Genomic DNA, 115343 nt, shown 5'->3' on the forward strand with positions numbered 1-115343 from the left:
GACAAAAGATGACATGTTCTACGATGCCTCACTTTAATCAGCGGTTTCGTCAGGCATTAATTGAGCGAGATAAACAGGGGCTATATCGCAGCCGAACTTGTCTATCTCGTCAACAGCTAGCTCATCAACAACAAGCCGCGCAGGTGAGTGTTAATCAACAATCGTTAATCAATTTCTCTAGTAACGATTATTTAGGATTGGCGCAATCACCGGAGTTAATTAATGCATGGCAACAAGGGTTAAGTTTGTACGGGGCAGGTAGTGGTGCATCACCGTTAGTGACGGGGTTTCACTCGCCCCATGCCAAGTTAGAAGCGCAGTTATCTGAATGGCTAGGTTATGATCGCGCACTGTTGTTTAGTAGTGGCTTTAGTGCAAACCAAGCTTTACTTTTCACGTTATTGCAAAAGCAAGATGTGGTTTTTCAAGATAAGTTAAATCATGCCTCATTAATGGAAGCGGGAATGTTATCACCTGCGTTAATGAAGCGTTTTGCTCATAATGACGTTGAAGCACTTAATACATTATTGAAAAAAAATACGGTTGGATCGGAACAAGCTAACATGGTGATCACGGAAGGTGTGTTCAGCATGGATGGGGATTGCTCTCCATTATCGAAACTGCGCCAAACCTGTGATAACCATCATGCATGGCTGGTGGTCGATGATGCTCATGGCTGTGGCGTGCTTGGTGAAGAGGGCAAAGGCAGTTGTTCTGCTGCCAATATAAAAGCGGATATTTTGGTTATTACTTTTGGCAAAGCCTTTGGTTTACAAGGGGCCGCGATTCTATGTAATAACGATACCGCTGAATATTTAATTCAATTTGCCCGTCATTTTATTTACTCAACGGCGATGCCTCCGGCGCAAGCTCATGCATTAAGTAAAGCTTGTGAGTTAATTCAACAACAAGCATGGCGACGTGAAAAACTGCATGATTTAAGTGAACTGCTGAGTGAACAATTAGATCCTGCTATTCCGCTACAGCAAACAAGCACTCCTATCAAACCTATTGTAATTGGTGAGAGTGAACGTACGGTTGCTATTTCTGAGCAGTTAAAACAACGAGGCTTGTGGGTTGGTGCTATTCGTCCACCGACTGTACCCAAAAATACCGCGCGTCTTCGGGTCACATTGACTGCCACTCATAATGAACAAGATATTCGGCTGCTTGCTGCATCATTAAATGAGGTGATTAATGAGCAATATAATGGATAAATCAAATACAGCGATTCAAACAGAACTTGCTGTGAGTATGGATAAACAAGCCGTCGCCTCGGCTTTTGGAAAGGCAGCAAAACACTACGATAAAGCAGCTGCATTTCAACGTCACGTTGGGCATCTGTTATTAGATAAACTGCCTCATCTTCATGCGGTGGATAATCCAAAAGAAGTGATTGATGTAGGCTGTGGTACAGGGTACTTCAGTGCAGAATTACTTAAATTAGGTTTTAAAGTTACAGCTGCGGATTTGTCGGCTGAAATGTTAGCGCAGGCAAAGCAACGCTGTGGCGATGATTGTCGCTATTTACATGCTGATGCGGAAAACCTAACCGTTGCCGATAATAGCTACGATTTAGCGTTCAGTAGCCTTGCCTTGCAATGGTGTGATGATTTATCAGTGCCATTAAATGAATTAAAACGTGTAGTACGCCCCGGTGGGATGATTTTTTTCACAACGCTAGTTAATGGCTCGCTGGATGAGCTAAAAAAGGCATGGGCACAAATTGATCACTATCAACATGTTAATGAATTTAAAGCAGAAAATGAGATAAAAGTTGCGCTGGCGCAAACGGGCTTACAAATTGATAAATTAATATTTTCGTCCATCGTGACGCATTATCAATCTGCAGTAGGTTTGATGAAAGATTTAAAGGGGATTGGCGCGACGCATTTGCAACAAAAGCGACAGCATGCGTTATTTGGGCGTCAAACCCTGAATGCATTAGAGCAAGCCTACGATGTTTATCGCGATGAGAACAACCTGTTACCCGCAACTTATCAAGTATGTTTTGGAGTATTAATTAATGACTAATGCTTTTTTCCTTACTGGTACGGATACCGAAGTCGGTAAAACTGTCAGTAGTCGTGCTATTTTACAAGCAGCGAGTCAGCGCAATATAAAAATGGCGGGTTATAAACCTGTAGCATCGGGAAGTGATAACACGCCTGATGGTCTGCGTAATTCAGATGCCTTGTTCCTTCAAGAAGCTTCACCCGTTGAATTAACGTATGAAGAAGTAAACCCATATACCTTTAAAGAGCCAGTTTCTCCCCATTTAGCCGCAGAGCGAGAAGGGAAGCGTATTGATTTTGACGTGCTTTCTGAAGGTTTAGCGAAGCTAAAAGCGAAGTCTGATGTGGTATTGGTGGAAGGGGCTGGTGGTTGGCGTGTGCCTGTTACGCATACCGATTATTTATCAAGCTGGGTTAAACGTGAAAAGTTGCCTGTTATATTAGTTGTGGGTGTTAAATTGGGCTGTTTAAGTCATGCCATGCTGACTGCTGAAGCAATTAAAGCCGATGGTTTAGAGCTTGTTGGCTGGGTGGCTAACCGTGTAAATCCAGCCACTGAAAATTACGCTGAAATTATCAAAATGTTAGAGATTAATTTGCCGGGTAAGAAATTAGGTGAGATCCCTTATATGCCAGGTATTAACAAGCGTGATCTTGCTAGTTACATTGAGTTAGATGCTATCGGCTTATAAACAGAATATTGTTAGTCAGAAAGCAGAATAAGAAAAAGGCACTCATTGAGTGCCTTTTTCGTGTAACTGAGTCGCTGTGACTATTAATTGTCTTGAGTCAGACCAATTAGTAGTTCTTGTGTTTCCGTTGCTGACGTCGTGCCTGGCTGATCGATACCTAGCTCTTTGTGAGCTTCTTCTAAAGACATGCCAAGGTGACAACGTAAAATATCAATGGCAACTTGGTAACTTTCTTTATTAGCCATGAATCCTCCCTGGTTCAAATGCAATGCTATTAAGAGCATGCTTACAATAATCGAGAATGCATTTATTGGCAATAAGACTAAAGTCTAACGAGTCGTATATTGCTCATCTTAAAATATTATATTATTGATTTTTAATGATTTAATTTTTTGAAAATATGCAATTATTTTTATATTGGTTGGGTTGTTTTAGACTCATACACGCTAAAGGTCGTATTTGGGTGGAAAGGCTTAACCTACCCTGTATCAAAAGAGGGAAGTTGCCGATTAGTATTGATAAATGACCTGATTGCACATATATAAAGAATTAGTAACAATTAAACTCTTTAAATTAAAAACGTATTCATTGAAGATAGCGTTAAGTAACAGATTTTGTTGAAAACAGAATCAATATAAGAGATAGCCTCAATCCTACTAATGAATAGTGGGTATTGAATAGTTTCTAAGTGGAGAAAGTTAGAAATATGAAGCGTATTGCCTTGTTTTTATTAACAAACTTAGCAGTAATGCTGGTGTTCAGTATTGTATTGAACATTGTATATGCTGTAACAGGGATGCAACCAGGTAGCCTATCAGGCTTGTTGGTAATGGCAGCTCTATTCGGTTTTGGTGGTTCAATTGTGTCTTTGATGATGTCAAAATCAATGGCACTGCGTTCTGTTGGTGGTATGGTAATTGAGCACCCACGTAATGAAACAGAACATTGGTTGATGGAAACGGTATCTCGTCAAGCTCAACAAGCGGGTATCGGTATGCCAACCGTTGCTATTTATGATTCACCAGATATCAACGCATTTGCAACAGGCGCAAAGCGTGATGATGCTTTAGTTGCAGTGTCTACGGGTCTACTTCATAGCATGACTCGTGATGAAGCAGAAGCGGTATTAGCACACGAAGTTAGCCACGTAGCTAATGGTGACATGGTAACCATGACCCTAATGCAAGGTGTGGTGAATACTTTCGTTATCTTTGTTTCTCGTTTAGTTGCAGGCGCAATCAGTGGCGTGAATAACAATGATGAAGAAGGCGAAGGTGGCGGTAGCTACATGACTTACTTCATTGTATCAACCATCATGGAAATTCTATTCGGCTTCTTAGCTAGTATCCTAACTATGTGGTACAGCCGTCATCGTGAATTCTATGCTGATGCGGGCTCTGCAAAACTAGTGGGTCGTGAGAAGATGATCGCAGCTCTTGAGCGTCTAAAAGTGAGCCACGAGCCGCAACTAGAAGGTTCAATGATGGCATTCGGTATTAATGGTAAGAAGTCATTATCTGAATTATTTATGACGCACCCACCACTAGAAAAGCGTATCGATGCGCTTCGCCAAGGTGAATATCTAAACAAGTGATCCGTTGTTGATGACGCGTCACAAGATAACAAAAAGCCCTACTGAGTAGGGCTTTTTTTTATATCTTAATGTTTAGAATAACCGCTTAACTTGCGTGATGTGCTGTTAAGCGTGGGACTGGTTTATCGTTAATAGGCAAGTGAATTAACGCAGCAATAAATGCCATCACAACCGTTAGCCACCAAATTGGGGTGTAAGAATGATAGTAGTCATAAATACGACCGCCAACCCAAGCACCAAGGAAACTACCTACTTGATGGCTAAAGAAGACTAAGCCATATAAAGTTGATAGATAACGTGCACCAAAGATTTGACGTACAAGTCCTGATGTCAGTGGCACGGTACCTAGCCAGCAAAAACCAATAGCACCACCGAAAATAACAGCAGTATCAACCGTTACAGGTAGAGTGACAAACGCTCCAATAACTAGGGTACGAACGAGGTAAAGTGCAGTCATTACGTATCGCTTATCAAAGCGATCCCCCATAATGCCCCAGAAGTAAGAGCCGAAGATATTAAAGATCCCCACATAAGCCAATGCCATTGCTGCTGTTTGTGCAGGTAACCCTTTATCAGCAAGGTAGCTTGGTAAGTGGGTAGCAATAAACATAACGTGGAAACCACACACAAAGAAACCCATGTGGATTAACCAATAACTCTTATTGGTGAACGCTTCTTTTAATGCTTCTTTTAAGGTTTGGCTATCATCAACAACAGGTGCATCTTTTGCTGAGTCTTGCTTAGCGGTTTTCATGAAAGTTGCAAAAGCAATCATGACACAACATAGCAGAGCGAAGATCTGCATTGCTGTTTGCCAATCAAATTGATTCAGTAGTGCTTGTGCGCCGGGGATCACCGCAAACATACCAAATGAGCCAGCAGATGTCGTTAAACCAAAAGCTTTCGCTGTGTGCTCTGCTGGTACAACACGTGCAATTGCACCAAGAATGATCACATAACTTGTTGCACTTAAGCCTAAGCCTACCAATGCTCCAATGCTGAGATAAAGCATGCTTGGATGGGTAGCAATCGACGTTAGGTATAAACCTAAACCGTAAGCGATAGCACCGCCAATAATGATTTTCTTTGAGCCAAAGCGATCAGATGCCATACCAATAAAAGGTTGGAAAAAGCCAAATAACAAGTTTTGTAAGGCAATCGCAAAGCTAAAAAACTCACGTCCAGTACCGAATGTATCGGAAATCGGCATCATAAAAATACCGAATGACTGCCTGATCCCTAGGCTAAAAATTAAAATGCCAATACCTAACCAAACTAGGAGAGGAAAGCGGAAAATACTCATTAATGATGCTCGTTTACGTGATCGTATAGAAATGTCGATGATTAATGCATGTGGTGATGGGACATGGGGGTTTCATCACTCATTACATTTTGTTGGTGGCAGCCACCGTTGGTCGCATGTTTCGCTAGTGCATCTAACAGTGGTTGGCAATGGTGAACAGCAACCAAAGTAATAGTTAGAAGCAAAAGCATTCGAACAAGTTGTGCAGGTGTTGATTGCGAAAACATTGGTCTCTCTGTGTTAGTGTGCAGCGTACGTTAAATTGCGAGCGCGCATACTAAAGAAATCAATAAAATGAGACAAATGAATAAATCGCAACAAGTTTATGCATTTTTTGCATAAACAGGGAGGCGTAATAAAGAAGGGAAAGGAAAGCCAGTGATGAATACTGGCTTTATAAAGCAATTAGGTGAGCTGCTGCCAAGGCGTAAGTGCATGGCGTTTGGCGCTATAGTGATAGTATGTCGCCATAGATACACCTGCTGTGATGCCTGCAAAAAGTGAAGTAATGATTGCTGAGATAACGGCAATAGAACTATTACTTAACAGCTCTGCGATGAAAAAGATTGCTGCAAAAAGAAGGCTATACCAAGCTGTGAATATCGCAACGTTCATTTTAAAACTGCAGTAGTGAGGAAGTGGCATTTTTATTCCTCCCCAATGAAGTAAATGAAAGCTGATAGGGTGGCTACTCGAAGACTGAATACCACAGCGGTTTAACTCTTGTTGTGCCAAGGTTATTTGCTGTTCAAATTGCATTATTTTATCCCTAAAAATACAGTATTTATAACGATGCTAAAAATAGTCAATATTTTCTAGCGACTTAAAATGTTCATATTCGTGATTGTAAAATAAATACAGCAATAAATTGTAAAGAAATATTTATCAAACTGATTAACTATTTTTATCGATAAGTATTATTTATTGTCTTAAATCAAATCTTGGAGTATGTTGACAAGGTAAAATATAAAACGGCATTTAATTAGGATAGGAAATTCCTTCTTTTCTCACCTTAATTGAGCGGTTACAGTGCGTAAATTATTGTATTTATTTTGTGTAATATCATTCCCTTCATTAGCGACTATTGCTAGTGAAACACCAGCTAAAGAACAGTTACTTAAGGTTAAGCAACTATATGAAAATCAAATAAATAAATGTCATCTGCTTGAGAATAGAGAACTTAGACCTATTCAAGATCCATGGCTTAAGTCACTACCATCGCAAAGAAAGAAAGTCGTATTAACAGAACTTAACAATGTAGCGATGAATCGATGTGTAATAAAGAAAGAAAAAGATTTCACATATCAATTAATGGATTACACAGCAAAAACAGGTGATAAGTTATTTTTAAATAGCTGGCTAATATTTAAATCAGCGATGTATAACGATAGTAATGAAATATTATTAACGAAAAGTGAACAGGCTAATTTTAAACGATTGTCATCAATACCAAAGTATTATTATCCATTTAATGTTAAATCGGTATTTTGAATCGTAATATATTGATTATAAAAAGGGAGCATTGGCTCCCTTTTTTCATTTAAATATTAATGAAAGGTGAAAGAATAACAACACCAAGTACTGCCATTAATAAACTGATGCCTGTTGGTATAATCCATTGATTTTTTTCTTTCTTGCTTGTCATAAGTTATTCATCTCCTAAATCCATTGTAAGAGTTACGCTGTTTAACATCCTGTTACGCGTCTAACTATTATGAATTAAGCATAGGTATTAATCTCACAGAGAGTGTGAAATAAATGTTAAATTGTGATCTTTAGCCAATTAAATAATGCAGGTGGAAAGGTTTATAAAATATAATATATATGCATGCTGTTTAGTTAGTGGCATTAAATAACAAACCGAAACACAATATTCCATTTTTATCACTATTCTTTTAAATAAATTAGGAATAATTTAACTACATACTTCCTTTGTATGGAGTTTCACCATGACTAATTTCAAATATGCTAGCGAAGAATTACCTTGTTTTATCTGTCATACACATAAGGCGACAACCGAGTTAGGTTGGTTTACTCCCAGTATGAAAGACGATGTTGTTGATCAAATTAAAACCATCTTGTCGCATGCTGATACGGATTATGAAGAGTATTTTTCGGTTAATATTGTATGTACAGAAGACGAAGCACGTGATTACTTGCTACTTAACTACTATGGTTATTCAGAGCATGAAATTAATCATGGCCAAGTTAATTCAGAAGATTTAACTGAAGTTAATGATCTTATTTCAGAGCATATGACAACTGAAGGTGTCGCCACATTTAAGCATGAGATAGCTTTACAAAGTTGTGAGCATTGTACGCCAGAAATTGACGAAGATTATTAATGCTAAAAAGGTAAATTATGCTGTGGGAAGTAGGAAATAAAAAATCATTACAAGGTGTTTCTACAGGCGAATTATTACCATTAACGAATAACGATATTATTGTTAATCAGAATGGTGTTGATTTTATTGTTAATATCGAAACTGAAAACATGAAAATCAAACATTCACCAAGTGTCGTCATGCATGATCCATTTTTAGCACCTTATAGTCCCACAGTGTTTATCGACGACATTGGTTCTAACCATGTTTGTATCTTAAATAAATTCCCTATTGTTGTTCCGCATTTATTAGTTTGTGCTAAAAATTATATTCCGCAAACGTCACCGTTGGTATTAAATGATTTTAAAGCATGGATTGAAGGCATTACTGATAACGGCGTGTTGGGTTTTTTTAACTCGGGAGCAATAGCGGGTTCAAGCCAAATGCATCGTCACATGCAATTAATTCGCACGGCATTACCATTAGAATCTGTCATTTTAAATGGTCAATTACCATTTAACTATGATCTGCTATTACTTGATGATTTAAATGCAGAAAGTTTGTATCAGCATTATTTATCTGTAATGGATAAAATGCAGCTTTATACATCATCAACGGTTAACGGATTAATTGAATGTTTACCTTATAATATTTTATTGACTAAGCGTTGGATGTTACTTGTACCAAGAACAACGAATCAAATAGGTGAGATGAAAGGGCATGGGGTAAATTTTATTGGGCGTTTTTTAGTGAGTTCACATGAGCAACTGCAATGGCTAACAGACTATGGTTTTATGCGTTTTCTCACTAATTGTAGCGTGATTAAAAAGTGAAGCCGCTGAACAACTCAGCGGCTTATTTTTATCTTAAACGTTTAAGTAAATGCTTTAGATAGATTAACCAGCTGTGCCGAGTCTTCTGTCATATCAGACATTGTTTCAGTGATGGTATTGATTTCTTTTAAATTGAGCTTTGAAGCATCGTAGATCTGGTAACTGTTACTATTGATTTCTTTTGCAACCATAGCTTGCTCTTCGGCCGCAGTCGATATTTGATGAGAAAGTTGGGATATTTGATCCATCAGCGCCAAGATATTACCAATTTGGTTGGAAACATTTTCTACATCAGAAACACACACTTGCGACTTTTCGTTACCGCTTTTCATGCGATCGACCACATCGTTGAGTGACGATAATATATAGTTTACCGATTTTTGGATCTGCGATGTCGCATCATGGGTTCTTACGCTTAAAGTTCTTACTTCATCTGCGACGACAGAGAAACCTCGCCCATGCTCTCCCGCACGTGCTGCTTCAATAGCTGCATTGAGTGCAAGCAAGTTGGTTTGCTCTGAAATGCTTTCGATTTCTTGCAAAATGCCAGTGATCATTGTGGCTTCATTCGACAGCTTTTCGGTAATACTGCTCGTTTCGGTGATTTCATCTGTAAGCAAAGAGATATGCTTAGAAGTGAGTTCAATTAATTCCGACGACGCATTACAGGCTTTTTCGCCATCAGAGACTGTCAGTAGGGTATTTTGGCAATTCTCAGCCACATGCGTAATGCTCGATGACATTTCTTCAATAGCTGTTGAAATGCTGTCGAGGTGGGCATTTTCTTCTACTATGTTCTCTTTGCAGGTTTCAGCAAGCGCAGCTACCGTGTTTATCTCACTATCGACATTCGAAGAGGCTTCGTGTGTTCGCGCAAGAATCGCTTTGATCTGGGCATCTCTTAATCCCATTACAAATTCAGCATGGTTATTAATATTGTCGTTATAAATATGAATACCGATACTGTCGTAATGTTTCTTTAGACGGTTCTGCCATGCAGGGAAGACAATCACTTCTTGCTGGTAAATAGCCGCAAACAGTGCAGGGAAAAGTAAGCAAAAATAAGGTGAGACTATGATTGTGAGCAGGGCTGAGATAATACAGCCTAATGCAAATAAACTGTTTTTGGTTAACGAGGAGGTTGCAGGTTTCAGTCTCTTCCCTTGCTTAATTTTTTTATAAATACGTTCCGCTTTATTTTTTAATTCATTGGAAAGGGGCAAACGTACAGACTGATAGCCAACCACGACATTGTTTTCATAAATTGGCGTCACAAAGGCATCAACCCAGTAGTAATCACCATTTTTACATCGGTTCTTTACTGCACCACGCCAAAACTTCTTTTGTTTAATAGTTCGCCACAAATCTCCAAAGGCCTCATTGGGCATATCAGCATGGCGTAAAATACTGTGGTTCTTTCCCATGACTTCTTCACGGGTGTAGCCTGATATTTGGCAAAAGGTCTCATTGACATAAGTAATATTACCTTTGATATCAGTAGTTGAAACAATTTGCTCATGGGCATTAAGTTTAATTTCGGCTGATCTACCAGTGTCTGTCATAACATAATCCTCTGAGTTGATAGGGTTAAGTATGACGAGAAATTAGATATGCGCAAGGTTGCTTATTGGTAAATGTCGGTGACTTGCCTTATTTGTGAGAAGTATTTCTAATTCGGAGCAGTCTATTTTGTAATCGAGAGATTTGTAATAAAAAGCTGCGTTCACAGCTTTTTATTATCATTGGCGAGATTAAATTCTTTTAATGATTTTTTCAGCAGGCATACGTGACTTTGGTAACTTCGCATTAAAATCACTTTCATCATGGTAGCCAATAGCAAGTGCAACCGGGCAGGAGAAACCATCAAGCTCTTGGCTGAATTCTTTTTCTACCAGCTGAACATCAATGCCTTCTAGCGGTGTTGAATCGATTTTTAAGCGGGCTAATACGTGTAGCATATTACCAAGAGCAAGATAGAGCTGTGCTTTCGTCCAGTTAGCGTTGTAGCCATTTGGCTCGGTATATAAATCGGCAAAACTAAACTTGCTGACAGCATCGTCTTTTTTATCTTCAGTCAGACGTCCATCTAGAATGTTTTGATCAATGACCGCTGTAAAATCTTGTTTGGAATAATGAGTATTATGGGCAAACAAAATGATGTGGCTAGCGTTGGTTGCGTGTGGTTTATTCGGAAAGAATTTATTGGCGAATGTATTGCTAAAGCGTTGTTTCGCTTCATCTGATTCTAAAATAATAAAACGCCAAGGTTGCGAGTTAATAGAAGAGGCTGACAAACGTAGTGCTTCTTCAATAATTGCCATATTTTCAGCGGAAATCTTCTTGCTAGGATCGTAACTTTTGGTGGTGTAGCGCCAAGTTAAGTCATCAATAATTGGACTGTTCATATTACCTTCTGATCTTATTATTAGTTATGTTTTTAATAAGTGGGGGCAAGAAGCTAAATTTCAAGAAAGCAGAAAGTGGCGACAACAAGATAAGAGAATGACTATGGTGCACCGAGTTGTACACCATAGCGAAAGGAATTATTCAGGGCAGCAAGTATTACAGCCTTGCAGGGCAATTTCATGTTCTAGCTCAATCATGCCATCAGCGTTTTTGCTGGTTTTGATTTCTCTTTCAATTTCAACCAAATCATCAGGATCAACGCCTGTGGTTTGCATTTCTTCTTCTGAGTAAGCAAACGCGTTTAATAGCAGATAGTATTTCGCTTCATCTACCGAGCAAGTTACCGTTGTTAAAATATCATCTGGGTAATCATTGCTATCATTAACAATAGCGTTTACTTGCTCAAGCACAGATTCATGCATCGCAGGTGTTAGCCAACCTAGGCTTGCTTCTGCTTTTTGCTGGCGGCAGTCAAAGCAAGGTAAAAGGGCAGTATAAAGATTAAAATTGCTCATGGTGGATCCTAAAAATAGCTATGGCGATGAAGGTGTTATTTGTCACGATCATAAACGCATTTGAATTGCAGGTATATTAGGAAATTATATTATCTACGTCTAATGAATGATGGTGTTTTATATTGGTTTATACGGAGATAGCACTACAATTTGTAGATGGTATGATATTCTATTGATAAATCATTAAGATAAAGTTTAGAGAAGGATATTTGATGAAAAAGCAGGTGCTATTTTCCCTGATTGCATTGGGACTAGTAGGTTGTGCGGGAACACCGTCGAACAGTTATACCGTGAAAAATGCAGCGGGTGTTTCTTCTTGGGAACTTTGTCGTAATATCGGTTATCACGAGTTCTTTAACCGTACAGATAAAGCGGCAGAGCTAAAACAATACGTTACTGAGCGTGGTGATATTGCGCCTGAATCGTGTGCTGCGGCGATGGAAAAGGGCAAAGAGTTTGCTGCGCAAGAATACCATCGTAATACTGGTTTATAAGTAAAGTATAATAAGCCACAGCATCGGTAAGGTGCTGTGGCTTTTTTATTATAAATTCGTTGTGATGATCTGCACTTTTACTGCTTCGTTAGGCTTACCTGTTAATTTTAAGGTATAGCTTCCCCATTCGTGGGTGTTTAAATGGGTGAGGTATTGGTTTTGCTGTTCACATTGTAAGTTAACAATATCAGTGCCTTGTACATCTGCACCAACCATGGTGACTTGTACTTTGGGTGTCACACCCACGATAAACTTCTCATCCCATTCTTTAATTGCTAGTTGAATGTAGGTTTCACCTTGGGCATTGAGCTTAGTATCAAAGCCTAACTGCTTATCTAAAATAAACTCTTGCTGACTGGCTTCATCAAGGGTTGATGCTGTCGCAATGACTTTGGTTGGCATTGTACATAATGGTTGATAGCTCTTAGCAAAATAATCGTTACGCCCTTTGTGCTCAGGGTTCACATCAGTTGCTGCACTCACTGCCATTGATTGGCTAAACAACACGCCTAAAGTAATTAATTTAATCGTCTTTTTCATGGTTTTGTTTATGGTGTTCATGACTTCACTTTAAAAGGTGGAAGACAGTTCGGGCTGTCTTTTTTATTTTTTAATGGCACTAACTGGCAGAAAGGATCTTGGTGTGGCTGCGCAGGTAGTTTGGTTATGGTTAGACTTTGAAGAAAAGCAACGAGGGCTTTTTTCTCTGTTGTCGTTAATCTAAATCCTGTGATTTTCGGATCTTTGTTGAGGTGTAACCGACCATCACCAGCGTTATTACCCACACTGATCACTCGTCCACCAGCAGCATAATGTTCTATATATTGTTCTAGTGATTGTACGCTGCCGTCATGTCCCCAAGGGGCGGTTTGGCTAACATTGATCAATGAGGGAATACGGTATTTACCATCATCAGAGTCGTTATGGCTAAAACTGGCTTTTCCACGCTCATGGGCAGGGTATACATAGTTGCCGTCTTGGTTTTTTATTCCATATAAACCTGTACTGACATAGATAGGATCATCTTTTCGTTTTGGGGTATTAAGTAGTTCGCCACTGTGACATTGCGAACATTTAAGCCGTTCGCTATTAAATAGTGCCCATCCCACTTTTTGTTGATCGGTTAATGCTGCTGAGTCACCTGCTAAATAACGGTGATACGGGGTATCTAGGCTGGTGATGGTTTTCACATAGCTTGCTAGTGCATCTATCACTTTGCTGGTGGAAAACTCAGGTGACTGAAAACTAGCAGTAAATAAAGGTGTATAAATATCAGATGCTTGTTGTAAACGATGTAGTAATAACGGCTCAGTCATACCCATTTCTGTTGGGGTTGTACCAAACAGTGGCAGCATGATGGTTTGCTCAAGCGTATTAAGTCCATCTCGGCTTTGCATGAACTGTGAATAGTGCGCTGTATTAAGTAAAGCTGGGGTATTTAATGTAGTTGGTTTGCCATTAATATCAGGCACTTTGCTAAAGCGATTGCTCCAGCCAAGATCAGGAGAATGACATAAAGCGCAGCTACGATTGCCGAGTTTGGATAAGCGAACATCATTAAACAGGTATCGACCTAAGGTGATATTTGCTTCTTGTGATGGCGATGAAGCAAAAACAGTGCAAGGCATGAATAGCAAAAATAGTGAGCTAACAAGTGAAAGGAGTGTTCGCATTTTGTTGAATAAAGGTCAGTTCAATGCCCCCATCATATAAGATGCGAGAAAAGAATATATATCCTTATTGTTTCAAAATGCGACACTGAGCGAAATGTAAATAAGAGAGCATGCTGATGCTCTCATATTGTTGTACTTACTTATGCTCCTTCGAAGTGATAAAGCATATCGGTGTCATGCGTCATCTTGGTTAACAACGTATTTGTCAGATCATGAGTCAGTGTTATCGCATCATCCACGGTTTTTTGCTCAAACTGGTTGATCAGTGCTTGGGCTTTTTTAGGCTCTTTCTTGTAAATCGCTAAGTATTGTTTTTCTAGCGCTTGCTGTTTTACAGCAGTTTGCTGTTCAAATTGCTGATAGGCTTTTTGCACAATAGGCGCAAACTCATTCCAGTTTGTCATTGCAAGGGTTTGTAGTTTGCGGAACTGCCAGTTAGCCGATTGATCGTCAGCTTTATCGTTACCTAATGTCAGTGCTTTCGGCACTTGTGTCATGCCTTGGTAGTAAGGGATATAAACACTTAATGCCGACATACCGTAAGCCATGTATTCTGTTTCACCAATCGCAATCGGTAATGATGGACGCACTTGAAGAATATGGGATTCTTGGGTTCTAAATACTGAAATAGGGCGGTAAGGCTCTTTAGGATTATTATTAGCGTACGGATCGTGAGACGTACCTTGGTAATGATTTCTTAAACCTTGTTCAACGTCGTTAATTGTTAATTTATGGGTTGGCGTTAAGAATACCGGGAAGTTTTCACCCTGATCGATTTGGGTCTGTAGCCCTTGGGTATACATGTGTTGTAACGTCCACACACGTGGGTAGTTATAGGTCACATCGTTTTGGGTATCTTGCGAGTAAGCTTTGTGGAAATTAAAGGCTTCGCCTGTCACAGGCGTATATAAAGCATGATTTTCGGCAAAGCTAACTAACGTTGGCGACGCTAAGTAATCGGGATTATGAGGTTTATAAGTGGTTAAACGACCTTGGTTAGCCGAAACAAAGTATTTATCCGCAGGAAGTTTTTGTGCCATCCATTGGTGACCACTACCTGTTTCTAAATACCAAATACCCGTTTTATCAACAAATGCGACACCAAAGCCTTCAGATGCACCTTGTTTTTCGATGATCTTACCAAGTAATTCAACACCTTCTTTAGCGGTACGTACACGTGGCAAGATCACGTTCTCAATCGCATCTTCACCAATACCTGTTTTAGTCACATACGGATCGGCTGCGAGTGCTTTGTCACCATTATAAATGGTTTCTGTCGCAGAAATACCAACACCGGCAGAGTTAAAGCCAGCTTCACCCATGCTGGTACCTTTGGTGTCGTAATCAGACAATGAAGTATATTCCAATGCATGTTTGGCTGCTGGGTAAGTAAAGTCGTTGGCGTTAGATTTAAAGTCAGCTTTTTGCTTCGCTTCTGCTGGATGGTAGATAAATTGTTTGGTGTTATTGGCTTGGTAATCTTCATTACGTGCCACAATGAAAGATCCATCTTGGGTTGCTTGGTTGCCAACTAAAATGGTGGTACAGGCAAAGCTTGGCACACTGAGTGTGGAAGCAATAAGTGCGGAGAGTAGTGTGATTTTTTTCATCGTCTGTATTTAAGTGAACGTCATAGTACGTACAGTTAAACAGGCGAAGAGAAAAGAAAATGTGACATTTGTCATATAAAAAATTTGACGCAGTGCACACTAATTTTGCACAGATTATGGGAGTAAAAATCGGTTTGGCTGTAGTTGGTAAAGGTCACTCGATATGAATAATAAAAAAAGGAGAAAACGATTACTCGTTTTCTCCTTTATACCACTTAGCAAGTTAGCGGAGCTTTACTGAGGGTATTCTTCTTCCTCTTGGCGACGAATATAACCGCCCATTTCTTCTTCACGATGTGGAATTGCTGTATTTTGAGCACGAGTTTGTTTGTTGATCTCGTGAATTTGCGAGGTATTCATTAAGTCACGTTGGCTAGTAATTGAAGCGATAGACTCACGATCTTTTAAGAACATGATTAAGTCGTTACGAATACTATCTAGCTCATGATCGTTTTTGTGCATTTCCAAAATAAAGCGTGGATGCTCTAAGTTATTAGAACCTGATGAAGCAAACGAACTACTCACAATGCGGCTAACAATGATCCACGGGGTAATGCTTGAACGTACTAAGATATTTTCAGAACGAGTTGAGTCATGAATACTGTTACCGGTTGAGATCTTCGATTCAGTAAATGTCCCTTCCACTTTCAAGTACATCACATTACTTTCAAACATCATCTCAGCAAAAAATAGATGGCTAGCATTAACTAAAATACTACCCAGAGCTTTTAAAATACAGGCGATAAAGAACAGTTGCGTTACCTTAGTGACAGTGTGACCACCAGTGACGACACCTGCAATCGATAAGGCAGAGAATAAGATTGCTACAGCAGCACCAATTAATAATAGGTTCCCGCTAATTAAGCTGAAAATACGTGTGCTGTTTAAGGCTTGATCGACTTCAACCTCTTTATATTTCGGCTGCACTTCTTGTAATGTTTCGCCTGCAAAACTGCCTTTCGCTTGTACCTGTTCGTTAAGTGTTGGCTTCAACTCTTTATAAACGCGGTTCGGTACTTCCTTGTAACGACGATTCGCCATTACGAGGTTATCAAGGTTAATAAAGATTTCATTGGGATGAACCGACTCTTGCCAGTTCTCACGCAACTCTGAAACTTCGACTTTTGGGTTGGACAGCGACAGTCGCTTATTAAGCATTAACGCCACAATCAGTGTTACAAGCGCTGCACCCACAATAATGGCAGCAATAAAGACTGAATTATGCAGTTTACTGAAGTAGCTAAGAAAATTTGTTACTCGGGTTGTCCCAGCAACCACCATTGATAGTTTTAGCACTAAACCAATACCAACAGGCAATACAGCAGCAGCAATGAGTGTGCGAATAAACTCACTGTTAGACAAGCGAGGCACGCGGGTATCAGCCATACGGCTTAAGCGCAGCCCAGTTAAGATCCACATCACCATTAAGCCAAGTGTTAGTACCACAGAATAAACAGGGAAAACTTGCTTACCTAATGTACCAATAAAGCCTGTTAATGAAATGAATGCCACTAAGCCGTAACACAATAAAGCCACCGCAGTATTAGCCCACGCAGCACATAAACGTTGCGCAAGGTTACGGATGGGATAGGGCATGTAAATAAGGCTTGGGAAAATGCTATGTAGGGTATGAGCAAGAAAGCCTTTAGGCTCAACAAAGGTGGCGTTTTTACGCCCAACTAGCATGTCGGTAATTGTGCCTTCTGAATAGGCAACATACGCATCTTCCTGATAAGCATGTTCAGAAGTATTGCTGTGGTTGTGAGCCAATGAGGTTGGGTGGTTACGGCCAACAAAGTATTTTAGCGTGGCAGAAATACCTCGATAAGTCGTCATAATCCCGCTTGCTAATAAACCCAAAGCAAACAAGATCATTATCCAGCCGGAGAAAGTGCTATGACTTACGCTGCTTGCTGCGGCAAACAATGCATAGACACCTAAACAAATAACAACAATGCCTCGAGCTGCGGTTACTTTGCCTTCTGTTTTAAATGGGTTTTTAAGCCCTAAATCAATTGACCCATAGTCAAATGCCATCAACAAACTCCCTGATCAGTGCAATATATCCGCGATAAATTAATTAGCAAATACATCATTCAAAATTCTGCTTGATGATATTGATATACGTTATATGAATGTCATGGTTTGTTGAATTTCTGTATAAATCATTGTCAAAAAAAGTTTGTGTAGGCATGATTTTGTTATTAATGAATGACTAATCAATCAATTAGTTTTGCAAAATCAGAGTGAGAAAGGACATATATGGTAGATAACGCGGTTATTCAGGCTATCGTCGTTTTTGTTTTATTTATTGTGGTCAGCATTGTTATTGATAAGGCGTTGAAGAAATTAGCTTATCGATTTGACTCTGAAGCCTCAAGCTCATTTCGATTAATGTCTAATTCGCAGAAAACCATCTTAATATTCGTTGGTGCAATACTGGCATTTTCTAAACTCGGTTTTGATGTCACAGGCATTGTGACAGGGCTTGGCTTAACGGGGTTTGCGCTTGGTTTAGCTCTGAAAGATGCCATTTCCAACCTTGTCGCAGGTGTGATGATTGTGTTGTATAAGCCAATTAAACTAGGTGATTGGATTGAAGTGGCGAACTCAAGAGGGCAAGTGGTGGACTTGAATCTACGTTACATCACGATTAAAGATGACGGCGCGACACATTTGATCCCAAATTCACTGTTCCTGAGCGATAAAATTACCATTAATAACATTGAAGCGAATTAAGCCATTTATCGCTGAGATTTCTATATGTGAAACAATATCCCCTTAATAACAGCTTAATCATCAAGGGGATGTTGGTATATGCAGTGTTAAGTTAACGCATTAGCCATTGAGCATTATCACGATCGCCATGATTGAGACTAAACCTACGACATTAAGCACACTATAAAGAATCGTCTTTGGCATGGTAAATGTCAGGTGATTGAAATCGTATTTAGAGCCAATGGAAGTAATAGTTAAAGGCAGTATCACCAGTAAACCAAACATCCAGCGAATGGTTGGAGTGATCAAATAACCGATTTGGGTTTCAGCGATAATAAAGCCAATCACAGCGATAACCAGTGTGGTAATTGAAACCGCGAAAGTGCGGTTGTAGGAATCCATGAGCTCAGCTAACGCTTTGTACTCTTCATCGGTAAATTGGGATTGCTTGCTCATATTAATTACGCCTACAAGGATTTAGAAAAGAGTGTTGATTGTAACGGATAATGAAGCAGAGTTAAAAATCCACGCTTTGCTTTATTGGTATAAATATCAATAAAAATGAGGTGTTTTATTTTTGACGCTAAAGAGTCAAATTCTTTATTAGTATAAGTTCCTGAACGATCAAAAGGGATTTAAAGCTCGCCCCAAGAGATGGATAATAGTTAGAAATACCTAATAAGTGATTGTATTAATAGACGTTATTTATAGTCATGAATTAACATTTTAGATGCAATATTGTGCGTCAAAAAATCGATGTTTCAGGGCTGTTTTTTTGACGTTTTAATGCTTAATAAATTCTTACAAATCAGTAAGATAAATTGATTTTCACCCTCTTATTTATTCACTATATTCGCGCTAGATATGTTAATTTTGTGTGGATGTAATGAAAAAGAAATATTTAGTCAGTTTGCTACCTGCATTGCTTATGGCGCAATACGGTTACGCAGAAATAAAACCAACCACAGCACCAGAAACGCTTTATTTTAATAAGAAAGCCTTACCTTCTGATACACAAGGTAGCCTACAAGGTAGCGTAAGTATTGCTCAAAGCGTGATCATGCAAACGAGCAACAAGATTGAAAACGATCGTCAGCCGCACCTTGTGTCATTGCGTCGCAGCTTAGTGATGTTTGAACCACAAGCAGACATGCTTGAAAGCGGTGAAGCACTAACGGTGACAGCGAAAAACGCAAACAATGAAGTGGTTTACCAAACCGTTATGCGTTTGCCGCAACAGTTGCCGCAAGTAGCGGGTAAATTAGATAAATACGTTGAGATCATTAAGCCTGAGCAATTTTCTCTCACTGTTACTAGCAATAACGATCTTGGTCAAATTGCTGGTGAAGCTGGCAAATCCCATTTTAAAGCGCTGATTGCGCAGCACGATACTATCCATATTTCTACAGGGGATGGTCATTGGGCTCGTCATTTTATTCTGCCAGATGACAAAGCTTTCCATAATAAGAAGATCACTTTTACCTCGGATGCAGGTTACAACTCTCAAATCGAGTATTCACAAGGCACAGATACCATTAGCCGTGGTAATCAATTCACTTACCAGAATGTTGATGGTATTTGGTACGGTGAAGCAGATATGGCAATCAGCCGTGTGGCTTACAGTGATAAAGCCTATTCAGCTGTGCTACCAGCAGAGGCAATGCTACCAGGTTTGAGCTTAACTTTTAGCGCACAGAGCAATAAAGAAGGGACTGTTTCAGGCATTAAGATCGGTGCTAATACCAGCATGATCTTAAATACGATCGACATTGGTTTATTAACTGAGCCAAGAGATCAATTCCAGTTCATGAAAGATCCTGATCTTCATCGTCAATATTTCCAAAATATTCAGATCAGTAAATTGATCGTTAACCCTTATGAGTCAGTGCATCTTGAAGAAATCATGTTGCCTGATGGTCGTGTGTTGGTTGGCGTTGATCCAAGTAATGCTGATTCTTATGGCAGTGACTCTCACTACCGTATTGCCCGTGAATTAATTTCATCAGGTATTAACAGTGCAAGTTACGGTGTGAACTCATCTATTGTTCGTCCTGCAAGCCAATGGAATATCAGTGCGCCATATCATGCAGCGCAAGTGACCGTGAATAACTCTATTGGTAATTACACTGATGGCCTAATTGCACATGGCTTATTAGGTTCATACGCAGGTGTGGCTTCTGTTGTTGGCTCGACAGGCAATGAATTTAGCCATGAAGTTGGTCACGAATTAGGTGTGGGCAATCACTACCCGGGTGGTTACACAGGTGCTATTCATAAAAGCTCAACGGAAGTGAACTCAACATGGGGTTGGGATGTTCATAAAAACTTCTTTATTCCAAACTTTTCCAAAGGTGTAACGAACCAAGAGTCATGTTACGAAGGGGAGTGTGTTGCACCGTTTGAAGGTCATAGCTTTGGCTTTGGTACTATGTCTGGTGGTTCAGCGTTATACCCTAAATACAACGCTTACACCTTACATGCACCGTATGAACTAAGCGTATTCCAAGACTTCTTAGAGAACAAAGCTAACTTCGATCCTGCATCACCAACAGGCTTTAGTAAGTGGGATCATAATGAGAAAGTCATGAAACCGTGGACGAATAAAACGGCAGATGATCTTGCTCTCTCTATTGTAGTTAGCCCGAATGAAAGTTTAGGCCCTGATGAATACGGCCCAGAAAGTGACAAGTTCTACCAATTGTTTGAAAACAACGATGTGGTATTTGTACACGTTAAAAACCACGCATGGATTGGTAATATTTACCTGCCAAGTGATGAAGCATTTGAAGGTAAAACAGCGTACCTACAAGTTACGTCATTGTGGAATACCAATGTTCACTACAACGATCAAAGCTTTACGCTAGTTCGTGATAAGAAATATGCGTTCACTTACACCAATGGACAATGGGTATTAGATGAGAACGTGACAATTGGCGATCAGCTTGACTTGATCCCATACAAGCAAGGTATTCCAGTCACAACATTAGTGGGCTACTACGATCCAGAGAAAACATTACCAACTTATATGTACCCAGCCCTACATGGTGCTTACGGTAGTGTTTATGTTGATAACTTTACGGCTTCATCTTGTAAAGTTGATGTATTCACCCGTGAAGCAGGCACCAAAACCTTTAACTTACATAGCCGTCGCCTACAAGCGGGCTTTATGAACCGTTTCCATATTAACGTTGAGAGTGCACTGAACCCATACCGTGCAGAAGTAAGCTGTGGTGGTGATGTATTAGATACGATGGATATCACCCCAGCTAAAACAACATTGAAAGCCAATATTGTTTCGACAGAAGCAGGTAAAGCGCCAGTGATCAGTGGTGTTGAAGATGTGGTAATCGCACACCGCGATCTATTCGCACCATTAGCAGGCGTGACAGCAATGGATGATTACGATGGCGATGTAACAGCATCTATTGTCGTTGAAGGTAGCGTTGATAGTCATAAAGTTGGTCACTACAGCTTAACTTACAAAGCATACGACAGCGCATTAAGCGAATCGGTTGTGGTACGTAATGTAGAAGTGTTCAGCGAAAAACCAGTGTTATCAGGCATTACAGACATCACTGTTCAATTTGGTGATGTATTTGATGCTAAAGCTGGCATTACCGCTTCTGATATTGAAGATGGTGATTTAACAGAAAACATCGTCGTTGATGGTGCAGTTGATACTAACCAAGCCGGTACATACACACTGACTTACCAAGTTACAGATAGCGCACAGCAAACTACACAAGCGCAACGTGTAGTAACGGTTGAAGGTAGCGCAGTTTGTGAAAACATCTGGAGTGCAAACAGCACGTATGTAGCAGGTGATGAAGTTAGCCACAACGGTGTGGTATGGCAAGCTGGCTGGTGGACACAAGGTGAAGAGCCGGGAACAACAGGTGAGTGGGGTGTTTGGAAGCAAGTAGCAACAGAAGGTTGTACGTCTGTAAAACCTGAAATCACGCCGCCAGCACCAGGTGAATACCCAACTTATCAAGCAGGTACTGCTTATAAAGAAGGCGACATTGTTCGTGCAAGTGATGAGCAACTTTACCAATGTAAGCCTTGGCCAAATGCAGGCTGGTGTTCAAACGGTGCTTACGCGCCAGCAACCAGTGTTTACTGGCAAGACGCTTGGACAAAGCTGTAATAACTAAAATGATATAGATAAACAAAAGCGGTGAGTGATCACCGCTTTTTTCGTTTTTACTAACTCAAGGTATTAAATCTAATTTATTTACCTAGTGGCTAATTATTATTTGTACCTCACAATGAGAGGAAAAAACGATTAAAAAATTTCGATTGCTATCGTCAAGTTAATTGAAATGACTCCATCTCAAAAGAGCGTATTATTTTAATAAAACATAGTTCATTACAAATTAAGTTATGGAGAAACAGTCATGACAATTAAAGTAGGTATTAACGGTTTTGGTCGTATCGGTCGTTTTGTTTTCCGTGCAGCGCAAGAGCGTAATGATATTGAAGTAGTTGGTATTAACGATCTTATTGATGTTGACTACATGGCATACATGCTTAAATACGATTCAACACATGGTCGATTCAACGGTACAGTTGAAGTGAAAGACGGTAACTTGGTTGTTAATGGTAAAACAGTACGTGTAACCGCAGAGCGTAACCCCGCAGATTTAAAATGGGATGCGATTAATGTTGACGTTGTAGCGGAAGCAACAGGTTTATTCTTAACTGATGAGACAGCACGTAAACACATTGAAGCGGGGGCGAAAAAAGTTGTACTAACGGCACCATCGAAAGATGCAACACCAATGTTTGTTATGGGTGTTAACCAAGATATGTATGCAGGTCAAGATATTGTATCGAATGCGTCTTGTACTACTAACTGTTTGGCGCCTATTGCTAAAGTACTTCATGATAACTTTGGTATTGAATCAGGCTTAATGACAACGGTTCACGCAACAACAGCAACACAAAAAACAGTTGATGGTCCATCAATGAAAGACTGGCGTGGTGGTCGTGGTGCTTCTCAAAACATCATCCCATCGTCAACAGGTGCAGCAAAAGCAGTAGGTAAAGTATTACCAGAGCTTAACGGCCTACTAACAGGTATGGCATTCCGTGTACCAACCGCGAACGTTTCTGTGGTTGATTTAACGGTTAACCTTAAAAATGCAGCGTCTTACGAAACTATCTGTAAAGCAATGAAAGCAGCATCAGAAGGTGAGCTAAAAGGCATTCTTGGTTACACAGAAGATGCAGTGGTTTCTACAGATTTCAACGGTGACGCACATACCTCAATTTTCGATGCAGCAGCAGGTATCGCACTCAATGATAACTTCGTTAAAGTCGTATCTTGGTACGATAACGAAATTGGTTATTCAAATAAAGTGCTAGATCTTATTGCTCACATCTCTAAATAATATAAGCATTAATTAGCTTTATTTATTGAATGAGTATATAGGCGACGTATTTAGCGTCGCCTTAATTTTATATTTATTAACATCACTTCTTATTTAAAAAGAGTATTCATTAAATACGAATAGTTTTTAATTAAATAAACTGCTTTTCTTGATTGATATAGGATGGATATATGAATAGCGTCCTTCAACTTCTTGATAAATTCTCAATTGATTATCAACTTATAGAACACCCATCATCCATAAGCTGTGAAGAATCTGAAGCATATTTATCTGACGATATACCAGGGATCCAATTGCGCCATTTGTTTTTACGGGATCGTAAAAAACAAAGCTTCTTCTTATTTGCTTATAACGCTCAGCGTAAAGTATGTCTTAAAAAAATGGGGCAGATGCTTGGTGTTAAAGGTTTGACGATGGCAAGCATTGAAGATTTAAAACAAATGCTTAATGTTGATTCTGGCGCAGTATCACTTTGCGCAATGATCAATGATACTGAGCATAAAGTGATCCCCTTACTGGATGAAGAACTTCGAACTGCAACGCACTATTGCGGTGTGCCCAATGTTACAACCGCCACACTTATTTTAAGCAATCAAGCATGGCAACAGTTTTTTAAAGCGATTGATCGTTCACCTGTTTATATTGATGCGCCAGCACGTGAAACAGAACGTGTCGCAGGTACGCCAAGAAGAAGGGCATTAACTGAAAACGAAAAGCAACAAATAGAGCAGTTTGATCGGATATTGGATTAGCGGTGAGAGATCACCGCTTTGTTGGATATTATATCTATAATATTCATGTGATTAGTTTAAAAGAAGAATATTATCAAAGTGATGTGTGAATATTATCTTATTTTTTGAGTTAGTATCACTTTCAGTTCTTGAGGTAAAATCGTATTCCGATATCTATGTAACATTGCATGGCAATTTGGGCATACAGGTATCAGATCTTTTATAGGATCTAGTTTATATTCACTTTTTATTTCAGATAGAGGAATAATATGATGCACATGAATGAAATTTTTCCCTCGTTCTCCATAGACTTTTTCAAAGTCAAATTCACATACTTTGCAAAGATATCCGAAATGCTCTAAGCAAATTTTGCGAGCTTTAATATCTCTTTCATAAGCATTAACTTTAATTGTTTTCATAGCTCCTTCATAAATATTCTCATTATCCTCTGGTATTTCATCTGGTTGAAATACATCTAGAGGGACGGCTTTAAAAATATCCTTTTCGATCACTAATTGTCGTTGTTCTATAACTGGACTAAATCCATCGGCAACAGTTTCACCTTTCTTATTTTTTTTAACACTTGTTTTGAAAATTAAAAGCTCATAGCCATCATTTTTAATCTTATTTATATGTTTCAAAGAGTGGGCATATCCTTTTTTTGACCATGCGGGACTAAGGATGACATTTCCGTTTGCAGAATTTAAACTAAAAAGCACCTGTTTCTTCGTGTCGTTACAGTATGAATATTTTCCTTGGGTTGATTTAAACGAAAGTCCCATTATTCGATTAACAAAAGCTGTTCTAGATTCTTTTTTCATTTTATATCTACTTTAGTTTAATTATAAAAGTTAATCCGTTATTGCAGAATGCTATTTTTATATAATCAGTTATTACTTTACATACTAAACTTGATGCATTCTGATAAACGTTACTATAATCATGTTTACTTTTAAAGATCATGATGTTGGTTGTATTTTTTACTTTTGATAGATATGTTTTATTTATAAGATTATAGTTTTTTAAGAGGTTACAACAGCGTAGAAAAGTAGGGGATAAGTTATTGTTGAAGGATTAATCCCACAGACACAAAAAAGCCCGCTTAAAAGCAGGCTTCTTCGTATCTTAAGAGAATTTGGTGCGTCTGAGTGGACTCGAACCACCGACCCCTACCATGTCAAGGTAGTACTCTAACCAGCTGAGCTACAGACGCATATTGTATTCTTTATATGATTAAACCTGGTTGGTTTAATCATTGAATTTGGTACGAACGAGTGGACTCGAACCACCGACCTCTACCATGTCAAGGTAGCGCTCTAACCAGCTGAGCTACGCTCGTATAACATGAACCGATTGAATTAATCATTTCATAAAATTTGGTGCGTCTAGGCAGACTCGAACTGCCGACCCCTACCATGTCAAGGTAGTACTCTAACCAACTGAGCTATAGACGCAAATTGTGTATTTATGATTTCTGGTTTTAATCATAAATTGGTACGAACGAGTGGACTCGAACCACCGACCTCTACCATGTCAAGGTAGCGCTCTAACCAGCTGAGCTACGCTCGTACAGATGTTCCAAGGAACGACAAGCATATTAGCGAGTCGCCTGTTATGAGGCAAGTGTTAAAATCGGCTTTTTTAGTAAATTCAGTGCGTTTGCTTGCACAATAGCCAGTTTCAATAAAATGATGCTGATGAAATAGTCTAAGTTACGAGAAGACAAGAGAAACTGTGATAACAAAAAGAGAAGTAAAGCAGTGGCGGATGATGTGATTTAGCCACTGCTCTTGGATTAATTCAGTAATTCATGATCGGGTGGAAGTAGGCGGCTGATCCATAACACCAGTTTGTGCTTCATGTGTACGCCATCTTCTTGATCAACGGCGAGTGGGGTAATTTGCTTACATTCAACTAATAAGCGATATATACATTCGACACGGTCAGTGGAGCCAACACTGCGGTCAAGATCGGAAAATCCTTGTTTTTTGGCAAAGGCAAAGCCGAGTTCTAGCGCTTTTTTCAGAAGTTTCGCTTCATTCTTATTTTTCTTCATGAATGTCTCCTATCCCTAATATGAAAAATGCGTAAAGCCTAAGCTATCTGTGATTCTATCTCTGCGTGTTTAAATTTTAGTGTAAACCCGATAATTTTGAAGTGAGTTGATCGCTTGTTTGAGCATTTTTATTGTCCCACTTTAAAATTGCATTGTTTGAATAATCGTTGCCAAAATTTCACATGATCTAATGTTGCTTGATGGAATTGGCGGTAGGCTTCTCCATTGATATAGGCATCTATATAACCTTGCATATCCGGTGTGACTTGTATAGGTGCTTGGCTTAATTGTTGATGTATTTGCTGCAAAACGGGCTGAATTTGTTGGTACTGTGAGTCAAGGTGGGCTAAATAGCGTTGAATATCTGCAACATAGAATTTGTAGAACACGTTACGTAAGTATTTGGCTTTTTGTTGATTCATGTTGTTACCACACAAGATCAAATCTTGATTGGCGTTGAGTTGCGCGGTGATGGTATTAAGCCAAGTGGTAGTGCGAGCGAGCGAGTAAAACAGATCGCCAATATAGCGGCTGTTATAAATTTGCTGTTGATGATGAAGCAGATCTTGGTATTTCTTTTCTATTAACGCAGGGACAATCGGTGCAGGTGTTGTCGTTACGTTGTTATTGATCAGATCGGCAACATAGCTAAAAGCACTGAGGCTGGTGAGAAATGCGCTGTTCTTCTCGCTGTCGACGAGTTCATGCCCTAAGGTGAGTTGTTTGCGCCATTCTTCACCTGTGAAGATCATGTTCCAGAAGATCATTGGAAGCTGTTGTTGTTTTTGCTGATAGATAGGTGTGAGTTCTGCAACCAAATCTGAATCAGGCTTAAGTTGGGTAAGGCAGTAACTTAAGCCGTTTAAAAATAACAGTTCGTATTGCAAGCTGCGGGTTTTATCTTGCACTTTGCCGAGAATCGAATTGCGCTCAGCAATCAGTTGAAACAGGCCACATTGACGCAGTTCATAAGCATCTAATAAGCCAATACGAATATCAGGCAAAGCTTGGTTAAGATCGCGCTTTTGTGGCAGTAGCACTACATCTGTTTTTGGGATAGGTGTTGGCTCGATATCTAATACATTGGTGAGCCGCTGGTGGTAGTTCTCAAATGCGGCTTCACTATTATTTTGTTTGCAGCCAGCAAGCAGCAATACTAGCCCCAATGCCAGTGCAATTGTCTTTAGTGTGGAATTAAACGTGTTTGGCATAGTGCTGGCTTAATCGCTTATGTTTAGTTTTATCATACTGATTATTATTGATATTAGATCAAAAAAGGCGATCTGATGATCGCCTTTTTGTTTATCGGTATGACATTTCTAATTGTTTGCCAACATCCAGCTTATGAACATAAGCTAATCGCCAACCTAGCATTACTGCCGCTGAACTTAGACCAAGAATAAAGCCAATCCAGAAACCTTCTGGCCCCATAGCTGGAACAACAAGGTTGGTTAAACCAAGAATGTAGCCCGATGGTAAGCCAATCAACCAGTACGCAATAAAGGTACAAATGAAGATTGCACGCATATCTTTATAGCCACGCAATGCACCTGCTGCCACAACTTGGATCGCATCACTACATTGGTAGATGGCTGCAAATAACAGTAGTTGTCCTGCAAGTACAATTACGTGTGGGTTATGGGTATATAGCTCTGCAATATGTTCACGGAAAATCACCGTAAGAATGGCAGTACAAATTGAAAGGGCAGTACCAACCAATAGACCACAGTGGCTTGCGATACGTGCACCATCAATGTCTTTTTCACCCATTTTGTGACCAACACGGATACTCACCGCAGCACCAATACTCATTGGTAACATGTAAACCAGTGATGAGAAGTTCATCGCTATTTGGTGAGAAGCGACTTTGTTCGCACCCAAAGGTGAGATCAATAAGGCAATCACAGCAAACAGAGATACTTCAAAGAAGATAGAAGCAGCAACAGGGAAACCTAATTTAAATAAACGGGTTAATGCTTTTAATTGTGGGCGATAGATATGCGAGAAAAGCCCAATGCTGTTAAGTCGTTTATTCAGTTTTACAAAAATCAGTAGCGCAATGAACATGAACCAGTAAACAATAGCTGTGGCAACACCACAACCAATACCGCCTAGCTCTGGCGCACCGAATTTACCGTAAACAAAGATCCAGTTAAGTGGGATGTTTGCTAGTAAGCCTAAAAAGCCAATCACCATACCGGGAATAGTAAATGAAAGCCCTTCAGAGAAACTCTTTAAGGTTTGGAAAAACAGAAACGCAGGCACTGCAAACAACACAGCGTGTAAATAACCCACTGTTTTTTCTGCAAGTACGGGTTCAACATCCATATAGTGGATTAAAATACCGGCTTTATAGAGGATCAGCATTGTCGGTATCGATACTAATACAGCAAGGTAAAAACCGTGTTGAACCTCAAAAGGAACTTTGTCTTTTTGTCCTGAGCCACTTAACTGGGCAACAATGGGTACCAGTGCCATAAGCAGACCCACACCAAATAGAATCGATGGTAGCCAGATACTCGCAGCCACTGCTACGGCTGCCATATCGACAGCACTGACACCACCTGCCATAACGGTATCAATAAAGCCCATGGATGTTTGAGCCACAGCGGCAATAAGGACAGGCACCGCCAGTTTTACCAGTTGTGCTGTTTCACGTTTGTAGTTCTGCACTATTTTTGGCTCCAAAAAATGGGAATAGATAGAAGGGGAGTCAAGAATATTAATGCTTAGATGGCATTATATTTCGTACTGCCAGTAGATTTTTGGGATTATATAAATAAAAGTGGGATAGCTAAAACAGAAATATGACAAATTTGATATTTATTGATCTGTATAAAAAAACGACAGCTTATGAAAAGGTTTTTATTCCTTACATAAGCTGCCGTTTATTCACTGCTTTTATGAGAAAAAGCGTTAGACCGTAAACATCATATGGCTGTAGAAACCAATCGCAATAAAGGTACTAGCGGCGCTGAATACACATAACATTGGTGTTTTGATGAATGGGTAACGTTCAATGATCAACAGTAAACCTAGAAATGTAGGATACAGGCCAAATGCGTAACGTGGCATTGCGTTTAGGTTTGAGGATAGTGGTAACACTAAACAAATAAACATAAACACTGCTTCTGCGTAGTATTTACGTATAGCCAAGTAAATATTTAACGCAAATGCCAGCAATGCAACGATGGCAAGATATAGCTTAGGACCACCAGTTTCAAAACCATACATGATCCAATGGAATGGATTGGTTAATTGGCGACCCCACGCAATTTGAATATGACCAAATGCCAGCGCATCACCAACATGGAAGTAGAGATAAGTCATGTAAGTGAAGAAGCCAAATGGAATAATCCAAATAGCGGCAATAACTTTTACTGCTGGTGTTTTTAGGCGCAAGAAGCTATTCACACCATAATGTTGAATTGCAATGATCAACACAGGGAAAACTAAAAAGACCCCAAGGTTACGAGTAATGGCTGCCAGTAACCCCAGCACTGCTACCCATGCCCACTGTTGACGATAACTAAAGAGGAATACGCCAGTGACAAACGCGATGAACAGTGGCTCGGTGTAACCTGCGGTTGAGTACACGGTATAGGGTGAAAAGCACAATAACCAAATTGCTGCGTATTGGGTGCTTTTGCTAAAACGTAATTGTTTTAATGCCATTAAGATCATTGGCAAGCTGATCAAAAATGCAAGGTTTGAGGCGATGACTAAACCAAGACGTGCGTTATTGATCGGATTTTCAAAAGAGAAAAACTTCGAAAAAATCCAACCAAGGAACGGTTGCAACGGCATGAATGCCCAGTTAGCGGCATTTTTCTGGCTTAGCCATTGAGGAACTAAGTCGTAACCATCTTGGATAATGCGGTAAAACCATACACAGTCGAAACGGCAAATGGTTTGTAGTAACGGTTGTTCAGCATAGTGGCCCGACGCAAATTCAGTTACTCCCCATAAACCTAAGCTATAGATAACTGAACGGCTTACAACCATTGCAAAAATGAGCATTAGCCATTCTTGCTTGCTGATCTTAATGGATGGCAAAGATATCGTATTCATTTAAACACCCAGAACTTAGCCAAAATAAACGTAATGATCGGCACACAAAGGGTTGAAATAGTGACCGCAACCCAGCCTGAAAACATCGCACTTTTTAGCAGTGATGCAAGGATAATGTTATTGATAAAAAAGCCCATTAGCGATACGGCGAGGAACTTTAAAAACGATCCTTTTTGTCCAAATGTAAAATGGCGATGACCAAAATAAGACACTAAAAAAGCAATACTAAAACCCACTACGTTGGCAGTGTATTCAGACGGATCTTGAATTTGGAAAAAATATAACCTAACAACGGATAAGTGTACGGCTGTTGCAAGTAAACCAATGATCGCAAAACGATTTAATTGCCAAAAATGTTTTAAGAATGACTCATTCATTGGTGACTTCTAACTCTTTTTCTATCGCTTTATTTACAACCGGATTTTGTTGAGATTTCTGGCTGTATTTACCATAAACGCCTTCGATTAAATAGATAGGGCGTTGTTTAAGCTCAGTATAAATACGGCTGATGTACCCACCAATAATACCCAGCGAAATTAACTGAATGCCACCTAAGAACAGCACGACCGAAATGGTTGAAGCATAACCCGGTGTATGGACGCCAAAGAAAATGGTACTGATCAATACGTACATTAAAAATAAGAAGGATAAGAAAGAGATCCCAAAGCCAATGAACCCCCATACACGTAGTGGCCAAGCAGTGAAGCTTGTGATGCCATCCATTGCGAAGTTCCATAGCTTCCAGTAGTTAAACTTGGTATCACCAACGTTACGTTCAGGGCGTTGAAAATCAACACCAATCGAGCGGAAAGATGACCATGCTAATAAACCTTTCATAAAGCGGTTACGCTCAGGTAATTGCTTCACTGCTTCAATCACGCAACGGTCAATTAAACGAAAGTCACCGACGTTTTCAGGCAAGGTTGTTTCTGCAGATAAGAAATTGAAGAAACGATAAAAACCGCCAGCAGTGACACGTTTTAGGAAGGTATCTTGTGAGCGATCAACACGAACGCCATATACGGTGTCGTATTCACTGGTTTGCCATAGGCGAACAAATTCAAGGATCAATTCTGGTGGATCTTGCAAATCTACGTCTAAGATAACAGCGGCATCACCTTTCACGTAATTTAGACCAGCAGTCATAGCGGCTTCTTTACCAAAATTACGGGCAAAGTTAATGAGCGAAATAGAATCATCTTCAGCAATCGCAGCTTCAATCACTGATTTGGTTTTGTCCTTGCTGCCATCGTTAATAAAAACAATATCGATATGAGAACGAATAGAGGCAAGTTTCTCGTTGATTTCGTTTATAAACGGAGTGATCGCAACTTCCTCGTTATAAACAGGGACGATCAGCGATAAATTATAATCAGGGTTCTTAAGGTTATTATTCATATTATGTACCTTAGTGGTTCACGACAGGAGAATTATCCTGTAAATGTGAGGCTGTAATAGTTTGTTGAGCTAAAGCATCTTCTTGGTATGAAAAATCAATGTGTTTAATCGCGATAGGCGAAGGGGGATCAATGGTGAAATGCTGTAAAGCGTCACCAGCCATTAATGCATTATAGGGAATAGATGCAACGAGAGTGTTTGCTTGTGTAGTCGGAGTCAAAACACCAGTCCATTGATTTAAATGAATATTCAAAGGTGTTGATAGTGGCGTTGAGACATTCACTGTTAAATGAATATTTTTTTGCTCAGCCTTTGGCAGGGTAAAGTAAAGACCGCCATTGCTGCTTAATAGACGTGCGTTATTATTGGCATCTTCTGCCCAACCAGCGCGGGATAAGTAAGGCACTCTAGTTGCCACATCAAGCGATGATGGGATGCTCAGTGTAAGCTTAGGCTGCTTCGGTTGCCAAAAAAGTGTCTGATTTTTAATGTAGTAAGCTTTGTAAGCAATACTGACATTAGGTGTTACTGCCTTATATAGTACCCATAGGTAATAGCACGATAGAATCGCTATTAAAGCAATAAGTGTAATTCGCAGCGTCTTTGATGAGCTTGCCTGATTACTGTCTGCTTTGATGGCATCATTAGCGATGTCAGTGGTCATAATATACCTTTAAATGGTGATGGAACTATTCAGTATCTCATTGATATAGAATTATATTTTATATAATCATTCTCAAATAGGATATGATTTTAGTTGTTAATATGCTTATTTGACAATAATTTGTCATTACGAGATAGCATGAGAAAGATGAATCTGAGCTGTATGGTGTTTAAGCGTTGACCAATTGTTTTCTTAGATTTGATACCATTACTTTTAAGTATTAGCTTTATTACAACTTTTGCTACAAAAATAGTATTAAAAATCAAATTGCTGTCGATAAGTACAGTGATTAAATACTCAGTTAAGGATCATTATGTTTACTGGTATCGTTCAAGGCACCGCTGAAGTGGTTTCTATTGATAAGAAAGAAAACTTCCAAACTCACATCATTCGTATGCCGAAGCATTTATTGTCTAATGTTGAGTTAGGTGCATCGATTGCACATAACGGTTGCTGCTTAACGGTGACGAATATTAATGACGATCTGCTGTCATTTGACTTGATGCAGGAAACACTCAACGTGACTAACCTTGGTTTATTAAAAGAAGGGGATGAAGTTAATGTTGAGCGAGCGGCAAAGTTTGGTGATGAAATCGGTGGTCACTCAATGTCTGGGCACATTATGTGTACAGCGATTGTTGCTGATTTGGTGACGTCAGAGAATAATCATCAAGTGTGGTTTAGCTTACCTCAAGCGCAAATGAAGTATGTGTTTACCAAAGGGTATATTGGTATTGATGGTATTAGCCTAACGATAGGTGATGTGGTGGAGAACCGCTTCAACGTGAATTTGATCCCTGAAACTTTGCAGCGAACAAACCTTAAGCATCGTGCGATTGGTGATGTGATTAATATTGAGATTGATCCGCAAACTCAAGCGATTGTAGATACAGTAGAACGAGTGCTTGCAGCAAGAGTATAGTGGTTGAATAAATCCACTAGATTGCTTATCGCATTAGTCTAGTGGATTTACGTTATACATTTTCATATTAAAAAATTTGCTCATCATCGGCATCGATAAATAAGTTGATGGTTTTATGTAGCTCATCAACCTGCATGTTGACATGAATAGGGTTACAGCATGCAGGGCAATCATCATAAAACTCTTGGCTACCCGCACTTGCATCAAGGGATATTTGGATCATGTGACCGCAATGGGGACAACTGACGTTTTGCTCTGAATAGTTTCTCATTTTGTACTCCTTCACCTTTTCATCTTGTCTGATACTCAGCTTATTTTCTTCTATACCTAGCATAGCAATAGATTGATAAATGTATTGATAGCTACGTCATGAGAATCATCTTTATTGAAAGAGAATACTTGAAGTGTTATTAAGCCCCGCATTGGGTGTGAGCGAAAGACTGAATTAAGCACAATCGGTATGGCATAAGCGCAGCCATAGCACTTATGCCATAAGTGAGGAGGGATTATTCGTCGAGCAAACCTAACTTAGCAATGATGTATTCAGCTTGCCCCATATATTCACCACCAAATAAAATGCAGTGATTAAGAATATGGTAAAGGTTATATAGCTCTTTTCGTTCTTGGTATTCTTCTGAAAGGGGATAGATAGCGTTATAGCCATCGTAAAAACTGTTAGGGAAACCACCGAATAATTCAGTCATTGCAATATCACATTCACGATCTCCCCAATATGTTGCAGGATCAAAAATAATAGGGCCTGATACAGTTAAAGCGGTATTACCATGCCATAGGTCACCATGTAATAAAGAGGGTTTTGGCTGGTGGTTGACTAACCGTTTGATCACGTTACTGGTAATTGTATCGATACTGCCAAAAACAATACCTTTCTCTTCACATAGCTGAAGTTGCCAAGCGATACGTTGTTCAGCAAAGAAACGACACCAACGACGATGCCAACGGTTTGGCTGTGGCGTAAGCCCGACATAGTTATCAAAATCAAAGCCATATTCAGCTTGTTCACCCCATAAATGAAGTTTGGCTAGTTGCTGACCTAAAAGATAACCCGCTTCGTCATCGATTTTTTTTATCGGTAGATAGTTTAAAGTGAGGAAAGATTTATCACGGCAAGTACCTACATGGATATATTGTGGCACTTGTACACAATTGGCTTCATTTAAGATGCGGAGGCTTTCTGTTTCAGTTTCAAAAACGACCAATTGCTCTTTGTCGTTGAGCTTTAAAAAGAACCGTTGTTCGCCATCACTGACGCAGTAACAATCGTTAACGTCACCGCCTTCAAGAGATTGCCTTTCAACGATCTTAAATGGTCGACCTAGTACATCTGACAGTTGGTGAGAAATGGCTTGCCACATAATCATCCTCCGCGCACTGAAACGTATGTATACAACTTGTCTATCAACATCTTAGACCATTTATAGGCTGAAGAAATGTGAACTCAGTGTAATTTGTAAACAATGACTGATAAAACAGTTAAATATAAAAGAAGAAAAAACAATAAAAACAGAGTATTAAAAATAAGTCAGCTGTAAAAAAGAGGTGATGAAAAATTGATTGAAAACAAAAATTGTATGTCATTGATAATGAATGAGATGACATAGCTGCGATTTAGATAAAAATATATTACTCACGTCTATAAAATATAGTTACAAAACAAAATATACGAATTCATAAAAATAGGAGTAATCTGACGTAAGAATTAATTTAAAAAGAGAAGTAAATATGAACTCGCAAACTATTCCTACTGAAATGACATTCTTTGAACGTTTTGAAACAGACATCCTATCAGGCAAAAAAACAATCACCATTCGTGATGAAGCAGAAAGTTACTATGTACCTGGCACGCAAGTAAAAGTATCAACTTTTGAAGATGGGCGTGAGTTCTGTACATTAGCAATTGATAGTGTTGAACCTATCTTATTTTCAGAGCTAAATGACTTCCATGCACAACAAGAAAATATGACGTTAGAACAACTCAAAGCGGTAATTCAAGATATATATCCAGGTATCGAAAAACTGTACGTGGTGAGTTACACATTAGTTGAGTAAATAATTGAGATTTATTTCAGTGGATTCTTTGCAATCCATTAATTGCGTTTGCTATAGTAGCGCGTCGTTTTTATTTCAGTATGTCGCTCTGTATTGCAGCATCGAAATTTAAACGCTTTTTATTCATCAAAGCTTTCAAGCTTTATACATTCAACATGTGCTACTTGGTATGTGGCACCACTGTTAAAGGACATTATTCATGCCTGTAATTACTCTTCCTGACGGTAGTCAACGTCAATTCGACGCGCCTGTATCAACTATGGACGTGGCACTTTCAATTGGTCCTGGTCTTGCAAAAGCAACGATCGCAGGGCGTGTTGATGGTGTACGCGTAGATGCATGTGATCTAATTGAAAACGACGCAAGCCTTGAAATCATCACTGCTAAAGATGAAGAAGATGGTTTAGAGATCGTACGTCACTCATGTGCTCACCTATTAGGCCACGCAATTAAGCAGCTTTACCCAGAAGCGAAAATGGCTATTGGTCCTACAATCGATAACGGTTTTTACTACGACATCGATTTAGAGCAATCACTAACTCAAGAAGATCTTGAAGTGATTGAAAAGCGCATGCTTGAGCTTGCTAAAACCAAATATCAGGTTGTTAAGAAAAAAGTAAGCTGGCAAGAAGCGCGTGATGCTTTTGAAGCTCGCGGCGAAACTTACAAAATCGAAATTCTTGATGAGAACGTAGCGCGTGATGACCGTCCTGGTCTTTACCACCACGAAGAATACATTGATATGTGTCGTGGTCCACACGTACCTCACATGGGTTTCTGTCAAAACTTCAAGCTATTAAGCGTTGCTGGTGCATACTGGCGTGGTAATAGCGACAACAAGATGCTGCAACGTATCTACGGTACTGCATTCCACGATAAGAAAGCATTAAAAGCACACCTTACTCGTTTAGAAGAAGCGGCTAAGCGTGACCACCGTAAGATTGGTAAGCAACTTGATCTGTTCCACATGCAGCAAGAAGCACCGGGCATGGTATTCTGGCATCACAACGGTTGGACTATCTTCCGTGAGCTAGAAGTATTCGTACGTGAAAAACTAAACGAGTACGATTACCAAGAAGTAAAAGGCCCATTAATGATGGACCGTGTTCTTTGGGAACGTTCTGGTCACTGGGACAAGTACGCAGATGCAATGTTCACAACAAGTTCTGAGAACCGTGAGTACGCAATCAAGCCAATGAACTGTCCAGGTCACGTACAGATCTTCAACCAAGGTCTAAAATCTTACCGTGATCTACCATTACGTATGGCTGAGTTCGGTTCATGTCACCGTAACGAGCCATCAGGTTCTCTACACGGCATCATGCGTGTACGTGGCTTTACTCAAGATGACGCGCACATTTTCTGTACAGAAGCTCAAGTACAACAAGAAGTTACATCTTGCATCGAAATGGTGTATGATACGTACAAGACATTCGGTTTTGACAACATTGTAGTTAAATTATCTACTCGTCCAGAAAAACGTGTAGGTTCTGATGCAATGTGGGATAAGGCTGAATCTGACCTAGTTACTGCTCTTGAATCAATGAACATTCCTTTTGAGATTCAAGAAGGCGAGGGTGCATTCTACGGTCCTAAGATCGAGTTCACTCTTCACGATTGTTTAGATCGTGCATGGCAATGTGGTACCGTTCAGCTAGACTTTGCTTTACCAGAGCGTTTAGGCGCAACTTATGTAGGTGAAGATAACGAACGTCATACTCCGGTTATGATTCACCGTGCAATTCTTGGCTCACTAGAGCGTTTCATCGGTATTCTGATTGAAGATTACGCAGGCTTCTTCCCAACATGGTTGGCGCCTCAGCAAGTTGTTGTAATGAATATTACTGACGCGCAGTCTGAATATGTACAAGAAATTGTAGAAAAACTGAAAAAATGCGGAATTAGAGTCAATGCGGACTTGAGAAATGAGAAGATTGGCTTTAAAATCCGCGAACATACTTTGAAGCGAGTACCATTCATGCTTGTTTGTGGTGACAAAGAAGTCGAAGCAGGCGTTGTAGCAGTTCGTACTCGCAAGGGTAAAGATTTGGGTAAATTTAAGATTGATGAGCTTGTTGCATTTATGCAAGAAGAGATTAGCAGTCGTAAGCTCAATATTGTGGAGGAATAAGGTATTAAAGGCGGAAAAAGAACCCAGGCACCAGTTAAGCAAAACGCGCATCGTCTAAATGAAGAAATTCGTGGCGTACGTGAAGTTCGCCTAACTGGCCTTGATGGCGAATCAGTTGGTATTGTTTCATTTGATGAAGCAATGGATGTTGCTCTTGAAGCTGGTGTGGATCTAGTTGAAATTAGCCCTAATGCCGAGCCACCAGTTTGTCGTGTGATGGACTATGGCAAGTACCTGTTCGAGAAGAGCAAGGCTGCTAAAGAGCAAAAGAAAAACCAGAAACAAATCCAGATCAAGGAAGTTAAATTCCGACCTGGTACAGACGAAGGCGACTATCAGGTAAAACTACGCAACCTGACTCGCTTTTTAGAAGAGGGCAACAAGGGTAAAGTAACGCTACGTTTCCGTGGTCGTGAAATGGCCCACCAAGGCATTGGTATTGAGCTTCTAAACCGTATTAAGTCTGATCTTGAAGATCTAGCGATCTGTGAGAGCTTTCCTAATCGTGTAGAAGGTCGCCAAATGACCATGATGCTTGCCCCTAAGAAGAAGTAATAAAGGCATTCAAGTAGCTAAAAGCGCTGCTTAGGCAGCGCTTTTTGTTCGCCCTATTACTGTGATTATTAACTATCAACAATGCGGAGTTATCATCTCATGCCAAAGATGAAAACAAATCGTGGCGCAGCTAAGCGCTTCAAAAAAACAGCTGGTGGCTTTAAGTTTAAGCACGCTACTAAGCGTCACATCCTGACTAAACGTACTACTAAGAACAAGCGTCAGCTTCGTCCAAATGCAATCCTTCCTAAGTGTGAAGTGGCTGCAGTTGCTCGTATGCTTCCGTTCGCTTAATCGTTTTTAGTTTTATATTTTATTATTTTAGTTAGGAGTCTCCTATGCCTCGCGTAAAACGTGGTGTACAAGCACGTGCACGTCACAAGAAAGTTCTTAAACAAGCTAAAGGTTACTACGGTGCACGTTCACGTGTTTACCGCGTAGCTTTCCAAGCTGTTACTAAAGCTGGTCAATACGCTTACCGTGACCGTCGTCAGAAGAAACGTACTTTCCGTCAACTATGGATTGCACGTATCAACGCTGCTGCACGTCAAAACGGTATGTCTTACAGCCGTCTAATCAACGGTCTGAAGAAAGCATCTATCGAAATCGATCGTAAGATCCTTGCAGATATCGCTGTATTCGACAAAGCTACTTTCACTGTTCTTGTGGAAAAGGCAAAAGCTGCACTGTAATTTTTCAGTTTAGTTTTTAAGTTAAAAGGAGAGCCTCGGCTCTCCTTTTTTCATATCTACGTATTATCATTTTCTATCTAACTTTTCTTTTCTGTTAATGGTATTAGATCAAGTGTCGGTATCGATATGATTGCTCTTTAATGTCAGTAATAGTTTTATCTCAACTTGCTTGAGTGTGACTAATTGCTGTATATCCATCGAAGCTTCATGCTTTAGCTTTTTTTGATAACTTTTAAGTGCGAGGCTTAACTCTAGAGCTAATGCTTCCATATTTTCAATGGCTTTGCTGCGTGTTGTCAGTGTCGTTTCTATTTGTAATAGCTGTTGTTTTTTCTTCCATTGTTGGCGTAGTGTTTGTTGGAAAGCTATTTCAGCAATTGATTGCGATGATGAAATCAAAGGAGAGTGGGGAGATGGCTCATTAATGCTATTTAATAGTTGTTCTTCATGTTGTTGGATTTGTTGCTTAAGAGTATGAGACCTCTTAAGCAACAGATTATGCTCTCCACGCTTGCTTTCTATTAGCGTATTTAAGCGTCGTTTATATTCACATAATTGATGTATTAATTGATAGTTCATGAATATATCTAACAATTAGTCATCAATATCGTTGAGTAATTTTGCTGTTTTCGCTTCTTCAATTTTATGGATTAAGCTATTTGATTCCGCTTCATCTCGTACGGCCTTACTTAGTGTGATTGTGGCACTGACTAAAAATAAGCTACAGATACTATAATAGCCTTTGATGATTAAATCACCAGGTAGTTTTACTATGCTAATGATCATTGCAATGGCTGCAATAGCGAAAGTTGCTTTAGCATAAGTTAGCCAGTAGTTATTTTGCTTTTTCATCATATTTTCCTCTTAAACAATAAAACAGTGTTCAATTATGGTATTGGAGGTTTTTAGATAATGCAACGGTGTTTTTTATTTTATTTGGATATAAAAAAACCAGCACTTAGAAATGCTGGTTTTAAGAAAAGGGCAAATATTATGCCATTGCTCGACGCTGTTTGTTTGCACGTGAACGTGTTTTAACAAGGAATGCAAGAAATGGAACAAGAAGAGCATTAAGACCGATGAAGAACGCCAGGTTGATAATATTAAAACCGGATGCTGTGCTGATAGGCATTGCATGTGCTAGGCCGTAATTACCAAGAGCAAGTAGCGCAGTACAAAGGATCATTGCAAAAGTTGAAATTTTTAGTAGAGCTGCAAATTCTTTATTTTTCATCAGAGACTTCCTAACTTTGATTTTGATCATAATTTACACTGAAAAATGTAAATTTAAAACAGCTTTGGCAATTAATTTCATAATTATCAATAAAAGAAATAGTTAAAGCGATAGACCAATAGACTATCGCTTTTTATTCATGAGTGAGAAAGATTACACAGTTTAATGATGCTGTAAGTAATGCAGCGTTTTAGTTTTCGTGTGTTGGAAACTAATCCATAAACAGATGAAAAAACCAACAAATATACTGTTAAAAGCGAGGTAGTAAAGAATATGGATATAATCCACGTGCATCTGACTTGTTAGTGGGTTTTTCATCATGATTGGCATACTTGAAAACATGCCCATATTTCCCATCAAGATCAGGGCGACACAGAGTAGTAATGCGAATTTTAGAATAGATTGAAGTCCGGTAAAATCTTTTGTATCCATGAGTAAATCCTCCAAAAATATGTAATAAAATTACTGCTAGGGGAGGTTTTTCGATAGATGAAAAAATGAGAAATAGGAATCCAGATCCAGCCTTCAATTCTTACGTAATTTGCGACCTAATTGATTGAAATCACCATTTTTTGCTGTGCAACTGATAAAGGCGTTTTTTTTTCGTCCAAACTTACGGTTTTATTGCGATTCAATTTGGATTTAGACGCCGCTTTCTTTAGTATGTATCGTTACGCGATTTTATATCTCCCTTAAGGACGCCACCTGTGGGTGGATGAGGATACGATGCAACATCTAGACGAGATTATTGCCAACGCAACGGCAGCTATTGAGCAGGCTGATTCATTAGTCGCTCTGGACGAAGTCCGAGTTCAATTCCTAGGTAAGAAGGGTCACCTAACTCTTCAACTTCAAGCCCTAGGTAAATTACCACCAGAAGAACGTCGTACTGCTGGTCAAGAGATCAACAAAGCGAAGCAAGCAGTGCAAACACTACTTGTAGAGCGTAAAGATGGCCTACAACGTGCAGAGCTTGAAGCTAAGCTTGCGGCTGAGACTATCGATGTTTCTCTTCCTGGTCGTCGTATTGAAAATGGTGGCTTACACCCAGTAACACGCACAATTGAGCGTATTGAAAGTTTCTTTGGTGAGCTTGGTTTTACTACTGAAGCTGGCCCTGAAATTGAAGATGCTTTCCACAACTTCGATGCGCTAAACATTGCTGAAGATCACCCAGCACGTACTGACCACGATACGTTCTTCTTCAACCCAGATCTAATGCTACGTACGCACACATCTGGTGTTCAGATCCGTACAATGGAAAATGGTCAACCACCATTCCGTTTCATTGCACCTGGTCGTGTATACCGTAATGATTACGATCAAACTCACACACCAATGTTCCACCAAGTGGAAGGTATGTTGGTTGATGAAAACGTAAACTTTGCGCAACTAAAAGGTATTCTTCACGATTTCCTATGTAATTTCTTTGAAGAAGAAGTTGAAGTGCGTTTCCGTCCTTCTTTCTTCCCATTCACTGAGCCTTCAGCTGAAGTTGACGTTAAAGGTAAGAACGGTAAGTGGTTAGAAGTACTAGGCTGTGGCATGGTACACCCTAATGTTCTACGTTCAGTTAACATCGATCCTGAGAAGTACTCGGGCTTTGCATTTGGTATGGGCGTTGAGCGTCTAACTATGCTTCGTTACGGCGTTAACGATTTACGTGCGTTCTTCGAGAACGACTTACGTTTCCTAAAACAGTTTAAGTAAGCACTAGGGGCTAGAAATCTATGAAATTCTCTGAATCTTGGCTACGCGAGTGGGTTAATCCTGCAGTAAACAGCGAAGAGCTAGCTCACCAGATCACAATGGCTGGTTTGGAAGTTGACGGCGTTGAAGCAGTTGCTGGTGAATTTACTGGCGTTAAAGTAGGTCAAGTAGTTGAGTGTGCACAACACCCAGACGCTGACAAACTACGCGTAACTAAAGTAGATGTAGGTGCTGAAGAGCTACTAGACATCGTTTGTGGCGCATCTAACTGTCGTCAAGGTATCAAGGTTGCTGTGGCAACAGTTGGTGCTGTGCTTCCTGGCGATTTTAAAATCAAGAAAGCAAAACTACGTGGTCAACCTTCTCACGGTATGCTTTGTTCTTTCACTGAGCTAGGTATCGACGTTGAGTCTGATGGCATTATGGAGCTTGCAGAAGATGCAGTTCTAGGTACTGACTTCCGTGAATTCCTAGGTCTTGACGATGTTACTATCGACGTTGACCTAACTGCTAACCGTGCTGATTGTCTAAGCATTGCTGGTCTAGCTCGTGAAGTAGGTGTTCTAAACCGTGCTGAAGTGACTGAGCCTCAATTTGAGATCGTTGCGCCAACAGCGGCTGATACTATCGCTATCGATGTTAAAGCGCCTGCAGCATGTCCACGTTATCTTGGTCGTATTATTCGCAATGTAAACGTTCAAGCTGAAACGCCATTATGGATGCAAGAGAAGCTACGTCGTTGTGGTACACGTTCAATCGATCCAATCGTAGATATCACTAACTACGTATTGCTAGAAATGGGTCAACCAATGCACGCATTCGATCTTGCTAAGATCGATGGCGGTATCGTTGTTCGTATGGCAGAGCAAGGCGAGAAACTAACTCTTCTTGACGGTAACGAAGCTGAACTAAATGACAACACCTTAGTGATTGCTGATAACAAGCAAGCACTAGCGATTGCTGGTATCTTCGGTGGTGAGTTCTCTGGTGTTAACACTGAGACGAAAGACGTACTACTTGAGTGTGCATTCTTCGCACCAGATGCAATCCGTGGTCGTGCTCGTAGCTACGGTCTACACACTGATTCTTCACACCGCTTTGAGCGTGGTGTTGACGCGACACTACAAACTAAAGCAATGGAACGTGCAACAGCACTTATCATTGAAATCTGTGGTGGTGAAGTTGCGCCAATCGTTGAAGCTGAATCAGAAGCTGATTTACCAAAAGCAGCAACGATTGAACTTCGTCGCACTAAACTAGATCGTCTACTAGGTCACTCAATTGCTTCTGAAGAAGTAGTTGAAATCCTAACGCGTCTAGGTTGTGACGTTGAAACAACAGATGCTGGTTGGAAAGCTGTTGCTCCTGCATGGCGTTTTGACATGGCAATTGAAGAAGATTTAGTGGAAGAAGTGGGCCGTATCTACGGTTACAACAACATCCCTAATCAATCACCAGTTGCTGCACTAAGCATGAACCTACACAAAGAAGCGAACCTTCCGCTTAAGCGTGTACGTGATCTGCTAGTTGATCGTGGTTACCAAGAAGCGATCACTTACAGCTTCGTTGAGCCAGAGCAACAAAAGCTAATCGTGCCTGAAATTGAGCCATTGATCCTGCCTTTCCCAATTTCTGCGGAAATGTCAGCAATGCGCCTAAGCCTATGGACTGGCCTACTAAATACAGTAGTGTTCAACCAGAAGCGTCAACAGCCACGTGTTCGTCTATTCGAAGCTGGTCTACGTTTCATCCCTGAAGAATCTGCGGAAAACGGCATGCGTCAAGAAATGATGCTTGCAGGTGTTATCGCAGGTAACCGCAGCGATGAGCACTGGGATATCGCAACTAACACGGTAGATTTCTTCGATCTTAAAGGTGATTTAGAAGCAATCCTTGAGCTAACAGCAAACGAAGCTGCGTTTAGCTTTAAAGCAGCTAAGCACCCAGCACTTCACCCTGGTCAATCAGCAGCAATCGTTGTTGATGGCAAAGAAATTGGTTTCATCGGTACTGTACACCCAGAGCTAGAGCGTAAGTTTGGCTTAAACGGTCGTACTATCGTATTTGAAATCGAGTGGGCAGCAATCAACTCACGTATGCTTCCTGAAGCTGTTGCTGTGTCTAAGTTCCCTGCAAACCGTCGTGATATCGCCGTTGTTGTGAGCGAAGATGTTGCTGCGGGTGATGTCGTTGCTGCATGTCGTGCAAACGGTGGCGAGTTACTGACAGATGTTAACCTATTCGACGTTTACACAGGTAAAGGTGTTGAAGAAGGTAACAAGAGCCTTGCAATTGCACTGACTCTTCAATCTGCAGAGCGCACATTAGAAGAAGCAGACATTGCTTCAGCAGTAGAAGCAATTGTTGCTGCACTTGCTGAAAAGTTCGGTGCATCTCTGCGTGACTAATCGAAAATGATGAAGGTTAATCGCGTTTGTTAAGTAATTTTTGACGTTTTTAACTCTTTGTTTTTAAAAAGCAGCCTATGTTGGCTGCTTTTTTTTGATCTTTCTCCAAAAAATAATAACACTATGATAAATAGATGAATTTTTATTTTTTCCATGTTTTTAACGTATGCTTCATTTGTAACTAATTGTTTTTGTTGGTAATTGTGTTTTATAAAACAGCAATTAAACACAACTAATTGCACAAGAGTGATATTATTTTTCAAAAAAAAGCAGATAAATTAACGCTAAGTTTGCGTAAAAAAGTTGGCGGAAATCAGCAAGTTGGCTTAGACTTGACTCTAGTTGATAAGGAACTGGAGATGTTAATCTCTATAAACACCAACGATAGGTGTCTACGAACCGTATCAACGTAACCTTATTCACAGTAACAGGCCGGAATGATGCCAGCATTGTTACTATCCATTCAACATAGTCTTGAGGGAGTTATCTATGGCGCTCACAAAAGCCGATTTGGCTGAGAACCTGTTTGAGAATGTTGGATTAAGCAAACGGGACGCCAAGGATACGGTGGAAGTCTTCTTTGAAGAAATTAGGAAGGCTTTAGAAAGTGGCGAACAAGTAAAACTATCTGGTTTTGGTAATTTTGACTTACGAGACAAAAACGAAAGACCAGGGCGTAACCCAAAAACTGGCGAAGATATTCCTATTTCTGCACGACGTGTAGTGACTTTCCGTCCAGGTCAGAAGCTAAAAGCACGCGTAGAAACGCTAGAAGTACCTAAATAAGCTAGTTTGCACGCTTAGTTTAATTGAAACCCAAGTGAATTTATTCATTTGGGTTTTTTATTTTCTGCTATTTGCAAACAGCAGCTTGTTTACTTAGTTATATTTTTGTTTCGTTTATGTATCAATGATATAAGTAAGGTATGGTTAACAACGGCGAAGCATTTTCGTTAGTGATGGTACTAGTGTACATGGAGGTAATATGACGTTTGTTGATGAAGTGAAAAAGGGTAGGTTTTTATCTGCAACGTGTGATTTCTCACTTCCATTTATGTCTGCAGAGTGGGTTTTAGAGTCGGGTATTCATTGTCAATTATTGCAGCGAGGAGTGTTACAAATAACGCCCAACGAGCAAATAAGTACGGCTAAAGATATTGTGTTGTCATCTGGAGTTCATGGTAATGAAACAGCACCAATTGAACTGATTCAACAATTAGCGGAAGGGATCTTGCTTGGTCACATTGTTCCTGTACATCGCTTACTTCTTATTATTGCTCACCCAGAAGCTATCAATAACAAAACACGTTTCATTGAAGAAAATATGAATCGGCTGTTTAAAGTCCGCAACTTAGAAAAAAATATTGATTGTAAAGTGGCGAATCAGCTTCAGGAGGCTGTTAATAGCTTCTATGGCGTCTCTACAGCCGTTCAGCCTGAAAGATGGCATCTTGACTTGCATTGCGCTATTCGTCGCTCAGAGCACTACACGTTTGCAATTAGCCCATATAGTCACAAACATTCCCGTAGTAATGGCCTGTTTAGTTTTATTCAACATGCAAAAATAGAAGCAGTATTATTAGCAAACGATCCTTCTTCTACTTTTAGTTGGTTTAGTGCTGAATATCATGGCGCACAAGCCTTGACGATTGAACTAGGTAAAGTTGCAGATTTTGGCAATAACAATTTAGCGCTATTGGCGCATTTTAGTCGAGCGATGATGAAGCTAGTGACTGAAAGCTCTTTGCCTATAACATGGAATAACGATGTCGAGGTTTATCGTGTTAGTCGTACTCTGCTGAAGCAATCTGATGACTTTAATTTCTCTTTCCCTGACGATTTGCCTAATTTCACCTTTTTCGATGAAGGGGTATATTTAGGTAGCGATAGCGGCAAAGATTTTATTGCAGATGAGAAAGGGGAAGCGGTGGTATTTCCTAATGCGAATGTTGCATTAGGGCAACGAGCTGCACTGATGGTAAAAAAAGCTCATATTATCTTTGATGAGCAAATCCGCTTGTGTGGCTAGTTCTTAAGTCATCAAACAATTATTAATTTCTACTTTTGTTCTTTTTCCTGAGGCAGTAAGGTAGCGGTTTTGCGCCTATCCAAAGATGGATCTCATGTCACTTAATGCATTTTTAATTCGCCAGCGTTCTCGGTGGCGAATGAGTTTTTGGCTCCTGTCGCTATTATTGGTTGTTGTTTGTTTTTACTCGTTATCTGTTGGGGAGTTATGGATAAAACCATGGGCTCCTAATGGTACATTAGAACAACAGTTACTGTTTCAATTGCGTTTGCCGCGATTACTTGCCGCCTTTGCTGTCGGCGCTGCATTGGCAAGCTCTGGTGCGGTACTGCAAGTATTACTTGGTAACCCGCTAGCGGAACCTGGTGTGCTAGGGATCTCTGGTGGTGCGAGTTTGGCGTTAGTCTGTGTATTATTTTTCTTACCTTTCACTCCATCACCTATGTTGACCATGATCACCGCAATGATTGGTGCATTGATCTTTACCTTGATATTAGTCGGGTTATCTAGGCGTAAAAGTGTTTCGATGACTCGTTTGCTATTAATTGGTGTGGCACTTGGTATTCTTTCTAGTGCAGTGATCACTTGGGCATTTTATTTCAGTGATGACTTAAGTATGCGGCAGCTAATGTATTGGCTAATGGGCAGTTTAGGTGGTGTGAATTGGCCGCAGTTATCATTGCTGCTCTTTATTGTGCCAGTGTTGGTTGTACTGTGTTGTCAGGGTAAGAAGCTTGATATTTTGATGTTAGGTGAGTTACATGCCCGTCAGTTAGGGTTGAATGTCACAAGCTTACGTTGGAAGTTGATTTTAATGGTGTCACTGTTAGTAGGTAGTTCAGTGGCGTTGGCTGGAGTTATTGGTTTTATTGGCTTGGTTGTCCCTCACCTGATCCGTTTGATGTTAGGTACAGAAAATCGTTATTTATTGCCATTATCAGCATTGGCTGGCGGTTTATTGTTGGTTTTTGCTGATACCTTATCTCGTATCTTATTACCATCTGCTGATCTTCCTGTTGGTGTTGTGACCACGTCACTGGGTGCGCCTGTATTTATCTGGATGCTGATGCGTTCTTCGCTGAATTAATAAGTGTCGTTAGCTATGTTGAATGTTAAAAATATTGCATTAGATCCTCGATTACAGCCTTTGTCATTTACGGTAAAAAGAGGTGAAATTGTTCATCTGATTGGCCCGAATGGCAGTGGAAAAAGCACAGCGATAGGCTTGATATCTGGGCTTTTTAGCGCTGATGGTCAGGTGACATTAGAAGATGTAGATTTGGCTGATCATGATTTGGCATCGTTAGCGCGTATACGTAGTTATATGTCTCAACAAGATAAGCCTCATTTTGCGATTCCTGTTTTTCAATATCTTTCATTAGCTTTTACGGCACTCGGTGAGGTGAGTGAAACGTTAAAGCAGCAAGCCATTGATGAAGTGTGTGATTGTTTGTCCATCACCGACAAGTTAACTCGTAGTATTCAGCAGTTGTCGGGAGGTGAGTGGCAGCGTGTCCGTTTAGCATCGGCATGTTTACAGGTTTGGCCATCTTTAAATCCAGATGCTAAGTTTTTACTGCTTGATGAGCCAGCAGCGTCACTCGATATTGGTCAAGAAGCGGCAATGTACCGCTTGATCCGAGGAATCGCCTCGCAAGGTATTTCAGTCTTAATGGCGAGCCATGATTTAAATCGTTCTCTGCGTGAAGCCGATAAAGTGGTTTTACTTCAACAAGGACGTTGTGTGGGGGTTGGTGCGCCTGAAGACGTGATGACAATAGAACAGTTAGAGTTCATCTTTGCTACTAGGATTATAAAAATAGAGCATCAAGGGCTGCCTAGTTTGATCTTTGTTGATTGAAAATACTGTAAACATCTAAATAAAGTGAGCTTAAATCTAAGATCTTGGATTTGGTAAAATATTTTATCTGGCTATTTTCTTTCTGCAGGTTAGACTGCTCTTTTTTTTGTAGTTGTGTGAATTATGCAGTGTTCATTCTCACTTCAAGGGGTATGTCCTTCGTGCCCACTTGCCTCGACGTCTTATGCTCAGCAAATTAAACAAAAAGATGACACATTACGTGCATTATTCTCTGAGCATCACCCTCAGCAATGGTTAGCACCTGTAGAAAGTGCTGAAACAGGCTATCGAAATAAGGCAAAGATGGTAGTGTTGGGTGCGGCGCATGAGCCTTGTTTAGGTATTCAAACACAATCTGCATTGGATAAAACCATTAAGCCAGTTAGTTTATGCGGGTGTCCGCTATATCCTGCTGATATGCAGGAACTATTGCTTTATATTGAGCAATGGATCCGTCGTGCAGGTATTCCACCTTATAATCTTGTGAAGAAAAAAGGTGAGCTGAAATTCGTTCTCCTTACTCGTAGTGAAAGCACGGGCGAGTTTATGCTGCGCTTTGTTATGCGTAGTCATACTGCTATTGAGCGTATTGAGAATAACCTTGCTGATTTATTAGCGGCATTTCCTGCAATAAAAGTGGTTTCAGTGAACATTCAACCTGTTCATATGGCAAGACTCGAAGGCGAAGAAGAAATCTTTTTAACTGATGATCACTATTTGCTAGAGCAGTTTAATCATGTGCCATTAGTTGTTAGACCTAAAAGCTTTTTCCAAACTAATCCAAAGGTTGCAGAACGTTTGTACGCTACAGCGAAAAGCTGGGTTAGTGAGGTCAAACCTGCATCAATGTGGGATCTATTCTGTGGTGTAGGTGGTTTTGCTCTACATTGCGCAGAAGAAGTAGAGCAGGTAACAGGTATTGAGATTGAACCTGAAGCGATAGCCAGTGCGAAACGTTCTGCGGAAATGATGGGGGTTAATAACCTTGATTTTGCAGCACTGGATTCAACCAGCTTCACTCAATCAAATGAAGCGGCACCTGAATTAGTGTTAGTGAACCCACCACGACGTGGTATTGGGGAAGCACTTTGTCAGCAGCTTAATACTTTTGCACCTAAACATATTATTTATTCAAGCTGTAACCCTCAGACGTTAGAAAAAGATCTTACACGTTTAACGGGATATAAAGTGATGAAGTTTCAGTGGTTCGATATGTTCCCTCACACAGATCACGTTGAAGCCATGGTGTTATTAGAACGTATCTAATGATAACCAAACTACCTAGCCATATTTGAGAAAAGGGCATGAAGCGATTCATGCCCTTTTTGTTACTTTCTTACGTGAGAATAATATTCGCTAAGAAGGTGTGTTAGTTGTGAAAACTGGCGGGCAACTTCTCGGTTTAGCCACAGATAACCATAGTAACTGATATCACTTGCATCACTTTGTTCATGCATTTCAGGTGGTGGCAGTAACGAGAGCATTTTTATCTCATCGCGCTTAACAGGCAAAATAACTTGTTTTTCCATTTGCTTAGACAGTTGTTCAAATCGGTTTGCTAATTGTTCCTTGGCTTCCATTAATCCCGGCATATCACTGATTTTGGACTGACCTAACTGGGTGTCCCATTTGGTATGGAGCATTGAACCTAGCATGGTGAAGATTTGCTCTTCCGTTAACATGATTTCCGTGAGTAGTTGTTTACTTGCAACATTTTCATTCTTGGTATGAGGCTGTAGTGTCGTTTGCTTATCAAGAATGGTTGATAGGGGACTAATATCAATCGGCTTATAATTTCCCGTTGCTATTTGTTGATTATGCTTATGGTAGTAATCGCAACATAGCTTTATAAAGTCGTGTGTGTAGGCGAGATAATGATCGGTCGCACGAGCAGGGAAAATAAATAAGCTACAGCAGATAGCGACAACAGCAGCCCAAAAGACATTGATAGTACGCCACATTGCAGCATGAAGATCTTCAGGGCCGCCACCAGCAATAACAACAATTGTGATCGCAACGACCAATGACGCATAAGAGTATTTGCCTTGGGTAAAGAAAATCGCTGTTATGACTGCTGCAATGAGAATAACGTGGTGTAACCAATTATAAGAGGCAGGTAGCAAGAATAATGATAAGCCGATAATCGCACCTAATATCGTACCTGTGATGCGCTGGCTAGCTTTAGATAATACACCGCCAAGAAAGGGAATACTTCCCATAATGGTCACTGCTGTGATTAGTGCCCATGAGCCGTATGGCAAGTGAAGTAATTGGATAATGCTAATAATAATACAAAGTGCTACAAAGACTCGGAAAACTAAGAGCTCACGAAAGTATTTGATGGCGAAATGGGAATAATTTTTCATACATAAGAGAGATTATGGTTTTTTAAATCATACAAATTATGTGATGAAAGTCACGCTAAAAATGATAAATCAAATGGTATGAAACAACGGTTTGCTTTAAGTAAGGCTCGCTATTTACCGAGTAACAAAAGAAAAGGCACTGTCTACATGAGTACAGACAGTGCCTTTGTATTGATTGTTTGTATTAATGAAGGGGGTTATTTAGTTTTAAATTGCCCTACTAATTGTTGTAGCTGATTACCAGCATCATCAAGTTGACTCACAATATGCTCTGAGTTCTTACTCTCTTGAATAAGATCGGTGACGATATTTTGGATTGATCCCATGTTCCCGCTAATTTCACCAGTCACGGCATTTTGCTCTGTTGATGCAGCAGCAATCTGATTGATCTTACCGTTAATTTCAGTCACTGCTTCTGTAACAGATAGTAGGTTATGTGAGATCTGGTTGGTTGAGCTGACCGCTTCATTACAGGAGGCTTGGCTCTTATCCATGGCTTGTACCGCTTGCGTTACTAAGTTATGTAGCTGATCAAGCATTTCATTGATTTCTAATGTGCTACTTTGGGTACGGCTTGCAAGGCCACGTACTTCATCAGCAACCACGGCAAAGCCTCGGCCTTGTTCACCTGCTCGTGCAGCTTCAATCGCTGCGTTTAATGCAAGTAAGTTGGTTTGCTCGGCAATATCACCAATGACTTTAAGTACATTGTTGATGTTGTGAGATTGCTGATTGAGTGCATCGATGTAGCTTGATGCTTGAGTCACTTCATCAACAAGCGTGTTAATAGAGACAAGTGAAGTATCTACTTGTTGTTGAGCAACTAATGCGACATCACTCATGCGCTCGGTACCGGAAGCGACATCATTTGTATTTTCAGCAATTTCATTAGCCGCTAGGCTCATTTGTTCAATAGCTGCAACGATTTGTTCTGTTTCGCAGTTATGTTCATTTAATTTAGCGGTTAAGGTATTGGTTTGCTTATGTACATTATGCGCTGCTGTTGTCAGGCTGTTCGTGGTTTCTGATACTTGAGATATTATGCTTTGAAGCTTATTCGCAAAGCGGTTAAAGGCATTACCCAGTGCTGCTATTTCGTCATTACCTTCAACAACTAAGCGCTTAGTTAGATCACCTTCACCGTCAGCGATGTCATTTAGAGTATCAACCATACGCTCAATAGGTTTGATAATACGGCTAGCGACGTACAAGATCAGAGCGGCTGAAATCACGGTTAAGATCAGTGAAATAAGCAATACGGAGTTAATGCGATCTTGCATGTTTGAATGAATTTGAGCCGTGTATTGCGCCACACTTGCATCAATATCATCAATGTATAAACCAGTTCCAATGAACCATTTGCCACCGTTTAAAGAAATAGCATAACTTTCTTTAGGTTGGGCAGGCTGATTTGCTTTTTTAGGAAAACTGTATTTAACGAATTGACCGTTGTTTTTCGCCGCATCAATTAAGACTTTAATATATGCCACGCCATTGGCATCGGTTGCACCAATTTGATTCGTTCCCTGAATTTCAGGCTTTAATGGATGAGCTACGTTCACGCCATTCATGGTATAGATAAAAAAGTAACCAGCATCATTTTCAGCAAAGCGGATAGGGGAAATAAGCTGACGTACATCATCAAGAATAGCCGTTTCATCACTACCTTTAGCCAGAATATTCTCGATTGCATGTTTAGTGATGATGACAGCATCTTTTAATTCTTGCTGCCTTTGTGAAATCAGTTCTTGTTTATAATGCGCAACATTCTCTTCTAAAGATTGGTTTTCTAAATAGATGACCACACCCATGGCGATACTAAGAATCGCAAGCATAGGTAACAAGCTTAATAGTAATAATTTGTGCTTAAGTGTTTTGATCATAATTGCATTTGCCTTTTTCCATTATTAATCACAGTGATGCATACGAAATTCTCCGTTGATAGTATGCATATATAAGTTTATGTAATGATAGGGAAAAATTGTTACTGATAGATATATCTTTGAGACTTGTTCAATTAATAATATGTCTGTTGCAGGTGTTTCAGAGAGAGGGAATAAAAGTGGGATTTATATCAATAAAAAAATACCTGCCAATGCGGCAGGTATTTTAAAGGGGTATGAAATTACTTCTTACCTTTAAGGTATGTAATCGTATTCGCTATATCTTCTAGGCTACCGTGAGCACTGGTATTCACAAGGTATTTACCATTGATCAAGAAAGCAGGCACTGATTGTAGTGCGGCATTACGAACAATTTCTTCAGATTGTTGGAACATCTTAAACACTTCAGCTTGTTGCTCTTTTGTTAGCTCGTAAGGGCTCTTCAAACCATTGTCGTGGAAGATTTTAGTAAGTGCTGCTTGACGCTGTTCGTTAGTCATATCTTTTGGTGAGTCTTGAACAAACGCAAATAGCTCTTCTTTCAGTTTATGGCTTGGCTTGTTGTCAGTTTGTACCATTGCTGCGTAGAAGATAAATGCCGCTTTTTGTGCGCTTTCATTGAAGATAACGTGTACTTGGTTAACGTCTTTAGTATTCGTTAGCTCTTTAATTTTTGGAAGCATGCTTTCCATGTTACGACAGTGACCACAAGACAGTGAGAAGATCTCTGTTACTGCTGGTAGATTTGGCATTGGAGTTGGGATCACTGAGTATTTGTCACCTTCTTGTGGTGTATTAGATTCAGTACATGCAGTTAGCGTCAGTGCTGCGAGTAGCACAACGAAGAAAGATTGGTAAATACGTTTCATTGTCAGCTTCTTTAGAAAAATAAAAGTCACAATATTATGGCGATAAATTCTCGACATTGCATCGTAAAGTTACAAAAAGACACGCTTTTTATTCGTTTTTAACTGAATACACACGGTCATTAAGGTTGATATTTTAAAGAGAATAAGACCGTGAATTGGTGTTTTGGTTGGGGTATGATGGTCGGCTTTTCTTATTGCTTTGAGTGTTTCTAATGTTTATTGGATTTGATTATGGGACAGCGAATTGTTCTGTCGCGAGAATGGTAAATGGTAACCCAGAACTGTTACCACTAGAGAAAAATAATCATTTTATTCCATCGACATTGTGTGCCCCGACACGTGAAGCGGTATCTGAATATCTCTATCGTTTTATGGGAATAAAGCCGACTGACAGCATTGGTGAACAAGTGTTACGTCGTGCTATGGCAGTTAACCGTGAAGAAGATATTGAAGTTGTACACGGTGATCTACAGTTTGGTGAAGCAGCATTAAATACATATCTTTCTGATCCTGAAGAAGTGTATTACGTTAAATCACCGAAATCCTTCCTTGGTGCGAATGGTTTACGCGATGCTCAAATTAGTTTTTTTGAAGATCTTGTTTGCGCCATGATGGTAAATATCAAACAAAATGCTGAGCAGAACCTACAAGATGATATTACGCAAACTGTCATTGGTCGTCCGGTTAACTTCCAAGGTACTGGCGGAGAATCTGCTAATATTCAAGCTGAAAAAATTCTGACTCAAGCGGCGAAACGTGCTGGTTTTAAAGATGTTTCTTTCCAATTTGAACCTGTTGCTGCTGGGTTGGAGTTTGAATCGACACTGACTGAAAACAAAACCGTATTGGTGGTTGATATTGGTGGTGGTACGACTGACTGTTCATTGCTTGAAATGGGACCTAAATGGGTTAATGAGCAAGATAGAACACGCTCATTACTTGCACATAGCGGTCAGCGAGTCGGTGGTAATGATTTAGATATTCACTTAGCATTTAAACAGCTGATGCCAGAGTTTGGTCTAGGTAGTCAGACGGTTCGTGGTATTGATATGCCATTCAATCAGTTCTGGAATCCTATTGCGATTAACAATGTTGCTGCGCAAACTGAGTTTTATTCTGATGCTAACTTACGTGCATTAGAAAAGCTTCGTTATGATGCGGCAGATCCTGATAAGCTCAATCGATTAATTCACGTTTATCATGAAACGCTGGGCTATCAGATTGTTCGCCGTGCAGAAGAAGCGAAAATTGCACTGTCGGAGCAAGACAAATATCGTGTTGATATGGCGATCATGAAAGATTTGTTTGCCGTTGATATTACAGCCAAGCAATTTTCAGAAGCCATTGAAACCCCAACCGATAAAATGCGTGAGCTAGTGGTTGAGGCTCTAGCGCAGGGTGGAGTGACGCCTGATGTGGTGTTTATGACCGGTGGTACGGCACGTTCACCTATTTTACGTCAGTGTATTGAGCAGCAGTTACCGAATATACCGATTGTGAGCGGTAATTACTTTGGTTCAGTAACAGCGGGTTTAGCACGTTGGGCTGAGCGTTGTTATCGCTAACGTTAAACTAATATACTCAAGCTGCTGAAGTTACTTGGGGATAGATTAAGTAAAGAAAAAGGCCTCATAGTGAGGCCTTTTGTGTTTTTGATTCTGTCATTATGCAGGCTTAGGTGCGTAAGCTGAGCACCAGCCTTTACCATTAACTAATTTGCCCGGGAAGATTTTACAAGGGCGCCATTCAGCTTTTGCGTCACCTTCAATCAGCATACAGTTATTACAGTTTTTATCGTCGTAACTTGACTTGTCCACGTATTTTAAGGCTTTTGCCTGTGCGTCATCGACAGATAAGTGAGGTAGTTCTGCAGCTTGAGCAGGCTTAACCAGTAATTTGTTACCAACGGTTAGGCCAACAATGCCACCTACCGTTAACTTCAAAAAGCGTCGACGCGAAGATTGATTTTTCATTTCAATGTCCTTTTCTCAGCACATGAGTTTTTAACTCACTGAACTTATTAACTATTAAAGTAGGGGATAGTGAATAAGTCTCCATGTGTTATCTAAAATATAGATGAACAATAGATAGAGTTATTTATTAAATCTGCATAGATTACAACAGGAATACGAGGCTTATGTCAAAATAGATGAATTTAATTGTTGTAATTATGTGAAAGGGAAAGTAAAGACAGGGTGTAAAATTGAAAAAGCCTCACAATCGTGAGGCCTTTTTGTATTCATAATTACAGCGCTGATACAGGTTGGCTATTTTCTTTCTCTTGCTTTAATTCGCTGAAAAAAGCGTGAGTTTCTGCGATAACAACATGACGTAATACCACTAGACCAATAAGGTTTGGAATTGCCATTAAACCGTTTACGATATCCGCAATTACCCAAATCATGTCTAGCTGCATAAATGCACCGCCAGCGATCAGAACCAAGAAGAAAATCTTGTATGGTAGAATCGCTTTCACACCAAATAGGTAAGTAATACAACGTTCACCGTAGTAGTTCCAACCTAGAATAGTGGTAAAGGCAAAGAACATTAAGCCAATAGACACCATGAGTGGACCGTAGTAGCTAGAATGTAATCCCTCTGCAAAAGCATGCGTCGTCATTGCAGCACCAGCAAAATCAGAAGACCAAGCACCGGTTACAATCAAAGTTAGACCTGTCATGGTACAAATGATCACTGTATCAAAGAAAGTACCTGTCATTGAGATCAAGCCTTGACGAACACAAGAGTCAGTTTGTGCAGCAGCAGCGGCAATCGGCGCACTACCTAAGCCTGATTCATTCGAGAATACACCACGGGCAATACCAGATTGAATTGCTAGCATGATACCTGCACCAACGAAACCACCTGTAGCTGCATGGCCTGTAAATGCAGACTCAATAACAAGGTTAACGGCTTGTGGGATAGCATCATAGTTGCTTGCTAATACACTTACACAAGCAATGATGTAGAAACCAGCCATTAGCGGAACAACAGTACTTGCTACACTTGAAATCGACTTAATACCACCTAGCGTTACGGTTGCAACTAATACAGTTAAAATAACAACAGTAATTTCTTTAGGTACATTGAATGAAAGGTGCGCAGCATCAACAATGGCATTGGCTTGTGGGAAAGTACCAATACCAAAACACGCAACACCAACAGCAAAGAGGGCAAATAATTTCGCTAGCCACTTACTACCTACACCTTTTTCGATGTAGTACATAGGACCACCAATGATTTGACCATTGCTATCTGTTTCACGATATTTAACCGCTAGTAGACACTCGGCATACTTAGTTGCCATACCTAAAAGCGCAGCAAGCCACATCCAAAATAAAGCACCTGGGCCACCTAATTTAATCGCGGTTGCAACACCGACGATATTACCTGTACCTATGGTTGCAGAAAGGGCAGTACATAGAGCTGCAAAACTGGATACATCACCGCTACCGTTGCTATCGGCATCTTTTTTACCGCCAAACACGTAGCGTAATGCAAGCGGAAGGTAACGGATTTGGATAAAACCAAGGCGTACAGTGAGGTATAAACCAGTACCAACCAAAAGGATAAGTAGTGGTGGACCCCAAACAAGGCTGTCAAAAGCTTTTAGAAAATTAAAAATTGTGTCATGTAGTGGATTCATTATTCCTCCTTTAAACATCAAAGGAAGAGATATAGAACAACAGAAATGTTGGTCACAGACGGGTATCTGGTGTTGCTCTTATCTCCTCTGTCCTTTTGCCTGAGAGTTTCACCAATACTTGGTTTGCTCCTTCGGCGCTCGATTTAACGAGTCTCTCCAGAGGCTCCTCCAACAACAGTCCATACCTATCGTAAAATTTACGACGCGGTGCCTGAAAGATTTACGACAATAGGATTTGATGGCTCAAATCATAATGACGCTTACTTCTTCGGCGGGCGTAAGATATACCTTCATGGTAAATTCTTGTGCCGCTCTCCTGCTGTCTTCATCGGAACTCATATTTCGGGATGCAATGTTAGGGCAATGAAATGTGATTGTCAGCAAAAAAATTAATCAAACCGTAAAAATTGGTCTAAAAGTAAAAAAAATAGGCTGGTGTTGATAGTAGAAATAGGTTAACGGATAAAAAATAAGCTTACTTAAAACGCATAAGTAAGCTTGTAGGTATGACGAGTGGGATTATTTCTTAAAAGCGTTGCTTAGCTGTTTGATAAGTTCATGGTTGTTATCAGATGTCGCTTCCCAGCCAAAAATACCACCGAGATTGTGCGTTTTTACATAATCAATCTTGGCTTGTAGCGATCGTTTGTCCTCATAGCTAATGAACTCTTGTTTCTTTTTGCTATAAAGCACAGCCGCTTGTGCTTGCTCATCATAGAAGTATTGATATCCCATACGTTTGTTATTAATGAGATACTTCATGATGTCGGAATAATTAAAGTAACCGGGATCATCTATATCCGAGCCTTTATCCATGCCACCAGAGCTGTTTAACCCTTCAAGCTTGTTGGCTGATGCATCTTTTACGCCTTGCCACCCTCGGCCATAAAAAGGACTGCCAATAATGATTTTATGGCTATCAACACCTTGTGCTAACAGGGCTGTAACCTGATTATCAACCGAGGTGTTATTTGGCGTTGTAGCTGTACTATATAAATTACTATGGTGACCGACGGTATTTCCCCAGTTACCGAGAAAGTCAAAACTCATCAGATAAATTTGGTCGAGATCTTGTGAGACCTTTTTCCAATTAATCCCTGGTAATGTTTTGGGACCACCATTGACTGCCGCTGATAGTTGATAACGACGTTGATTCTCTTGGCCAAGTTGATCTAATTGCTGACGTAATTCACTGATCAGTTTGGTATAGGCTAAACGTTCATTATCAATATTGTCTTTTCCTAAGCCGGATAAGCCATGACCTCCCGGATATTCCCAGTCGATTTGGATTCCATCGAAAAAGTTGTATTTATTGATCAGTGCAGCAGCACTTTTAACGAAAGTCTGACGGTATTCATCATTTAATGCCACTGTATGAAAAGGTTCTGACAACGTCCAACCACCAAAACTTGGCAAAATAGAAAGATTGGGGTTTTCATCTGAGAGAGCTTTTAATTGTCCAAAATTACCTCGGTAACCCACTTTATGCGATGTTTTACCATCAAGCTTTATTTGTAGAGCGGCATAATCATCAAGAATGATCGCGGTACCAATAGGCTTATTAGCACATTGGGTTTTCATGATCTTTTTTATATTTTCGGGAGAGGAATCAACAGGACCGCAGACAGCAAGAAAGGCATAAATGATATGAGAAAGATTATCCACGGGTAGCATATTGGCACTATAAGGTGCTTTAGGTGTGTAGACCTTCCAATCAGGATAATAGGCTGCAATTACATGGGAATGGTTATTGGTTGGTTGAGCTAAAGCAGGAGGTGCAAATAAACAACTAATAGCAGTGGTTGCAATAACAGATAAGCAACTGCCGAGAAATATATGACGCATTGATAAATCCCTAATCGCGTAACATAATTTAATATCAAACAGGTATACTATCGTTGATTCTTTTTTGTGAGTTATATTAATTGTTATACATTATGATCGTGATCACAAAGATAACATTTGTAACAAAATAAATAGGTAAATTTTTGTATTAGAAATATGGTACTTGTTTTTTTTTTGCTACAAAATATTTTAATTGTTTTTAGATTTAATTGTTATGGAATTAAATCAACTAATAACTAAAAAGGTTTAAAATTAAACCTGATTGTGTATTTATTGGCTAAATGTAGTCAATATTTTATAGGTAGAATAAAATACACGTCTCATTACTAACTTATAAGACATTCCTTTATTACTGGAAAAATTAGTGTTTATAACCGTTATTAGCCATATTAATAAGTGTCAGATAGTAATATTTGATGTAATTGTAAAAGACATAATGTTTTATGATAAAGGATGATCATCAAATAAACCTATTAAGATAGTAACCATACAGGTGATGATGTGATTTGGGTAAATTGTTGTCATAAAGAAAAACACACCAGTACCAAAGATATTTTGTTGCAATATCATAATCTGGTTGATGTATCGCCATTTGAAATATTATTAACAATGACGGGTTTTGAGTTGATATTTATTGAAATACAAGACTCTCAATCAAATGGCTTTAAATTATTACGTACCGTTAAGCAGCGTTTCCCTGATGTTAAAGTCGTTATTGTTTATCATGATTTAGATGCGGAGTTAGCGGTTTCTGCGCTACGCGCAGGGGCTGAAGATATTTTGTCGAGTAATGCGACAAGGCAGAAGGTTGATGCTTGTTTAACTCGTCTTCATACACATGATGACAATATGATCAATGCTGAAGACATTTCTCAGCGTGAATTGTCTATTTTGCCTGCGTTAACCATTATAGATAAAGACATAAGTGCGCCACTACGTGAAGAAGAGTTAGCCAGTGCTTGTCAATTCTCATCAACGTACTTCTCACGTCTATTCCATAATATTATGGGAGTAACACTTAAACAGTACATTATTAAAAAGCGGTTGGATTTAGCCTGCGGCTTATTAAGCTCAGATCAAGAGAAAATCTCAGCAGTAGCCTTATCTGCCGGTTTTAAAGACGTATCCTATTTTTCGCGGGTGTTTAAAAAACACATAGGTTGTTCACCGGGCGAATTTCGTGCGAGTCGTCAAAAAAAGTGAATGAAGGCACCACTTTCGGCGCTTAGTGGTTGCCTTAACAGCTTGTTCATTGCAGAGTAATTTAACTTATCAAGTCAATAAAACTGGCAATGACAACATTTCACGATCTGCTTGGTACAACTGAGCATACAACTCCTAGTGAGATCAAAAAGCGTTATAAATTATTATCCCATCGTTTGCATCCGGACAAGTTAGGTTCGAGTGCATTAATGCAACTGATCACATCTGCTTATAATGAAATATTACAGGGTAACGGTAATAAAACTTGTGAATCAGTTTCAAGTGATAAGCTGATATTAACCAAGAAGTATGCGCAAAAATTAAAACAAGAATTAGAAATTCAACGCACAAAAAATGTTGAGTTAGAGCAACAAATCTTAGATTTAAGAAAATCTTTAAATAATGAAACAAAAAATAATAAAAAAATAACAGAACAACTTAAACAAGAAATGGCAAAAACACTGATTCATCCCATTGCAACGAATGAGAATAATCAGGAAAAAAAGTCATCACGATTTAAATATGGGATTGTTTATTCTTCTATCGCTTTAAATATATTACTTGTGGTGATTGTTTCAGTATTTATTAACACGGAGCCAGTAGCTTCTGTCGATGAGATAAAGAGCATAAATCCTTCAGTCAATGTCATTGAAAAGGAAACAATTCGCTTAGCGGATAAAAAAGAACGTAATGTAGTAACGCCTGAACAAGTTACTCCGGTAGATGAAATTATTGCGATTGCGTTAACGGATAAAGTTAATCAATGGCAGTTATTTACCTCTAGCAATAATAAGTTCTATATTGCTGTACGTAATCAATCAGGTTCGTACATAGTGTCGAATTGTGACGGACAAGTTTATTATTATGCCAATTTAACGCAGCAACGCTCGCATTTATCGCCAAATTTAGCGTTTATGCAGCATTATCAGAACTTTTCGGTCTATCGCATTAACTATGGTATGGGCTCTCAAAAGGACCATTGGCTGAACAGCCAAGGTATTAAAGTGAATCGAGAATACTTTACTAATCTTAACTTTGAACAAATGCAGCAAGAGCTAAAATCGAGTTGTTCGATTTAAGAGCAATTTAAAGTGAACAGCGTGTTAAGGCTTGGTTAGCTTATTTAAAATGGCACAAAATATTTAAGCCCAATGGTGTACCGATTAAAAGGGGAACACTATTGGGCTTTGATTTAGGCTGTTTGTAATTGGCTACTGTTAAGCGCTTTACGTTTCATTAGTAAAGTAAAGGCTGCAGGCACAAAGTAGAAAGAAAGCAGGGTAGTTAATACCGTACCGCCAGCGATGGTGACAGCAAACGGTGGCCAAAAACCACCACCTTCTAACATCAGTGGAATAAAGCCGCCCACAGTGGTAATGGTGGTTGAGGTAATATGCCGTGTACAACTCATTACCGCAGTGTGAATGGCATTGTGATCTCCATTAAGCGCATTGGGATCGGCTTTTAGTTCTGACAAGATCACTATGGCGGCATTGATAGCCAAGCCGATCAAACCTAATAACCCTATGATCACGGTAAAGCCGAAAGGATAGTTAAATAACCAGACCGATAATAAACCTAACCCTGATGCCATAAAGCCCACAGTGAAGATGATCAAACTGAGTCTAAATGAGTTAAAGGAAATCACGACCACCATGATCATTAAAGTAAACACCATGGATAAGTTAGCAATTAAGTTACCGACTGATTTATTACGCTCAGCTGATTCACCACCAATTTCAACCGAATAACCGGCAGGTAATGTGGCTACGTACTTATCTAGCTTGGTTTTAAATTGGTTCAATGCTGTTTGTGGTAATACACCTGCTTTTAAATAACCTTCGATCACATTGATCCTTTGTCCATTGCGGTGGGGGATCGCACCTCGAGTCGGTGATAGTGATAATGATGCAAGCGAGGAAATCGGTATCCCTGAAAATTGCTCATTATTATTGTTATTCATCACTGGAATATGCAGGTTTGCTAAGTGGGTCATATTCTCACGAGCGTTGTTATCAACACGCACTCGGATTGGAATGGCTTCAGTACCTTCGATGATATTGCCATTAGTGATCCCAATTAACGAAGCTTGCAATAAATTGGCAATATCTGTGAGTTGTAAGCCGCTTAGTTGGCTAGCTTGCTCGTTAACATCAACACGTACTTTCGGTAAGCCAGAAAGCAGTGTTTCTCGAGTATGGGTAACGTTAGGCGTACTTGCCATCAGTAAGCGAATATCTTCCCCAATGGTTTTTAATTTATCAAGATTATTGCCGTATAAACGTACTTCTAATGGCGCATTAAAAGGGGGACCTTGTTCTAGTTTTCGTACTAAGATCTGTGCCTCTGGAATGTCTTGATCCAATTGTTGCTGAAGTTTTGGGATTAATTTATTAGCAACTTTAAAATCTTTTGCTTTGATCATGGCATGCGCAAAGTTAGGTGTGCCTTGCTGGCTTGCTACCATGTTGTAGTAAAACGACGGGAAGTTAGTCCCAATAAGCCAATTAACGTTCTCGATATCTGTATGTTCAGCCAGCAGTTTATCAATCTTTTGCGTTGTTTGTTTTGTCGCTTCAATACTGGCTTGAGGTGGCAAAAATACTTGAATCTCAAACATGTCACGATCTGAAGGAGGGAAGAATTGCTCGGTAAGTTGAGAAGCACTCCACATGCCGATAAATGGCAAAATCGACATGATCCCCAATGTGAGTAAAGGACGCTTAATGGCTACTTGTACTGTTCGCCCAAATTGCTTTGCTAACCACGGTAGCGTTAATCCTGTTTGATACCATGCATGACTGTTACTTTGCTTGGGTAACCAGTGGGCAGCAAATCCTGCGACTAAGGTATGGGCGATAATGTATGAGCCGATCAGTGAGAATGAAACGGTAAGCGCAATAGCACCAACAAACTCACCAGCAGGGCCGGGCATGAGGAAAATAGGCGCAAAGGCAAGAACGGTTGTTAGTGTTGAGCCTAATAATGGGATCCAAAGATGATGGATAGCTTTTAATGCCGCTTCTAAACGCTCCATCCCTTTTTGACGATAATGCTGAATGGTATCGACCATGACAATGGCATTATCTACCATGATCCCTAGTGCCACGATTAAGCCGGTTACTGACATTTGGTTCATCGGTAAGCCAGTAAAATGCATTAAGGTTAAGGTAAATAAACAGGTTAATGGCAAAGACAGCGCAACAATAATCGCTGAACGTACCCCTAAGGTAATGAATAGAACAGCAAGTATTAATGCAAAGCCAAGTAATAGGTTAGATGCTAGACCGGACAAACGTGTTTGGGTGTAGCCTTGCTGTTCAAAGATATGATTGAGTTTAATATTACTCGGTAATTCGTGTTCAAATTGAGTCAGAAATTGATTAACACGCTCCGTCCATTGATCGACACGTAAATGAGGCTGCATACGTGCTGCTACAATCACTGCGGGCTTACCATCAATAACGGCTATTTCAGCGGCAGGATTGGTTTGCTGTCTGCTGATGGTAGCAATATTTTCTAAACGAACAAGATGACCATTACTATCAATCGTAATGGGTACTTGACGAATCCGATCAAGTGAATCGAGAGAATCAGCAATTTCAAGGCTAAACCGATTTTGACCGTTGACTAGTTCACCTGCGGCATTTTTGGCATCTGCACCTTGAATGGCTGAGGAAATAGAAATGGCTGACCCGCCTAACGCACTGACAGCAACAGGATCAATTTTCACAACCACTTCTTCTTCTGGCAGCCCATATTCATCAACAAATTCAGTGCCATTTAATGTGCGTAGTCTATTTGCTAGCTCAATAGCGTAGCGACGAAGTGTTAATAGATCGGTGGTTGAGTTTCCTCGCCAAGTTAAAGCGGTGATCACAGTAAAAGCATAGGAATGATCGCTGTCTAAATTAGGAACAGAGGCGCCTTTCGGCAATTGTGGCGTGACATCTGAGAGCTTATCTCTAGCATCAGACCAAACTGGCTCAGAATCGGTAACGCTGTCTTTTAGCTCAATACTTACCAGTGATACACCGGGGCGTGAGACAGAAGTAATGTTGTTAATTTCATCGAGCTCTCGAAGTTTGTTTTCAATTTTCTCTGTGACTAAAGCTTCAACACGTTCTGCTGTTGCACCAGGGTAGTGGGTAATGATTGAGGCATTACGGTTATTAATGATCGGATCTTCAGCACGAGGCAGGGTCGATAGCGCTGATAAGCCACTAACAATCAACAATGCAACTGCTAAAACCAATAAACGGGTATTAGAAAGAATACGTTTCATGCTTACACCCCGTTATCGTTAGCATCAGTCGGCTTAGTCGCCGTTTTCTGCTTTGGGATGATTTGTGGCTTTATGGTAACGATTTGCCCCGGTACTAAGCGGTGTAATCCGTTAGCAATGATGTGTTCGCCATCTTGAATTGCACCTTGAATAAAGGCTTTATCATTAGCGGCATAAAGTAATTGTACTGAGCGACGTTCAACCTCAGGGCCTGCACCACTTTCAGTAACAGCAAAGATATTCCATGTACCTCGAATACCATCAGTTAATGCTGATAAAGGTACCCAAAAGCCAGATTGTGATTGGGTATCATCGTAATTAAGGTAGGCAAGCTCACCATTGATCACTTTGGCATCTGCAGGAAGTGAAAAACGGAAACTGATCGTACGGTTATTTAAACCAACGGTTGCACCTGGATTTAATAAGTTGACCGGATAAGCATGTTTACCAATACGCACCGTCCAGTTTTTTTGAGCCAATACGCCTGAGACTTTATCAATTGGGATCCCGATATGAACTTCTTTATTATTATTAGCCAATAAGGTAACGGTCGGGTTTCCTGCGTTAACAACATCACCATGAGAAACATGACGAGCACTGATCACACCGTTATAGGGAGCAATAATGGTCGATTTTGCTAATCGTAATTGGTTGGCTGCAAGGGTGGCGGAAAGTTGGCGAATACTCGCTTGTAGCTCTTTACGTTGGCTGGTGAGGTTATCAATGTCTGAAGCGGCACTAAAGCCTTTCGCTTTCAGCGATTTCTGACGTTTAAGATTGGCATTCACTAATTCTAATTGTGCCGTGATTTGCGCTTGCTGCGCACGTAATTGATCGGCCTCGGTTGCTAGCAATTGGGTATCTAGCGTTAATAGTGGATCGCCTTTTTTAACCGTATCGCCCGTATCAACGTAAATAGTGTCAATTTTACCGTTAAGTTCAAAGCCTAGCTTAGCTTGCTGTCCTGCTTGAACAAAGCCAACATATTCACGCTCAATGGCAAAATTATCTTGCTGCTTGAGTTGATGCGTATTGACGCTAAGTATCTGTTGAGACTCCGTATCTACGCTTTTTTCTGATGCATCACATCCACTGATAACGGCTGTGCTAACGATCACATATAACGCTAAAGAAGGTTTGGTTATCCATTGCATTGCTAGCTATCCTAATATTAAACTAGACTCTGTAGTCCATATGATTAAAAAGTATACCAACTAAACTGGACTGTCTAGTTTGATTTAGCGTTTTTCATAAAATATTTAGCAATAAACTGCTTGCAGGTGATCGAGTGTTAACACCAAGAAGTCAAATGAAAAGGCAACAAATTTTAGATGCTGCCACTAAGTTGTTTATCCAGCATGGTTACGCCATAACGATGGATAGCATTGCGGTAGAAGCAAATGTGTCAAAGCAAACGGTATATGCCCATTTCAAAACCAAAGATGAGCTGTTTGATACCTGTATTCGTGCTAAATGCATGGAAAGCCAGTGCGAACATATCTTGCTCAATGATGATCGCGATACACGTACGGTATTGTGTGGGTTTGCGAAACGTTTCCAAGAGATCCTACTTTCAGAAGAAGCGATCGTGACATACAGAACGGCTATACGTCAGTTAGATACACATCCGGATCTGGCGAAAGTGTTTGTTTCTGCAGGGCCTCAAACCACAATTACGATGTTGGCGGAGTATTTAGCGGCGAAACAAGCGCAAGGTGAAATTGCATTTTCTATTTCAGCGAAAGATGCTGCAATGCAATTATTATTAATGCTACATGGTCGTATCGTCTTTTTAGCTCAATTAGGTCAACCTTGTGATATGACGAGCCAAGAAAATGAAGCTTATCTTGAAAGCTGTGTAGACTTGTTCCTTAATGGCTATAGAGTCAAAAAGTGAAATCGTAACGCAGCATAATGCAAAGAAGAGAGGGAGCTAGTTAGATGGATTTAAGTCAGTACAAAGCGGTTATCTTTGATATGGATGGCACGCTGGTGGATTCAATGCCAGCACATATTGATGCTTGGCAAACAACTTGTGAAGCCCACGGTATTCCTGTTGATCGTGATTGGTTCTATACCATGGGCGGTTCTCCAACGCTCAATACTGCCAAAGCCTTGATCGAGAAATACCAGCTTGATGCGGATCCTGTGTATTTAGCTGAATCTAAATTGCGCAACTTTGATGATATTAAGCAAAAAGGTGAAGTCATTACTGGAACCTTTGAGATTTTAAAACAAGCAAAAGCATTGGGTATGCCATCGGCAATAGGTACAGGTTGTCAACGTCGACATGCATTAGAGATCTTAACTGCGGCAGGTTTAATGCCATTACTTGATGAAATTGTGACTGCCAATGAAGTTATCCAACACAAACCATTTCCTGAAACATTTTTACAAGCTGCTGAAAAGTTAGGGGTTGCAGCCAAAGATTGTGTGGTATTTGAAGATACTGAGTTAGGTTGCCAAGCAGCTAAGGCGGCTGGAATGGATTGTTATTTAGTGGCAGATGGTGAAATTACAGCATTTCGTCCGGCAAATATTTAGTGTTATCTCAATATCAGTTATCCTTGCGCACCGTTTAGCTGAATTCCAACGATTATGACCGATAAAAAATCTCACTCTCCGCGTGCGCATCACCAACCTCATCCAAATAAAGGTCAGCCTTATACTATTTCTGAAACGCGCTTTTGGTGCCAGCGTTTGGCGAAAACCACAATTCGAGCTTTACACATCTTAGGTGTTGCCGTATCGAGTGCGGGGTTTATTTTTGCGGTAGAAAAGTCACTGTGGATCAATTGGTGGATTTTAGCCATGATGAGTGGTATCACCATGATGTCATTGGAAATTTATCGTTCAAAGCTTTGGTTGATCCAACTTAAAGGCGTACTTACGTTTGTGAAGTTATTGATGTTGCTGTCAATTGTTTGGTTACCTGCACAACAGGCACATATTTATATAGCAGTGATTATCCTTTCTGTTTTTATTGCTCATGGTCCGGCAGGGCTTCGCCATTATTCTATTTGGCACCGTAAACGTATTGACGAGAAAAAGTCTTTAAATGGTTAATTACTTGGTAGCTATTAGACAACCGTAAAAGCAAGGATACAAAATAGCGATTACACTAAGAGTGGTAACACGGTTATAGATAAGGATGAATGATGGATAAACGCCAAATTGTATTTTTGTCTATTGTACTGACTGTTATCGCTCTGGTTGCTTTTGCGCTTTATGAAGAAAAAATCAAGCCAAAGCAGGCAACACTAGATCAATTAGTTACCGAATATATTCTTGCTAAAGGTGAAACGCTTCCTCAAACCACAGAAAATGAACCTGCTTATTTATCAGGACGGGCGGATCTAGATAACAATGGAAAACAAGAAACCTTTATTTTGATGCAAATGGATAAATATTGCGATAAACAACAGTGCAATGCATATCTATTTGATGATAAAGATAAAATTATCGCTAAGTGGAAAAATATTCAACGTCCAGTCTTACTTGGTAACGATATAACAGACGGCTGGAAAAATATTATTCTCACCACAAATGATCAAATGCACATCATTAAGCATAATAAAACGCAATATAACCAAGATGTGAGCAAAGCGCCGATATATGATGATAAAGATCAGGCGTTTGAAGCGGTAGGGCTTGCCATAGATAGCGACTATTATCAGAAAGATGGCACGAATTTAGAACTCGATTACTCTCAGCCTATATTTGATTGTGAAACTTGCTATTTATTTAGCTATGAAAAATTTAATGATGACGCCAGCCAACTTTATTATTTATCGGTCGATGTAGCAACGAAACGAGTTCGCACAGTGGAAGCTAGCACGATTAGCGATAAGTAATACTAGTGACAAATCACGATTTGAAAAACAAAAGGGCGAGGTGTTTATAGTAAACACCTCGCCCTTATTGTTATTTTAATGCAAAGGCTTGCTGGTGGAATAGCCAACCTTCTAACTGTTTTATATCGTTTTCAATTAATGAGCAGAGCATGTCTGTTGGGTGCTCGTAGTCATCTTGTTCTAAATCTGGCTTTAATAGTTGTCCATAGCGGTGCGGAAAGTGCTTAACAATCCATGACAGTTGCTTAATCCACTTCTGGCTAAATTGGCTATCTTCTTGTGAATAAATCCCTAACTTTGTTGCCAATAATAATGAGTCATTTAAACGCCGTAAGATGATAAGCAAACTGCGCCAATCCTGTGATGTACGAGGGCTTAAATTAGGCTCTTTCAATAGGTTAAAGATTTCATTTTTTAAGGTGTAGTAATTATCTTGCACCTTATACAAATTCAGTTTTTGCTCAAAAAGCGGCTTATCTAGCACTGTCACATACAAGATCTGAGATCGCATCATGCGTGTAATGTATTGATCAAGCCATCGCATAGTCCAACTTGGGGCAATGAAATAGTTAATAGAAAACGCAATCGTGACACCAAAGAGGGTATCGATAATACGATAGAAAGTGATTAGCGTGTTATCAGGTGACAGTAAACTAATCGCAAACACAATCATCGATGTTAACCAGAATACATGTATGTCGTAACGCTCTTTATGGTAAGTCGTAAAGGCGAAAAACACCGAAATACTGGTGAGTATGATCAAGTGCTGATGAGGGACGAAATACAAGCATACAAAGCTATATAATCCGCCTAGCGCAGTACCATAAAAGCGATGCCACATACGGTGATTTGTCACACCCATTGAAGAGGTCAGTAACACAATAAAAGCGGTGAGTGAAATCCAGTAGCCTTGTGGGATGTTATAGAAAATCGTTAAAAATTGCGTGATTGCCAAGGTGAGCGCAATTTTTCCCCCATGACGCCATTCTTTCGATTTTACATTCAATGCACGTTTGAAATTGCGTAAAAACGATTTGGTATCAGAGGTAAACAAGTAAATGTTTTTACTGTAATCCAATGATGAAAAGTTAGAAAAATTATAACAACGCTTTAATTGCTCCAACAAATCAACAATATACTGGTTGTTTTTACGTTCGTTAACATCAAAAACCGCAGTGATCTGTTGCTGATGTTTTAATTCGAAAGCGGCTTGTTCGATCCAAGCAAATAGGCGAATACGGGTTGTTTCATGCAAACTGAAACTTAAGATACGTTCTAGGCTAATAACATATTCTGCCACTTCTAATGAGCGTTGTAATTCCATACGTACTTGCTCGGTACGTTTGGCTGAAGTAATAGAATTGCTGTAATAAGCGACTTTATGAGCGCATTGATAAAAATGTTGTCTTTTCTCTTCAAGTAGCGATTCGTCGTCCGTTAAGCGTAATGTATCTAGCCAATCAGCCAGTGATGTTGTCACGGATTGAATATGGCATTGCAATATACGGCCTTTGAAGAATGGCCATAACATCAAAGATGTGAACATAACGCTAAGTGCTGCAAATAAGTTCGCAAATAGAATGATCAGAAAAGGGTTATCGGCACTGGCGAAGTGGATCGACATGATGTAGGTGAAACCGAAGTTATAACCAAATAAGCGAATGTGTGGTCGTTGATTAGACATTAAGCCATAGACGATCGCTATCGAGCACAACGTTACTGAGCTTAGCCAAATATTGTCATAGACGCTGTAGGCTAAATAGGTCGAGCCAGCAGTGAAAATGGTTGATAAAGACAGAATTTGTAGGCGTTTTAAGTAAGGCAGATCACGCCCTTGTACGCCTAATAACCATGCGGTGATCAGCCCTGAGATACCCGCAGCAGTGAAGCCGAAAAAGTAAAATAGTCCAAGCGATAACACCATAGGAATGGTGATACGAATAGAGTCGGGGATATCTGCCGCGTTAGAAAACCAACGAGACCAAATTAAGCGAAGAGAATACTTTTTCATTATTTGATAGCAAGAACGCGAGCAAAGCAGATACAAGTAAGAATAGTGGGTAATGTATTTGCTGTAGGGATATTAATGCTGCGTAATGTATGCCTATCAACCACAACTGACAAGTATATTTGTATTATAAATAGAATTTATTATTTCTTAACGATGATTTGTCAAAGATATAAGCAAAGAAAGGTTATACAGCTCAAGAAGTGAGCTGTATAAAAAGAATTAAGCTGATTGCAGAAGAAGTTGACCAAGATAATTCATGGTGAAAGCGGCATCTTGTGCTGCTGTATTGACTTTTTGGATGTATTTATCTGCACGCTCAGGATCATCTTTTAGGCTTAGCTTGATTTTATTTACCATTTGCTCAGCCATTTCAGTTTTCTGCTTACAGTCGTTAAACAGAGCTGAAATGAAAGAAATCTCAATTTCTCCGCCTTTTGCGAATAACTCAGCTGCAATGTTGTAAACAGTGTGGAATTTGTTTGCAGCGTCTTTTTTGCCGTCTTGAACTTCGGTTGCCCATTCGGTTGCCCATGTTTTAAAAATGGCGGCAATCTGCGGGTTAGCGGTGATTTTGATTTGTTGCATTTTTCAGTTCCTAGCGTTATTCGATGAAGCATAGTAATTCAGCTTAATGGTGGATTAAAGCCTTTCTTAAAGAAAACAAATAGCCGAAGTTAATTACGCTGTTATTTGTGGTTTTCTTAATCGTTTTTATGGTTGATAAGCCAAATATAATAGATTTAGTTCACATTGTTGATTTGAAGTTGCACTTTATTGTCGTTTGTATTGCGAAAAAGCTTGCCTGCGACACTGTAACGTTTTAGCTTGGTTATAGCCGATAATATTATGTTAACTGGCTGATGCTAAGGAGGAACTTATGATTAAAGTGAACTTCGATTTAGCGAAAACTGCATACGATAAAGTACTGAAATATCCTTATGGAGGTGAATTAGAACAACATGAATATTTAGCACTAAGGGTTTTCCGCTGGGATCTCGCCCGTGCTGGTATGCAAATCGATCGTGCCTTTGATTTACGATTAAAGAGGTGTGGCTATCGGAATATAGCAACACAACCTGCTAAAGCGCATCGACCTCTTCCTGCCTGCGTTATTGAGAAGATGAGTGATGCTTGGAAATTTCAAAACGGTTATATGTAATGTTTAACTCCCATCAATAGTGGCTAAAGAAATGAACTTTCTTTAGCCCTTTTTCGTATTGTCAGTAAGGTATTTATCAATATATTACTGAAAATAAGGGAAACATTATGCCTGTCTCTTTTTATCTGCCGTTCGGTGTTCGCCACGTTTTTCTCTTTCATTTTCTCCTTTTAATGTTAGCTATCCCATTGGTAGCGAAAGCGAATACTTGCCCCAGTATTTATCAACACTCAATGAAGCAACTCGACAGTACTGAGAACTTTGATTTTTGTCAGCAGCTTAATAACAAAGTGGTACTGTTTGTGAATACTGCCAGTCAATGTGGGTTCACACCACAATTCAAGCAGCTTGAAATGCTATACCAAGAATATAAAAATCAAGGCTTGATGGTAGTAGGGTTTCCTTCAAATGACTTTATGCAAGATCGAGGGACCGAAAAGCAAATAGCCAAAGTGTGTTATAGCAATTATGGTGTCACCTTTCCCATGATGGAAAAATCGAAAGTATTGGGCAAGAATGCTAACCCGATCTATAAAACATTAGCGATTCAATCAGGTAAATCTGTAGGCTGGAATTTTCAAAAGTATCTGGTGAATAAAAAAGGAGAGGTAGTTGCAGTGTTTCCTTCAAATATGTCGCCGATAGCGAATGACATCACATCAGTCATTGTTGCTGAACTAAATCAGTAGTCATGATAATAAAAAAGCCAGCAGGATTAACCCATGCTGGCTTTGTTCGTGTGTTGCTAGTTATTTAGCGAAGCTATTACCGTTTTCACGGCGTGCTTTAGCAATTGTTTCTGGGTGCCATGCACCTTCTAGATCTTCTAATTCAGGGAACTTAGAACGATCAAACTCAGGTGTCTTACCTTGTTTTAGCTGGTGTTCGTAGTCTTTGATGACACGAATAGCCAATTTAGATAGGAAGATTAACGCAATGATGTTCACCAGTGCCATTAAGCCCATAGAAGCATCTGCAAGATTCCAAACAACAGGTAGTGAAGCGACAGAGCCGAACATGACCATACCTAGTACACACAAACGGAATAGCATCAGACCTTTTTTAGTGTTGCCATTTAGGAACATGATGTTTGTTTCAGCGTATGAGTAGTTAGCAATGATTGACGAGAAACAGAACAACAGAATCGCTGCTGCAATGAAGTAAGTCGTCCAGTTACCTAGCTCGTGTGACAGTGCTGTTTGAAGCAGGCTAATACCTTGACCTGAGTTAGGCATATCCATTACACCAGATAGCATGATCATCGCAGCAGACGCAGTACAGATAACAATGGTATCAACAAACACACCTAGCATTTGTACAAAACCTTGTGATGCAGGGTGGTTAGGGTTTGGTGTTGCACTTGCTGCTACGTTAGCTGCTGAACCCATACCCGCTTCGTTTGAGAATAAACCACGAGCGATACCAGTTTGCATTGCTTGAGAGATAGTAAATGCCACACCGCCTGCTGCCGCTTCCTGCCAGCCGAAAGCACTTTTCACAATAAGCGATAGTACAGCTGGAAGCTCAGAGATGTTCATGATCACAATTACGATTGCAATAGCAAGGTAACCAAGTGCCATGATTGGCACAATCTTTGTTGATGCAGCAGCAACACGGCGTAGACCACCCATGATGAAGAATGCAGAACAGATTACGATCACAATACCTTGCGTTGTTTCGTTAAAGCCGAAAGAGTGGTGTAGAGCATCAGTAATGGTATTTGCTTGGACAGCATTGAAAACGAAACCGAAAGCAATGATCAAACAAACTGAGAACAGGGTACCCATCCAACGCTTGCCTAAGCCTTTTTCCATGTAGTAAGCAGGGCCGCCACGGTATTGACCATCAACGTCTTTTACTTTGTAAACTTGCGCAAGGGTTGATTCAATAAAGGCTGTAGCCATACCAAATAGTGCAATTGCCCACATCCAGAAAATCGCACCCGGGCCACCAACACTTAATGCAACTGCGATACCTGCCATGTTACCTGTACCCACACGTGCAGCCATTGAAGTACAGAAAACTTGGTATGAGCTGATGCCGTTTTCTAAATCACGACCACTCTTTAATACATCAATCGCATGGCGGAATTGACGGATCTGGATGAAACCTAAACGGAGTGAGAAATAAATACCTACACCAACGAGTAAGTAAACCAGAACGTGTCCCCATAGTACGCCGTTAACTGAACCTATGATTGCTAACAAACTATCATTGATAGTTGTGAGCAAATTTTCATTCGTAGAATTCATAATTTTTCCTGTCAATAAAACTTAATCATCAATAATCAAGTGAAATAGGAAGATTCATTTGTAGTGAAAATTCCAAGTTATCGGTTTGTATGATGATATTTTTTATAATTAATATTTGAATGAATATTCTTTAATGAACATATCACAACCATCTAACATCTAACCGACTTAATTGCTTTAAAAGGCGATGCAAGGTAGCACGAATCACTAAAAATCCAAGTGGACTTATATCACAAAAAAAGAATCAATTCTATGTAACGCGTTACATTTTAAACGCTGTAATGTGTTTTTATTCTTTTTTATCAGTAGCTTAAATAATACGGTGTTGCATCATTGATAGCTATCAAATAAACACTGTACATTATCACAATGTAAGAATATTAACGCGGAGTTAACATTTAAACTGGATTATTGTTCTTTTAGATTGATGAGAGATAGGAATTGTTAACGAAGAAAGTAGACCCTTTTAAAGTGTGCGTGAATACTTTTTACATTTTTATGAATGGTGTTTTTAAAAACAAATAAAAAGGGATAAGTATAACTTATCCCTTTATTAATAATGCTTACCTAGCTCGGCAAGTATTATTTACCTGAATCTTCGATATAGATCTTTTTGTGACAGTTACCATAGAAAGGTCGACCTTTTGGACCTGCTTTTAATAAATCAACAATTGGTTTGCTTAGATCGATGTCTTTACCAAGGTTCAGACGTACTTCATTTAAGTATTTACCTTGAGTACATGCAAGGCTAATGCGATCAACAGCATCACTACCAAATTTCGACGTTAATTGTTTCTTAAAACTAGAGACTGAAACGTTACGGCCGATATTGTCTTTAATAAATTGTCCAATAGGTGATGCATCAACCTTTTCAACTAATTTGGTTGCTGTAAGGAAATAATCATCAGCGTTACGTGTTTGGCAAGTGCCGTGTTTTTTCCATTCATATTCACCAAATTTAGTTTGGTAATAAAAATTAGGCATCCAAGGTGCAATTTCTTTAATCGTGCTACGAGATAAATCTAGGCGCGCGTAGCGATCACAGTAGCCATATGAAGTACCGCAGCTCGCTTTGTTTGGCCATAAGCCGTGTAGTGTAAGATTAGTGATTTTTAATTTGCCATCATTAATCGCGTTACATTCAGGTTTAGTGCCTTTGTAACTAAAATGCTCACAAAAACCCGGTTGCCAGGTAAGTGCTAATACATAGGAATCGAAGTCACCTACAGTGCTACAACTTTTACGTGAGTTACTATAGTTGTTGTTTGGTTTCTTTGTTGGTTCAGAAATCGTTTGGTTAAGGTTAACCGTACCACAATCTTTATTTACCCAACGCATCGCAGGCTGAGCATCTGGTACAAGAATATGTACCCAACGGTAATCACGTTCGTTAAGCGCTTTTACTTGATATTGTTTACCGATAATCAGTTTGGTGTCATCTGGATTGGTTTGTTTGCGAAATGATTGGAAGGCTTCGCAACTCTGTGATGCTGTAAAACCACCAGAGGTAGAAATAGATGCATATGAGCTAAAGCTCGATAAAGAGAGAAGTGTACCTAAGCAAAGTGCTGTTAGTGTTTGTTGATAATGGCGCACAGTAATACCTATAACAAGGATGATATGGCGCTAACTATAGTCTATTCCTTTATAAAATTTAATAGCTGTTGTATCTGATAGCGCTGAAAGTGTTTGATTAAGTGGCTGATAATAAGTGAATAAACCATAATTGAAACATTATGATAGCGGTTAAGATAAACTGTGATTAGAGTTGTAAATATGATTCATGAGGCATTAATAATTGCGAATTTTTTGTAAACTCTTCCCGAAATGTGACTCTATTATGTAGATTAGAGAAAAATTTACATGGTTATGTATTCACAATACTAACAACAGAGAGTAATATCTACCAAAGTAATACTCCCTGTTATACTAAGTTGTAAAATTCAATTATAATAAAAGAATCAGACTTTCTTAGTGATTAGTTAATTGTTTTTTACAGTTATCGGCCCCAGCATTCCTTTGGGGACGTTAATTTCATTAAGACTAAATATGTACAAACTAATGAAAACAACTATGTTCATTAGTGATGTTACTAATAGATGATACGGTTTCCTTGCCGTAACTAGTTTTGTGTCCTCGAGGTAATTAATGGATAGTTTCGCAGCAGCAGAAAAAGCGCTGAGTGCAATGTTAAAAAGTGTGGAAGAAACGGGTGTTGTAAAAGAAGCGCGTGTTGACTACAGACAAATATTAATTGATTTTGCTGATGAAGTTCCTGGTCGTCAAAAAGCAGTTATTAAAAGAATTCCACTTCAAAAAATAAACAACCTTATTGCTGTTCTGCATGAATTCAAACAAGAATCTCGCCATACTCGCATGATTGAAATCCTAGCTATGATGGAAAAAGATGGTGTATCTCCATACGATCTTTTAGAAGAAGACGATGTAGAATAAAAGTATATAAAGCAATTTATTGATTTAAAAACATATTTATCATTAACCTCAGAGAATATTCTATAGAATTTGTATTCTATGACGTTATATTGAATTTTATTTTGCATTCTTAATAGATTGCTATTATTACTTCAGAACACTGACGTATACAGAGTAATGTCTGATTAAGCTCTGTATACGATAGTTATTTATCAAAATTTTGTGTTTATGCACAATAGTTACTATTAGTTATTTTTATCATTTAAATGTGGTTTATTTGATTAAATATGATATTTATTCGGTTTTATTTTGAATAGATAGCAATATTATCAATTTGTATTCAAATTTGTTCTTGAAAGCTGAGTAAGTTTTATACCTTCTTCCTCTCTACTCTAATACCCCTGTTAACAGATAATATGCGGTAATTTACTGCTATTTGCTTATCGGGCCTTTCTACTCTAGAAATATTCAAATTAACTGACCGTTTACAGCTTTGTTTTGTCTTACGTTACTTGGAAATAGATAAGCGTTGCGCTTTATTGCTTTCATTGAACTTGACGTTGTAACAAGTATTCTGAACCTTGTAACTTGAAGGCACTTATTATCTGAAATTAGGTTATAAAACAAATCAGTTTTAATAGTTGATAGAAGATAGCTTTTATCGTTACTCTTTGATGGGTAATACATAATCATAATATAAGCAGGCATTGCCAAAGGAAGTATGCGTGAAAAACAATAATGTAGAGATTACATTCATCTCTGCTCAACATATCAGTAAGTCCTACCAAGAGAGTACCGCTTTGACTGATGTTTCGTTTGAACTGAAGTCAGGCCAAGTATTGGGACTGCTGGGACATAATGGGGCAGGTAAATCAACATTGATCAAAGCCATGCTTGGGATGCATTCATATCAAGGTGAATTAAATATTTTTGGCCTTGTACCACAAAAAGATCGAGCAAAAATTGTTGAGCGACTTGGTTATATTTCAGATGTTGCTGTCTTACCTGAATGGATGACAGTGAAACAGGTGATGAAATATGTCCAAGGTGTTCATCCTCGTTATGATCAAAATAAGATGGATCGCTATCTTGCACAAACTAATATTCAGCTGAAATCAAAAATTGCAGCGCTTTCTAAAGGCATGAAAGTTCAGCTTCATCTTGCTTTAGTCATGGCGACTGACGTTAATGTATTAATTTTAGATGAGCCAACATTGGGGCTTGATCTTATGTATCGTGAGACATTCTATCGTTATTTAATGGAATGGTTTCATGATGGAGAGCGTTCGCTAATTATTGCCAGCCATGAAGTAGATGAAATTGCTCATATGCTGACAGATGTATTGGTACTTAAGCAAGGGCGTACTGTATTACAAGGTCGTCTGGATGATCTGTCTCAGCGTTATAATGTGCTATCTGTTGATGATCAACAACTCGACCAAGCAATGCGTTTGAAGCCCATCAGCTGTAAGCAAGGGTTAGGTCAACATCGTTTGCTATTTGAAAATATCTCTGAAGCTGAATTGAGTATGTTAGGAACCGTCACGAAGCCAAGTCTTGCCGATATCTTTATTGCAAAGCAACAACAGGAGGTTTTATGAGCCCGATAAAAACGCTACTTGGCCAGGAATTGCTAGAGCATAAAATCGTTACTCGTTTACCTTTGTTTTTGGTTGTTTTCGCGATAATCAATATCAGCTTGATCATCAGTAATACTGGTAATTTTTCCTTTAATCTTCAAACCTCAGGTTTAGAAAGCTGGACTCCGACACTAGCAGGCAGCGAAACATTTGCAGGTGTTATTGGATTAATAAACTTTCTTATCGCTGGACTAGTGACATTGATCAGCTTTTTTACTTACACAGCAAGAACGTTAGCGAAAGAAAGAAAAGAGGGCAGCCTTGCTTTTTGGCATTCAATGCCTGTAACAGATAACCAAGCGATTGCGATCAAACTGGTGTTTGCTTTGATTGTGATCCCACTGTTCTCATCGTTTTTACTATTGTTTTCAGATCTTACAGTATGGATTGTAGGGCAATGGTTTGTTCCACAGAGCCTTTTGACGGAGTATTCTGTTAATGGAATGGCGATTTTACTGCATTATGGTGAGTTTATTTCTACCATGGCTGCGATGAGTTTAGCGCTATTACCAATAGCTTGTTTGATCTTTTTTATATCACAATTTAATGATCATCCATTAATTACGATTTTTGTGATTATTATTTTAATTAAAATAATGGGAACTTTTGTATTTGACTCAACAGTAATTGGAGATTGGATAAGTCAAGTCAATAATCTGTCAATTAATATCTTGTTGAGTAAAACACCTTGGATGACATTACTTAATATTGGCGTTCCTGCTTTAATCGGACTATTTATTATAACTGTAGGATTTTTCGTATTAACTGTGCGATATCGTTCAGGTAAGTTTGATTAATAGGAAATATAAAAAAGGAGAGTATTAACTCTCCTTTTTATATTGTTCACCCAAGCTAAACCAATGTTGTTTTTTTATCTATGCACTATATGCATGAAGTGGATTAGCTATGTTAACAATAAGATTATGCTGCTGATACAGACTCAATGTATTTCACTTCGTTCTTATATTTACGAACGTTGCGAGATAAAGTGCCTTTTGGAAGTTCAAAACGCTTCTCTGCTTCGTAGCTTGATAAGCCATCAAAAACAACAGCTGCAACTGCAACACGTTGATTTTCTGATTTAAAAATACGTTGTGCAATGATTTGGTATTGAGAATTATTCATAACAACTTCTACTCTCTATTATTTAAATGTTTTATTGATGAGAGAATAAAGGGGCTCTCTCTATCATATTTACTTGTTATAAAAACAAGCAAACTAATGCTGTTAACAAGACAATAGCAATAGAAACCTTAACAGAAGATTAATAGAATAACCTTTAGCTATAAAAAATAGATATTGGTTCCTTATTTCCACAATATTATTAAGCTATTCAAATATAGATACGTATTTTAGTTTGCATAATTTTAATTTGGCGATTTTATATTGCAGAAATGAAAAGAGTGAGTATTACACTCACTCTTTGTCATTATTGATAATTAACCTATTAATCTTAAGCCATTTGGCAATGCGTCACCAAATACACGTTTGGTTTCATCTTCTGTTAATACCTTTATTTCAGAGACCATCTCAACCCAACTTTCGGGTGCTCGACTTGCTTTTAATTTATTAATCACTTCCCGACGTAATTCATCATTAATATCTAAATTACGATCACCTGTTTTACGGGTCATCATTACGGCTGCAAACGCGATGTAAGGCTCTTTTCGCCAATCATATTCCATTAACTCAGGTAAACAGTAAGAAACGTGTTCAGCTGATAACAGGTTGTGGGTAGAACCATAGAAAGGCGTACGTGTAGCAATACGACCAATTGCCCACCAATGTGCTTGCGCGTATTGTGCTTTTTGTAAACGACCAAATAGCCACTCAATTAACTGTAGTTTTTTATCAAATGGTAAGTGTTCGAGTGATGCCGCTAAACGTACCATGTCTTCGTAACTGCGCTCTTGAAGCTCTTTATTTAGCTTAGCGTTTCGGCTTGCCCCTGGGGTAATGTACTTAGCAATATCTTTATAGATAACTAATTGTTGCTCTTGGGTTAAGCCACCAGCGATACGACGCCAGAAAGTCCACCAGTCACACCATGTTTGGGTATTAGATTCAAACTGAATGCCTTGCTGGTACAGTGCCCATATTTCATTCATGCGAAAATCATCGGCAGGGTAGCCAAAGCCCGGACGCATGGTAAAGCCTGTTAATTTTAGCCAGTTACGTTCGTGAAGATCGGAACGACGACGACGTTTTCTACTTTCTAACAATGCATTTGCGAGTTCACGTAAACATGGGGTTTCCCAGTTATCACGTTTACCTAGCATTTTATCTAGATCGTTACGTAGTGTTTTCGCCGCTTTACTGTTGTCGCTATTTTTGCTGCCACCGTAAACTTTCTTGATGGCATCAATGGCATCATTCATTCGAGGTGGAAGTTCGCTTTCAGCAAGGGTACTGTCGTTATCACCACGGTTTATTTTGGCGAGATCTTTTCGGATCGCAAACTCGACTTTCCAGCGTTTTTTTGGATCAGCAATACTGACAGCTTCGATTTGAAGCGTACCAACTTCTGTTAGCTGACAAGCCAATATCACTTCTTCACGATCTTTTTGGTTTGCCGCTAATTCACTGCGATCACGCTCACTATCAAGGGTGGCAATAAATGGTGGCAAGGTAACAAAACCATCACCAATAATTTCAACCAGTTCACCGGCTTCTGAGTATTTTTCATCAGTGGTAGAAACGAGATTAAAACGTACAGGCTCACCCAAGGTTAAAGCAAATTTACGATGAGTTAAGTTAACTTCTGTGCTTTCTTCAATGCCTTTTGGCAGTAAACAAATGCCTTGTTTTACATCTTTGTTTTGACCAATCACAAGGAAGAAAGAGCGAGCTGAACCACCACCGATTTTCAGCTGTGCACCATGACGTGCTTTGGCATAAGCAACAGCACCAAATGCAACAGCGAGATCTGGATGGAGGTTTTTAAGTTCAGTGATGTGGTTATCTTCACGCCATGAAGACAATAGATTTAATGTACGCTCAGTTAATAGTGGGCTGTTAAATACACCACCATTTAGCAATACAGCAACAGGAATCGCAGGCTTTTCGTCATTGATTTCAATGCCATTTTCTTTGAACGCATCACGACAAACATGATCGTGAAGATCAATAAATTGCGCAATGTGCTTACTGATAGCAGGATCAGCTGCATACGGTAGACCAAATTCCACCATCGCTGCTTGGCGTTGGCTTGGTTGCTCGCTGTAATCTGTCATAGGGAAGAAGCCATCTAAAGCGATGCGATGTACTTCTTCACGGTTTAACTCGATGCTTTTAGCACCGCCAATTAAACGAGAACCACTGCCAAGCATAGTGACTTTAGCGGTATCTGGCGCGTTACCGGATAGTAAGCTTTCTTTCACTTTACGTGTTTGCTGAATAAGTTTTGATAATGCAGCTTGGCTAAGTTTTTTCGACTCACCGTTTAAACGCTGCTCAGCAACATGGGCTAATGATAAATCAAGGTTATCACCACCAAGCATGAGGTGATCACCAACACCGATACGATCGAGTGTTAGCTTATTATCTTTACTGCCGACCTTAATTAAGCTCAAATCGGTTGTACCGCCACCGACATCGCACACCATTAACAGCGGAATATCTTTTAATAATTCATCGGCGTTATCTTTGTTCTGTGCGTACCAGTCGTAACAAACCGCTTGTGGCTCTTCGAGGAGTAAGACTTTCTTCAAACCTGCAAGTTCTGCCGCTTGTAGTGTGAGTGCGCGAGCCGCTTCATCAAATGACGCAGGCACTGTGATCACCACTTCTTGATCGGCAAGCTTGGCATCTTTGTGGTGGTAATCCCACGATTGACGTACGTGGTTTAAGTAACTTGCGCTAGCGATAACAGGGGAGATTTTCTTTACATCTGATTTCGAGGCAGTTGAAGACCAAGGCAGAATAGCTTCATTACGATCAACATGGGGATGAGAAAGCCAGCTTTTCGCACTAACGACTTGGCGACCTTCAACTTTAGCGCCTAATTCACGGGCTAATTCACCAATGATCACCGTATCAATTTCACCTTCAACAGGTTCAGCATTCCAAGGTAATACTAATTGAGTTGGATCCATTTCCCCTTGTGCAGGGTGATAACGGAAAGAAGGTAATAGCGGTTTACGTGCCACTTCGCCAGGTGCAATTAACTGATCAATGTTGAAAATGTGCATAGGGCTATTTTCAAGATCGTCTGTAATTTCAGCGTAAGCGACGACAGTGTGTGTTGTCCCTAAGTCGATACCGACTAAATAGCGAGGGGAGGATGAAGGCATGACGACTCCACTAAGTAAAGAAACATTAATACGTGGGAATAAGTGAAAGTCCTACGAGAAGGTAGATTATTTTGCGTTGTTTTAACTGATAAACCCACGGTGTGATTGATAGATAAACGGCGCATCAAAAGATGCGCCGTTAGTTCGATATTAGCTTTCGCGAACGTCGAATTCTACTTGCCATTTCTGACCGTTATCAGTCGAAATCGCTTCTAGGCAAAGTGTGCCTAATTCAGTAACACGTGAAGCTAGCTTAACAGGAACCACTTCACCAATCGTGCGACCTTCCGAAACAGGAAGCGTTACTTGAATTGATGGTAGCTCTTCCATCTCTTCTGGTTGCCACCAATCAAGGTGAGTACCAGCAACATCATCACGACGTACTGTTGAACCAAAGAACTTAAATTGCACTGGCTGACCGATGATCAAACCGAACTCTTGGCTAGGAACGTCAGCGTGAGAGCCTTCTTCCATACCGAACGGTGCAACACATAGTGCTTCTAGTGGTGGTTCCATGCCAGGAATGGCTGGCATCGCACTTTCGATACCTACGTAGTAGCTGCTTGCGATACCACCACGAATACGAACACCTTTACCTTGGCGAACAGAGCCGTAGTAAGACGCACCACTTGCAACGGCGAGATCAAGATCTAAACCTTGCAGTAGTTTCGCAGGCTCTGAGCCACCTGTTGTTAACCAGCTATTGATGATGCCAAGTAGGCGATCAGAAAGCAGGTTAGATTTCAGTACACCACCGTTGAACAGAATAGCGGTAGGGCGGATAAAGCCTTCGTGCATTTGTTCAAATTGCTCAAACAGCTCATCTACTGCTTGGCTTTGACGGCTTAAGAAGCTTGCTACGTGACGAGATACCGCTGCATCTTGTGCGTAAGGTAAGCCCATTTGCGTTAATGCACCACGAGCCGCTTGTACTGGGTGCTCTTCAACTGATGTTTGTGGGAAGAAACCTTCAACAAGGGTTTGTTGTACTTCTTCTTGAGTCAGTTCAGTTTGAAGCGTACCACCAAGTAGTTTAGAACCACGGCTTGGCACTACGATTGGCATTGCTTTTAGCTCAGCATCGTTTAGTAATGCTTCTTTCGCATCACGACATGCGTGAGTAATGGCCAGTACCTGCCAAGGTTGTAGCTGTTTGCCTTCTTGCGCTAGCTTCATCTTCAAACGGTAAGCTAGAGCTAAGTCCATGTTATCACCACCCAATAGGATGTGATCACCAACAGCCACACGGTTTAGGGTTAGGTTACCGTCTTCTTCAGTTACAGCAACTAACGATAAATCCGTTGTACCACCACCGATATCAACCACTAGGATGATGTCGCCAACAGACACTTGGTCACGCCAGCTTTCATCGTTGTTTTTGATCCAGCTATATACTGCTGCTTGTGGCTCTTCAAGTAATGTTAGGTGCTTAAAGCCAACATTGCGTGCCGCTTCTGCAGTTAGATCACGAGCAGCAGGATCGAATGAAGCTGGTACTGTGATGGTGACATCTTGATCGAAGATTGGCGTTTCAGGATGTTGGAAGTTCCAAGCATCTGCCATGTGCTCAAGATATTTTTGTGTCGCTTCTAGTGGTGATACTTTTACCACTTCTTCTGGGCTATTTAATGGTAAGAATGCATCACGACGGTTTACGCCACCGTGACATAGCCAGCTTTTTGCACTAGAGATAAGACGAATAGGTGTTTTACTACCTAGAGAACGTGCCATTGCACCAACAATTGCGTTTGGCTTTGCATTCCAAGGAAGTGCAGTATCACCTTCAGCAAGTTCTGATTCATGTGCTTGGTACATGAATGAAGGAAGTTGGTTTTTCTCTTCCACGCTACCTGGATTAGTTAGCTGTGGAATTGGCATTACCGTAACATCAGCGTTTTCATCTTGTAGATCAACATAAGATAGCACGCAGTGTGTTGTACCTAAGTCGATACCAACGCTGTAACGGTGTTGTTGTGTGTCTTGCATTATAATTCTACCTCAGCGGCTGCGATGATATGTGCATCGTGGCCTTCTGCCAATTTAGGCAATTTAACTTCTGTTACTTTCCAACCACGGTGGATCAAAGTACCGTTAAATGGTGCTTCACCAACCACATTACCTGTTAGGCGTACTTCAGAAGCATTGAAGCCTTGTGGTAGGGTGATACGTGTTTCTTCTTCTTCAGTGCGTACTGGCGCAAAGCTGAAGTATTCGTTTAATACCTTTTGACCGCCTTCGTGAATAACACGAGCTGCCGCACCGATATCGGCATCAGCATAGCCTTTAAGATCTTCTTGCATGAAGTCGATAAAACGTGCTTCTTGTTGTAACAGAGAAAGCAGTTGAAGGGCAGCTTCAGGTGTAGATGTTTTCAGCTTAGGTTCAACTTCAACCTCAACAATCTTCTCTACAACTTTTTCAACTTCGACAATTTTCTCAACTGGTTTCTCGACAATCTTTTCAACGATCTTTTCGACTGGTTTTTCAACTTCGACGATTTTCTCTACTTCGATTTCCTTTTCGATAATCTTTTCAACTTCGACTGGTTTACCTTTTTTCGTTAGGTACATAACCAATAGAATTAGAACTAGAGCGCCTAACCATGCGTGACCCATGTCGATAGTAGTTGGCACAGCCGACAAATCAACGTGCATCTTAGAAAAATCAAAAGCCATATTTGTTTACTCTTAGCGGTTAAAGGTCGATTCGATTAAATAATAAGTGTGAATCAGCTTCAAATAATTAGTCGAATATTATCATAGACGTATTCAAAAGGTGCCAGTAACGGCGTGTTTTTTTGCTTAAATACGAGAACAAATGGTCTCTTAGCCTAATTTGCAAGCAAAATATTAAGTTAAATAGCAGTGTAGGCTATCCATTTGGCACAACCATGATCATCTTGCTCAGTGAAATGGGGGCAGTTAGTCGCGTTTACAAGCTAACTCTCTGTATTAAAAAGCGATGGATAAAAATCCGTAAACGATGTCATTAATCTGAAAATTAGTGCTTGATAAGGGGAGTTCGGTGGTGGTTCAATACGGCAAAATTGGTATTTAGACATAACTCAATATTGGTTGTTATGTTAGGAAATAGGTCAAGATATGTCATCTGATTACTACGGTACAAGTGCCGCTTATGCGCGTAAAGAAGCGGGTTACCGTGAAAAAGCATTGAAAATTTACCCATGGGTATGTGGTCGTTGTTCTCGTGAATTTGTTTATTCAAACTTACGTGAACTGACTGTTCATCACGTTGATCATGACCATACAAATAACCCTGAAGATGGCAGTAACTGGGAGCTTCTTTGTTTGTTCTGTCACGATCATGAGCATGAGAAATACACTGAAGCTGAAAATGGTCAAAGCAGTGTGATCCGTGCAGGTGAAGATGATCATCAAGCTGCTACCTTTAATCCATTTGCTGATTTAAAAGCAATGATGGAAAAAGGAAAGAAATAACGCTTATTGTGTTATTAGTTAAAAAAGGGACGATAAGCGTCCCTTTTTTGTTATTTGGTGTTTTGATACCCATTATTTAGGGTTATTAAGTACCTAGAATTTGCAGTGGCAAACTGAGCAGCGTGTCGCCTGTGCCTGCAAAGTACCAAATAATCCCCATCAGTGAGGCAACTAAGCCCACATACCAGACGAAAGAGAATATTTGACCATAGCGATCAAGTGGTAATAAGTGGCTATGATGGCGTTGTTTCCATTCAAAGATGATCTCAATACAGCCCATGATCAGTAAGAAGCCAAATAAGGTTAAGCCAAGAGAATAGCTTAATACCACGCCACCAATAGCAGCGCCGGCACACAGCACAATACCTAACTTACTGTTCATGGAAAAGCTAATACTTTTAAGTACATGACCACCATCAAGAGGCAGAATTGGTAGTAAGTTAAACAGGTTTAATAGGGCGTTGAATACTGCAAGCCCAGCAAAGAACATTTCACCTGTGATCCAATATGCCACCATACAGATCAGTGACATGATCAAACCAAATAGGGGGCCCATAATCGAGATCACCACATCTTGCCAACGGGTATTTATTTTCTCGTCACTGAGTGCCAAACCGCCTAAAAATGGAATTAAGTAAATGCCTTTGGTTTTCATACCAAAGTATTTCATTGCACGTACATGTCCATATTCATGGAACATTAAACAAGCGATCAGAGCGAGGGCAAATTGGAACGAGAACAACCATGAATAAGCAGCAAGACTGGCTGATGCTAATACTACTTTGATTAATTTGGCACTTTTTAAGGTTTTCATGCCCAAAGAGATCAAGCCAATTAAACTAAAACGTTTTTCTGCCACAATCGGTGTATGTGGTACCTGACGTTCTATGTCTTTTTCGTTACGTTCACCTTGGGCAATGATTTGGTTATTCACTTGCGCTTGATAGCTGATCAAAAACGGTTGCCATGTTAAGTTACCAGAGAGCTGACACTCAATGATTTTCTCACCATTTTGTAATTCAAATTGATGATGGAAATCGTTGTCATCGGAAGCTGTGGCGTCTTTTTGTGATACAAGTGTGTTGTCCCAAAACAGTTGTTGCCAGCCAGCAAGTGAACCTTCTAAACGTAAAGGCTTACCTAAAAAATCTACTTCAAGAAGTTGCAAAGTTTTACCTGTATAGCTAAGGGCGAATAAGCGAATTATACGAAAATAATCGCAATGAGATAGCGTGAATGTGTAACCAGTTATGGATAATCTAGCGCTGATTTTATTTGTTCAATATTGGTGTTAACCCATTGTTTATCAATAGCTCCCCACTGTTCAATGTGATAATGACCTGAGTGATTACGTTCACCTTGGGTTTGTTTGAAAGAACAAATAATATCGAGCTCAGCAAGGTTTTTAATGGTGTCTTGCGCTGTACGTCGGGGCATACCCGAATGCTTGATAATAGCGGGTACGTTATCGATGCCATTTTCGATTAAATATGCCACGTAAAGACGGCGATAAAAGCTGGATTTGGTTTTGCTGATGTCCATATCGTTCCCTATTTATATTGTTTATCTATAACTTTTTCATTAGAAATAATCAGAGTATTATTAAAATAGAATATTTTCGTTTGATAATGTAATGAATTGTAACTTAAATTAATAATAATTATAGGATTTATGAATTAAAAATGGGTCATAAAAATCACGTTTTTAATAATGAATTAAAACTTAATCTACAGAATTTAAGACTAATATCTAAAAACAGTAAGAAATGGCAGTAATTAACATTATTTAACTAGGGAATAGATGTTAAAACAATTATTATGCAGGCTGTTAATTATTAGGCTTGCTCTTGTCGTCAATTGGAGATGATAGCTGGCACTTAGGCGCTATACATGACTCAACGAAATAAACCGACGTTCACATTATCTCTTCTGCATCCTCGTTATTGGGGAACACTATTATTGATTGGCTTAATGTATCTATTGAGTTGTCTTCCGTATTCTTGGCAAGTTGTGTTAGGTAAAAATATTGGTCGTTTAGCGATCAAATTAATGAAAAAACGTCGTCGTACCATTGAGCGTAATTTAGATCTTTGTTTTCCAGCGATGTCTGAAGAAGATAAACAAATTCTGATTAAAGAAAACATCGATAATACTGGGATGGCATTGTTCGAAACAGGAATGGCGTGGTTTTGGTCAGATGCCCGTGTAAATCGTCACGTTACCATTGTTGGACTTGAGCAGATGGAAGCCTTAGCCAAAGAAGGAAAAGGCGCATTAATGGTAGCGGTGCATTCTATGAATCTTGAATTAGGTGCGCGTGCATTTGGGATCAAAATGTCAGGGATGGGTGTGTATCGTCCTAACAATAACCCTTGTTTTGATTATTTTCAGTACTTAGGTCGTTCTCGTTCAAACCGTACTTTGATTGATCGTAAAGACGTAAAAGCCATGCTACATGCTCTGCGCACTGGTGAGCGTGTATGGTATGCACCGGATCATGATTATGGTCGTCGTCGTTCAACCTTTGCGCCCTTATTTGCGGTAGAGCAGGCTTGTACTACAACGGGTACCAGTTTGCTGGTGGATAATACCGATTGTGCGATTGTGCCTTTTACTATGGTGCGAGATGAAAAAGGGCATTACACCTTAACATTACGCAAGCCTGTGGAAGGGTTTCCTAAAAATGATCCAGATGCGGCAGCCGTGTTTATCAATAAAATTGTTGAAGAGTCAATTATGGCTGCACCGAGTCAATATATGTGGCTTCATCGCCGCTTTAAAACGCGCCCTGAAGGACAAGCGTGTTTGTATCAAAATAGTTAAAACAAAAGCTGTAATTCATACAATTTATTCTATTTATGTTTAACTTAGCCCGTCACTGTACGGGCTTTTTCTTGCCTATTTCGATACTTTTGACCTTATAAGTAAAGCTTAATGAAAGCTGTATGGCATAGATCGTCGTCACGGTTAGACTTGCAACGTATACGATACTCAACATAAAATACTGTTACTAACTGCTTAGAAATCCTATCAATATTATTAGAATTAACAACACTCTAAGCGGCTTTAAAATGTAACGGGATCATTTTTGCTATGAAAAAATTCACAGCGCCAACTTTTAAAAAAGAATTTTTACACCCTAAATACTGGCCTGTTTTATTACTAATGGGCGTAATGTATTTAATTAGCTGGCTGCCATATTTTATTCAGTTTCGCTTAGGCCAAGGTGTTGGTCGTTTAGCGATGCACTTTATGAAAAGTCGTCGTCAAACCATAGAGCGAAATCTTGAGTTGTGTTTCCCTGAAATGGAAGAGTCAGATCGTCAAGCGTTGATTAAAGAAAATATCGATAATACAGGTTTAGCCTTGTTTGAAACGGGTATGGCATGGTTTTGGCCGGATCTACGGGTTGAACGTCATGTAACGGTTGAAGGCTTAGAGCATGTTTATAAACTGCAAGAGCAGGGTAAAGGTATTCTGTTAATTGCCATTCACTCTATGAATCTTGAGTTAGGTGCGCGTGCGTTTGGTATGCAAACACCGGGTGTAGGTGTATACCGTCCGAATAACAATCCATGTTTTGATTTTTTCCAGTTTAAAGGTCGTATTCGTTCAAATAAGCATATGCGCGATCGTAAAGATCTTAAGGGTATGTTCCGTGATTTAAAGAAAGGTGAAATGCTTTGGTATGCACCGGATCATGATTATGGCCGCGGTCGAAATTCAACATTTGCGCCATTATTTGCGGTAGAAAAAGCCTGTACAACAACAGGTACTAGTTTACTGGTAGATAGTACAGGTGCAGTGCCACTGCCTTTTGCGATGATCCGTAATAGTGATAGTGGACAATATACTTTGAAAATTTTCCCACCATTGGAAGCATTTCCGCATAAAGATTCAGACGCAGCAGCGGCTTATATTAATAAAGCGGTTGAACGTTCGATCTTAGAAGCACCATCACAATACATGTGGTTACATCGTCGTTTTAAAACACGTCCCGAAGGTGAACCTTCGTTATATAACTAATATTGTCAACAAATAAAACAGCCGAATATATTGATTATATTCGGCTGTTTTATTGATTAAACTATCTATTTTATAATTAGAAATCGTAAGTAATGCTCACTGTACTGTAGATTTCATCATTACTCTTATCACTTGCCACTTCGGTATTGTAGATATATTGGGTATCTATCATTAGTGCCACATTATCGATTAAACGGTTTTTAATATAGGCTTTAATATCGTATGTGGTATTTGCACTACCGTAGTCAATATTACTGTCAAAACCTGCAGAAAAGGTTGGAGTAAAATCTTTCTTTCCACGGATAAACGCATTGGCAATCACGTTTCTTTCTCTTTGGTTCGGATAATCAGGATCGGTACTTTGGCGTTTGCTCCAGCGGTAACCAGGACCACCACCAACCACTAACTTAGTCGTTTTTGTATCGTAAAATTTATAACCCAAACCCGTTGAAACAATGTATTCACTACGATAGGTACCAAATTGATCATGGTTATAAGTATTACTTAAATACGTAAACGCATGTGGACCCATCGCATATTCATTATTGAGGTTAACTTGGTATTTGTTTACGCCGTCTTCTTCTTCCGTACTGTCGGTATAGTATGAACTGAGGGCTAATTTATTTGACCAGTTATTTTTGTTGTAACGTAGCTCTGTTGCAGAGTTAAGCGACATGGATGTTTTGGTGGTTTTTGAATAAATAAAACCCAGTTTTGCTGAACCATCAAATGCCGATTTTTCTTCTTCTGTTGTTGGTGCATCCGTTGCAGCTAAAGCAGTGTGACACAAGATGCCTGTAAGCGGGAGTAAGAGGTATTGTTTCATTGTCTCGCAGCCAAAGTAAGAATTCGCTGAGCAATGTAGGGGAGCTTGGTTATTATAATGTCAGGATTTTGTGATAGCTGTGTGCGAAATATAATATTAATGATTAATAGTTCAGGCTGGGATTTTTCAAGTGATTGATTAAGCGCTGATTTGCGTTATACAGCTGTTTAAACTTCTCACTATCGCCATTTTCTCGATCTGGATGCCATTTTAAGGCTAAACGTCGCCATTGCTTACGAACCTCTGGTAATGAGGCAGTGTTTGGTAGTTCAAAGAGGGCGAAATCATCATCAATTGAAAGGTATTGAATAGTCTCTGATTCATTATTGATATGCTGTTGGTATCGCTTCCAAAAAGAGCGCAATAACGACTCAATTGCGTCTTCATCAGCATGGTAATTATGCCAATCTAAATAATATTCGCGCAACGGATCAGGTTTTTCTAAGTGATGGCTTTGATAAACAATATTAAGTAATTGAATATCCATAGCTTCAACTTGTAGCCATTGTTTAGGAAATAGCAAAATTTGCAATTGATAGAGGGCATTCATTAATAGGAAATTACGTTTAAAAAGATCTTTATTGCTATCAGCATCAAGAGTATCGAGCATCTTTTTATCACGTAATGTTTGGCTCAATGTGTGGATCATCCAGCCTTTGGGCTGGTGTTGCAGCAAAGACAAAATTGGCCAAATCAATGGATTCTCATGCTCAAGCTGGATATCTGCAGGCTGATGATTCATTGGCTATCCATTATCTAAGTGATTTATTTATGAATGACTTAAGATTAATGTAGCAAATTTTTTACAATAAACAGAGTACAGAAGTAGGAAAAAACAAAAAAGGCTAGCACATGGCTAGCCTTTTAACTCATTGTTTATTCTTTACATAAACAGAGAGTAGAAGATTGCAGAGATAGAAATTAGACCAATCACTGTTACAAAAACGTTGCTGATTGCGCCAGAGTATTTCTTCATTGCTGGTACTTTCTTGATTGCGTACATTGGCATAATAAATAGCAACATCGCAATAATAGGGCCACCAAGGCTTTCAATCATACCTAGGATGCTTGGGTTTAGTGTCGCTACAGCCCAAGTTGTTACTAGCATGAAGATTGCTGTAAAGCGGTTAAGTGCCTTGTTTGAAATCTCTTTGTTCTTATCACGTGCAACTTTGATCACTAGACCGTTTAGACCTTCACTTGCACCTAAGTAGTGACCAAGGAAAGACTTAGTAATAGCAATAATTGCAACAATAGGTGCTACGTAAGCAATAACTGGTGTATCGAAGTGGTTCGCTAGGTAAGTTAGGATCGATACGTTGTTCGCTTTTGCTTCTGCTAGGTTTTCAGGTGATAGACTGAATACACAGCTGAATACGAAGAACATTACAGTTAATACCATCATGATGTGCGCACGAGCAAGGATACGTGAACTTTGACGCTCTGCGTTTTCGCCGTACTCTTTTTGCGTTGCAACCGCAAATGATGAAATCACTGGTGAGTGGTTAAATGAGAATACCATTACCGGCAGAATTAACCATACCGCTAGCATTACAGCGTTCATGCCGCCATCTGCTGGGATCACATCGTGGAAAATGGCATCATTCCAGTAAGGAACAAGGTAGAGCGCCAGCATCAGTAGTACTGCCACGAATGGGAATACTAAGATACTCATTGCTTTAACAATAAGTTGCTCACCTAAACGTACGATTGCCATTAAGCCAAGGATCAATACTAGTGCAAGGATCGCACGTGCTGGCGGCTCGATACCAAGCTGGTTTAGCATGAAGCTTTCAACAGTGTTTGTTAATGCAACACTGTAAACCAACAGAATAGGGTAGATAGCAAAGAAATAAAGTAAAGTGATCACTTTACCCATGCCTTTACCAAAGTGCTCTTCAACAACTTCAGTAATATCAGCACCCGGGTTAGAGCTTGATAGTACAAAACGTGTCATTGCACGGTGAGCAAAGAACGTCATAGGGAATGCTAGCACTGCCATTACGATTAATGGAATTAAGCCGCCAACACCCGCATTAATTGGTAGGAATAGTGTACCTGCACCTACGGCAGTACCGTATAGGCCAAGCATCCATAATGTGTCGCTTTTTTTCCACCCTAACTTTGTGCTTTGTGCTGAAGTCGTCGCTGTTGATTTTTGTGCGGTGCCCATAATGGACATCTCCTTTATAAGTATCGTGTTTAACTTTCAAAGGGCTGAGTTATTGGTTCGTCCTTGGTCGCAAATGCGAAGAGCAACAGATAAAGCTTCAGTAATAGAAGTGGGAACGTGCGTGTTGATGGTGAAATACGATATTTAATAAAATATGTATTGGATGACAGGTCCGTCGTCAATCAGTGTTTCCTTGCTGACATCAAGCAAGTTGTATCAATCTCTGCTGTGAGTCTCTCTTATAATAACCTTGTAAATTGTGCCCCTATGGAAGAGCGCGCATTATAGGGGAAAAATTCGTGGTTCAACAATTTTTGCAGAGAAAAAAAATGCGTTTGCTTATAAAGCATACAAGAGGGTTAACGTCTTATTAATAACATTATTATGAGGTGAGAATGATGGGATTTTTATGTAATAAAACTGTATAAATTAGTTGAAATATGCAATTTGTATGACTAAAAAGCATTTTAAACTATATTTTGAATAATACATCTAGAGTATATTTTTTACAATATTATTTTAATGCACGCAAAAAAAGTTTAAAAAAAAGGAAGGCACTAAGCCTTCCTTTTTTGCGCAATATAAAAAGATTAATCGCGGAAATTGTCGAACTGGAATGGTTGACCTAGTTCTTGTTCACGTACAAGCGCCATTGTTGCTTGTAGATCGTCACGCTTCTTACCAGTAACACGTAGTTTGTCACCTTGGATAGAAACTTGAACTTTCAATTTCGCATCTTTAATGGCTTTAACTAATTTCTTAGCGTTTGTACCTTCAACACCTTGCTTGAATTCGATGTTTTGAGATGCAGTTTTGCCAGAGAAAGTCACTGCTTTACGCTCAAGTGCGTTCGCGTCAACGCCACGTTTAGCTAGGTTATTACGTAAAATTGCAACAATTTGGTCTACTTGGAATTCAGACTCAGATGTGATTTTTACGATTTCTTTGTTTAATTCAATGCTTGATTCAACATTACGGAAGTCGAAACGCGTATCTAGTTCACGCTTTGAGTTATCTACCGCATTTTTGATTTCTACTGAATCTACTTCTGAAACAATATCAAAAGATGGCATGTTTATGGCCTCTTATCTTAAGTCTAGGGGAGTGATTCCCATCTACATATAACACGTATAGTATACCGTTTATTAAAATAGGAGAAGATGATTTGCTTCTCCTAACGTTCGGTATATTAAAACATCAAATTGTTTTCATTGATATTTTAGCTCTGTGCTGATTTTACTGCATCCGCTAACATATCCAGCATCTTCACTGTATCGTTCCAATCAATACATGGATCGGTGATCGACTTACCGTACACCAAGTCATCAAGTTTGTTGTCGATAACCGCTTGATTGCCTTCTTCTATAAAGCTTTCAGCCATGATACCCGCAATAGATTGGCTACCATTTTTGATTTGCTCACAAATATCAGCAGCGACATCTAATTGGCGCTTGTGCTGTTTTTGACAGTTACCGTGACTGAAATCGACAATTAAACGTTGTGGTAAGTCAAATTCAGCCAGTGCATCACACGCATTGGCAATATCATCTGCGTGGTAATTTGGCATTTTGCCGCCACGTAAAATGATATGACCATACGGATTACCTGATGTGCGATAAATGGTCATTTGGCCATTTTTGGCAGGAGAGCAGAAAAGGTGAGAAGCACGGGTTGCACGGATCGCATCAATCGCAATTTTAGTATTACCGTCAGTACCATTTTTGAAACCAACAGGGCAGGACAATGCTGATGCCATTTCACGGTGGATCTGAGATTCTGTTGTACGGGCACCAATTGCACCCCAACTAATAAGATCAGCCAAGTATTGACCCGTGATCATATCGAGAAACTCAGTCGCTGTCGGTAAACCTAAAGTATTAATATCAACAAGCAACTTACGGGCTTTTTTCAAGCCAGCGGCTAAATCTAAACTACCATCTAAATGAGGGTCGGATACTAAACCTTTCCAGCCAACAACAGTACGTGGCTTTTCGAAATAGGTACGCATCACAATTAGCAACTGGTCTTTATATGTTTCTTGTACAGCAACAAGGCGCTTCGCGTAATCAACAGCTGCATCGGTATCATGAATAGAACATGGACCGACAACGACAAGTAAGCGGGAATCTTTGCCCGTTAAAATTGCTTCGATTTGTTTACGAGCATGATCAACATGCGCAGCAATTTCATCTGTCATTGGTGATGTAGCTTCAATTTCAGCTGGAGTTGGCATTAAGCCCAAACTCACGGTGCGAAGTTCATCTGTTTTCATTGGCATAATATGTTTGCCTACCTTGGGTATATCTGTAATAACCTCGGTAAGATAGCCCAAAAATCGATTTTAATAAACCAAACTTGTGATATAGCGTAGGTTTTAGTTGCGATCGTAACAAGATTTTACAACCGCTGATGATTTTCTCGTCAAGAATACGATGAGATGAAAACTGTGATGGATATGAATGAGTTATGCTTTATTTCTTGCCTCTCAATTCAACACAAAGTAAGGTCGATAAACAGTAATCGTGTTTAACCGCTCAAATTGTATGAGCAATGTTAAGCGCTTTTCTCATTAACAAGGAAGTATTGGTGCTTTATGACAACTGAAAATGAATTAACGTTAACAGCGCTGTTAACGTCATCAGTGCAGCTGACTGGGCTAGAAAGCGGGGAGATTGGTTTGGTATCACTCGACGATCTGATTGCGCATAACATGGGGATTCACCCTTGTGCTGTCACAAAGCCAGAATCATTATCGCCACAAGCGAAACTCGCTTTTCTTGAGGCAATTGATGCTTCAGACGATCAAACACCATTAGCTGAGTTATTCGTTGCTAAACTTAGCCAGCTATTAATTGAAGCCGCTGCGAAACAAGGCGATGCGCCATTAAAAGTGCGTTTAACCAGTGATGATTCATATGCGCGTAGTCACCTGCTAGGGGCAGAAGTTGAAGCGGAAGAGATTAACCCAGTGATGGGGCTTCGTGGCGCTTCACGTTTAGGTCATGCTGATTTTCGTAAATCCTTTGAATTAGAGTGTGAAGCGATTAAGCGTGCCCGATTAGATGCGAAAAATATCGAACTAGTTGTGCCGTTTGTGCGTACCTTTAGTGAAGCTGCAACCGTGATTGATTTGCTGGCAGAGCAGGGGTTATGTCGTGGTGCGGATGGACTTAAAGTCTCTATGATGTGTAGCGTTCCTGCTAATGCATTGCTTGCTGAAACCTTCTTACAATATTTCGATGGTTTTGTTATTGATATTGAGCAGTTAGCGCAATTCACATTAGGCTTAGATATTGATAGTACATCATTACACTACATGCCTGATGCGCAAAATGAAGCATTATTGCAGTTGGTGAAAATGTTATTGAATGCGGTGGAAAGCTCACATAAACCTTGTTTGGTTTACAGTCGTTTTATTGAAGATGCCCCGCGTTTACGTGCTTGGCTACAAGATCAAGGCGTGAGCCAAGTGATCAGCTAGATCTTGATTTAAAAATGATTGATACAAAAACGGCATGATGTTGTTCATTTAACTGAATACATCATGCCGTTTTTATTGGTGTTTTAAGCGACTTATTAACCTTGCTCTTTCATTGCAGAGACCACAGATGGATCATTAATGAGGTTAAACAGCATGCTTTTCGCTGAAGCACGTTGTGCATCGGATAATACTTTTTTCGGGTTATCACGGTGTAGCGTGATAATGCTTTTCACAAACTTGCTATTCGTGCCTGATAGTTCGTAAACATAGCGTAACGTATCAAGCAGCTCTTTTTGTGGCAGGCTATATACCGCCATTTCACAACTTAACCCATCCATTGCAAGGAAGTTATTCACTTTCTCTCTTAATTCAGCATCAAACTTTGCTTTGGCTTCATAGCCATCAATTAAAGCTTGTACTCTATCGGCGATGGCTACAGGTACTTCCATTGTTTTTGTTTTTTGAGTCATTGCAGATTCTCCCGAGATGGCTGTCATGTTTATAAATCAGTAACCAATACATTAACGATATAATGCTTCAATTACAAAGACGATAAAGCTTTATATTTCGTCTTTTGGATAAGTTGTAGCTGAACAATCAATTCATCTAAGCGATAGACTAACTGTCTGGTTAACCATAGATAACCATAAGGCCCTAATAAAATCGAGTCTTTGGGTTGTGGAATTTGTAACGCCATTTCTTTAAGTTGATGAACATCAGGCAGATCTAACGTTGTCTCATTGTGATCGGCGAGCTGATTTAAAATATGGACAATTTGTTGCTGATAAGCCTTAAGCCCTGTTTGTGCTAACAATTGGCGACGACCAATATCAGAGCTCCAATGGGTTTCTATTAACTGTTCAATCAAACTGATCATCGAGCTTTGAATCGTTACAATGGCTTTATAGTGACCTGCGGATTTCTTATTTTCTTTTTGCACATTGGGCAGCAAACTCACCATTTGGATTTGGCGTTCATTTACCTGTGATTTAATACGAGCCAAAATTTTAATGCTAGGAATATGAGCAGAAGCATGCGCTTGGTATAGCTGACGTAAATCATGCAGATTGTTATTAAACAGTTGATCCCATTGATATTGAGCTCGAATTGGGAACAGCATGGAAAATGCCATAGCGATCAAGCTACCAATAATAATGTTGGTGACTCGCCACATCGCTACAGAGACTTCTTGCTCGCTGTTACCTTGGTACGCCACGATGATCAGCGTCATCACCGCTAAGAAAAAGATGTAAGTATTTTTTCCGTGAGATTTCATGGACAGTAAAAAAGACCATACAAGAATCCATACGGGGACAAAATCCGTCAAACTTTGAGGAAAAAATACCGTTACTAAACCTAATGTTGCGCCAAGCAGTGTACCGCCAACACGCTGGAAACCTTTTTGTTTGATCACGCCAGCATAAGGCTGCATTAATACTACAGCGACTGTAACAGGTCCCCACATTGAATGAGGAACGGGGACGAAAGTGTAAAACACAAGGCTAAAAGCGATCGCAAGTGTGACACGAAGAGCGTGTGCAAACTGCGCGTGGGTCAGCAGTAAAAGTTTTAACCGTGAATACATAACGTGCCATATAAGTGGATGATAACGTGACGTAATTATGCGACTTAAATCACACTTCATCCACCAGTTTATTGGCTATAGGTATCGAAATATTAAGGAATTCGTCAGATATGTGATGACACACCTTTGAAAACTTATCGGCAGATCAGCTTTCTTGGGATCACTTCGACGCCTTGTTGATAATCTCCTTTAATTGCCGATAAAGCGAGCTGTAACGCACAATCAGCGATAAGATCAAACTGTTGTGGTAATGATTGAATCTTATTCGGCAGAAAATCTAATAATCGGTTATCACCAAAGGTCGCTAAATAAGTTTTTGCCATTATTTCTGGGTGCTTGAGTAAGCAATCCAAAATCCCTTCAAAAAGTGTATAAGAAGTGGCAAGCACGGCTTGTGGGAAAACACCGTCCTGAATCCATTGTTCAGCTATTTGCGCCCCATGTTGCTGGCTAAATTGTTCACCATAACTGATCTGCACTTGGTTATTTTTATTACTATTCATTAATGCTGAATGAAAACCTTGTTCACGCTCTTTGGATACTCCAAGATCCGGTACTGCGCCAATTAAACCAATTGATGAAATAGGCTGAGAGAGCAGGGCCTTAGTAAGCGCGTAAGCACCTTCAAGATCCTCACTGATCACCGAGGCGAAATATTCATCATCTAAAGCACGGTCAATCGCAATAACAGGTGTACCTTTAGCTTGGACTTGTCGGTAGAAATCATTGTCTGCTGGCAGTGAGCTTGCCACGATCAGTGCATCAAGTTTACGACTGAGTAAGATCGTTGCCACACTCACTTCTGTATCAGGATCGTCATCAGTACAGGAAATAATCACTTGGTAACCCGCTTTACGGGCATTGAGCTCCAATAATTTAGCAATTTTGGCATAACTGCTGTTTTCAAGATCTGGAATGATCAAGCCTAAAGATTGGCTACTACCGGCACGAAGAGAAGAGGCGGCATGGTTAGGGCGATAGTTGTGAGCATTAACGACAGCAAGCACTTTTTGCTGTGTTTTTTCGCTAATACGATATTGCTCAGCCTTACCATTGATAATGTAGCTTGCTGTGGTTCTGGAGACACCTGCAAGTTTTGCGATTTCATTTAATGTCATTAGTTAATCATTCTATTTAAGCACTGAAATTTGGTGCACTACGCCACAAAGTACCCATTTATAGCGTTAACCTATATTCCTTAATTGCGATTTGAAGCCAATTTGTGCGCTTCATCATAGATCCAGTGATTACCTCGTTAGGATCAATTGCAATATTAGCTGAAACGATTCAGTATGCAAGCTGAAAGGTTTCAGTAGAGTGTATAAGCAAATGTAGCTGAATGATTGTACTGAAACTTTTAATTTGACTAGTTGCTGAAACGATTCAGCTTTAAGCAACTAGTCAGTAAAATAATTAAGCAAAGATTCGATAAGCTCGGAGAAAAAGATGCTGTCATTAACTCAACATGATATTGCTTTGCGAAAATCGGCAAACAATAAACAAGATGCAATTAAAGCACTTGCTGCAGATCTAGAGGCTGAAGGGCTAGTACGCACTGGTTATGTGAATGGGATGCTAACCCGTGAATCGCAAAATTCGACTTACCTAGGCAATGGTATTGCGATCCCGCATGGCACAACAGATACTCGCGAATTGGTGAATAAAACAGGGGTAAAAGTTCATCAATACCCACAAGGTGTCAATTGGGGTAATGGTCAAACCGTCTATCTTGCAATTGGTATCGCCGCTAAATCTGATGAACACCTATCAATTCTAAAGCAATTAACCAAAGTGCTTTCTGCTGATGGTATTGAAGAGAAGCTAAAACATTGTGATAGCGCAGATCAGGTAATTGCCATTTTAATGGGTGCTGAGCAATCAGAAGCAGAATGTAATAGTCAGTTAATCTTAAAAGATTTTCCGGTAAGCGATGTATTGCAGTTAAGTGCTGTTGCCGCGGGTTTAATTAAGCAGCAAGGCTTTGCTGACAAGCAGATGGTAGCTGACGTTATTAGTAAAGAGCCAAGTTACCTAGGTCAGGGCTTATGGCTAATAAGCAGTGATCAACAGGTTGAACGTACAGCTATTGCGGTTGTTACGCCAGCACAAGCGTTTGAATATCAATCTCAGCCGGTAAAAGGTTTGATTGTTATCGCTGCTGCAAATAGCAGTTATGTTGCAAATATCGAGCTTCTTACGTCGCTGATCTTTAACAATAAAATTGAGGCATTTCTTGCTTCAAGTGCAGAGCAAATGTGTAACGCACTAACCCAAGTACAACTAGATGGTAAAACCGCTGTTTTCACGATTAAAAATCCACACGGTTTACACGCACGTCCTGGGGCAATGTTAGTGAATACCACCAAGCAATTTGATGCTGATATTCAAGTATTAAACTTATCGAACCAAGGTAAATCCGTGAATGCTAAAAGTTTGATGAAAGTGATTGGTCTTGGCGTGAAATGTGGAAATGAACTGCAATTTACTGCAAGTGGTAGTGATGCTGAAGAGGCACTAGCTGCAATTGGTCAAGCTATTGCTGATGGCTTAGGTGAGAAACTGTAAGGCTTACAGAATGATGAAAAATACAATGAATAATCCTGCAGTTAACGTTGTCACTGTGACATTAAATCCTGCTTTAGATCTTACCGGTCATTTATCAACACTCACTGCAGGTACGGTGAATGTGGTTAATAAAGGCTCACTTCATCCAGCGGGAAAAGGGGTCAACGTTGCTAAGGTACTGGCTGAATTAGGTGCAGAGGTAACAGTGACAGGGTTACTTGGTACAGATAATCAAGAAGGCTTTTGTCAGCTATTTGAACAAATTGGTGTTACCGATAAGTTTGTTCGTGTGGCGGGTGCGACAAGAATCAACGTTAAGCTAGTTGAACAAGACGGGCGTGTAAGTGATATCAACTTCCCGGGTGTTAGCGTAACGCATGATGATATTGCGCAGTTTGAAGCAACCTTATTTGAGCTAGCTGAGAGTCACGATGTCTTTGTGCTTGCAGGCAGCCTACCGCGCGGTATTTCACCACAGCAATGTGCGTTATGGATTGAAAAACTGCAACAGCTTGGTAAACAAGTATTGTTTGATAGCAGTAAAGCGGCATTTGAAGTCGGACTCGAAGCTAAACCTTGGCTGGTTAAACCAAATGATGAGGAGCTAGCTGAGTGGGCGAAACGAGAATTAGTGTCTGAAAGTGACATCATCGAAGTTGCGGAGCAATTATCAGATAAACAGATCGATAATGTTGTTGTGTCATTGGGTGCTAACGGTGTGATGTGGCGAGACAGTGAAGGTTGGCTACGTGCTAAACCACCAAAAATGACCGTAGTGAGCACTGTTGGTGCGGGCGATACATTAGTTGCTGGAATGTGTTGGGGACACCTAAATGGTTGGAATAAAGCTAAAACCTTAAGTTTTGCTACTGCGCTTTCTGCCTACGCTGTTACCCAAGTAGGTGTTGGTGTAGATGATTTAGCGGCTGTAAAAAACATAGAAGATAGCGTTCAACTTTCATAAGAGCGCAACAATAACGTCGACAGTGTAGGGATTGAACAGATGAAAATTAGTATCGTTACCGCATGTCCAAGTGGCATTGCAACAACATTGATTGCCGCTGGATTATTAGAAAAAGCCGCAGCAGAGCTAAAGTGGCAAGCCAATATTGAATGTCACACCACATTAAAGCCAACACAACTATTAACTGAGCAACAAATTGAGCAATCAGATTGCATTGTAATTGCTGCTAATGCAGTGGTTGATGAGCAGCGTTTTGTCGGTAAGAAAGTCTACCGCAGTGATGTTTCTGCGTGCATGGCAAACCCAACAGCATGGCTACAAGAAGCGGTTAATCAAGCGCAGGAATTGGTTGCTGAGAGTGTGGTAACAACACCTAACTCAAGCAAGAAAAAGATTGTGGCAATTACAGCGTGTCCAACGGGTGTTGCACATACCTTTATGGCTGCTGAAGCATTAGAAACAGAAGCTAAACGTCAGGGGTACGATGTTAAAGTTGAAACTCGTGGCTCTGTTGGGGCTAAAAACCAATTAACTGCAGAAGAAATTGAAGCTGCAGATTTGGTGATCATTGCCGCTGACATTGATGTGGATTTATCACGCTTTAATGGTAAGCCACTTTATAAAACCAGTACGGGCTTGGCGCTGAAGAAAACAGCACAGGAAATTGATAACGCTTTTGCTCAAGCTGCGCCTTATCAACATAGCGTAAAAGAAACTACAGAGAAGAAAGAAGAAAAAGCAGGTGTATACAAACACTTAATGACAGGCGTTTCTTACATGCTGCCATTAGTGGTTGCTGGTGGTTTATCAATTGCGTTGTCATTTGTTTTCGGTATCGAAGCATTTAAAGAGCAGGGAACACTAGCAGCGGCATTAATGAAAATTGGTGGTGATTCTGCCTTTGCATTAATGGTGCCTGTTCTGGCTGGTTTTATTGCATTCTCCATTGCTGATCGCCCTGGTTTAGCACCTGGCTTAATTGGCGGTATGTTAGCAAGTTCAACAGGAGCTGGCTTTTTAGGTGGTATCGTTGCAGGTTTCTTAGCAGGTTACAGTGCTAAATTCCTAGCGGAAAAAGTGAAATTACCGCAATCAATGGATGCCTTAAAACCTATCCTAATCATTCCACTAGTGGCGAGTTTAATTACTGGCTTGGTAATGATTTATGTTGTAGGTGGTCCAGTATCTGCGGCTATGGAAGGGTTAACCCATTTCCTTAATACCATGGGATCTGCGAATGCGGTTTTATTGGGTATCATTCTTGGCTGTATGATGTGTTTCGACCTTGGCGGTCCTGTTAATAAAGCAGCATATACATTTGGTGTTGGCTTATTAGCATCTCATACCTATGCGCCAATGGCAGCAGTAATGGCGGCTGGTATGGTGCCAGCTATGGGTATGGGTTTAGCTACTTTCCTTGCAAAACGTAAGTTCGCTGCAAGTGAAAATGAAGCAGGTAAAGCATCATTTGTACTAGGCTTATGTTTTATCTCTGAAGGTGCTATTCCGTTTGCGGCACGCGATCCAATGCGTGTGATCCCATGCTGTATGTTGGGTGGTGCGCTAACAGGTGCATTATCTATGCTGTTTGGTGCAAAACTAATGGCACCACACGGCGGTTTATTTGTTCTGCTTATTCCAAATGCAATTACACCAGCGCTACTTTACTTAGTCGCTATTATTGCAGGTACGTTAGTGACAGGTATTTCTTATGCAATCCTGAAACGTCCAGAAGCTGAAAACAATTCATCACTTGTATCAGCGAAAGCTTAATCTTTTACTGACTCAAGAATAAACAAAAACGCCAGTATGCAGATAGTAAAAGCATACTGGCGTTTTTTTATAAGTTTAGAAAGCCGTTATTATTGTTGTGGCTTAGGTTTACGAGGCGCACGAGGTAAACCTGTTTCACGATCTGTAATAGGTTTACGGCGTTTAGGCTTGGTTGATTTAGGCTTATCACCACGAGGCGCATTGTTACGGCTACGATTGTCACGACGTGGTTTACGTTCGTTATTTTCACCTTCAGCATCATCGCGAGGCTTCGCTGGTTTCTTGAACTTTGGTTTATAGTTCAAAATTGAAACTGGCACTTCTTTTTTAGGTTTAAAGCCTTCAATTTCTTTACGAACAATTAAGTGGCCTAATAGGCTCTCAATCATACATAGGTTTTTGAAGTTATCTTTTGATACAAATGAAATCGCTTCACCTGATGCACCAGCACGGCCTGTACGCCCAATACGGTGAACATATTCTTCTGGTGGGAACGGTAAATCGTAGTTAACCACACGAGTTAATTGCTCAATATCGATACCACGTGATGCTACGCCAGTTGCAATTAAGTATTGCAGTTTGCCGTTTTTAAAATCTTCTAATAGCTGTGAACGTACGCCTTGGCTACGACCACTGTGGAAAGATTCAGCTTTAATGCCGCGCTTTTCTAACTGCGTTACTAACTTAGCCGCACCATGTTTGGTTTCTATGAAGATCAATGCTTGATCCCATTGTTGCTCTTGAATCAGGTGACTAAGTAATGACGATTTCATGTCTTTATCAACGGTCACTAACCATTGATCAATTTTAGGATCGGCAGAGGCGTCTTTAGCGACTGAAATTTCAATCGGATTACGTACTGCTGTTTTTGCTAGGAAACGCACCTGATCAGATAAGGTTGCTGAGAACAGCATGTTTTGGCGATCAACAGGCAAGCGCTCAACGATCTTATTAATGTCTTCAATAAAGCCCATATCAAGCATACGGTCGGCTTCATCAAGCACTAAAATTTCAATAGCATCAAAGTGGATAGCACGTTGGGTGTACATATCTAACAGACGACCCGGTGTTGCCACTAAAATATCAACACCTTCAATTAAGCGACGTTTTTGTGGTTCGTAGTCCACGCCACCGTACATCGCCATTGATTTAAGGTTTAAGTGTTTGCTGTATTGCTTAATGTTATCTTCTACTTGCACAGCCAGTTCACGAGTAGGGGCAAGAATTAATGCACGCACACGCTTAGGGCGAACCTTAATACCATCATCTAGCATTTGTAAGATTGGTAATACGAAACTCGCTGTTTTACCTGTACCTGTTTGCGCAGCAGCCATCAGGTTTTTACCTGTAAGAGCAACTGGAATGGCTTTTTCTTGAATAGGTGTAGGGGAGGTGTAACCCATTTCGGTTACGGCTTTAACGATAGAATCGCTTAATCCAAGCTTAGAGAATGGCATGTAGAGTCTCAAATAAATCATTAAACAGTTAATGTTATTACATTAACGCAGAAAATATCGGCGGAGTATATCACGCTTAACAATGGGCTGTATGTAGTCCAAGTTTACTGAAACAGTAGCACTATTGGCTGATGATATTGTTTCTTACTAAAGCACGACGCACATTATTACACAGTTTGCCAAAGCGTCTGATCTCATCAAATTGCGGAGTCACACCACGGGCAATGGCAGATTCCCAATAGGTTAAATCCGTATCAACTAACTCTAATAATTTCTTTGGGCAGCCCACGCATTTGTTATCAGGGCCACAGACAAAAGTACTTTCATCATAAAGGGGAAATTGTTGTTTGACTTGGCTAATGATGTCGAGCATTGCCGTTGTACGGTCGGGCTTTTTACACATGACAGGAATAATAAATAAAACAATATTCTAAATCAGCATAAATAAAATATCTATCGATAATCATCCTATACTAATGATGGGAATAAGAACGCAAATTATCATATTGATATAAATATGATTCTTGTTGAAGTGATGTCTAAATATTTAGGTATTGGATACCAATTTGCTTTGCAAAATGCAGAAAGAGAAATTGCTAAATGTACAGAAAGCTAAAAATGAAGAGAAATCAGGCGAATTAGTATTTTTTATTTTGGCTAGTTTCTTGCTGGATATGAAATGTGTTGGTCACAAGTGTTCTTATTGTTTGTTGGTGCGCATATTACAGGTGAAATAAGGAAAACAGAATGACTAAATGGCAAAACATATTGAAAAATTTATCGTTTTTTTTGTTTGTTATATTGGGTTTCTTTACCAGTATGAGTGCGTTGGCACAAAAAAGTTATGTTGTTGATCCTAGTTGGTTGAAAGAGCAAATAGCAACGAAGCAGCCAGTGGTGATTTTCGATAGTCGATCTAAAGAACAGTATGATCAAGGGCATATCCCTAATGCAATCAGTTTTCCTGTAGAGGATACTTATGTTGTTCAAGATGATGTTTATTACGTTAAAAATAAAGTCAACATAGCCCCATTGCTGAGAGAGAAAGGAGTAACGAAAGACGCTAAAGTGATCGTGTATGATCAAGGTGAACTGATGTTTGCGTCTCGATTACTTTGGGTATTGGAGCTTTATGGGGTTAAAGATTTAGCGATTTTAAATGGTGGTCTTGATGGATGGAAAGAGGGTAACGAGATCTCCCAAATTGCACATACCTTACCGGCCTCTGATTATGTGCCAGTACTTAATCCTAGTATTTATGCAAGCACGACGGTTGCAAAAGTTGCGGTTCATAATCCGAAATATAATTTATATGACAGCCGTACTTATGATGAATATTTAGGTAAGAAATCGGTCACCAGTAAATATGGTCGTATACCTAAAGCAAAGTATATTGATTTAAGTAAGTTCTTTACCACAGATGCCAATGGTAAGAAATTTCTTAAATCTCAAGCAGAACTTGATGAAGTACTAAGTAAATTAGATAAAACAAAGAAAAATATTACTTACTGTAATAAAGGTACAGCATCGACATTATCTTATTACTTATTAAAACAAGCTGGATTTAATGTTGCGCATTATGATGGTTCTTGGATTGATTGGTCTGAGAAGGGATTACCCATCGAGAAATAGGTTTACCTTGAGGGTAAAATGATGAAGGAAAATGTTGACGATAATTCTCTGGCAAAAGGAAAGAGTGAGCAATTCAACGCCAAGATTTCGCACGACCATGATATTCATCATTTATATCATAAAACAAGCTTGTTTAGTAAAATTGCGCTGGTAATGAGCACGGTTCTACTTTGTGTCATGTTATCAGCGCTTTACATTAGTTATTACAACAATACCCAACGGGTGGTAAAAGATATTAAAGTGATGATGAATACCTTTTCACCATTACTTATTGATACTGCAATCTACCAGGATACCGAGACAGCCATTGAGCTTAATCGCTCCTTGGAAGGACATAAAGAGATCCTTTCGTTAAGTTTGTATGATTTAGAGGGTCACTTACTTCATTTTTATGAAAATGGTGATGATGACAATTATGAACCTTTGAAACAAACTCCAGGTTTATCTATTTATAAAGGTAATTATAAACTCACTTACCCAGTATCATTTAATGGCGATGATATATTTAATTATGTGATTTATTACAGCTCGTCAGACATCGTTACCACTATTTTAATTCAGCTGTTAGTTTTTATTCTACCGTTCTTATTTTTTATATTTTTCATTTTGATTTATATGTACCGTAAGGTAACAAGACCATTAACGTTTTTAATTGGTCAACTACCAAAAATAGGCTCTGGCGGTGTTAATATTTCAGATGTTGGCGATGCTGAAGGTGAGGTGTCGTTATTAGCCTCAGAATTAAAAAAAGCTGATGAATGTATTCACAATACTGAAAGTAAACTGCAAGGCTTAAATCGAAAGTTACGAGAACAAGCGGATGATTTAAGTGAAGCGATCAAAATAAAAGCGGAATTTATGGCAAATATGAGTCACGAAATCCGTACCCCAATGAATGGCGTGCTTGGCTTTGTCCAATGCCTAGAAGAACGAAAATTGGATAAGGAATCTCGTCGTCAGATTGGCTATATCAAAGAGTCAGCGTACTCATTATTAGTGATCATCAATGAAATATTGGATTACTCGAAATTAGAATCAGGTAATGTGGAATTACATTTAACACCTTTTGCTTTTAACCCATTTGTTCATAGTTGTATTACGCCATTTATTCATCAAGCCAAAATAAAGAAGATCCATGTTTCAACAGAAATCGGAGGCGACATTGCGTCTGGCTTTATTGCTGATGAAGGGCGTTTACGTCAAATACTGATTAATTTAATTGGGAATGCGGTTAAGTTTACTCATACAGGCTCTGTAACATTAAGTGTTGAACGTTTATCTTCGCCAGTACAACAGTGTGAAGAATTAAGGAAATATAACGATAAACATATTCAGTGGTTACGCTTTAAAGTGATAGATACCGGGATTGGTATAGCAGAAGAAAAATTAGCATTTATATTTGATTCGTATAGACAAGCAGATGGTTCTATTTCTCGTCAATTTGGTGGGACAGGGCTAGGTTTATCAATATCAAACAGCTTGTGTAAGTTGATGTTTGCAGAACTTAAGGTTGAAAGTTGTGTTGGGAAAGGGACGACATTTTGGTTTGATATTCCACTCAAGCAATCTGATGAAAAACGCTGTGAGAATAGTGAGGAAAAAATTCAGCAGACTAACTTATCTATGTACGAAGATCGTAAGATTTTGGTTGTTGAAGATAGTATGGTCAATCAGCAATTAATTAAGGCATTTTTAATCTCATTTGGATTAAAAAATATTGCTGTTGTTAGTGACGGCTTACAAGCTGTTGAGTATATGATTGAAAACACAGCTGATATTATCTTGATGGACTGCCAAATGCCCAATATGGGGGGGCTCGAAGCCACAGAATTAATACGCGAAATGCAGTCCATTCACCGCCCTGTTATTATTGCGTTAACAGCGAATGTGTTAGAGGAAGAAAAACAACGTTGTTTAAAAGCAGGGATGGATGATTATGTGTCAAAACCCATTGATAAAGTCATGTTATATAAAAGTCTGCAACAGGCTTTTAATCATGAGAATGGGGATGATTTAGCAGCAAATATATAAATCAATAGCACAAACTTTATTCACTTTTACCTATTATACCAATTGAAACAAACGATTATTCTCTCTTTTCTCTGTTATATAAACTATTGAACATAGAGCAACAAGACTAATTATCACTTTGAGAGTGAGCGGCTATCTGATAAGTTACGTCCCTGCAAGGTATTCAACTCCATCGAGTAAGTAGAGAGAAAATGGCAGTTTTAGAAATTTTAACCGAACCAAATCCAAAGCTACGCGTTCAAGCTGAAGAAGTAACAGACGTAAAAGCTGAACACATCCAAACGCTTATCGACGACATGCTACAAACCATGTACGAAACGGGTAATGGTATTGGTTTAGCTGCTCCTCAAGTAGGCCGCAAAGAATCTATTATTGTTATCGACTTATCTGAAGAGCGTAATGAGCCACAGGTATTCGTTAACCCTAAGATCGTTCGTGGTGAGAACCCAGTGGTTGGTCAAGAAGGCTGTCTATCAGTGCCTGATTACTACGCAGACGTTGAGCGTTTTGAGAAAATCGAACTAACAGCACTGGATCGCGATGGTAATGACATTCACCTAGAGCGTGATGATTTCCTTGCGATTGCACTACAGCACGAAATTGATCACCTAAAAGGTATTCTATTCATTGATTACCTATCGCCACTTAAGCGTCAAATGGCAATGAAAAAAGTGAAGAAATACTTAAAGATGCAAGAGAAAGCAGCTAATAAGTAATTCATTTACAACAGTTATTAAAAACGGTGAAAAGCTTTATCCATATCGAGTAGGCTTTCACCGTTTTTTTATGCCAGATGATTGAGCCATTTTTTACTTTTGAAACGGTAGATACAGGCAAACCATTTAAATAGAGTTTCAGCAAAAAAGAGCAGATAAATCCATTGTGGCGGTAATTTTAAAAAGTAAGCGGCAATAAAGGCTAACGGAATACCAAAAGCCCACTGAGTTAATACATCCTGATATAAGCAAAACTTCACGTCACCACCAGCACGTAATACACCAACCACCATTGTGGTCGGAAGAGAGCGTAAAATGATCCCCACAGCTAAGATGATCATAAAAGTATTGGATAAGTTTTCGGTTGTCGGGCTTAGGGCAGGGAATAAGCTTAGAATATATTCTCGATTTACAAATAAAATCAGAGAGATAATGCAAGTAACAATAATTGCAATTATCACCAGAATAATCGCTTGATAATAGGCTCTTTGATATTGCTTAGCCCCCAGTTCATTACCTATAATGACTGCAGAGGCGTTAGCAATCCCCACTAAAAAGCTCAGAGATAAAGATTCAATCGGTGTCATCACGGAAAGTGCCGCCAAACCTTCAACACCACTTAGTCCCATAATCGCGTGGTATGAAAAGATCCCTACTGACCATAAAAGAAAATTAAATGTTGTAGGTAAAGATAGCGAAAAAAAGCGTTTTAACTCACTGCTTGATGTTATGACGGTAAAGTCGGCAAGGTTGAAAATAAGTAGGTGTTTTTTAATAAGAAGATAAAAAAGCAATAATACGACTTCAAATACACTACTTAATAAGGTTGCCAACGCAGCCCCTTTTATTCCTAGTGCTGGAAAACCCAAGTGACCAAAAATAAGCACCCAATTTAAGAAAATATTTGCCAAAATGCCGCAAGCGCTAAAGAAAGTACTTATTTGGGGCTCTGTAATTGAACGTAAACTTGCAGTATAACTAACCACTACTGCACTGAATACTAAGCTAAAACCCACAATGGAGAGGTAGTCGCTACCTCGTTGAATAACTTCTTGTGATGAGGTAGCTAATTGCATTACTGCGTGAGGATAAAAATAAAAAATGAGCGCGAATATAAAAGCAAAAACAACCGTAGAGAATAGGCTCAATACAGTACTCTTTTTTACTCCGAGATGATTATTCGCACCCCAATATTGGGCTGATAGAATACCGCCACCAGTGGCGATACCTGTTAATAAAATCGTGATCACAAATAATGCTTTTGCTGCGATACCCATAGCAGCAATATCAACTTCAGACAATTGACTCAGCATCAAAATATCAATTAATCCTTTACTGGAAAAAAGAATACTTTGCAGAATAATAGGCGTTGCAATCAATAATAATCGTTTTAAAAAATCGTGATTAATATATTGGCTTATTGAAGGTGAATGAATTGTATCACTTGTCATTTTATTGCCTATTATTTTACACGCATTAAATGATGAGTTTCACTTTCTAGCAGGATAGTGGTCGTTTCTGAACGCTTCATTTCGTCAACAATTTTTAGCATCGAAGGTGAATAACCAGACTTAACCATCCAAGATAAAGGACTGCTAAAGCTGTCTTCACTTATTACATTTGAACCATCACTAACGCCATTCTTATTGATATTAATAACCCAAATACGATTTTTATATTCAATGCTATCAAGCAATGTCTGTTTCATTTTAGAAAAGAAAGAATGGGATGCTTTCATCATTAACCTCATTGAAGCGTTTAGGATGAGGCAACCTTAACATTGTTGAAAACACTTTATGAAGTCTATCTATTTCAAAGTGTTACAAAGAAAAAGCTAAAAGATATCAAGAGATATAAAAATTGATATTAAATGCTGACTGGTTGTTTTAGTGTGTTTAGAAACAGAGATAAATATAATAATTGTACAGTTCTAAGATATTTATACTGGCAAGTAATATATTATGAATGTTTATTTTTAAGTGGAAAGTGTGACAGAAAGCCGACAGAGAAGGGGGATTAATAAGAGTATTAGCACCCAACGAGATCGTTAAGTGCTAATACAATTAAGTTTATTGCTGCAACGTACAATAATCCGATGGCATACCATGATCGTTATTTTCGTGACGTTGTAACGATACTTGGCGACCAAAAATAACTGGTTGGTTATGCTTACCGTGTCCGATGAACGGGAAGTAATAAACAGGCTTATCAAACTGCTCGGCAAAGATCTCTAAAACCTTTTTGTACATTAAGCGATCTTGATCGTTTGGATCCATTTGGTAGTACTGACCAAATACAATCGCATTTACATCAAAGTCTTTTAAGAACAATAGCTGTTGTAAGTAGCGATCTAGCTGACGGTAAGTCACGCCAATGTCTTCGAGTAATAATACTTTATTGGCAAAGTCTGGCTGATATTTCGTGCCAAAGGTTGCGCCCACTAAAGTGTGATTCCCCCCAATCAGTTGACCTGAAACTGCAGTTGTTTTTGCTAACTCGTTAAGCGGTAATACCGTGTTATAGCTAACACCTTCATGCATGAGTGCTTTCAAGTCAGGAATAGGTTGTTCATTACCGCCGTTGGTCGCTTTGTTAGTTGATGCATTAATGGCATGAACCGATTGCCAGCCTAACTCATTATTAATAAAGCTGTGAATGGCTGTGACATCGCTAAAACCTACAATGGTCTTTGGTTTGATTTCACGAAGCTGCGTTTTATAAGCATGTAAATATGGCAACAGGTTTAGTGCACCGCCGCCGCCTCGGAAAAACCACAATACATCAATAGTAGGATCAAGTAGAGCGGAGATCAGGTTATTGGCACGCTCTTGATCGGTATTAACATAACCTAAGTCGGAGATCACTTGATGTAGGTATTTGGTGGTAACCATGTAGCCGTGATCGATAAAGGTCTTTACCACATTATCGACAGTTTGCTCGTCATATTGGGTTGAGCAGGAAATCAGGGCGACTTGGTTAAATTCTTTTGCGCAAATAAGATCGGAATCTAACGCATTATTTTTCATTGTATTCATTTAGATTGTTCTCTAATTGAGCATATTCACTGTTTAAGTACAGCTAAATAGTCTTTTATCATGACGACGATAGTGAGTATAACAAACTGTTTATTCACTATTTTAAGCCATCGTCAGAAATTAGTTTGCCGGATAGATCGCACCGAGTGTAGTTAAACGAGATGCACCAGTAACTTCAGGTAAATTGCCAGATAAGCCATGTAATGTACGATAGCCCAGCCATGCAAAAGCCATTGCTTCCATATTATCGCTATCCACACCTCGCTCGCTGGTAGTCGTGACTATCCAATCTGGTAGTAAGGAGGCTAAACGTTGCATTAATAATGGGTTATGGGCTCCGCCACCACAAACTAATAACTCATTTGGCATGTTATCAGGTGTGTCTTGGGTGGTTTTACTTACATCATTCGCAATAGTAACAGCAGTGTATTCAGCCAAGGTCGCTTGTACATCTTGTGGCTCAATAACTAATCCTGATAAGTGCTGCTCTAACCACGGCATATTAAACAATTCGCGTCCTGTGCTTTTAGGGGGAGTCAGAGCAAGGTAAGGCTCTTGCAGTAGGCGAGTTAATAGCTCTGAATTTACTGTACCTGATAGCGCCCATTGTGCGTTTTTGTCATAGCTTTGCTGAAGATGTTGGTTTATCCACGCATCCATTAGCATGTTGCCTGCACCAGTATCAAAACCAATCACAGGTTTATTTGGTGTCAGCACAGTGATATTGGAAATACCGCCAATATTTAAAATCACGCGGTTAATGTGTTTATCGCTAAATAATTGCTGGTGGAATGCGGGGACTAAAGGCGCGCCTTGACCGCCAAATGCCATGTCTTTACGACGAAAATCAGCAACCGTTGTTATACCCGTTTTAGCTGCAATGATATTGGCGTCACCTAATTGCATGGTAAAAGGATAGGCTGAATCAGGTGCATGAAACACGGTTTGTCCGTGACTGGCGACGGCCTTAATGTCACTGGCTGGGATCTGTGTTTTCTCAAGCAGAGCATTAACGGCATCGGCAAAGAGATGACCTAAGCGATGATCAAGCTCGCCAATTTGTTGAAGGTTTGTACTTTGACCGATACAAACATCGAGTAGGGCTTGTTTTAAATCAGTTGGCATTGGATAGTCATGGTTAGCTAACAGTTTGATGCTGTTGTCATTCATTTCAACCAGAACGGCATCTACGCCATCCATGCTAGTGCCAGACATTAGGCCAATGTACTTTTCCATCACGCATTCCATACAAGATCTTAGGGTGTAAATACACTTTAGAACTAACCGAATAAGAATGAAATCAGTTTTAATGTTATCTGTTGATATTTAAAGGTGATTGATTAATCAACGAGCGGAAAAACAACCGAGATAGTGGTCAAGTTTTGCTAGTAATAAGCAAACCTACACACTTTGTTTGGATAAAAAAGCCGCTGTCAAAAGCGGCCTCCTTAATTATATGGAAAGTAGATAGATTAATGCAGGATTGGTGAATGACTTTCCAAACTTTGTACACCCTGTGTGGCGACCACAGACTGCATTTTGCTAGCAAAATTCATTAATTCAACACTCACTGGTGAACGAGCAATCAATTCCTCTTGGGCATTGGTAATTTCAATAGCGTGGCCTGTTGTGCCGTCTTCGTATGTTCCTGAGATAAAGTGAATCGAGGTATTAATTAGGATTGAGTGTCCATACTCTTTTTCTACTAAATTAATCCAGTACATCAATTCATCGTGATTTTCGATAACTTTAGCATTCATTTGCTCTGTCCTTGATGTATTAATACATTTTTATAAGTGGTTGTATAAAAATGCTTTTATTTGCAATTACTTAGTGTCATAAGAGTATCAGCCATTCTGTAAATTTAATCGATCTGAAGTTCTTAAAATCTCAGTTATAATGTTGAAAAGGAGATATTGCGCATATTACGCAATTGCTAATGAAATTAAAGTGTCAAATTTGAGGTAAAAAAATCGATCACCGCACGTATACGAGCAGGCATAAATTTGGTTTGCGCATATTGAAGTGCTATATCTCCGTGGTAGTTACCGCGTATAGTCCAATCAGGTAATACCTGCACGACATTACCCGCTGTTAAATCATGTTTGATCACAAAGTCAGGAAACAATCCAATGCCTAAATTATCTTTCACGCCCTTTAAGCGCATTTGCGAGTGGTTAACGGCATAACGACCAGTCACAGCAACGGTGATTTGCTCACCATCTTTATCAAAATCCCAAATATGATCAGTATTGGTTTCACCTAAATATAAACAATCATGTTGCTTTAACTCACGAGGGTGAGTGGGTATGCCACGCTTAGCAATATATTCAGGGCTGGCACACAAAGTTAAATTAACTTTGCCGATTTTCTTTAATACTAACCCTTCAGATGGACGTTCGGTTAAACGAAACACCACATCAATACCATCAGCAATAATATCAATTTCGCCATCACAAGCTTTTAGCTTTAAATTCACTTCTGGATATTGTGTTAAGAAAGATTTAACTAAAGGTTGAAGCACGATACTCATAAAGGCTTTGGGGGCTGCAATGGTCACCGTACCTGATGGAATGGTGTGTTCTGAACTTGATATCTCTATCGCTTCTTTCGCAGCATCGATCATTTGGGTGCATTGCTTATAGATACGATTGCCTGACTCACTGATCACTAATTTACGCGTGGTGCGTTCAAGCAGTTTAACTGAGAGCGTTTTCTCTAACCTTGCGATCTGCTTACTGAGTGCCGATGGGGTGACGCCTAACTTGCGCGAAGCCGCAGTATAACTGCCTTCATCGACGATCACGATAAAAGTCGCTAAGTCTGGCATTAGTGCGATGAGTTTATGTGTGTCCATTTATTTGTGCCTACAGGTCAATAATCATTTTCCACCGCGGGGGATAATAGTTGTTTTTGGCATGGATTAGAATGGCAATATTAGCTTGTAGTTATCCGTATTGGATTTATTGCTAATTAGGCATAAAAAAGATCGGAAATTTGGCATAGATACGATTTATGTTCGATGATTGTCGCTATGATGCATGTTTTTATCATGTGACGATAATGTTGGATTTAAGCGCGTAATCTACCAACACATTCAGAATAATAATACTGTGAGGGACATCATGACTTCTGCATTCTATACCCAAATCCAACAGCAACTTGAAGATGTGAAAAAAGAAGGATTGTACAAATCTGAGCGTGTGATCACATCAGCGCAACAAGCATCAGTATCAATTCAATCGGGTGAAGAAGTCTTAAACTTTTGTGCCAATAACTACCTTGGTTTAGCGAATCATCCAGATCTTATTCAAGCCGCAAAAGAGGGCATGGATGAGCACGGTTTTGGTATGGCATCGGTACGTTTTATTTGTGGTACGCAAGATGCGCACAAAGAGCTAGAGCGTAAGTTATCTGATTTCCTAGGTATGGAAGACACGATCCTTTATACATCGTGCTTTGATGCTAACGCAGGTTTGTTTGAAACTATTCTTGATGCAGAAGATGCGATCATTTCAGATGCGCTAAACCACGCTTCAATCATTGATGGCGTACGCCTATGTAAAGCGATGCGCTTCCGTTATGCCAACAACAACATGAGTGAGCTTGAGCAGCAATTAATTGCAGCGAAAGAAGCAGGTGCACGTAACACACTTATCGTGACTGACGGTGTGTTCTCAATGGACGGTGTCGTTGCAAATCTACCTGCAATTTGTGATTTGGCGGAAAAATACGGCGCACTAGTGATGGTTGATGATTCTCACGCTGTTGGCTTTATGGGC

General features: G+C 39.7%; 108 protein-coding genes, 4 tRNA genes and 1 riboswitch (2 of these 113 only partly in view). Of the genes, 49 read left to right on the forward strand and 63 right to left on the reverse strand.

The annotated features are described in order from the left end of the window. The 4 genes in view from bioB to bioD are tightly spaced (each overlapping or abutting the next) and all read left to right on the forward strand, a layout consistent with a single transcriptional unit that may run on beyond the window. Positions 1-37, forward strand: the end of a protein-coding gene (gene bioB, locus Q7657_RS15210) for a biotin synthase BioB (RefSeq protein ID WP_107165123.1). 1016 nt of this gene lie to the left of the window's left edge; 37 of the gene's 1053 nt are visible here — the last part of the coding sequence; its start codon lies beyond the left edge, outside the window; the stop codon is at positions 35-37. Next, positions 24-1217: an 8-amino-7-oxononanoate synthase gene (gene bioF / locus Q7657_RS15215; RefSeq protein WP_107165124.1), complete on the forward strand. Its 1194-nt coding sequence runs from the start codon at positions 24-26 to the stop codon at positions 1215-1217. Before bioB ends, bioF begins: the two co-directional genes overlap by 14 nt. Further along, positions 1210-2034 (forward strand): malonyl-ACP O-methyltransferase BioC, encoded by an 825-nt coding sequence (gene bioC / locus Q7657_RS15220; protein WP_107165125.1) that lies wholly within the window; start codon positions 1210-1212, stop codon positions 2032-2034. The genes bioF and bioC overlap by 8 nt, the downstream gene beginning before the upstream one ends. Beyond that, the gene (gene bioD / locus Q7657_RS15225; protein WP_107165126.1) at positions 2027-2707 is read left to right on the forward strand and encodes a dethiobiotin synthase; all 681 of its coding nucleotides are present in this window, start codon (positions 2027-2029) and stop codon (positions 2705-2707) included. Before bioC ends, bioD begins: the two co-directional genes overlap by 8 nt. 83 nt (positions 2708-2790) lie before the next feature. On the opposite strand, the gene Q7657_RS15230 is transcribed toward bioD, so the two are convergent. Then, on the reverse strand, positions 2791-2952 hold the full coding sequence (locus Q7657_RS15230) for a hypothetical protein (protein ID WP_053988222.1): 162 nt from the start codon (positions 2950-2952) through the stop codon (positions 2791-2793). Between the two features lie 461 nt (positions 2953-3413). Between Q7657_RS15230 and htpX the strand changes: the two genes are divergently transcribed. After that, positions 3414-4301, forward strand: a complete 888-nt coding sequence (gene htpX, locus Q7657_RS15235; protein ID WP_107165127.1) for a protease HtpX — start codon at positions 3414-3416, stop codon at positions 4299-4301. Between the two features lie 85 nt (positions 4302-4386). Here the strand turns inward: htpX and Q7657_RS15240 are convergent, their stop codons facing one another. From Q7657_RS15240 to Q7657_RS15250, 3 genes are all read right to left on the reverse strand, one after another. Then, the gene (locus Q7657_RS15240; RefSeq protein ID WP_053988220.1) at positions 4387-5604 is read right to left on the reverse strand and encodes an MFS transporter; all 1218 of its coding nucleotides are present in this window, start codon (positions 5602-5604) and stop codon (positions 4387-4389) included. Between the two features lie 41 nt (positions 5605-5645). Further along, positions 5646-5831 (reverse strand): hypothetical protein, encoded by a 186-nt coding sequence (locus Q7657_RS15245; protein ID WP_081001674.1) that lies wholly within the window; start codon positions 5829-5831, stop codon positions 5646-5648. 178 nt (positions 5832-6009) lie between these two features. Beyond that, positions 6010-6363 carry a DUF6404 family protein gene (locus tag Q7657_RS15250; protein ID WP_053988219.1) on the reverse strand — a complete coding sequence of 118 codons (354 nt, stop codon included), beginning with the start codon at positions 6361-6363 and terminating at the stop codon, positions 6010-6012. 270 nt (positions 6364-6633) lie between these two features. Here Q7657_RS15250 and Q7657_RS15255 point away from each other — a divergent pair, with 270 nt between their 5' ends. From Q7657_RS15255 to Q7657_RS15265, 3 genes are all read left to right on the forward strand, one after another. Beyond that, complete coding sequence (locus Q7657_RS15255) at positions 6634-7095, forward strand: hypothetical protein (protein WP_181319783.1); 462 nt, start codon at positions 6634-6636, stop codon at positions 7093-7095. Between the two features lie 458 nt (positions 7096-7553). Then, a complete protein-coding gene (locus Q7657_RS15260) occupies positions 7554-7949 on the forward strand; it encodes a hypothetical protein (RefSeq protein WP_053988217.1) in 396 nt (131 codons plus the stop codon). 17 nt (positions 7950-7966) lie between these two features. Beyond that, positions 7967-8761 carry an ATP adenylyltransferase family protein gene (locus Q7657_RS15265; protein ID WP_107165128.1) on the forward strand — a complete coding sequence of 265 codons (795 nt, stop codon included), beginning with the start codon at positions 7967-7969 and terminating at the stop codon, positions 8759-8761. Between the two features lie 41 nt (positions 8762-8802). Here Q7657_RS15265 and Q7657_RS15270 read toward each other — a convergent pair whose 3' ends face one another. The 3 genes from Q7657_RS15270 to Q7657_RS15280 all read right to left on the reverse strand — a co-directional run bounded on the left by Q7657_RS15270 (position 8803) and on the right by Q7657_RS15280 (position 11682). After that, the gene (locus Q7657_RS15270; protein ID WP_107165129.1) at positions 8803-10323 is read right to left on the reverse strand and encodes a methyl-accepting chemotaxis protein; all 1521 of its coding nucleotides are present in this window, start codon (positions 10321-10323) and stop codon (positions 8803-8805) included. Between the two features lie 189 nt (positions 10324-10512). Then, positions 10513-11166: a nitroreductase family protein gene (locus Q7657_RS15275; protein ID WP_107165130.1), complete on the reverse strand. Its 654-nt coding sequence runs from the start codon at positions 11164-11166 to the stop codon at positions 10513-10515. 138 nt (positions 11167-11304) lie between these two features. After that, complete coding sequence (locus tag Q7657_RS15280) at positions 11305-11682, reverse strand: hypothetical protein (RefSeq protein WP_053988213.1); 378 nt, start codon at positions 11680-11682, stop codon at positions 11305-11307. A gap of 212 nt (positions 11683-11894) precedes the next feature. Between Q7657_RS15280 and Q7657_RS15285 the strand changes: the two genes are divergently transcribed. After that, on the forward strand, positions 11895-12176 hold the full coding sequence (locus tag Q7657_RS15285; RefSeq protein WP_053988212.1) for a hypothetical protein: 282 nt from the start codon (positions 11895-11897) through the stop codon (positions 12174-12176). Positions 12177-12224: 48 nt separating this feature from the next. On the opposite strand, the gene Q7657_RS15290 is transcribed toward Q7657_RS15285, so the two are convergent. The 4 genes from Q7657_RS15290 to Q7657_RS15305 form a co-directional block, all read right to left on the reverse strand. Beyond that, positions 12225-12737 (reverse strand): hypothetical protein, encoded by a 513-nt coding sequence (locus tag Q7657_RS15290; RefSeq protein WP_107165131.1) that lies wholly within the window; start codon positions 12735-12737, stop codon positions 12225-12227. After that, positions 12734-13804 carry a cytochrome c peroxidase gene (locus Q7657_RS15295; RefSeq protein ID WP_258178210.1) on the reverse strand — a complete coding sequence of 357 codons (1071 nt, stop codon included), beginning with the start codon at positions 13802-13804 and terminating at the stop codon, positions 12734-12736. Before Q7657_RS15295 ends, Q7657_RS15290 begins: the two co-directional genes overlap by 4 nt. Before the next feature lie 185 nt (positions 13805-13989). Further along, a complete protein-coding gene (locus tag Q7657_RS15300) occupies positions 13990-15459 on the reverse strand; it encodes a C69 family dipeptidase (protein WP_107165133.1) in 1470 nt (489 codons plus the stop codon). A gap of 234 nt (positions 15460-15693) precedes the next feature. Then, positions 15694-17496, reverse strand: a complete 1803-nt coding sequence (locus tag Q7657_RS15305; protein ID WP_107165134.1) for a hypothetical protein — start codon at positions 17494-17496, stop codon at positions 15694-15696. Positions 17497-17721: 225 nt separating this feature from the next. Between Q7657_RS15305 and Q7657_RS15310 the strand changes: the two genes are divergently transcribed. Beyond that, positions 17722-18198, forward strand: coding sequence for a mechanosensitive ion channel family protein (locus Q7657_RS15310; RefSeq protein WP_107165135.1), 477 nt, complete (start codon positions 17722-17724; stop codon positions 18196-18198). 99 nt (positions 18199-18297) lie between these two features. Here the strand turns inward: Q7657_RS15310 and Q7657_RS15315 are convergent, their stop codons facing one another. Next, positions 18298-18633: a hypothetical protein gene (locus tag Q7657_RS15315; RefSeq protein WP_045063422.1), complete on the reverse strand. Its 336-nt coding sequence runs from the start codon at positions 18631-18633 to the stop codon at positions 18298-18300. A 430-nt stretch (positions 18634-19063) separates the two neighbouring features. Here Q7657_RS15315 and Q7657_RS15320 point away from each other — a divergent pair, with 430 nt between their 5' ends. From Q7657_RS15320 to Q7657_RS15330, 3 genes are all read left to right on the forward strand, one after another. Beyond that, positions 19064-22324 (forward strand): M66 family metalloprotease, encoded by a 3261-nt coding sequence (locus Q7657_RS15320; RefSeq protein ID WP_107165136.1) that lies wholly within the window; start codon positions 19064-19066, stop codon positions 22322-22324. Between the two features lie 250 nt (positions 22325-22574). Next, positions 22575-23570, forward strand: coding sequence for a type I glyceraldehyde-3-phosphate dehydrogenase (gene gap / locus Q7657_RS15325; RefSeq protein ID WP_107165137.1), 996 nt, complete (start codon positions 22575-22577; stop codon positions 23568-23570). A 170-nt stretch (positions 23571-23740) separates the two neighbouring features. After that, complete coding sequence (locus tag Q7657_RS15330; protein WP_107165138.1) at positions 23741-24322, forward strand: YbaK/EbsC family protein; 582 nt, start codon at positions 23741-23743, stop codon at positions 24320-24322. 92 nt (positions 24323-24414) lie between these two features. Here Q7657_RS15330 and Q7657_RS15335 read toward each other — a convergent pair whose 3' ends face one another. The 12 genes from Q7657_RS15335 to Q7657_RS15390 all read right to left on the reverse strand — a co-directional run bounded on the left by Q7657_RS15335 (position 24415) and on the right by Q7657_RS15390 (position 32490). Beyond that, positions 24415-25122, reverse strand: a complete 708-nt coding sequence (locus tag Q7657_RS15335) for an HNH endonuclease (protein ID WP_107165139.1) — start codon at positions 25120-25122, stop codon at positions 24415-24417. 315 nt (positions 25123-25437) lie between these two features. Next, positions 25438-25514 (reverse strand) — tRNA-Val (locus tag Q7657_RS15340). 49 nt (positions 25515-25563) lie between these two features. Next, positions 25564-25640: transfer RNA gene (locus Q7657_RS15345), tRNA-Val, on the reverse strand. Positions 25641-25678: 38 nt separating this feature from the next. Further along, positions 25679-25755, reverse strand: a tRNA-Val gene (locus Q7657_RS15350). A gap of 38 nt (positions 25756-25793) precedes the next feature. After that, a tRNA-Val gene (locus Q7657_RS15355) sits at positions 25794-25870 on the reverse strand. Positions 25871-26096: 226 nt separating this feature from the next. Then, entirely contained in the window at positions 26097-26357 is a 261-nt protein-coding gene (locus tag Q7657_RS15360; RefSeq protein ID WP_008986862.1) for a DUF5062 family protein, read from the reverse strand. 128 nt (positions 26358-26485) lie between these two features. After that, on the reverse strand, positions 26486-27568 hold the full coding sequence (locus Q7657_RS15365; RefSeq protein ID WP_107165140.1) for a DUF3080 domain-containing protein: 1083 nt from the start codon (positions 27566-27568) through the stop codon (positions 26486-26488). A gap of 91 nt (positions 27569-27659) precedes the next feature. Continuing rightward, complete coding sequence (locus tag Q7657_RS15370) at positions 27660-29030, reverse strand: MATE family efflux transporter (protein ID WP_023932571.1); 1371 nt, start codon at positions 29028-29030, stop codon at positions 27660-27662. Between the two features lie 243 nt (positions 29031-29273). Continuing rightward, positions 29274-30428: a hypothetical protein gene (locus tag Q7657_RS15375; protein WP_107165141.1), complete on the reverse strand. Its 1155-nt coding sequence runs from the start codon at positions 30426-30428 to the stop codon at positions 29274-29276. After that, a complete protein-coding gene (locus tag Q7657_RS15380; RefSeq protein ID WP_008986866.1) occupies positions 30425-30805 on the reverse strand; it encodes a GtrA family protein in 381 nt (126 codons plus the stop codon). Before Q7657_RS15380 ends, Q7657_RS15375 begins: the two co-directional genes overlap by 4 nt. Continuing rightward, complete coding sequence (locus Q7657_RS15385) at positions 30798-31826, reverse strand: glycosyltransferase family 2 protein (protein WP_107165142.1); 1029 nt, start codon at positions 31824-31826, stop codon at positions 30798-30800. Before Q7657_RS15385 ends, Q7657_RS15380 begins: the two co-directional genes overlap by 8 nt. 10 nt (positions 31827-31836) lie before the next feature. Continuing rightward, entirely contained in the window at positions 31837-32490 is a 654-nt protein-coding gene (locus Q7657_RS15390) for a riboflavin synthase subunit alpha (protein WP_107165143.1), read from the reverse strand. A 313-nt stretch (positions 32491-32803) separates the two neighbouring features. Here Q7657_RS15390 and Q7657_RS15395 point away from each other — a divergent pair, with 313 nt between their 5' ends. Beyond that, complete coding sequence (locus Q7657_RS15395; RefSeq protein ID WP_107165144.1) at positions 32804-33412, forward strand: riboflavin synthase subunit alpha; 609 nt, start codon at positions 32804-32806, stop codon at positions 33410-33412. A 67-nt stretch (positions 33413-33479) separates the two neighbouring features. Here Q7657_RS15395 and Q7657_RS15400 read toward each other — a convergent pair whose 3' ends face one another. Further along, positions 33480-33683 carry a CPXCG motif-containing cysteine-rich protein gene (locus Q7657_RS15400; protein WP_042116864.1) on the reverse strand — a complete coding sequence of 68 codons (204 nt, stop codon included), beginning with the start codon at positions 33681-33683 and terminating at the stop codon, positions 33480-33482. 235 nt (positions 33684-33918) lie between these two features. Next, a complete protein-coding gene (locus Q7657_RS15405) occupies positions 33919-34788 on the reverse strand; it encodes a fructosamine kinase family protein (protein ID WP_053988197.1) in 870 nt (289 codons plus the stop codon). A 367-nt stretch (positions 34789-35155) separates the two neighbouring features. On the opposite strand from Q7657_RS15405, the gene yqfB reads away from it, so the two are divergent. The 5 genes from yqfB to rplT all read left to right on the forward strand — a co-directional run bounded on the left by yqfB (position 35156) and on the right by rplT (position 38860). Continuing rightward, positions 35156-35482 carry a N(4)-acetylcytidine aminohydrolase gene (gene yqfB / locus Q7657_RS15410; protein ID WP_107165145.1) on the forward strand — a complete coding sequence of 109 codons (327 nt, stop codon included), beginning with the start codon at positions 35156-35158 and terminating at the stop codon, positions 35480-35482. 199 nt (positions 35483-35681) lie between these two features. After that, on the forward strand, positions 35682-37613 hold the full coding sequence (gene thrS, locus Q7657_RS15415; RefSeq protein ID WP_498827362.1) for a threonine--tRNA ligase: 1932 nt from the start codon (positions 35682-35684) through the stop codon (positions 37611-37613). Positions 37614-37679: 66 nt separating this feature from the next. After that, positions 37680-38168 (forward strand): translation initiation factor IF-3, encoded by a 489-nt coding sequence (gene infC / locus Q7657_RS15420; RefSeq protein WP_258178215.1) that lies wholly within the window; start codon positions 37680-37682, stop codon positions 38166-38168. Between the two features lie 99 nt (positions 38169-38267). Further along, entirely contained in the window at positions 38268-38462 is a 195-nt protein-coding gene (gene rpmI / locus Q7657_RS15425; protein WP_005367387.1) for a 50S ribosomal protein L35, read from the forward strand. Positions 38463-38506: 44 nt separating this feature from the next. Next, entirely contained in the window at positions 38507-38860 is a 354-nt protein-coding gene (rplT, locus tag Q7657_RS15430) for a 50S ribosomal protein L20 (RefSeq protein ID WP_005367388.1), read from the forward strand. A 108-nt stretch (positions 38861-38968) separates the two neighbouring features. On the opposite strand, the gene Q7657_RS15435 is transcribed toward rplT, so the two are convergent. The 3 genes from Q7657_RS15435 to Q7657_RS15445 all read right to left on the reverse strand — a co-directional run bounded on the left by Q7657_RS15435 (position 38969) and on the right by Q7657_RS15445 (position 40094). Beyond that, complete coding sequence (locus tag Q7657_RS15435; RefSeq protein WP_107165146.1) at positions 38969-39439, reverse strand: hypothetical protein; 471 nt, start codon at positions 39437-39439, stop codon at positions 38969-38971. A 15-nt stretch (positions 39440-39454) separates the two neighbouring features. Beyond that, a complete protein-coding gene (locus tag Q7657_RS15440) occupies positions 39455-39715 on the reverse strand; it encodes a YiaA/YiaB family inner membrane protein (protein WP_258178211.1) in 261 nt (86 codons plus the stop codon). 136 nt (positions 39716-39851) lie between these two features. After that, positions 39852-40094 carry a hypothetical protein gene (locus tag Q7657_RS15445; RefSeq protein WP_053988192.1) on the reverse strand — a complete coding sequence of 81 codons (243 nt, stop codon included), beginning with the start codon at positions 40092-40094 and terminating at the stop codon, positions 39852-39854. Positions 40095-40820: 726 nt separating this feature from the next. On the opposite strand from Q7657_RS15445, the gene pheS reads away from it, so the two are divergent. The 7 genes from pheS (at position 40821) to rlmC (ending at position 49368) form a co-directional block, all read left to right on the forward strand. After that, entirely contained in the window at positions 40821-41804 is a 984-nt protein-coding gene (pheS, locus tag Q7657_RS15450) for a phenylalanine--tRNA ligase subunit alpha (protein ID WP_005367402.1), read from the forward strand. A gap of 20 nt (positions 41805-41824) precedes the next feature. After that, a complete protein-coding gene (gene pheT / locus Q7657_RS15455) occupies positions 41825-44212 on the forward strand; it encodes a phenylalanine--tRNA ligase subunit beta (RefSeq protein WP_107165148.1) in 2388 nt (795 codons plus the stop codon). Between the two features lie 489 nt (positions 44213-44701). Next, positions 44702-44998 carry an integration host factor subunit alpha gene (gene ihfA / locus Q7657_RS15460; RefSeq protein ID WP_053988189.1) on the forward strand — a complete coding sequence of 99 codons (297 nt, stop codon included), beginning with the start codon at positions 44702-44704 and terminating at the stop codon, positions 44996-44998. A 199-nt stretch (positions 44999-45197) separates the two neighbouring features. Then, positions 45198-46241: a succinylglutamate desuccinylase gene (gene astE / locus Q7657_RS15465; RefSeq protein WP_107165149.1), complete on the forward strand. Its 1044-nt coding sequence runs from the start codon at positions 45198-45200 to the stop codon at positions 46239-46241. A gap of 94 nt (positions 46242-46335) precedes the next feature. Next, positions 46336-47328, forward strand: coding sequence for a vitamin B12 ABC transporter permease BtuC (gene btuC, locus Q7657_RS15470; RefSeq protein ID WP_107165150.1), 993 nt, complete (start codon positions 46336-46338; stop codon positions 47326-47328). A 15-nt stretch (positions 47329-47343) separates the two neighbouring features. Then, positions 47344-48102, forward strand: coding sequence for a vitamin B12 ABC transporter ATP-binding protein BtuD (gene btuD / locus Q7657_RS15475; protein WP_107165151.1), 759 nt, complete (start codon positions 47344-47346; stop codon positions 48100-48102). 123 nt (positions 48103-48225) lie between these two features. After that, complete coding sequence (gene rlmC / locus Q7657_RS15480; RefSeq protein ID WP_107165152.1) at positions 48226-49368, forward strand: 23S rRNA (uracil(747)-C(5))-methyltransferase RlmC; 1143 nt, start codon at positions 48226-48228, stop codon at positions 49366-49368. 62 nt (positions 49369-49430) lie between these two features. On the opposite strand, the gene Q7657_RS15485 is transcribed toward rlmC, so the two are convergent. The 3 genes from Q7657_RS15485 to Q7657_RS15495 form a co-directional block, all read right to left on the reverse strand. Then, on the reverse strand, positions 49431-50468 hold the full coding sequence (locus tag Q7657_RS15485) for an FUSC family protein (RefSeq protein ID WP_107165153.1): 1038 nt from the start codon (positions 50466-50468) through the stop codon (positions 49431-49433). A gap of 197 nt (positions 50469-50665) precedes the next feature. Next, positions 50666-52351: a methyl-accepting chemotaxis protein gene (locus tag Q7657_RS15490; protein WP_107165154.1), complete on the reverse strand. Its 1686-nt coding sequence runs from the start codon at positions 52349-52351 to the stop codon at positions 50666-50668. Positions 52352-52593: 242 nt separating this feature from the next. Then, positions 52594-53220, reverse strand: coding sequence for a thiol:disulfide interchange protein DsbA/DsbL (locus tag Q7657_RS15495; protein WP_107165155.1), 627 nt, complete (start codon positions 53218-53220; stop codon positions 52594-52596). Between the two features lie 212 nt (positions 53221-53432). Here Q7657_RS15495 and yegD point away from each other — a divergent pair, with 212 nt between their 5' ends. After that, positions 53433-54785, forward strand: coding sequence for a molecular chaperone (gene yegD / locus Q7657_RS15500; RefSeq protein WP_107165156.1), 1353 nt, complete (start codon positions 53433-53435; stop codon positions 54783-54785). Between the two features lie 99 nt (positions 54786-54884). Here yegD and Q7657_RS15505 read toward each other — a convergent pair whose 3' ends face one another. From Q7657_RS15505 to Q7657_RS15515, 3 genes are all read right to left on the reverse strand, one after another. Next, on the reverse strand, positions 54885-55193 hold the full coding sequence (locus Q7657_RS15505; RefSeq protein WP_107165157.1) for a high-potential iron-sulfur protein: 309 nt from the start codon (positions 55191-55193) through the stop codon (positions 54885-54887). A gap of 272 nt (positions 55194-55465) precedes the next feature. Next, a complete protein-coding gene (locus tag Q7657_RS15510) occupies positions 55466-56866 on the reverse strand; it encodes an alanine/glycine:cation symporter family protein (RefSeq protein WP_107165158.1) in 1401 nt (466 codons plus the stop codon). Positions 56867-56943: 77 nt separating this feature from the next. Further along, positions 56944-57036, reverse strand: a riboswitch (glycine riboswitch). A gap of 349 nt (positions 57037-57385) precedes the next feature. Further along, on the reverse strand, positions 57386-58711 hold the full coding sequence (locus Q7657_RS15515) for a glycoside hydrolase family 18 protein (protein ID WP_107165159.1): 1326 nt from the start codon (positions 58709-58711) through the stop codon (positions 57386-57388). A gap of 501 nt (positions 58712-59212) precedes the next feature. Between Q7657_RS15515 and Q7657_RS15520 the strand changes: the two genes are divergently transcribed. Next, the gene (locus Q7657_RS15520; RefSeq protein WP_053988177.1) at positions 59213-59914 is read left to right on the forward strand and encodes a response regulator transcription factor; all 702 of its coding nucleotides are present in this window, start codon (positions 59213-59215) and stop codon (positions 59912-59914) included. A gap of 89 nt (positions 59915-60003) precedes the next feature. Further along, on the forward strand, positions 60004-60993 hold the full coding sequence (locus tag Q7657_RS15525) for a J domain-containing protein (protein ID WP_107165160.1): 990 nt from the start codon (positions 60004-60006) through the stop codon (positions 60991-60993). Between the two features lie 113 nt (positions 60994-61106). Here Q7657_RS15525 and Q7657_RS15530 read toward each other — a convergent pair whose 3' ends face one another. Both Q7657_RS15530 and Q7657_RS15535 read right to left on the reverse strand, forming a co-directional pair. Next, positions 61107-64199, reverse strand: coding sequence for an efflux RND transporter permease subunit (locus Q7657_RS15530; RefSeq protein ID WP_107165161.1), 3093 nt, complete (start codon positions 64197-64199; stop codon positions 61107-61109). A 2-nt stretch (positions 64200-64201) separates the two neighbouring features. Further along, a complete protein-coding gene (locus Q7657_RS15535) occupies positions 64202-65353 on the reverse strand; it encodes an efflux RND transporter periplasmic adaptor subunit (RefSeq protein WP_107165162.1) in 1152 nt (383 codons plus the stop codon). Between the two features lie 155 nt (positions 65354-65508). Between Q7657_RS15535 and Q7657_RS15540 the strand changes: the two genes are divergently transcribed. The 4 genes from Q7657_RS15540 (at position 65509) to Q7657_RS15555 (ending at position 68053) form a co-directional block, all read left to right on the forward strand. Next, positions 65509-66096, forward strand: a complete 588-nt coding sequence (locus tag Q7657_RS15540) for a TetR/AcrR family transcriptional regulator (protein ID WP_258178212.1) — start codon at positions 65509-65511, stop codon at positions 66094-66096. Between the two features lie 44 nt (positions 66097-66140). Further along, entirely contained in the window at positions 66141-66743 is a 603-nt protein-coding gene (locus tag Q7657_RS15545) for an HAD family hydrolase (RefSeq protein ID WP_107165164.1), read from the forward strand. Between the two features lie 54 nt (positions 66744-66797). Then, positions 66798-67265, forward strand: a complete 468-nt coding sequence (locus tag Q7657_RS15550; protein WP_107165165.1) for a hypothetical protein — start codon at positions 66798-66800, stop codon at positions 67263-67265. 92 nt (positions 67266-67357) lie between these two features. Continuing rightward, on the forward strand, positions 67358-68053 hold the full coding sequence (locus Q7657_RS15555) for a hypothetical protein (protein WP_107165166.1): 696 nt from the start codon (positions 67358-67360) through the stop codon (positions 68051-68053). 70 nt (positions 68054-68123) lie between these two features. Here the strand turns inward: Q7657_RS15555 and Q7657_RS15560 are convergent, their stop codons facing one another. Both Q7657_RS15560 and Q7657_RS15565 read right to left on the reverse strand, forming a co-directional pair. Continuing rightward, positions 68124-70064, reverse strand: coding sequence for an FUSC family protein (locus Q7657_RS15560; RefSeq protein WP_107165167.1), 1941 nt, complete (start codon positions 70062-70064; stop codon positions 68124-68126). A gap of 219 nt (positions 70065-70283) precedes the next feature. Then, positions 70284-70649, reverse strand: a complete 366-nt coding sequence (locus tag Q7657_RS15565; protein WP_107165168.1) for a hypothetical protein — start codon at positions 70647-70649, stop codon at positions 70284-70286. 292 nt (positions 70650-70941) lie between these two features. Between Q7657_RS15565 and Q7657_RS15570 the strand changes: the two genes are divergently transcribed. Next, the gene (locus tag Q7657_RS15570; RefSeq protein WP_008986902.1) at positions 70942-71223 is read left to right on the forward strand and encodes a hypothetical protein; all 282 of its coding nucleotides are present in this window, start codon (positions 70942-70944) and stop codon (positions 71221-71223) included. Positions 71224-71330: 107 nt separating this feature from the next. Further along, positions 71331-71912 carry a glutathione peroxidase gene (locus Q7657_RS15575; RefSeq protein WP_107165169.1) on the forward strand — a complete coding sequence of 194 codons (582 nt, stop codon included), beginning with the start codon at positions 71331-71333 and terminating at the stop codon, positions 71910-71912. A 60-nt stretch (positions 71913-71972) separates the two neighbouring features. Here Q7657_RS15575 and Q7657_RS15580 read toward each other — a convergent pair whose 3' ends face one another. Together Q7657_RS15580 and Q7657_RS15585 are read right to left on the reverse strand one after the other, a co-directional pair. Further along, positions 71973-73475 (reverse strand): alanine/glycine:cation symporter family protein, encoded by a 1503-nt coding sequence (locus Q7657_RS15580; protein WP_053988168.1) that lies wholly within the window; start codon positions 73473-73475, stop codon positions 71973-71975. 582 nt (positions 73476-74057) lie between these two features. Then, positions 74058-75071 carry a ribonuclease T2 family protein gene (locus tag Q7657_RS15585; protein ID WP_107165170.1) on the reverse strand — a complete coding sequence of 338 codons (1014 nt, stop codon included), beginning with the start codon at positions 75069-75071 and terminating at the stop codon, positions 74058-74060. Positions 75072-75623: 552 nt separating this feature from the next. On the opposite strand from Q7657_RS15585, the gene Q7657_RS15590 reads away from it, so the two are divergent. From Q7657_RS15590 to Q7657_RS15600, 3 genes are all read left to right on the forward strand, one after another. Continuing rightward, a complete protein-coding gene (locus Q7657_RS15590; protein ID WP_053988166.1) occupies positions 75624-75929 on the forward strand; it encodes a hypothetical protein in 306 nt (101 codons plus the stop codon). Positions 75930-76633: 704 nt separating this feature from the next. Next, on the forward strand, positions 76634-77509 hold the full coding sequence (locus Q7657_RS15595) for an ABC transporter ATP-binding protein (RefSeq protein ID WP_107165171.1): 876 nt from the start codon (positions 76634-76636) through the stop codon (positions 77507-77509). Then, positions 77506-78345, forward strand: coding sequence for an ABC transporter (locus Q7657_RS15600; RefSeq protein WP_107165172.1), 840 nt, complete (start codon positions 77506-77508; stop codon positions 78343-78345). The genes Q7657_RS15595 and Q7657_RS15600 overlap by 4 nt, the downstream gene beginning before the upstream one ends. Positions 78346-78469: 124 nt before the next feature. On the opposite strand, the gene Q7657_RS15605 is transcribed toward Q7657_RS15600, so the two are convergent. From Q7657_RS15605 to Q7657_RS15620, 4 genes are all read right to left on the reverse strand, one after another. After that, positions 78470-78673 (reverse strand): hypothetical protein, encoded by a 204-nt coding sequence (locus tag Q7657_RS15605; protein ID WP_008986909.1) that lies wholly within the window; start codon positions 78671-78673, stop codon positions 78470-78472. 314 nt (positions 78674-78987) lie between these two features. After that, positions 78988-81840: an Hsp70 family protein gene (locus Q7657_RS15610; RefSeq protein ID WP_107165173.1), complete on the reverse strand. Its 2853-nt coding sequence runs from the start codon at positions 81838-81840 to the stop codon at positions 78988-78990. 150 nt (positions 81841-81990) lie between these two features. Further along, positions 81991-83826, reverse strand: coding sequence for an Hsp70 family protein (locus tag Q7657_RS15615; RefSeq protein ID WP_107165174.1), 1836 nt, complete (start codon positions 83824-83826; stop codon positions 81991-81993). Further along, on the reverse strand, positions 83826-84494 hold the full coding sequence (locus Q7657_RS15620; RefSeq protein WP_053988647.1) for a DUF2760 domain-containing protein: 669 nt from the start codon (positions 84492-84494) through the stop codon (positions 83826-83828). Before Q7657_RS15620 ends, Q7657_RS15615 begins: the two co-directional genes overlap by 1 nt. Before the next feature lie 447 nt (positions 84495-84941). Between Q7657_RS15620 and Q7657_RS15625 the strand changes: the two genes are divergently transcribed. After that, positions 84942-85298 carry a YajD family HNH nuclease gene (locus tag Q7657_RS15625; RefSeq protein WP_008986913.1) on the forward strand — a complete coding sequence of 119 codons (357 nt, stop codon included), beginning with the start codon at positions 84942-84944 and terminating at the stop codon, positions 85296-85298. Positions 85299-85383: 85 nt separating this feature from the next. On the opposite strand, the gene Q7657_RS15630 is transcribed toward Q7657_RS15625, so the two are convergent. Then, positions 85384-86466, reverse strand: coding sequence for a site-2 protease family protein (locus Q7657_RS15630; protein WP_107165175.1), 1083 nt, complete (start codon positions 86464-86466; stop codon positions 85384-85386). Positions 86467-86546: 80 nt separating this feature from the next. Continuing rightward, positions 86547-86840 carry a winged helix-turn-helix domain-containing protein gene (locus Q7657_RS15635; RefSeq protein WP_053988159.1) on the reverse strand — a complete coding sequence of 98 codons (294 nt, stop codon included), beginning with the start codon at positions 86838-86840 and terminating at the stop codon, positions 86547-86549. Positions 86841-87187: 347 nt separating this feature from the next. Here Q7657_RS15635 and Q7657_RS15640 point away from each other — a divergent pair, with 347 nt between their 5' ends. Further along, the gene (locus Q7657_RS15640) at positions 87188-88120 is read left to right on the forward strand and encodes an LpxL/LpxP family Kdo(2)-lipid IV(A) lauroyl/palmitoleoyl acyltransferase (protein WP_107165176.1); all 933 of its coding nucleotides are present in this window, start codon (positions 87188-87190) and stop codon (positions 88118-88120) included. A 270-nt stretch (positions 88121-88390) separates the two neighbouring features. After that, positions 88391-89323 (forward strand): LpxL/LpxP family Kdo(2)-lipid IV(A) lauroyl/palmitoleoyl acyltransferase, encoded by a 933-nt coding sequence (gene lpxL, locus Q7657_RS15645; protein WP_107165177.1) that lies wholly within the window; start codon positions 88391-88393, stop codon positions 89321-89323. A gap of 76 nt (positions 89324-89399) precedes the next feature. Here lpxL and Q7657_RS15650 read toward each other — a convergent pair whose 3' ends face one another. The 5 genes from Q7657_RS15650 to Q7657_RS15670 form a co-directional block, all read right to left on the reverse strand. Then, positions 89400-90149, reverse strand: a complete 750-nt coding sequence (locus tag Q7657_RS15650) for a DUF481 domain-containing protein (protein ID WP_107165178.1) — start codon at positions 90147-90149, stop codon at positions 89400-89402. Between the two features lie 103 nt (positions 90150-90252). Continuing rightward, on the reverse strand, positions 90253-90891 hold the full coding sequence (locus Q7657_RS15655; protein WP_053988155.1) for a DNA-J related domain-containing protein: 639 nt from the start codon (positions 90889-90891) through the stop codon (positions 90253-90255). Positions 90892-91032: 141 nt separating this feature from the next. Then, on the reverse strand, positions 91033-92322 hold the full coding sequence (locus tag Q7657_RS15660; RefSeq protein WP_107165179.1) for an HAAAP family serine/threonine permease: 1290 nt from the start codon (positions 92320-92322) through the stop codon (positions 91033-91035). A gap of 590 nt (positions 92323-92912) precedes the next feature. Beyond that, positions 92913-93395, reverse strand: coding sequence for a YajQ family cyclic di-GMP-binding protein (locus Q7657_RS15665; protein ID WP_023932493.1), 483 nt, complete (start codon positions 93393-93395; stop codon positions 92913-92915). A gap of 146 nt (positions 93396-93541) precedes the next feature. Beyond that, positions 93542-94600, reverse strand: a complete 1059-nt coding sequence (locus Q7657_RS15670) for a 3-deoxy-7-phosphoheptulonate synthase (protein ID WP_107165180.1) — start codon at positions 94598-94600, stop codon at positions 93542-93544. A 315-nt stretch (positions 94601-94915) separates the two neighbouring features. On the opposite strand from Q7657_RS15670, the gene Q7657_RS15675 reads away from it, so the two are divergent. Next, complete coding sequence (locus Q7657_RS15675) at positions 94916-95803, forward strand: putative PEP-binding protein (protein WP_107165181.1); 888 nt, start codon at positions 94916-94918, stop codon at positions 95801-95803. A gap of 95 nt (positions 95804-95898) precedes the next feature. Here Q7657_RS15675 and Q7657_RS15680 read toward each other — a convergent pair whose 3' ends face one another. The 3 genes from Q7657_RS15680 to cra form a co-directional block, all read right to left on the reverse strand. Continuing rightward, a complete protein-coding gene (locus Q7657_RS15680) occupies positions 95899-96273 on the reverse strand; it encodes a hypothetical protein (protein WP_023932488.1) in 375 nt (124 codons plus the stop codon). Positions 96274-96344: 71 nt separating this feature from the next. Then, positions 96345-97388 carry an FUSC family protein gene (locus Q7657_RS15685; RefSeq protein ID WP_107165182.1) on the reverse strand — a complete coding sequence of 348 codons (1044 nt, stop codon included), beginning with the start codon at positions 97386-97388 and terminating at the stop codon, positions 96345-96347. A gap of 134 nt (positions 97389-97522) precedes the next feature. Beyond that, a complete protein-coding gene (cra, locus tag Q7657_RS15690; protein ID WP_107165183.1) occupies positions 97523-98506 on the reverse strand; it encodes a catabolite repressor/activator in 984 nt (327 codons plus the stop codon). Between the two features lie 328 nt (positions 98507-98834). Between cra and fruB the strand changes: the two genes are divergently transcribed. The 3 genes from fruB to fruA are packed head-to-tail and all read left to right on the forward strand — an operon-like array spanning position 98835 to position 102690. Continuing rightward, positions 98835-99953 carry a fused PTS fructose transporter subunit IIA/HPr protein gene (gene fruB / locus Q7657_RS15695; RefSeq protein WP_107165184.1) on the forward strand — a complete coding sequence of 373 codons (1119 nt, stop codon included), beginning with the start codon at positions 98835-98837 and terminating at the stop codon, positions 99951-99953. A gap of 25 nt (positions 99954-99978) precedes the next feature. Further along, a complete protein-coding gene (pfkB, locus tag Q7657_RS15700) occupies positions 99979-100917 on the forward strand; it encodes a 1-phosphofructokinase (RefSeq protein WP_107165213.1) in 939 nt (312 codons plus the stop codon). Positions 100918-100956: 39 nt separating this feature from the next. Next, the gene (gene fruA, locus Q7657_RS15705; protein WP_107165185.1) at positions 100957-102690 is read left to right on the forward strand and encodes a PTS fructose transporter subunit IIBC; all 1734 of its coding nucleotides are present in this window, start codon (positions 100957-100959) and stop codon (positions 102688-102690) included. Positions 102691-102779: 89 nt separating this feature from the next. On the opposite strand, the gene Q7657_RS15710 is transcribed toward fruA, so the two are convergent. Then, positions 102780-104147, reverse strand: coding sequence for a DEAD/DEAH box helicase (locus Q7657_RS15710; protein WP_060989418.1), 1368 nt, complete (start codon positions 104145-104147; stop codon positions 102780-102782). 121 nt (positions 104148-104268) lie between these two features. Next, entirely contained in the window at positions 104269-104550 is a 282-nt protein-coding gene (locus tag Q7657_RS15715; protein WP_023932475.1) for a hypothetical protein, read from the reverse strand. Positions 104551-104894: 344 nt separating this feature from the next. Here Q7657_RS15715 and Q7657_RS15720 point away from each other — a divergent pair, with 344 nt between their 5' ends. The 3 genes from Q7657_RS15720 to def all read left to right on the forward strand — a co-directional run bounded on the left by Q7657_RS15720 (position 104895) and on the right by def (position 108526). Continuing rightward, positions 104895-105779 carry a sulfurtransferase gene (locus Q7657_RS15720; protein WP_107165186.1) on the forward strand — a complete coding sequence of 295 codons (885 nt, stop codon included), beginning with the start codon at positions 104895-104897 and terminating at the stop codon, positions 105777-105779. Positions 105780-105797: 18 nt separating this feature from the next. After that, entirely contained in the window at positions 105798-107810 is a 2013-nt protein-coding gene (locus Q7657_RS15725; protein ID WP_258178213.1) for a response regulator, read from the forward strand. A gap of 191 nt (positions 107811-108001) precedes the next feature. After that, positions 108002-108526: a peptide deformylase gene (gene def, locus Q7657_RS15730; protein WP_498827363.1), complete on the forward strand. Its 525-nt coding sequence runs from the start codon at positions 108002-108004 to the stop codon at positions 108524-108526. A 68-nt stretch (positions 108527-108594) separates the two neighbouring features. Here the strand turns inward: def and Q7657_RS15735 are convergent, their stop codons facing one another. From Q7657_RS15735 to Q7657_RS15760, 6 genes are all read right to left on the reverse strand, one after another. Beyond that, positions 108595-109977 (reverse strand): MATE family efflux transporter, encoded by a 1383-nt coding sequence (locus tag Q7657_RS15735; protein WP_107165188.1) that lies wholly within the window; start codon positions 109975-109977, stop codon positions 108595-108597. Between the two features lie 11 nt (positions 109978-109988). Next, complete coding sequence (locus Q7657_RS15740; RefSeq protein ID WP_146146397.1) at positions 109989-110267, reverse strand: hypothetical protein; 279 nt, start codon at positions 110265-110267, stop codon at positions 109989-109991. A gap of 328 nt (positions 110268-110595) precedes the next feature. Further along, entirely contained in the window at positions 110596-111561 is a 966-nt protein-coding gene (locus tag Q7657_RS15745; RefSeq protein ID WP_107165190.1) for an LD-carboxypeptidase, read from the reverse strand. 120 nt (positions 111562-111681) lie between these two features. Continuing rightward, on the reverse strand, positions 111682-112797 hold the full coding sequence (locus tag Q7657_RS15750; protein WP_107165191.1) for an anhydro-N-acetylmuramic acid kinase: 1116 nt from the start codon (positions 112795-112797) through the stop codon (positions 111682-111684). Positions 112798-113033: 236 nt separating this feature from the next. Next, a complete protein-coding gene (locus tag Q7657_RS15755; protein ID WP_053988142.1) occupies positions 113034-113321 on the reverse strand; it encodes a hypothetical protein in 288 nt (95 codons plus the stop codon). A 185-nt stretch (positions 113322-113506) separates the two neighbouring features. Continuing rightward, positions 113507-114418 carry a LysR family transcriptional regulator gene (locus Q7657_RS15760; protein WP_107165192.1) on the reverse strand — a complete coding sequence of 304 codons (912 nt, stop codon included), beginning with the start codon at positions 114416-114418 and terminating at the stop codon, positions 113507-113509. A gap of 268 nt (positions 114419-114686) precedes the next feature. On the opposite strand from Q7657_RS15760, the gene Q7657_RS15765 reads away from it, so the two are divergent. Next, positions 114687-115343, forward strand: the 5' portion of a protein-coding gene (locus Q7657_RS15765) for a glycine C-acetyltransferase (RefSeq protein ID WP_107165193.1). It continues 537 nt past the right edge of the window; only the first 657 of its 1194 coding nucleotides appear in the window; the start codon lies at positions 114687-114689; the stop codon falls past the right edge of the window.

The organism is Candidatus Photobacterium acropomis (assembly GCF_030685555.1).
In the GTDB taxonomy this organism is placed as follows: domain Bacteria; phylum Pseudomonadota; class Gammaproteobacteria; order Enterobacterales; family Vibrionaceae; genus Photobacterium; species Photobacterium lucens.

Bases quoted from the DNA above. Each gene is read 5' to 3' on its own strand.
- bioC (WP_107165125.1), top strand. From the start codon at position 1,210: ATGGATAAATCAAATACAGCGATTCAAACAGAACTTGCTGTGAGTATG.
- Q7657_RS15560 (WP_107165167.1), bottom strand. From the start codon at position 70,064: ATGAAAAAGTATTCTCTTCGCTTAATTTGGTCTCGTTGGTTTTCTAAC.
- thrS (WP_498827362.1), top strand. From the start codon at position 35,682: ATGCCTGTAATTACTCTTCCTGACGGTAGTCAACGTCAATTCGACGCG.
- cra (WP_107165183.1), bottom strand. From the start codon at position 98,506: ATGACATTAAATGAAATCGCAAAACTTGCAGGTGTCTCCAGAACCACA.
- Q7657_RS15265 (WP_107165128.1), top strand. From the start codon at position 7,967: ATGCTGTGGGAAGTAGGAAATAAAAAATCATTACAAGGTGTTTCTACA.
- Q7657_RS15245 (WP_081001674.1), bottom strand. From the start codon at position 5,831: ATGTTTTCGCAATCAACACCTGCACAACTTGTTCGAATGCTTTTGCTT.
- Q7657_RS15600 (WP_107165172.1), top strand. From the start codon at position 77,506: ATGAGCCCGATAAAAACGCTACTTGGCCAGGAATTGCTAGAGCATAAA.
- Q7657_RS15570 (WP_008986902.1), top strand. From the start codon at position 70,942: ATGATTAAAGTGAACTTCGATTTAGCGAAAACTGCATACGATAAAGTA.
- Q7657_RS15670 (WP_107165180.1), bottom strand. From the start codon at position 94,600: ATGCCAATGAAAACAGATGAACTTCGCACCGTGAGTTTGGGCTTAATG.
- Q7657_RS15290 (WP_107165131.1), bottom strand. From the start codon at position 12,737: ATGAACACCATAAACAAAACCATGAAAAAGACGATTAAATTAATTACT.
- btuD (WP_107165151.1), top strand. From the start codon at position 47,344: ATGTTGAATGTTAAAAATATTGCATTAGATCCTCGATTACAGCCTTTG.
- Q7657_RS15740 (WP_146146397.1), bottom strand. From the start codon at position 110,267: ATGATGAAAGCATCCCATTCTTTCTTTTCTAAAATGAAACAGACATTG.
- Q7657_RS15390 (WP_107165143.1), bottom strand. From the start codon at position 32,490: ATGACCACTGACATCGCTAATGATGCCATCAAAGCAGACAGTAATCAG.
- pheT (WP_107165148.1), top strand. From the start codon at position 41,825: ATGAAATTCTCTGAATCTTGGCTACGCGAGTGGGTTAATCCTGCAGTA.
- Q7657_RS15580 (WP_053988168.1), bottom strand. From the start codon at position 73,475: ATGAATTCTACGAATGAAAATTTGCTCACAACTATCAATGATAGTTTG.
- Q7657_RS15250 (WP_053988219.1), bottom strand. From the start codon at position 6,363: ATGCAATTTGAACAGCAAATAACCTTGGCACAACAAGAGTTAAACCGC.
- Q7657_RS15365 (WP_107165140.1), bottom strand. From the start codon at position 27,568: ATGCCAAACACGTTTAATTCCACACTAAAGACAATTGCACTGGCATTG.
- Q7657_RS15555 (WP_107165166.1), top strand. From the start codon at position 67,358: ATGGATAAACGCCAAATTGTATTTTTGTCTATTGTACTGACTGTTATC.
- gap (WP_107165137.1), top strand. From the start codon at position 22,575: ATGACAATTAAAGTAGGTATTAACGGTTTTGGTCGTATCGGTCGTTTT.
- Q7657_RS15510 (WP_107165158.1), bottom strand. From the start codon at position 56,866: ATGAATCCACTACATGACACAATTTTTAATTTTCTAAAAGCTTTTGAC.
- Q7657_RS15330 (WP_107165138.1), top strand. From the start codon at position 23,741: ATGAATAGCGTCCTTCAACTTCTTGATAAATTCTCAATTGATTATCAA.
- Q7657_RS15610 (WP_107165173.1), bottom strand. From the start codon at position 81,840: ATGCCTTCATCCTCCCCTCGCTATTTAGTCGGTATCGACTTAGGGACA.
- fruB (WP_107165184.1), top strand. From the start codon at position 98,835: ATGCTGTCATTAACTCAACATGATATTGCTTTGCGAAAATCGGCAAAC.
- pfkB (WP_107165213.1), top strand. From the start codon at position 99,979: ATGAATAATCCTGCAGTTAACGTTGTCACTGTGACATTAAATCCTGCT.
- Q7657_RS15745 (WP_107165190.1), bottom strand. From the start codon at position 111,561: ATGAATACAATGAAAAATAATGCGTTAGATTCCGATCTTATTTGCGCA.
- Q7657_RS15310 (WP_107165135.1), top strand. From the start codon at position 17,722: ATGGTAGATAACGCGGTTATTCAGGCTATCGTCGTTTTTGTTTTATTT.
- Q7657_RS15260 (WP_053988217.1), top strand. From the start codon at position 7,554: ATGACTAATTTCAAATATGCTAGCGAAGAATTACCTTGTTTTATCTGT.
- Q7657_RS15575 (WP_107165169.1), top strand. From the start codon at position 71,331: ATGCCTGTCTCTTTTTATCTGCCGTTCGGTGTTCGCCACGTTTTTCTC.
- Q7657_RS15435 (WP_107165146.1), bottom strand. From the start codon at position 39,439: ATGAACTATCAATTAATACATCAATTATGTGAATATAAACGACGCTTA.
- Q7657_RS15735 (WP_107165188.1), bottom strand. From the start codon at position 109,977: ATGACAAGTGATACAATTCATTCACCTTCAATAAGCCAATATATTAAT.
- Q7657_RS15640 (WP_107165176.1), top strand. From the start codon at position 87,188: ATGACTCAACGAAATAAACCGACGTTCACATTATCTCTTCTGCATCCT.
- Q7657_RS15375 (WP_107165141.1), bottom strand. From the start codon at position 30,428: ATGAATACGATATCTTTGCCATCCATTAAGATCAGCAAGCAAGAATGG.
- Q7657_RS15535 (WP_107165162.1), bottom strand. From the start codon at position 65,353: ATGCAATGGATAACCAAACCTTCTTTAGCGTTATATGTGATCGTTAGC.
- Q7657_RS15490 (WP_107165154.1), bottom strand. From the start codon at position 52,351: ATGATCAAAACACTTAAGCACAAATTATTACTATTAAGCTTGTTACCT.
- Q7657_RS15660 (WP_107165179.1), bottom strand. From the start codon at position 92,322: ATGGGCACCGCACAAAAATCAACAGCGACGACTTCAGCACAAAGCACA.
- Q7657_RS15320 (WP_107165136.1), top strand. From the start codon at position 19,064: ATGAAAAAGAAATATTTAGTCAGTTTGCTACCTGCATTGCTTATGGCG.
- Q7657_RS15635 (WP_053988159.1), bottom strand. From the start codon at position 86,840: ATGGACATCAGCAAAACCAAATCCAGCTTTTATCGCCGTCTTTACGTG.
- Q7657_RS15335 (WP_107165139.1), bottom strand. From the start codon at position 25,122: ATGAAAAAAGAATCTAGAACAGCTTTTGTTAATCGAATAATGGGACTT.
- Q7657_RS15300 (WP_107165133.1), bottom strand. From the start codon at position 15,459: ATGAAAAAAATCACACTACTCTCCGCACTTATTGCTTCCACACTCAGT.
- bioF (WP_107165124.1), top strand. From the start codon at position 24: ATGCCTCACTTTAATCAGCGGTTTCGTCAGGCATTAATTGAGCGAGAT.
- yqfB (WP_107165145.1), top strand. From the start codon at position 35,156: ATGAACTCGCAAACTATTCCTACTGAAATGACATTCTTTGAACGTTTT.
- Q7657_RS15540 (WP_258178212.1), top strand. From the start codon at position 65,509: ATGAAAAGGCAACAAATTTTAGATGCTGCCACTAAGTTGTTTATCCAG.
- lpxL (WP_107165177.1), top strand. From the start codon at position 88,391: ATGAAAAAATTCACAGCGCCAACTTTTAAAAAAGAATTTTTACACCCT.
- Q7657_RS15760 (WP_107165192.1), bottom strand. From the start codon at position 114,418: ATGGACACACATAAACTCATCGCACTAATGCCAGACTTAGCGACTTTT.
- Q7657_RS15445 (WP_053988192.1), bottom strand. From the start codon at position 40,094: ATGAAAAATAAAGAATTTGCAGCTCTACTAAAAATTTCAACTTTTGCA.
- Q7657_RS15275 (WP_107165130.1), bottom strand. From the start codon at position 11,166: ATGAACAGTCCAATTATTGATGACTTAACTTGGCGCTACACCACCAAA.
- def (WP_498827363.1), top strand. From the start codon at position 108,002: ATGGCAGTTTTAGAAATTTTAACCGAACCAAATCCAAAGCTACGCGTT.
- htpX (WP_107165127.1), top strand. From the start codon at position 3,414: ATGAAGCGTATTGCCTTGTTTTTATTAACAAACTTAGCAGTAATGCTG.
- Q7657_RS15305 (WP_107165134.1), bottom strand. From the start codon at position 17,496: ATGGCATTTGACTATGGGTCAATTGATTTAGGGCTTAAAAACCCATTT.
- Q7657_RS15675 (WP_107165181.1), top strand. From the start codon at position 94,916: ATGACAACTGAAAATGAATTAACGTTAACAGCGCTGTTAACGTCATCA.
- Q7657_RS15605 (WP_008986909.1), bottom strand. From the start codon at position 78,673: ATGAATAATTCTCAATACCAAATCATTGCACAACGTATTTTTAAATCA.
- Q7657_RS15505 (WP_107165157.1), bottom strand. From the start codon at position 55,193: ATGAAAAATCAATCTTCGCGTCGACGCTTTTTGAAGTTAACGGTAGGT.
- rlmC (WP_107165152.1), top strand. From the start codon at position 48,226: ATGCAGTGTTCATTCTCACTTCAAGGGGTATGTCCTTCGTGCCCACTT.
- Q7657_RS15565 (WP_107165168.1), bottom strand. From the start codon at position 70,649: ATGCAACAAATCAAAATCACCGCTAACCCGCAGATTGCCGCCATTTTT.
- Q7657_RS15750 (WP_107165191.1), bottom strand. From the start codon at position 112,797: ATGGAAAAGTACATTGGCCTAATGTCTGGCACTAGCATGGATGGCGTA.
- Q7657_RS15395 (WP_107165144.1), top strand. From the start codon at position 32,804: ATGTTTACTGGTATCGTTCAAGGCACCGCTGAAGTGGTTTCTATTGAT.
- Q7657_RS15755 (WP_053988142.1), bottom strand. From the start codon at position 113,321: ATGAATGCTAAAGTTATCGAAAATCACGATGAATTGATGTACTGGATT.
- Q7657_RS15525 (WP_107165160.1), top strand. From the start codon at position 60,004: ATGACAACATTTCACGATCTGCTTGGTACAACTGAGCATACAACTCCT.
- Q7657_RS15655 (WP_053988155.1), bottom strand. From the start codon at position 90,891: ATGAATCATCAGCCTGCAGATATCCAGCTTGAGCATGAGAATCCATTG.
- Q7657_RS15550 (WP_107165165.1), top strand. From the start codon at position 66,798: ATGACCGATAAAAAATCTCACTCTCCGCGTGCGCATCACCAACCTCAT.
- Q7657_RS15710 (WP_060989418.1), bottom strand. From the start codon at position 104,147: ATGCCATTCTCTAAGCTTGGATTAAGCGATTCTATCGTTAAAGCCGTA.
- Q7657_RS15315 (WP_045063422.1), bottom strand. From the start codon at position 18,633: ATGAGCAAGCAATCCCAATTTACCGATGAAGAGTACAAAGCGTTAGCT.
- Q7657_RS15720 (WP_107165186.1), top strand. From the start codon at position 104,895: ATGACTAAATGGCAAAACATATTGAAAAATTTATCGTTTTTTTTGTTT.
- Q7657_RS15385 (WP_107165142.1), bottom strand. From the start codon at position 31,826: ATGAATAATAACCTTAAGAACCCTGATTATAATTTATCGCTGATCGTC.
- pheS (WP_005367402.1), top strand. From the start codon at position 40,821: ATGCAACATCTAGACGAGATTATTGCCAACGCAACGGCAGCTATTGAG.
- Q7657_RS15295 (WP_258178210.1), bottom strand. From the start codon at position 13,804: ATGCCTTGCACTGTTTTTGCTTCATCGCCATCACAAGAAGCAAATATC.
- Q7657_RS15240 (WP_053988220.1), bottom strand. From the start codon at position 5,604: ATGAGTATTTTCCGCTTTCCTCTCCTAGTTTGGTTAGGTATTGGCATT.
- Q7657_RS15380 (WP_008986866.1), bottom strand. From the start codon at position 30,805: ATGAATGAGTCATTCTTAAAACATTTTTGGCAATTAAATCGTTTTGCG.
- Q7657_RS15495 (WP_107165155.1), bottom strand. From the start codon at position 53,220: ATGAAACGTATTTACCAATCTTTCTTCGTTGTGCTACTCGCAGCACTG.
- Q7657_RS15615 (WP_107165174.1), bottom strand. From the start codon at position 83,826: ATGCAAGACACACAACAACACCGTTACAGCGTTGGTATCGACTTAGGT.
- Q7657_RS15230 (WP_053988222.1), bottom strand. From the start codon at position 2,952: ATGGCTAATAAAGAAAGTTACCAAGTTGCCATTGATATTTTACGTTGT.
- Q7657_RS15620 (WP_053988647.1), bottom strand. From the start codon at position 84,494: ATGCACGTTGATTTGTCGGCTGTGCCAACTACTATCGACATGGGTCAC.
- bioD (WP_107165126.1), top strand. From the start codon at position 2,027: ATGACTAATGCTTTTTTCCTTACTGGTACGGATACCGAAGTCGGTAAA.
- ihfA (WP_053988189.1), top strand. From the start codon at position 44,702: ATGGCGCTCACAAAAGCCGATTTGGCTGAGAACCTGTTTGAGAATGTT.
- Q7657_RS15405 (WP_053988197.1), bottom strand. From the start codon at position 34,788: ATGTGGCAAGCCATTTCTCACCAACTGTCAGATGTACTAGGTCGACCA.
- Q7657_RS15650 (WP_107165178.1), bottom strand. From the start codon at position 90,149: ATGAAACAATACCTCTTACTCCCGCTTACAGGCATCTTGTGTCACACT.
- rplT (WP_005367388.1), top strand. From the start codon at position 38,507: ATGCCTCGCGTAAAACGTGGTGTACAAGCACGTGCACGTCACAAGAAA.
- Q7657_RS15715 (WP_023932475.1), bottom strand. From the start codon at position 104,550: ATGTGTAAAAAGCCCGACCGTACAACGGCAATGCTCGACATCATTAGC.
- yegD (WP_107165156.1), top strand. From the start codon at position 53,433: ATGTTTATTGGATTTGATTATGGGACAGCGAATTGTTCTGTCGCGAGA.
- astE (WP_107165149.1), top strand. From the start codon at position 45,198: ATGACGTTTGTTGATGAAGTGAAAAAGGGTAGGTTTTTATCTGCAACG.
- Q7657_RS15665 (WP_023932493.1), bottom strand. From the start codon at position 93,395: ATGCCATCTTTTGATATTGTTTCAGAAGTAGATTCAGTAGAAATCAAA.
- Q7657_RS15625 (WP_008986913.1), top strand. From the start codon at position 84,942: ATGTCATCTGATTACTACGGTACAAGTGCCGCTTATGCGCGTAAAGAA.
- Q7657_RS15545 (WP_107165164.1), top strand. From the start codon at position 66,141: ATGGATTTAAGTCAGTACAAAGCGGTTATCTTTGATATGGATGGCACG.
- Q7657_RS15400 (WP_042116864.1), bottom strand. From the start codon at position 33,683: ATGAGAAACTATTCAGAGCAAAACGTCAGTTGTCCCCATTGCGGTCAC.
- rpmI (WP_005367387.1), top strand. From the start codon at position 38,268: ATGCCAAAGATGAAAACAAATCGTGGCGCAGCTAAGCGCTTCAAAAAA.
- Q7657_RS15680 (WP_023932488.1), bottom strand. From the start codon at position 96,273: ATGACTCAAAAAACAAAAACAATGGAAGTACCTGTAGCCATCGCCGAT.
- Q7657_RS15285 (WP_053988212.1), top strand. From the start codon at position 11,895: ATGAAAAAGCAGGTGCTATTTTCCCTGATTGCATTGGGACTAGTAGGT.
- Q7657_RS15485 (WP_107165153.1), bottom strand. From the start codon at position 50,468: ATGAAAAATTATTCCCATTTCGCCATCAAATACTTTCGTGAGCTCTTA.
- Q7657_RS15685 (WP_107165182.1), bottom strand. From the start codon at position 97,388: ATGTATTCACGGTTAAAACTTTTACTGCTGACCCACGCGCAGTTTGCA.
- Q7657_RS15590 (WP_053988166.1), top strand. From the start codon at position 75,624: ATGGATAGTTTCGCAGCAGCAGAAAAAGCGCTGAGTGCAATGTTAAAA.
- Q7657_RS15440 (WP_258178211.1), bottom strand. From the start codon at position 39,715: ATGATGAAAAAGCAAAATAACTACTGGCTAACTTATGCTAAAGCAACT.
- Q7657_RS15725 (WP_258178213.1), top strand. From the start codon at position 105,798: ATGATGAAGGAAAATGTTGACGATAATTCTCTGGCAAAAGGAAAGAGT.
- btuC (WP_107165150.1), top strand. From the start codon at position 46,336: ATGTCACTTAATGCATTTTTAATTCGCCAGCGTTCTCGGTGGCGAATG.
- Q7657_RS15360 (WP_008986862.1), bottom strand. From the start codon at position 26,357: ATGAAGAAAAATAAGAATGAAGCGAAACTTCTGAAAAAAGCGCTAGAA.
- Q7657_RS15270 (WP_107165129.1), bottom strand. From the start codon at position 10,323: ATGACAGACACTGGTAGATCAGCCGAAATTAAACTTAATGCCCATGAG.
- Q7657_RS15515 (WP_107165159.1), bottom strand. From the start codon at position 58,711: ATGCGTCATATATTTCTCGGCAGTTGCTTATCTGTTATTGCAACCACT.
- Q7657_RS15530 (WP_107165161.1), bottom strand. From the start codon at position 64,199: ATGAAACGTATTCTTTCTAATACCCGTTTATTGGTTTTAGCAGTTGCA.
- fruA (WP_107165185.1), top strand. From the start codon at position 100,957: ATGAAAATTAGTATCGTTACCGCATGTCCAAGTGGCATTGCAACAACA.
- Q7657_RS15280 (WP_053988213.1), bottom strand. From the start codon at position 11,682: ATGAGCAATTTTAATCTTTATACTGCCCTTTTACCTTGCTTTGACTGC.